This is a genomic window from Glutamicibacter mishrai, assembly GCF_012221945.1.
GTDB classification, from domain to species: Bacteria; Actinomycetota; Actinomycetes; order Actinomycetales; family Micrococcaceae; genus Glutamicibacter; species Glutamicibacter mishrai.
Window position 1 is genome coordinate 56,916 of the sequence record NZ_CP032549.1, and the last position, 115,343, is coordinate 172,258.

At 57.6% G+C, this 115,343-nt stretch carries 105 protein-coding genes and 6 tRNA genes (2 of these 111 cut by a window edge); 38 read left to right on the plus strand and 73 right to left on the minus strand.

Annotated elements, in window-relative coordinates:
* The 5 genes from nrdE to poxB all read right to left on the minus strand — a co-directional run.
* Positions 1–1,998: the 5' portion of a class 1b ribonucleoside-diphosphate reductase subunit alpha gene (gene nrdE / locus D3791_RS00275; RefSeq protein WP_022875260.1), read on the minus strand. It extends 141 nt beyond the left edge of the window; 1,998 of the gene's 2,139 nt are visible here — the first part of the coding sequence; it begins with the start codon at positions 1,996–1,998; its stop codon lies beyond the left edge, outside the window.
* Positions 1,995–2,480 carry a class Ib ribonucleoside-diphosphate reductase assembly flavoprotein NrdI gene (gene nrdI / locus D3791_RS00280; RefSeq protein ID WP_022875261.1) on the minus strand — a complete coding sequence of 162 codons (486 nt, stop codon included), beginning with the start codon at positions 2,478–2,480 and terminating at the stop codon, positions 1,995–1,997. The genes nrdE and nrdI overlap by 4 nt, the downstream gene beginning before the upstream one ends.
* A gap of 44 nt (positions 2,481–2,524) precedes the next feature.
* On the minus strand, positions 2,525–2,755 hold the full coding sequence (nrdH, locus tag D3791_RS00285) for a glutaredoxin-like protein NrdH (RefSeq protein WP_022875262.1): 231 nt from the start codon (positions 2,753–2,755) through the stop codon (positions 2,525–2,527).
* A 523-nt stretch (positions 2,756–3,278) separates the two neighbouring features.
* Positions 3,279–4,013 carry a YggS family pyridoxal phosphate-dependent enzyme gene (locus tag D3791_RS00290; RefSeq protein WP_172510984.1) on the minus strand — a complete coding sequence of 245 codons (735 nt, stop codon included), beginning with the start codon at positions 4,011–4,013 and terminating at the stop codon, positions 3,279–3,281.
* Between the two features lie 74 nt (positions 4,014–4,087).
* Entirely contained in the window at positions 4,088–5,812 is a 1,725-nt protein-coding gene (gene poxB, locus D3791_RS00295) for a ubiquinone-dependent pyruvate dehydrogenase (protein ID WP_022875265.1), read from the minus strand.
* 179 nt (positions 5,813–5,991) lie between these two features.
* Here poxB and D3791_RS00300 point away from each other — a divergent pair, with 179 nt between their 5' ends.
* On the plus strand, positions 5,992–6,354 hold the full coding sequence (locus D3791_RS00300) for a cupin domain-containing protein (RefSeq protein ID WP_246242233.1): 363 nt from the start codon (positions 5,992–5,994) through the stop codon (positions 6,352–6,354).
* 10 nt (positions 6,355–6,364) lie between these two features.
* Here the strand turns inward: D3791_RS00300 and D3791_RS00305 are convergent, their stop codons facing one another.
* Complete coding sequence (locus D3791_RS00305) at positions 6,365–7,429, minus strand: PLP-dependent cysteine synthase family protein (protein WP_172510985.1); 1,065 nt, start codon at positions 7,427–7,429, stop codon at positions 6,365–6,367.
* Between the two features lie 98 nt (positions 7,430–7,527).
* Here D3791_RS00305 and D3791_RS00310 point away from each other — a divergent pair, with 98 nt between their 5' ends.
* Together D3791_RS00310 and D3791_RS00315 are read left to right on the plus strand one after the other, a co-directional pair.
* Positions 7,528–8,268 carry a hypothetical protein gene (locus D3791_RS00310; protein ID WP_172510986.1) on the plus strand — a complete coding sequence of 247 codons (741 nt, stop codon included), beginning with the start codon at positions 7,528–7,530 and terminating at the stop codon, positions 8,266–8,268.
* A gap of 82 nt (positions 8,269–8,350) precedes the next feature.
* A complete protein-coding gene (locus D3791_RS00315) occupies positions 8,351–8,701 on the plus strand; it encodes a hypothetical protein (protein WP_022875269.1) in 351 nt (116 codons plus the stop codon).
* Between the two features lie 80 nt (positions 8,702–8,781).
* On the opposite strand, the gene D3791_RS00320 is transcribed toward D3791_RS00315, so the two are convergent.
* On the minus strand, positions 8,782–11,367 hold the full coding sequence (locus D3791_RS00320; RefSeq protein ID WP_172510987.1) for an esterase-like activity of phytase family protein: 2,586 nt from the start codon (positions 11,365–11,367) through the stop codon (positions 8,782–8,784).
* A gap of 190 nt (positions 11,368–11,557) precedes the next feature.
* On the opposite strand from D3791_RS00320, the gene D3791_RS00325 reads away from it, so the two are divergent.
* Positions 11,558–12,403, plus strand: a complete 846-nt coding sequence (locus tag D3791_RS00325; RefSeq protein ID WP_022875271.1) for a 3-hydroxyacyl-CoA dehydrogenase — start codon at positions 11,558–11,560, stop codon at positions 12,401–12,403.
* 54 nt (positions 12,404–12,457) lie between these two features.
* Positions 12,458–14,140 carry an ABC-F family ATP-binding cassette domain-containing protein gene (locus D3791_RS00330; RefSeq protein WP_022875272.1) on the plus strand — a complete coding sequence of 561 codons (1,683 nt, stop codon included), beginning with the start codon at positions 12,458–12,460 and terminating at the stop codon, positions 14,138–14,140.
* Between the two features lie 116 nt (positions 14,141–14,256).
* Here D3791_RS00330 and D3791_RS00335 read toward each other — a convergent pair whose 3' ends face one another.
* Positions 14,257–14,601 (minus strand): ArsR/SmtB family transcription factor, encoded by a 345-nt coding sequence (locus D3791_RS00335; protein WP_022875273.1) that lies wholly within the window; start codon positions 14,599–14,601, stop codon positions 14,257–14,259.
* A 393-nt stretch (positions 14,602–14,994) separates the two neighbouring features.
* On the opposite strand from D3791_RS00335, the gene D3791_RS00340 reads away from it, so the two are divergent.
* Genes D3791_RS00340 through D3791_RS00355 form a run of 4 tightly spaced genes read left to right on the plus strand, consistent with a single transcriptional unit; the run spans position 14,995 to position 19,538 of the window.
* Positions 14,995–16,326, plus strand: coding sequence for an ABC transporter substrate-binding protein (locus D3791_RS00340; RefSeq protein WP_246242619.1), 1,332 nt, complete (start codon positions 14,995–14,997; stop codon positions 16,324–16,326).
* Entirely contained in the window at positions 16,323–17,309 is a 987-nt protein-coding gene (locus D3791_RS00345; RefSeq protein ID WP_172510988.1) for an ABC transporter permease, read from the plus strand. The genes D3791_RS00340 and D3791_RS00345 overlap by 4 nt, the downstream gene beginning before the upstream one ends.
* Positions 17,302–18,861, plus strand: a complete 1,560-nt coding sequence (locus D3791_RS00350; RefSeq protein ID WP_172510989.1) for an ABC transporter permease subunit — start codon at positions 17,302–17,304, stop codon at positions 18,859–18,861. Before D3791_RS00345 ends, D3791_RS00350 begins: the two co-directional genes overlap by 8 nt.
* Entirely contained in the window at positions 18,858–19,538 is a 681-nt protein-coding gene (locus tag D3791_RS00355) for an ATP-binding cassette domain-containing protein (protein WP_172510990.1), read from the plus strand. The genes D3791_RS00350 and D3791_RS00355 overlap by 4 nt, the downstream gene beginning before the upstream one ends.
* 3 nt (positions 19,539–19,541) lie before the next feature.
* Here D3791_RS00355 and D3791_RS00360 read toward each other — a convergent pair whose 3' ends face one another.
* From D3791_RS00360 to D3791_RS00395, 8 genes are all read right to left on the minus strand, one after another.
* Complete coding sequence (locus D3791_RS00360; RefSeq protein WP_246242238.1) at positions 19,542–20,384, minus strand: urease accessory protein UreD; 843 nt, start codon at positions 20,382–20,384, stop codon at positions 19,542–19,544.
* Positions 20,384–20,998 carry an urease accessory protein UreG gene (gene ureG / locus D3791_RS00365; protein WP_172512858.1) on the minus strand — a complete coding sequence of 205 codons (615 nt, stop codon included), beginning with the start codon at positions 20,996–20,998 and terminating at the stop codon, positions 20,384–20,386. The genes D3791_RS00360 and ureG overlap by 1 nt, the downstream gene beginning before the upstream one ends.
* 46 nt (positions 20,999–21,044) lie before the next feature.
* Positions 21,045–21,740 (minus strand): urease accessory protein UreF, encoded by a 696-nt coding sequence (locus tag D3791_RS00370; RefSeq protein ID WP_172510991.1) that lies wholly within the window; start codon positions 21,738–21,740, stop codon positions 21,045–21,047.
* Positions 21,721–22,194, minus strand: coding sequence for an urease accessory protein UreE (ureE, locus tag D3791_RS00375; RefSeq protein WP_172510992.1), 474 nt, complete (start codon positions 22,192–22,194; stop codon positions 21,721–21,723). The genes D3791_RS00370 and ureE overlap by 20 nt, the downstream gene beginning before the upstream one ends.
* 32 nt (positions 22,195–22,226) lie before the next feature.
* Positions 22,227–23,939 (minus strand): urease subunit alpha, encoded by a 1,713-nt coding sequence (ureC, locus tag D3791_RS00380; protein WP_172510993.1) that lies wholly within the window; start codon positions 23,937–23,939, stop codon positions 22,227–22,229.
* On the minus strand, positions 23,936–24,277 hold the full coding sequence (locus tag D3791_RS00385; RefSeq protein ID WP_022875283.1) for an urease subunit beta: 342 nt from the start codon (positions 24,275–24,277) through the stop codon (positions 23,936–23,938). Before D3791_RS00385 ends, ureC begins: the two co-directional genes overlap by 4 nt.
* A gap of 27 nt (positions 24,278–24,304) precedes the next feature.
* Positions 24,305–24,607 (minus strand): urease subunit gamma, encoded by a 303-nt coding sequence (locus tag D3791_RS00390; protein ID WP_022875284.1) that lies wholly within the window; start codon positions 24,605–24,607, stop codon positions 24,305–24,307.
* Between the two features lie 398 nt (positions 24,608–25,005).
* Positions 25,006–26,730, minus strand: a complete 1,725-nt coding sequence (locus tag D3791_RS00395; protein ID WP_172510994.1) for an FAD-binding protein — start codon at positions 26,728–26,730, stop codon at positions 25,006–25,008.
* Between the two features lie 77 nt (positions 26,731–26,807).
* Between D3791_RS00395 and D3791_RS00400 the strand changes: the two genes are divergently transcribed.
* Complete coding sequence (locus D3791_RS00400; protein WP_172510995.1) at positions 26,808–27,734, plus strand: LysR family transcriptional regulator; 927 nt, start codon at positions 26,808–26,810, stop codon at positions 27,732–27,734.
* On the opposite strand, the gene D3791_RS00405 is transcribed toward D3791_RS00400, so the two are convergent.
* The 3 genes from D3791_RS00405 to D3791_RS00415 all read right to left on the minus strand — a co-directional run bounded on the left by D3791_RS00405 (position 27,718) and on the right by D3791_RS00415 (position 30,331).
* Entirely contained in the window at positions 27,718–28,347 is a 630-nt protein-coding gene (locus D3791_RS00405; protein ID WP_172510996.1) for a pentapeptide repeat-containing protein, read from the minus strand. The two genes, D3791_RS00400 and D3791_RS00405, sit on opposite strands and share 17 nt — an antisense overlap.
* A 175-nt stretch (positions 28,348–28,522) precedes the next feature.
* Positions 28,523–29,398, minus strand: a complete 876-nt coding sequence (locus D3791_RS00410; protein ID WP_172510997.1) for a VOC family protein — start codon at positions 29,396–29,398, stop codon at positions 28,523–28,525.
* Between the two features lie 69 nt (positions 29,399–29,467).
* A complete protein-coding gene (locus D3791_RS00415) occupies positions 29,468–30,331 on the minus strand; it encodes an SDR family NAD(P)-dependent oxidoreductase (protein ID WP_172510998.1) in 864 nt (287 codons plus the stop codon).
* 132 nt (positions 30,332–30,463) lie between these two features.
* Between D3791_RS00415 and D3791_RS00420 the strand changes: the two genes are divergently transcribed.
* From D3791_RS00420 to D3791_RS00430, 3 genes are all read left to right on the plus strand, one after another.
* Entirely contained in the window at positions 30,464–30,970 is a 507-nt protein-coding gene (locus D3791_RS00420) for an Lrp/AsnC family transcriptional regulator (RefSeq protein ID WP_172510999.1), read from the plus strand.
* A 211-nt stretch (positions 30,971–31,181) separates the two neighbouring features.
* The gene (hisC, locus tag D3791_RS00425; RefSeq protein WP_172511000.1) at positions 31,182–32,255 is read left to right on the plus strand and encodes a histidinol-phosphate transaminase; all 1,074 of its coding nucleotides are present in this window, start codon (positions 31,182–31,184) and stop codon (positions 32,253–32,255) included.
* The gene (locus D3791_RS00430; RefSeq protein ID WP_022875292.1) at positions 32,252–33,637 is read left to right on the plus strand and encodes an amino acid permease; all 1,386 of its coding nucleotides are present in this window, start codon (positions 32,252–32,254) and stop codon (positions 33,635–33,637) included. Before hisC ends, D3791_RS00430 begins: the two co-directional genes overlap by 4 nt.
* A 51-nt stretch (positions 33,638–33,688) precedes the next feature.
* Here D3791_RS00430 and D3791_RS00435 read toward each other — a convergent pair whose 3' ends face one another.
* The 14 genes from D3791_RS00435 to D3791_RS00500 all read right to left on the minus strand — a co-directional run bounded on the left by D3791_RS00435 (position 33,689) and on the right by D3791_RS00500 (position 47,585).
* Entirely contained in the window at positions 33,689–34,363 is a 675-nt protein-coding gene (locus D3791_RS00435) for a DNA alkylation repair protein (protein ID WP_216847368.1), read from the minus strand.
* Positions 34,364–34,392: 29 nt separating this feature from the next.
* Positions 34,393–35,010: a GyrI-like domain-containing protein gene (locus D3791_RS00440; RefSeq protein WP_028268554.1), complete on the minus strand. Its 618-nt coding sequence runs from the start codon at positions 35,008–35,010 to the stop codon at positions 34,393–34,395.
* A gap of 32 nt (positions 35,011–35,042) precedes the next feature.
* Positions 35,043–36,134 carry a magnesium and cobalt transport protein CorA gene (locus tag D3791_RS00445; RefSeq protein WP_061951967.1) on the minus strand — a complete coding sequence of 364 codons (1,092 nt, stop codon included), beginning with the start codon at positions 36,132–36,134 and terminating at the stop codon, positions 35,043–35,045.
* Positions 36,135–36,437: 303 nt separating this feature from the next.
* A tRNA-Ala gene (locus D3791_RS00450) sits at positions 36,438–36,513 on the minus strand.
* 72 nt (positions 36,514–36,585) lie between these two features.
* A complete protein-coding gene (gene rsfS, locus D3791_RS00455; RefSeq protein ID WP_022875296.1) occupies positions 36,586–36,966 on the minus strand; it encodes a ribosome silencing factor in 381 nt (126 codons plus the stop codon).
* A gap of 57 nt (positions 36,967–37,023) precedes the next feature.
* Positions 37,024–38,580 carry a hypothetical protein gene (locus D3791_RS00460; RefSeq protein WP_172511001.1) on the minus strand — a complete coding sequence of 519 codons (1,557 nt, stop codon included), beginning with the start codon at positions 38,578–38,580 and terminating at the stop codon, positions 37,024–37,026.
* 81 nt (positions 38,581–38,661) lie between these two features.
* Entirely contained in the window at positions 38,662–39,267 is a 606-nt protein-coding gene (gene nadD, locus D3791_RS00465; RefSeq protein WP_022875298.1) for a nicotinate-nucleotide adenylyltransferase, read from the minus strand.
* A gap of 2 nt (positions 39,268–39,269) precedes the next feature.
* Positions 39,270–39,482, minus strand: a complete 213-nt coding sequence (locus D3791_RS00470) for a hypothetical protein (protein ID WP_061951964.1) — start codon at positions 39,480–39,482, stop codon at positions 39,270–39,272.
* A gap of 118 nt (positions 39,483–39,600) precedes the next feature.
* Entirely contained in the window at positions 39,601–40,893 is a 1,293-nt protein-coding gene (locus D3791_RS00475; protein ID WP_022875300.1) for a glutamate-5-semialdehyde dehydrogenase, read from the minus strand.
* Between the two features lie 10 nt (positions 40,894–40,903).
* Entirely contained in the window at positions 40,904–42,061 is a 1,158-nt protein-coding gene (proB, locus tag D3791_RS00480) for a glutamate 5-kinase (RefSeq protein WP_172511002.1), read from the minus strand.
* 3 nt (positions 42,062–42,064) lie between these two features.
* On the minus strand, positions 42,065–43,654 hold the full coding sequence (gene obgE / locus D3791_RS00485) for a GTPase ObgE (protein ID WP_022875302.1): 1,590 nt from the start codon (positions 43,652–43,654) through the stop codon (positions 42,065–42,067).
* 126 nt (positions 43,655–43,780) lie between these two features.
* Positions 43,781–44,035 carry a 50S ribosomal protein L27 gene (rpmA, locus tag D3791_RS00490; RefSeq protein WP_022875303.1) on the minus strand — a complete coding sequence of 85 codons (255 nt, stop codon included), beginning with the start codon at positions 44,033–44,035 and terminating at the stop codon, positions 43,781–43,783.
* 49 nt (positions 44,036–44,084) lie between these two features.
* Entirely contained in the window at positions 44,085–44,393 is a 309-nt protein-coding gene (gene rplU / locus D3791_RS00495) for a 50S ribosomal protein L21 (RefSeq protein WP_022875304.1), read from the minus strand.
* A gap of 228 nt (positions 44,394–44,621) precedes the next feature.
* Complete coding sequence (locus D3791_RS00500; RefSeq protein WP_022875305.1) at positions 44,622–47,585, minus strand: Rne/Rng family ribonuclease; 2,964 nt, start codon at positions 47,583–47,585, stop codon at positions 44,622–44,624.
* Between the two features lie 487 nt (positions 47,586–48,072).
* On the opposite strand from D3791_RS00500, the gene D3791_RS00505 reads away from it, so the two are divergent.
* The 4 genes from D3791_RS00505 to D3791_RS00520 all read left to right on the plus strand — a co-directional run bounded on the left by D3791_RS00505 (position 48,073) and on the right by D3791_RS00520 (position 51,512).
* Positions 48,073–48,696 (plus strand): vitamin K epoxide reductase family protein, encoded by a 624-nt coding sequence (locus D3791_RS00505; protein WP_022875306.1) that lies wholly within the window; start codon positions 48,073–48,075, stop codon positions 48,694–48,696.
* Positions 48,697–48,862: 166 nt separating this feature from the next.
* On the plus strand, positions 48,863–49,447 hold the full coding sequence (locus D3791_RS00510) for a GNAT family N-acetyltransferase (protein WP_022875307.1): 585 nt from the start codon (positions 48,863–48,865) through the stop codon (positions 49,445–49,447).
* Between the two features lie 215 nt (positions 49,448–49,662).
* Positions 49,663–50,949: an AI-2E family transporter gene (locus D3791_RS00515; protein ID WP_172511003.1), complete on the plus strand. Its 1,287-nt coding sequence runs from the start codon at positions 49,663–49,665 to the stop codon at positions 50,947–50,949.
* A 356-nt stretch (positions 50,950–51,305) separates the two neighbouring features.
* The gene (locus tag D3791_RS00520) at positions 51,306–51,512 is read left to right on the plus strand and encodes a hypothetical protein (protein WP_172511004.1); all 207 of its coding nucleotides are present in this window, start codon (positions 51,306–51,308) and stop codon (positions 51,510–51,512) included.
* 70 nt (positions 51,513–51,582) lie between these two features.
* Here D3791_RS00520 and ndk read toward each other — a convergent pair whose 3' ends face one another.
* The 4 genes from ndk to ileS are packed head-to-tail and all read right to left on the minus strand — an operon-like array spanning position 51,583 to position 57,085.
* Positions 51,583–51,999: a nucleoside-diphosphate kinase gene (ndk, locus tag D3791_RS00525; RefSeq protein ID WP_058254469.1), complete on the minus strand. Its 417-nt coding sequence runs from the start codon at positions 51,997–51,999 to the stop codon at positions 51,583–51,585.
* A gap of 39 nt (positions 52,000–52,038) precedes the next feature.
* Entirely contained in the window at positions 52,039–52,473 is a 435-nt protein-coding gene (locus D3791_RS00530) for a DUF4233 domain-containing protein (protein WP_022875311.1), read from the minus strand.
* On the minus strand, positions 52,473–53,768 hold the full coding sequence (locus D3791_RS00535; protein WP_172512860.1) for a bifunctional folylpolyglutamate synthase/dihydrofolate synthase: 1,296 nt from the start codon (positions 53,766–53,768) through the stop codon (positions 52,473–52,475). The genes D3791_RS00530 and D3791_RS00535 overlap by 1 nt, the downstream gene beginning before the upstream one ends.
* Before the next feature lie 56 nt (positions 53,769–53,824).
* On the minus strand, positions 53,825–57,085 hold the full coding sequence (gene ileS / locus D3791_RS00540) for an isoleucine--tRNA ligase (protein ID WP_172511005.1): 3,261 nt from the start codon (positions 57,083–57,085) through the stop codon (positions 53,825–53,827).
* Between the two features lie 426 nt (positions 57,086–57,511).
* Here ileS and helR point away from each other — a divergent pair, with 426 nt between their 5' ends.
* The 5 genes from helR (at position 57,512) to D3791_RS00565 (ending at position 64,213) form a co-directional block, all read left to right on the plus strand.
* Positions 57,512–59,671 (plus strand): RNA polymerase recycling motor ATPase HelR, encoded by a 2,160-nt coding sequence (helR, locus tag D3791_RS00545; protein WP_172511006.1) that lies wholly within the window; start codon positions 57,512–57,514, stop codon positions 59,669–59,671.
* Positions 59,672–59,701: 30 nt separating this feature from the next.
* A complete protein-coding gene (locus D3791_RS00550) occupies positions 59,702–60,949 on the plus strand; it encodes a sensor histidine kinase (protein ID WP_172511007.1) in 1,248 nt (415 codons plus the stop codon).
* The gene (locus D3791_RS00555) at positions 60,946–61,563 is read left to right on the plus strand and encodes a response regulator (RefSeq protein ID WP_172511008.1); all 618 of its coding nucleotides are present in this window, start codon (positions 60,946–60,948) and stop codon (positions 61,561–61,563) included. Before D3791_RS00550 ends, D3791_RS00555 begins: the two co-directional genes overlap by 4 nt.
* A 111-nt stretch (positions 61,564–61,674) precedes the next feature.
* A complete protein-coding gene (locus D3791_RS00560; RefSeq protein WP_172511009.1) occupies positions 61,675–63,771 on the plus strand; it encodes an MMPL family transporter in 2,097 nt (698 codons plus the stop codon).
* Positions 63,764–64,213: a DUF2871 domain-containing protein gene (locus D3791_RS00565; protein WP_172511010.1), complete on the plus strand. Its 450-nt coding sequence runs from the start codon at positions 63,764–63,766 to the stop codon at positions 64,211–64,213. Before D3791_RS00560 ends, D3791_RS00565 begins: the two co-directional genes overlap by 8 nt.
* Before the next feature lie 165 nt (positions 64,214–64,378).
* Here the strand turns inward: D3791_RS00565 and D3791_RS00570 are convergent, their stop codons facing one another.
* The 11 genes from D3791_RS00570 to D3791_RS00620 form a co-directional block, all read right to left on the minus strand.
* On the minus strand, positions 64,379–65,833 hold the full coding sequence (locus D3791_RS00570; RefSeq protein WP_022875319.1) for an FAD-dependent oxidoreductase: 1,455 nt from the start codon (positions 65,831–65,833) through the stop codon (positions 64,379–64,381).
* A gap of 17 nt (positions 65,834–65,850) precedes the next feature.
* Positions 65,851–66,630 (minus strand): uroporphyrinogen-III C-methyltransferase, encoded by a 780-nt coding sequence (gene cobA, locus D3791_RS00575; RefSeq protein WP_022875320.1) that lies wholly within the window; start codon positions 66,628–66,630, stop codon positions 65,851–65,853.
* Positions 66,623–67,480 carry an ABC transporter permease gene (locus D3791_RS00580; RefSeq protein ID WP_061951949.1) on the minus strand — a complete coding sequence of 286 codons (858 nt, stop codon included), beginning with the start codon at positions 67,478–67,480 and terminating at the stop codon, positions 66,623–66,625. The genes cobA and D3791_RS00580 overlap by 8 nt, the downstream gene beginning before the upstream one ends.
* Positions 67,452–68,195, minus strand: coding sequence for an ABC transporter ATP-binding protein (locus D3791_RS00585; protein WP_172511011.1), 744 nt, complete (start codon positions 68,193–68,195; stop codon positions 67,452–67,454). The genes D3791_RS00580 and D3791_RS00585 overlap by 29 nt, the downstream gene beginning before the upstream one ends.
* Positions 68,195–69,292, minus strand: a complete 1,098-nt coding sequence (locus D3791_RS00590; RefSeq protein WP_172511012.1) for an ABC transporter substrate-binding protein — start codon at positions 69,290–69,292, stop codon at positions 68,195–68,197. The genes D3791_RS00585 and D3791_RS00590 overlap by 1 nt, the downstream gene beginning before the upstream one ends.
* Complete coding sequence (locus D3791_RS00595; protein ID WP_172511013.1) at positions 69,279–70,574, minus strand: sulfate adenylyltransferase subunit 1; 1,296 nt, start codon at positions 70,572–70,574, stop codon at positions 69,279–69,281. The genes D3791_RS00590 and D3791_RS00595 overlap by 14 nt, the downstream gene beginning before the upstream one ends.
* A gap of 1 nt (position 70,575) precedes the next feature.
* Entirely contained in the window at positions 70,576–71,499 is a 924-nt protein-coding gene (cysD, locus tag D3791_RS00600) for a sulfate adenylyltransferase subunit CysD (RefSeq protein ID WP_172511014.1), read from the minus strand.
* A gap of 10 nt (positions 71,500–71,509) precedes the next feature.
* The gene (locus D3791_RS00605; protein ID WP_172511015.1) at positions 71,510–72,232 is read right to left on the minus strand and encodes a phosphoadenylyl-sulfate reductase; all 723 of its coding nucleotides are present in this window, start codon (positions 72,230–72,232) and stop codon (positions 71,510–71,512) included.
* Positions 72,229–73,929, minus strand: a complete 1,701-nt coding sequence (locus D3791_RS00610; RefSeq protein ID WP_172511016.1) for a nitrite/sulfite reductase — start codon at positions 73,927–73,929, stop codon at positions 72,229–72,231. The genes D3791_RS00605 and D3791_RS00610 overlap by 4 nt, the downstream gene beginning before the upstream one ends.
* Before the next feature lie 67 nt (positions 73,930–73,996).
* Positions 73,997–74,737 carry a sirohydrochlorin chelatase gene (locus D3791_RS00615; RefSeq protein WP_172511017.1) on the minus strand — a complete coding sequence of 247 codons (741 nt, stop codon included), beginning with the start codon at positions 74,735–74,737 and terminating at the stop codon, positions 73,997–73,999.
* A gap of 35 nt (positions 74,738–74,772) precedes the next feature.
* Positions 74,773–75,534: an SDR family oxidoreductase gene (locus tag D3791_RS00620; protein WP_172511018.1), complete on the minus strand. Its 762-nt coding sequence runs from the start codon at positions 75,532–75,534 to the stop codon at positions 74,773–74,775.
* Between the two features lie 221 nt (positions 75,535–75,755).
* On the opposite strand from D3791_RS00620, the gene valS reads away from it, so the two are divergent.
* Positions 75,756–78,374, plus strand: a complete 2,619-nt coding sequence (valS, locus tag D3791_RS00625) for a valine--tRNA ligase (RefSeq protein ID WP_172511019.1) — start codon at positions 75,756–75,758, stop codon at positions 78,372–78,374.
* A 303-nt stretch (positions 78,375–78,677) separates the two neighbouring features.
* On the opposite strand, the gene D3791_RS00630 is transcribed toward valS, so the two are convergent.
* The 13 genes from D3791_RS00630 to D3791_RS00690 all read right to left on the minus strand — a co-directional run bounded on the left by D3791_RS00630 (position 78,678) and on the right by D3791_RS00690 (position 89,089).
* Entirely contained in the window at positions 78,678–79,682 is a 1,005-nt protein-coding gene (locus D3791_RS00630) for a trypsin-like serine peptidase (protein WP_172511020.1), read from the minus strand.
* Between the two features lie 516 nt (positions 79,683–80,198).
* Entirely contained in the window at positions 80,199–81,155 is a 957-nt protein-coding gene (locus tag D3791_RS00635) for a hypothetical protein (protein WP_172511021.1), read from the minus strand.
* Positions 81,156–81,316: 161 nt separating this feature from the next.
* On the minus strand, positions 81,317–81,925 hold the full coding sequence (locus tag D3791_RS00640; RefSeq protein ID WP_022875334.1) for a mycothiol-dependent nitroreductase Rv2466c family protein: 609 nt from the start codon (positions 81,923–81,925) through the stop codon (positions 81,317–81,319).
* A 48-nt stretch (positions 81,926–81,973) separates the two neighbouring features.
* On the minus strand, positions 81,974–83,266 hold the full coding sequence (gene clpX, locus D3791_RS00645; protein WP_022875335.1) for an ATP-dependent Clp protease ATP-binding subunit ClpX: 1,293 nt from the start codon (positions 83,264–83,266) through the stop codon (positions 81,974–81,976).
* Between the two features lie 168 nt (positions 83,267–83,434).
* A complete protein-coding gene (locus tag D3791_RS00650; protein ID WP_172511022.1) occupies positions 83,435–84,094 on the minus strand; it encodes an ATP-dependent Clp protease proteolytic subunit in 660 nt (219 codons plus the stop codon).
* Between the two features lie 46 nt (positions 84,095–84,140).
* A complete protein-coding gene (locus D3791_RS00655; RefSeq protein WP_028268560.1) occupies positions 84,141–84,737 on the minus strand; it encodes an ATP-dependent Clp protease proteolytic subunit in 597 nt (198 codons plus the stop codon).
* Between the two features lie 247 nt (positions 84,738–84,984).
* Positions 84,985–86,316: a trigger factor gene (gene tig, locus D3791_RS00660; protein WP_172511023.1), complete on the minus strand. Its 1,332-nt coding sequence runs from the start codon at positions 86,314–86,316 to the stop codon at positions 84,985–84,987.
* Between the two features lie 87 nt (positions 86,317–86,403).
* Positions 86,404–86,478: transfer RNA gene (locus D3791_RS00665), tRNA-Pro, on the minus strand.
* A 157-nt stretch (positions 86,479–86,635) separates the two neighbouring features.
* Positions 86,636–86,710 (minus strand) — tRNA-Pro (locus tag D3791_RS00670).
* Between the two features lie 139 nt (positions 86,711–86,849).
* Positions 86,850–86,924: transfer RNA gene (locus tag D3791_RS00675), tRNA-Pro, on the minus strand.
* 460 nt (positions 86,925–87,384) lie between these two features.
* A tRNA-Gly gene (locus D3791_RS00680) sits at positions 87,385–87,458 on the minus strand.
* Positions 87,459–87,653: 195 nt separating this feature from the next.
* Entirely contained in the window at positions 87,654–88,613 is a 960-nt protein-coding gene (locus tag D3791_RS00685) for an Fpg/Nei family DNA glycosylase (RefSeq protein WP_081638170.1), read from the minus strand.
* Between the two features lie 2 nt (positions 88,614–88,615).
* Positions 88,616–89,089, minus strand: coding sequence for a ribose-5-phosphate isomerase (locus tag D3791_RS00690; RefSeq protein WP_022876363.1), 474 nt, complete (start codon positions 89,087–89,089; stop codon positions 88,616–88,618).
* A gap of 287 nt (positions 89,090–89,376) precedes the next feature.
* Between D3791_RS00690 and pepN the strand changes: the two genes are divergently transcribed.
* The 3 genes from pepN (at position 89,377) to D3791_RS00705 (ending at position 93,004) form a co-directional block, all read left to right on the plus strand.
* Positions 89,377–91,917, plus strand: a complete 2,541-nt coding sequence (gene pepN, locus D3791_RS00695; protein WP_172511024.1) for an aminopeptidase N — start codon at positions 89,377–89,379, stop codon at positions 91,915–91,917.
* A gap of 99 nt (positions 91,918–92,016) precedes the next feature.
* A complete protein-coding gene (locus tag D3791_RS00700) occupies positions 92,017–92,511 on the plus strand; it encodes an OsmC family protein (protein WP_022876365.1) in 495 nt (164 codons plus the stop codon).
* The gene (locus D3791_RS00705; protein ID WP_022876366.1) at positions 92,504–93,004 is read left to right on the plus strand and encodes a globin; all 501 of its coding nucleotides are present in this window, start codon (positions 92,504–92,506) and stop codon (positions 93,002–93,004) included. Before D3791_RS00700 ends, D3791_RS00705 begins: the two co-directional genes overlap by 8 nt.
* A gap of 63 nt (positions 93,005–93,067) precedes the next feature.
* On the opposite strand, the gene D3791_RS00710 is transcribed toward D3791_RS00705, so the two are convergent.
* Complete coding sequence (locus D3791_RS00710; RefSeq protein ID WP_172511025.1) at positions 93,068–93,727, minus strand: DUF8185 domain-containing protein; 660 nt, start codon at positions 93,725–93,727, stop codon at positions 93,068–93,070.
* Between the two features lie 172 nt (positions 93,728–93,899).
* On the opposite strand from D3791_RS00710, the gene D3791_RS00715 reads away from it, so the two are divergent.
* The gene (locus tag D3791_RS00715) at positions 93,900–94,790 is read left to right on the plus strand and encodes an acyl-CoA thioesterase (protein WP_061951931.1); all 891 of its coding nucleotides are present in this window, start codon (positions 93,900–93,902) and stop codon (positions 94,788–94,790) included.
* 31 nt (positions 94,791–94,821) lie between these two features.
* On the opposite strand, the gene D3791_RS00720 is transcribed toward D3791_RS00715, so the two are convergent.
* On the minus strand, positions 94,822–96,558 hold the full coding sequence (locus tag D3791_RS00720; RefSeq protein ID WP_172511026.1) for a 2Fe-2S iron-sulfur cluster-binding protein: 1,737 nt from the start codon (positions 96,556–96,558) through the stop codon (positions 94,822–94,824).
* Between the two features lie 83 nt (positions 96,559–96,641).
* Positions 96,642–97,136: a redox-sensitive transcriptional activator SoxR gene (gene soxR / locus D3791_RS00725; protein ID WP_172512861.1), complete on the minus strand. Its 495-nt coding sequence runs from the start codon at positions 97,134–97,136 to the stop codon at positions 96,642–96,644.
* 136 nt (positions 97,137–97,272) lie between these two features.
* On the opposite strand from soxR, the gene D3791_RS00730 reads away from it, so the two are divergent.
* The gene (locus D3791_RS00730; protein WP_081638171.1) at positions 97,273–97,776 is read left to right on the plus strand and encodes a flavin reductase family protein; all 504 of its coding nucleotides are present in this window, start codon (positions 97,273–97,275) and stop codon (positions 97,774–97,776) included.
* A gap of 70 nt (positions 97,777–97,846) precedes the next feature.
* On the opposite strand, the gene ettA is transcribed toward D3791_RS00730, so the two are convergent.
* The 3 genes from ettA to D3791_RS00745 all read right to left on the minus strand — a co-directional run bounded on the left by ettA (position 97,847) and on the right by D3791_RS00745 (position 101,080).
* On the minus strand, positions 97,847–99,529 hold the full coding sequence (gene ettA / locus D3791_RS00735; protein ID WP_172511027.1) for an energy-dependent translational throttle protein EttA: 1,683 nt from the start codon (positions 99,527–99,529) through the stop codon (positions 97,847–97,849).
* 113 nt (positions 99,530–99,642) lie between these two features.
* Positions 99,643–100,092 carry a single-stranded DNA-binding protein gene (locus tag D3791_RS00740; RefSeq protein WP_172511028.1) on the minus strand — a complete coding sequence of 150 codons (450 nt, stop codon included), beginning with the start codon at positions 100,090–100,092 and terminating at the stop codon, positions 99,643–99,645.
* Between the two features lie 115 nt (positions 100,093–100,207).
* On the minus strand, positions 100,208–101,080 hold the full coding sequence (locus D3791_RS00745) for a CPBP family intramembrane glutamic endopeptidase (protein WP_152485562.1): 873 nt from the start codon (positions 101,078–101,080) through the stop codon (positions 100,208–100,210).
* Between the two features lie 102 nt (positions 101,081–101,182).
* Here D3791_RS00745 and D3791_RS00750 point away from each other — a divergent pair.
* Together D3791_RS00750 and D3791_RS00755 are read left to right on the plus strand one after the other, a co-directional pair.
* A tRNA-Arg gene (locus D3791_RS00750) sits at positions 101,183–101,256 on the plus strand.
* A gap of 269 nt (positions 101,257–101,525) precedes the next feature.
* On the plus strand, positions 101,526–102,743 hold the full coding sequence (locus tag D3791_RS00755; protein ID WP_061951926.1) for an MFS transporter: 1,218 nt from the start codon (positions 101,526–101,528) through the stop codon (positions 102,741–102,743).
* Here D3791_RS00755 and D3791_RS00760 read toward each other — a convergent pair.
* Positions 102,740–103,186 (minus strand): Lrp/AsnC family transcriptional regulator, encoded by a 447-nt coding sequence (locus D3791_RS00760; RefSeq protein WP_022876376.1) that lies wholly within the window; start codon positions 103,184–103,186, stop codon positions 102,740–102,742. The two genes, D3791_RS00755 and D3791_RS00760, sit on opposite strands and share 4 nt — an antisense overlap.
* A gap of 153 nt (positions 103,187–103,339) precedes the next feature.
* Here D3791_RS00760 and D3791_RS00765 point away from each other — a divergent pair, with 153 nt between their 5' ends.
* The 6 genes from D3791_RS00765 (at position 103,340) to D3791_RS00790 (ending at position 108,734) form a co-directional block, all read left to right on the plus strand.
* Positions 103,340–104,074 (plus strand): LysE family translocator, encoded by a 735-nt coding sequence (locus tag D3791_RS00765; protein ID WP_172511029.1) that lies wholly within the window; start codon positions 103,340–103,342, stop codon positions 104,072–104,074.
* Between the two features lie 193 nt (positions 104,075–104,267).
* Positions 104,268–104,900 (plus strand): energy-coupling factor ABC transporter ATP-binding protein, encoded by a 633-nt coding sequence (locus D3791_RS00770; RefSeq protein WP_246242242.1) that lies wholly within the window; start codon positions 104,268–104,270, stop codon positions 104,898–104,900.
* Positions 104,897–105,508: an energy-coupling factor transporter transmembrane component T family protein gene (locus D3791_RS00775; protein ID WP_172511031.1), complete on the plus strand. Its 612-nt coding sequence runs from the start codon at positions 104,897–104,899 to the stop codon at positions 105,506–105,508. Before D3791_RS00770 ends, D3791_RS00775 begins: the two co-directional genes overlap by 4 nt.
* A 40-nt stretch (positions 105,509–105,548) precedes the next feature.
* A complete protein-coding gene (locus D3791_RS00780) occupies positions 105,549–106,127 on the plus strand; it encodes a biotin transporter BioY (RefSeq protein ID WP_022876380.1) in 579 nt (192 codons plus the stop codon).
* Between the two features lie 4 nt (positions 106,128–106,131).
* Positions 106,132–107,568, plus strand: a complete 1,437-nt coding sequence (locus D3791_RS00785) for a class I adenylate-forming enzyme family protein (RefSeq protein WP_172511032.1) — start codon at positions 106,132–106,134, stop codon at positions 107,566–107,568.
* Positions 107,565–108,734, plus strand: coding sequence for a thiolase family protein (locus tag D3791_RS00790; protein ID WP_172511033.1), 1,170 nt, complete (start codon positions 107,565–107,567; stop codon positions 108,732–108,734). The genes D3791_RS00785 and D3791_RS00790 overlap by 4 nt, the downstream gene beginning before the upstream one ends.
* 155 nt (positions 108,735–108,889) lie before the next feature.
* Here D3791_RS00790 and D3791_RS00795 read toward each other — a convergent pair whose 3' ends face one another.
* From D3791_RS00795 to D3791_RS00815, 5 genes are all read right to left on the minus strand, one after another.
* Positions 108,890–109,234: a metal-sulfur cluster assembly factor gene (locus D3791_RS00795; protein ID WP_022876384.1), complete on the minus strand. Its 345-nt coding sequence runs from the start codon at positions 109,232–109,234 to the stop codon at positions 108,890–108,892.
* A gap of 10 nt (positions 109,235–109,244) precedes the next feature.
* Positions 109,245–110,003 carry a Fe-S cluster assembly ATPase SufC gene (sufC, locus tag D3791_RS00800; protein ID WP_172511034.1) on the minus strand — a complete coding sequence of 253 codons (759 nt, stop codon included), beginning with the start codon at positions 110,001–110,003 and terminating at the stop codon, positions 109,245–109,247.
* A 61-nt stretch (positions 110,004–110,064) separates the two neighbouring features.
* Entirely contained in the window at positions 110,065–111,345 is a 1,281-nt protein-coding gene (gene sufD / locus D3791_RS00805; protein WP_172511035.1) for a Fe-S cluster assembly protein SufD, read from the minus strand.
* 2 nt (positions 111,346–111,347) lie between these two features.
* Positions 111,348–112,808: a Fe-S cluster assembly protein SufB gene (gene sufB, locus D3791_RS00810; RefSeq protein WP_022876387.1), complete on the minus strand. Its 1,461-nt coding sequence runs from the start codon at positions 112,806–112,808 to the stop codon at positions 111,348–111,350.
* Entirely contained in the window at positions 112,805–113,590 is a 786-nt protein-coding gene (locus tag D3791_RS00815; RefSeq protein WP_022876388.1) for a helix-turn-helix transcriptional regulator, read from the minus strand. The genes sufB and D3791_RS00815 overlap by 4 nt, the downstream gene beginning before the upstream one ends.
* Positions 113,591–113,781: 191 nt before the next feature.
* On the opposite strand from D3791_RS00815, the gene D3791_RS00820 reads away from it, so the two are divergent.
* Positions 113,782–114,735, plus strand: a complete 954-nt coding sequence (locus D3791_RS00820; RefSeq protein ID WP_425483128.1) for an ABC transporter ATP-binding protein — start codon at positions 113,782–113,784, stop codon at positions 114,733–114,735.
* On the plus strand, positions 114,732–115,343 hold the 5' portion of the coding sequence (locus D3791_RS00825) for an ABC transporter permease (RefSeq protein ID WP_246242243.1). 150 nt of this gene lie beyond the right edge of the window; the window shows 612 of its 762 coding nt (coding positions 1–612); the start codon lies at positions 114,732–114,734; the stop codon falls past the right edge of the window. The genes D3791_RS00820 and D3791_RS00825 overlap by 4 nt, the downstream gene beginning before the upstream one ends.

A 115,343-nucleotide genomic window follows, 5' to 3' on the forward strand; every position in this document is an offset into this window, starting at 1 on the left:
CTTGAAGAACAGAGTCAACGACAGGCCCTGGTCCACGTGCTGGGTAGCAGCGGCGTAGGTGTCGATGATCTTCTCGTAGCCGATCTCGTAGGCATCTTCGTAGAAATCGATGTTCTCGTTGTTCATGTAAGGAGCCGGGTAGTAAACGCGGCCGATCTTACCTTCCTTGCGGATCTCGATCTTCGCTGCGACCGGGTGGATCGAGGAAGTCGAGTTGTTGATGTACGAGATCGAACCGGTTGGCGGAACAGCCTGGAGGTTCTGGTTGTAGATACCGTGCTCCATGACCGAAGCCTTCAGCGCATTCCAATCTTCCTGGGTAGGAATGTGGATGTCAGCGAAGAGCTCGCGTACGCGCTCGGTCGCTGGTACCCACTGCTGATCGGTGTACTTGTCGAAGAATTCACCCGACGCGTACTTCGAGTTCTCGAAGTTATCGAAGGTCTCACGGCGTTCGATGGCGATCTTGTTCGACGCAGTCAGAGCGTGGAACAGAATCGTGTAGAAGTAGATGTTGGTGAAGTCGATGCCTTCTTCGGAACCATAGTAGATGTGCTCGCGAGCGAGGAATCCGTGCAGGTTCATCTGGCCCAGGCCGATAGCGTGCGACTTCTTGTTGCCGTCCGCGATCGAAGGAACCGAACCGATGTAAGACATATCGGACACTGCGCTCAGGGCGCGGATCGCGATTTCAACCGAACCTGCGAGGTTCTTGCCGTCCATGGCCTTGGCAATGTTCATCGAGCCCAGGTTGCAGGAAATGTCCTTGCCGACCTTGGAGTAGCTCAAATCGTCACCGAATTCGGACGCCGAGGAAACCTGCAGGATCTCCGAGCAGAGGTTCGACATCGTGATGCGGCCGGCAATTGGGTTGGCCTTGTTCACGGTGTCTTCGAACATGATGTACGGGTAACCGGACTCGAACTGGATCTCAGCTACGGTCTGGAAGAACTCACGGGCGTTGATCTTGGACTTCTTGATTCGCGAGTCGTCGACCATCTCGTAGTACTTTTCAGTAACCGAGATTTCGCTGAACGGCACACCGTAAACGCGTTCCACGTCGTAAGGGCTGAACAGGTACATGTCTTCGTTCTTGCGAGCCAGCTCGAAAGTAACGTCTGGGATGACAACACCCAGCGACAGGGTCTTGATACGGATCTTCTCGTCGGCGTTTTCACGCTTGGTGTCCAAGAAGCGGTAGATATCCGGGTGGTGCGCGTTCAGGTACACCGCGCCGGCACCCTGGCGTGCGCCCAGCTGGTTTGCGTAGGAGAAGGAGTCTTCCAGAAGCTTCATCACAGGGATGACGCCGGAGGACTGGTTCTCGATCTGCTTGATCGGGGCACCGTGTTCGCGCAGGTTGGTCAGCGACAGGGCAACGCCGCCGCCCCGCTTGGACAGCTGCAGCGAGGAGTTGACCGCACGGGCGATCGATTCCATGTTGTCTTCAATGCGCAACAGGAAGCAGGAGACGAGCTCGCCGCGCTGTGCCTTGCCGGCATTGAGGAAAGTCGGGGTTGCAGGCTGGAAGCGGCCGTCGATGATTTCGTCGACCAGCTGGGTAGCAAGCTTTTCATCGCCGCGTGCAAGGTGCAGGGCGACCATGCACACGCGATCTTCGTAACGCTCCAGGTAACGCTTGCCGTCGAAGGTCTTCAGCGTGTACGAGGTGTAGAACTTGAATGCACCCAAGAAGGTTTCAAAACGGAACTTCTTGTCGAATGCGTGCTTGAAGAGCTCGCGAATGAAGTTCATCGAGTACTGGTCAAGCGTCTCGCGCTCGTAGTACTCGTGCTTCACGAGGTATTCGAGCTTCTCGTCAAGATCGTGGAAGAACACGGTGTTGTTGTTCACATGATCCAGGAAGTACTGGCGGGCTGCATAGCGGTCCACCTCGAACTGGATCTTTCCATCTGGACCATAAAGGTTCAGCATGGCGTTCAGGTCGTTGTAGCTCAAGCCCTGGAACTGGGCTGGGAGCTCCTTTGAGCTCGTCATCGTTCCTGCCAATTCTGCGACGCTGGTGTCCAAAAGGTTTCAAGCCCTTCTTTGACGTTGAGAACGTCTTCTGAGGTTCCCATGAGTTCGAATGTATAAAGTACGGGTACGTTGCATTTCTGGGCAATACGCTTAGCCGCAATGCAGTAGTACTCGCCGAAGTTTGTGTTCCCCGCGCCGATTACACCGCGAAGATTTGCCCGATTTTCGTCATGCCGCAGGAATTTCATGATTTGCGGAACAATCGAATGCTTGCCTCGTTCACCACCGTAGGTGGGGATGAGCAATACATACGGAGCGGTAGAGATGAGCTGCGGCTCGGTCGCAAAAACCGGAATCCGAGCCGCGTCCATCTCGAGTTTATCCACGAATCTTTTGGTGTTCTCGGAAACCGATGAGAAGTAAATCAGATTCGATTTCGTGAACTCGACTGGTTCGTGGGCCTCAGCGTTTTGCTTGTCAGCAAGAGCTGTAGGTGACATCCTCTTTCGCCTCCACTGCAAAGTGAGCGGAATGGGCTCGTGCTCTAGTTAGCTGGAGCCAGCAATTCGATCTTGTCTGGGCGGAAGCCCGACCAGTGATCATCGTCGGTGACGACAACAGGTGCCTGCATGTAGCCCAAGCCACGTACGTGCTCCAAGGCGGCGGCATCCTGTGAGATGTCGACCTTGTTGTACTCGACACCCTTCTTATCCAACGCGCGGTAAGTAGCGTTGCACTGAACGCAGGAAGGCTTCGTGTAAACCGTGATGGCCATGTCCCTGATCCCCTTTAGAAATTCTTGATGTTGGCCGGTTTCCCTCTTGTTGAGAGAAAGTCCCAGCTGCCCTTTCGGATGCCTCAAAAAACAGTTTTCGAGGTGCTACTGGTGCGAGCCGCACCAACGGGTTCAATACTACATGTTGTGTTTGGCCGGTCAAGCAGCCACAACATGATGTATTACAAGTATGTCATTCTTCCCCGCCAACGTCCACAGGAACTGTGGATATTCGATCCCGTTTAAACCGCGATTTTTCGGGGTCTGCCCAACGTTGTCCACAGCCTTGCCAGCGGTGCATGTGGGTTAAAAATTCTTCCTGTGAGATGTTCCTCGGCGTGTTTCGCCTCCCATATCTAGTTACGCCCTGCCAGGGAGCACCACTACATCTAGTGTGGCCCCGGCGAGGGACACTATGAGTCGCCGAGACTCACGCTGTGCACAACACAGCAGAGAGGACGGCCGCTGTTTCCAACTGGCCGCCCTCTCTGCTTCATCTCAAAACCCTGCCACAGCTAAAAGCTCAGGCATAGTTGCGGGCGCCGAAGATCCCTTGACCCACACGCACCACAGTCGCCCCCTCGGCGATGGCGAGCTCGTAGTCGCCGCTCATGCCCATCGACAGGTGTTCGAAGCCCTGCGGAGCGTTCTGCTGCAGCTGCTCCAGCGTCTGGCGCAAAGAGGCGAAATTGCCGCGAACCTGTTGCTCGTCATTCGTGTTGGCCGCCATGGTCATCAGGCCCACCGGGGTGAGTCGATCCAGCGGAGCCAAGGAGGCCAGCAAGCCGGCGGCCTCGGATGCCAGGATCCCGGACTTGCTTTCCTCCCCCGAAGTATTGACCTGGATGAAGACTTCCAGCGTCCGATCCTCCAGCTCGAGCCGGCGCTGCAACGTCTCTGCCAGCTTCAATGAGTCCAAGGCGTGGAACTCATCGGCGAATTGAGCGACGAACTTCGCCTTGTTGGTTTGCAGCGGACCGATGATGGCGTAGCGCAGGTGGGGGAAGTCCTCGCGGAAGTGCTCATACTTGCCATGGGCCTCTTGCACCTTGTTCTCCCCCAAGGTGTCCACCCCGGCGGCAATGGCCAGTGCCAGCCGCTCGGTGCCGATGGTCTTGGTCACCGGCAGCAAGCGCACCGAGCCGGCCTCACGGCCCGCTGCAGCGCACGCGGCGGCGATGCGCTGATTGACCGCTGCCAGATTGCGAATGAAATCCTCGGTAGTGGCCGCATGGGCGGCAGCAGGTTGCGAAGTCAAAACGCCAACTTTCTCGATCTCCCAAAGTGTTGCTGGCGCCAAAAGGCGCCAGCAACAAGCATAGGCATAAACGCCTAGAACATTTGCCTCCAGTTGGTCTTGGCCAGATCCAGCAGCTCGTCCCCACGTCCCGAGAGCACGGTGCGAATGGCGTAGAGCGCAAAGCCCTTGGCCTGTTCCAGCTTGATGTTCGGCGGCATCGACATCTCTTGGCGGTCGGTCACCACATCCAACACCGCGGGCCCGTCGTGGGCCAGGAACTGAGCGATCGTGGATTCGAGCTGCGCGGAGTCATCCACGCGGTAGCCCTTCAGCCCGGCAGCCGTGGCCACCGCACCGAAATCCGGGTTCTGTAGATCCGTGGCATAGGTGACAAAGCCGGCGGCCTTCATCTCCAGCTCGACGAAGTTCAGCGAGGAGTTGTTGAAGACCACGATCTTCACCGGCAGCTTGTTCTGCGTCGCGGTCAGCAGTTCGCCGAGCATCATGGACAGGCCGCCATCCCCGGCAAAGGCGATCACCTGCCGGTTGCGGTCGATGGCCTGCGCGCCCAAGGCATGGCACAGTGCGTTGGCCATGGATCCGTGGTTGAAGGAACCGAGCACCCGCCGCTTACCGGTCATGGTCAGATAGCGGGCGGCCCAGATGACCGGAGAGCCGACGTCGGCAGTGAAGATCGTGTCATCGTTGGCGGCCTGGTCGATCAGCCGCGCCAGGTACTGCGGATGGATCGCGGCTCCCGGCTTGGATCCGGTGGCCAGTTCATCGAGCTTGGTCCTGGTCTTGCGGTAATGCTCCAGCGCATTCTCCAGGTGCTTGCGATGGGTTTGCACCGGCAGCAGAGCATTCAGCGCGGCCGCGGTATCCTTCACGGTGCCCACCAGCGGGACATCCACCCGGGTGCGGCGTCCGATCTGCTCGCCGCGGATATCCACCTGGATGATGGTGGCATGCTGCGGATAGAACTGCTGGTACGGGAAGTCGGTGCCCAGCATGAGCAGCACGTCGCATTCGTCAATCGCCTTGGCACCCGAGGCAAAGCCCAGCAGCCCGGTCATGCCCACATCGAAGGGGTTGTCGTACTCGATATGCTCCTTGCCGCGCATGGCATGGACGATCGGGGCGGCCAGCTTGTCGGCCAACGCGACCACTTCATCATGGGCGCCGGCCACACCGGCACCGGCAAGGATGGTGACCTTGCGCGAGCCTTCGAGGATCTCGGCGGCCTGCTCCAATTCCGCTTCATTGGGCAGAACCCGGGGACTGGTCTTGACGATCTGCTGGGTCGCGGTTCGCTCCATCTCCGAAAGCGCCACATCCCCGGAGATCACCAACACGGCCACGCCGCGCTTCTCGATGGCCTCGCGCATCGCGATCCGCAGCATCCGGGGCATCTGCTTGGGGTCGGAGACCTGTTCGGCATACACCGAGCAGCCTCGGAAGACCTCAACCGGATTGGTCTCCTGGAAATAGTTGGACCCAATTTCCTCGGTGGGGATCTGGGCGGCGATGGCCAGCACCGGCACCCGGGAACGATTCGCGTCATACAAGCCGTTGATCAGGTGCAAGTTGCCCGGGCCGCAAGAGCCCACGCACACGGCGATCTCGCCGGTGATTTCCGCCTCTGCCGCGGCGGCGAAGGCGGCGGCTTCCTCGTGGCGGTGATGCACCCATTGCATGCGGCCGTTCTCCCGCAGGGCATCGGTCAATCCATTCAGGGAATCTCCCGGGATGCCATAGATTCGGCGCACGCCCTGGGTGTCAAGCTGTTCAATCAGGTGGTCGGCTACGGTAGGCAAAACATTCCTCCTGCACACAATGTTCCAATGGGTCTACTGCTCACCCTACTGCGCCGTTCTCCCTTGTGCCATGGATTTTGCCTCCCGGACCAGGTTCCTCCCAACACACCATGAAGTGCCACAGACCACAAGAGACAGGAACCCTCCGGGACCGGGCACGGATTAGCTAGGCTGGAGAGATGATGAACGAACCGCAGCGCATGGCCAATACCTCCAAGCTTCCGGCAGGAGCAAGCAATGGAGCGCTGTGGAAGCTGGAACCGGCAGATCGGGACCTCGACGCCAACGTCATCTCCCTGGCACCCGGAGAGCAGATCGGCGAACATCTGGGACCTGCCTTGGATGTGCTGCTGCATGTCTTCGCCGGCTCGGGCATGTTGCACACCGCCAGCGGGCAGATCGAGCTGGAAGTCGGAGACATCATCTATCTGCCCGCGCACAGCCAGCGCCGTTTCACCGCCGGGGAGCATGGCCTGGCATATTTCTCGGTGCACCAGCGCAAGAACACCACGGGCCTGATGCCGGTGCCCCGACGCAGCTAGCGCGCCAGTTCTAGCTGCTCCACACGCCCTCATCGAGGAAGTGCTGCATCTGCGCTGCATAGGGCGCCAGATCAAGGCCCTGCTCGTCAAGCCACTGCTGGTTGTAATAGGTATTGGCGTAGCGTTCGCCGGAGTCGCAGATCAGCGTCACCACGCTGCCCTGCTGGCCGCGCTCGAGCATATCGGCGATGATCCCGAAGGCGGCATAGAGATTGGTCCCGGTCGAGCCGCCGGCGAAGTAGCGCGTCCTGGAGCGCAGGAAGTGCATGGCCGCCAAGGAAGCCGCATCCGGCACCTGCACCATGTGATCGATGACCCCGGGCATGAACGAGGCCTCCACCTTGGGCCTGCCGATGCCTTCGATCCGCGACCCGGTGCCGGTGGCGTAGGCCAGGTTGCCGCTGCGCCAGCCCTCGTAGAAGGATGAGCCTTCCGGGTCGGCGACGCAGACGCGGGTCTCGTGCTGCTTGTAGCGTGCGTAGCGCCCAAAGGTGGCGCTGGTTCCGCCGGTGCCGGCCCCCACCACGATCCAGCTGGGGATCGGGTGCGGTTCGGCAGACATCTGCGCGTACACCGACTCGGCGATATTGTTGTTGCCGCGCCAGTCGGTGGCCCGCTCGGCGTAGGTGAACTGGTCAAGATAGTAGCCGGTGGATTCTGCCGCCAGCTCGCGGGCGGCGGCATCAACCTGGCCTGCGCCGTCGACCAAGTGGCATCGGCCGCCATAGAACTCGATGAGCTTGATCTTCTCGGAGCTCGTCGAGGCGGGCACGACCGCGATGAATTGCAGGCCGAGCATCCGGGCGAAGTAGGCTTCGGAGACAGCGGTGGAACCGCTGGAGGCTTCCACCAGGGTGGTCCCCTCGGTGATGCGCCCGTTGACCAGACCATAAAGGATCAGTGAACGGGCAAGACGGTGCTTGAGCGAACCGGTGGGGTGCACCGATTCATCTTTCAGGTACAGCTCGATCCCCCATTGCGCGGGAAGTTCAAAACGCAGCAGGTGAGTATCCGCGCTGCGGTTCGCATCTGCATTGAGCTGAGAAATTGCATGTCGCACCCAAAGATCAGTCATTCTTCTACTCTAGCGGTGGCGTCATGCCCAAACACGCCCATCATGATAAATTCAAAATTGTGGAATTAAAGCTGGTTTCTGGTGGCTATGCAGTCCTGATGCTTCTGGGTTTGAGCTGGGCTGTCTGGGCGGTTTTCGCTGCGCCCGATCTGGAGGACATTGCCGGTGGCTGGCTTGGACAAGACGCCACGGTCTCCTCTGTTCCGCTCATCGGCCTGCTCCCCTGGTTCGCCCTCATCCTCTGTCTCGCTGCCTACGCCATCTGGCAAGGAGTCTCTCGGTGGCAGGTGCGGGTTCACCGGGAAATACGGCCTTGGGTCTTGGCCATGGTGCTGTTCAATGCGGCATGGGTCTTGTGCCTGCAGCGCGGACTGATCGGCTTGAGCCTGTTCGCTGGCGCGGCGCTGTTGGCTGTGCTCATTCGAATTGTCGTGGCCCTTGACCGAAGCACCCTGGAACACCAAATCGATCGCTGGATTACCAGGGCTTGTTTCGGGCTGTTTGCCGGTTGGCTATCAGTGATCATCGTTGCCGAGTCTTTGGCCTTTGCTGCGATGCATCATGGAAACCCGCACTCCTTGATGTTCAAAGGATCCAGCGCTCTGGCGATTATCTTGCTCGCGTTGTTCCTCTGTGCTGTCAGTTTCAAGAATCCGATGGGCATCTATTTGAACGCTGGAGCGTTGTGGGTCCTGGTCTGGATCATTCTCGACCGGTATTCAGGGCACGCCACGTCGCCGATCTTTGCCACGGTTTGCCTTGTTGCCGCGGTGATGATGCTGATCTGCCTGATCAGCGCCTTGCGTACCCGGATCCGGCGAATTCTGAGTTCGCACTGAGCGCAACGCCCTGCGCTTGAGAGCCAACCGCTAGCTGGCTAGGGTGGAGGATGAGGCCTAAAGGTCCATCAGAGAGGAAAACATGTCGAAGACTGCTAAGAGCTTTAAAGAAGTTGAAAAGTCGTTGGCGAAACTCGCCAAGGCTGCCAAGGAAGAGCTGCCCAAGGAAATCCGTGGCGGCTGGACCGAGGCTGTTTCCAGTGTCAACGCTGATGCCATCAGCAAGGCTGGTTCCAACCTGATTGAAAATGTCACTGGCAATTCCAAGGCCGCACAGCGTGCCCGTGCCTCGGTGCAGAATGCAGTCCAGAACGCGCAGAAGAATCTGGTTCCGAAGGAAAAGTCCCACAAGGGCGGCAAGTTCCTGATTGTTTCGCTTATTGTTGCTGCCGTAGCCGCAGTGGTTCTCTCCCAGGTGCAGAAGAAGAACTAATTTTCCCAAAGCGTAGTTAAAGCGTCAGGGCGTGGCATCCGATGGATGCCACGCCCTGAGGCTTTTCTGCGACTAGTTCCTTACTGCTTGGCCCGAGATCCGCGCGCGGACTTATAGGCCGCGGCGGCACCGAGCAGGGCCACCATCAACCCAACGGGAATCAGCCACAGGCTGTTGGCGCCGGTATCCGCCAAATCCCCCTCTCGTTCAGTCTGCACGACCTGCTCCGCATCAATTTCCTCGGATTCCTCGGATATCGAATCCTGCTCCTCTGCCTGCGGTTCACGTTCAGGCTGGGACTGTTCAGGCTTCCCTGATTCCTCAGGATCCGCGGACTCTGGCGATTGCTCCGGGTCCTGTTCGTTCTCCTGCGGGGCCGGCGAGGACGGCGATTCGCTTGGCTCGGTGGTCGGGCTTGGCGAGCTGGAGTCCAGATCGAAGATATCGGCGGCCTGGCCCAGCGAGGCAAAAACTGTCTCACCGGTGGCCTCGTCTACGGCGTCGTTATCCGTGACTACATATACTTCCCCGCCAGCCACGGCCAGTCCTTCAAGTTTTTCTTGCGTCCACCCGTGCGTAGCTTCCAGCGTCGGCAAGACATCCGCGGCCAGCTTCTTGTTCAGCATGCTGACACCTGCATCTTCAGGCCGTTCGCCGTCTTCCGGCAATTCAACTTGGTAAACAGCTTTGTGCTTGGCTGCTGGACCAACCTGATTGTCACGTTCAATGACCGCGTACGAGCCATCGGGCAGAGCCGTGATTTCCGACAGCCCGTTCCAGGCTCCGTCCGCTGCTTGCTCCAAGTGGTATCCGTACCAGCTGAACTCGCCGGTTGCAGGCAGATATTTGCCAAGACGAACAAAATCTTCGCCCGGAACCTCGCGTTGCAGGGTGAAGATCACTTGCTCGTCCTCCCCGCTTCCGCGCACAGTGACGCCTTCCAGCCCCTGCTTCTGCAGTGAACCAACAGCTTCCTCCGGCAGCGGGACTTCTTCGATGACCGCGCCTGAATCATCGATTTCCACCAACATGTTCTCGGTTCCTTCGGCACCTTCGTGAGCGGCCCAGAAGCCTCCGTCTTCTCGTGCTGCCAGCCCTTCGAGATCAAGCTCGGTGCTTGCTCCGGTAACAGGGATCGAGCTGTCTACGGAGGCAGGGGCCCCAAGGGTGATGTCGTAGATTCGCGGCGCGTAAGCATTATCGCTGACTGCGTAGAGCTTCGTCGGGTCAGCTGGATCAGGGCTCAGCCCGCTGAGCGCGCCAAACGGAACCAGCGATTCCTGTTGTGATGCAAGTTGCGGGAATTGCGGGCTGTCGGCACCAATGGAATAGAGGGAGAGAGCTGAGCGCACATCGTCCTCATCGGTTTCGGAGGCGACCGCCAGGAGCCCGCGCTCTGGAATCGGCAAGATTCCTTCTGGCCCGTTGGTGCTCGGCAAGGTTTGCAGGTAACGCGGCTTCTTCGGATCCGAGAGGTCGTATACGGCTACGAAATTGGCCCGCTCGGACGCAACAAAACCATAATCGACGCCGTTGAATCGTGAGATTGCCAGGCCCTCTGGTTCCGTGCCTTTCTTGTCTGTCCTCTTTTCCGGGAAGAGCCCTTGTCCCATTGCGAGGTGTTCAAAGCTGTTGCCTGAATCCCATACAACTTTTCCGGTGCGGGAATCAAAGATGGAGAATCCGCGGCTTCCACCTTTCCAGTCCCCTTCGTTGGCCGTGGCCAGGTACCGATCTTGGAGCCACGCCACAGCGTCTGGTTCTCGGGGGACGTCGTTTAGTGAACCTTCCGTATCGAGCTGCCCGTCATCGCTCGTGTCGATTCCTTGCAGGTCGACATGTCCGGTGCTGAATGCCCGCTTGAGCTTTCCGCTTGGCAGGTCAATGATGACCATGCCGTTATTTTCTTGGAGGGTAACGGCCAGCTGGTTTTTGGAGTTGATGCTCACGTACTCTGGCTCCGGGTCCTGTGGGGTGTCCAGGCCGGCTTTCGACAACAATGGCAACGCCTGCGGGTCGTTGGGAGTCCCTGACGTCAGCGGGACTTCGCGCAAGCTCCATTTGTCCGGGCTTTGCCCGTCCAGATCGAGGATCGCCACTGCGCCCGCAGGCGCTTGCGGGAGCCCTCCGTCGCCGGCATCCTCATCACGTTCATTTTCGATGGCAATACCTGCGTAGGCGCCGTCTTTGGAGATCGCGATGGAATCGGGTTGCCCGGGCAGTTCGAAGCTGTGCACCAGCGAGCGGTCGGCGATGCGCACGACGTCCAGCCGGCCGGAGGGCTCGCTGTAGCTGGCGGACGTATTGACCACAACAAACACGTACGGCCCGTAGGCTGCGACGCTTGTAGGTTCGTCCTCGGCACTGCCAAGTTGATGCAGCCCCAGCAAACCGAGGCCCTTCGGGTTCGATGGATCTGAGATATCGACAAATCCGACGCTTCGGGACAAGGCATCCGAGTAGATGAGCGTCTTGCCGTCTTCTGAAACCGTGGAAATCTCTGCTGCCGTGGTTCCTTCGGCGCCATCCGGATGATTTTGGTACACCGGATACGTGGCGACCCGCTCAAAATAGTCACTATTGTCAGCAGCGGCGGGACTGGCGATACTCGCGGACAACACTGCTGCCGCGACTAATCCGATACTTTTACCTGCAGCGCGATGCACTCGCTTCTCCCTTGTTAGGTGCTAGCCGTTTCCTCCCAAGATTCTCAGTGGAGAACAAATTGCCGGTGAACGAATGGCGACAAGCAGCGGGGCGAAACATGTCGAATGGTTCCGCTCATCACATTTAGTTGCATCACTTCAACTACAAGCGGAGACTAGCAGTAATACTTCAATTTTCAAGGAGATCAACATGAAGCTGACGAATACCACCGTATTAGGCACCGGCGTGCTCGGTTCGCAGATCCTCTTTCAGACTGCCTACCATGGCCTGCCGGTCATCGGTTACGACATCAGCGATGCTGCGTTGCAGCTTGCTGCAGCTCGGCTCGACAGCCTGGTGGATGAGTACGCATCGTTCTTTGGCGACCCGGCCAAGGCGCAAGCGGCCCGGGCATCCATCCAGCTAACCTCGGATATGGCCTACGCGGTCGGGGATGCGGATTTGGTCATCGAAGCAGTGCCGGAGGATCTGAAGATCAAGGAAGAGACCTATCAGAAGCTTTCTTCCTTCGCCCCGCAGCGCACCATCTTCGCAACGAATTCTTCGACCTTGCTCCCGTCGGATATTTCCCCATTCACCGGACGGCCTGCACAGTTCCTGGCCTTGCACTACGCGAATAACATCTGGAAAAACAACACGGGCGAAGTCATGGGCACCGCCGATACAAGCTCGGAAGCCTACGAAGCCGTAGTCGAATTCGCAGAAAGCACCGGGCTGGTCCCAATTCGCGTGCTCAAGGAGCAACCCGGCTACGTGCTGAACTCGCTGCTGGTCCCATTTCTCGAATCTGCCAGCCACCTGTTAGTCAACGAGGTCGCCGACGCTTCCACCATTGACACCACGTGGAAACTGGGCACTGGCGCGCCCTACGGCCCATTCGAAATCTACGACATCGTCGGATTGAATACTGCCTATCACATCTCCAGCCACGGCGATGAAACCAGCAAGAAGTTTGCTGAACTGCTTAAGACGCAGTACATCGATCAAGGCAAACTAGGTGTCGCCACCGGCGAAGGATTCTACAAGTACAACTAAACGCCTCGCACCGCCCGGCATTCTGCTTAGTTGCCGCTCGGATAGGATGGTTCGGTGGCCCATATTGACGTGACTGACATCCAGTATTTCCTTTCCGACGGCACCCAACTGCTGGGCGGTGTGGCCTTTAAGGTCTCCGCAGGAACCAAAACAGCTTTGATCGGCCCGAACGGCACGGGCAAAACGACGTTATTCAAGATCATCGCAGGAGATCTCAAGGCTGACGAAGGTTCAATTAACCGCACCGGTTCATTAGGGATCATGCGCCAGTTCGTTGGCCAGGTGCGCGATGAAACCACGGTCAAGGAATTGCTCCTGTCCACAGCGGCCCCAGCCTTGGCGCAAGCCGCCGAAAAAGTCGCCAAATACGAAGAGCTCATGCTGACCAGCGAGGACGAAAAGGTCCACATGCGCTACGCCGAAGCCATTATCGAATGGGGCGACGCAGGCGGATACGAACTCGAGACCACCTGGGACAAGGTCTGCATGGCGGCCCTGGGCATCGAGTTCGATCAAGCGGCAACCCGCTTGGCCCGCACCTTATCTGGTGGCGAACAGAAACGCCTGGTCCTCGAAGCGCTGTTCGAGGGCAATGATGACTTGCTGCTGCTCGACGAGCCAGATAACTACCTCGATGTTCCCGGCAAGCGCTGGCTCGAAGAGAAGATGCGCAACTCCCCCAAAACAGTGCTCTTCATCAGCCACGACCGCGAGCTTCTAAATAACGCGGCAACCCGCATCGTCACCCTGGAACCAGGGCATGGCGGAGCAACCGCTTGGATTCACGGCGGTTCCTTCGGCAGCTACGTGGAAGCACGCCAAGAACGCAACGAACGTTTCGAGGAGTTGCGCAAGCGGTGGGACGAGGAGCACGCCAAGCTCAAGGAACTGGTTAATATGTATAAGACCAAGGCCGCATTCCGCTCCGACATGGCCAACCGCTACCATGCGGCCACCACGCGCTTGGAGAAGTTCCTGGAAGCCGGACCTCCCCAAGCCATCCCACTGGAACAAAATGTGCAAATGCGGCTCAAGGGCGGCCGTACCGCAAAACGCGCAGTCGTCGCTGAAAAGCTTGAACTCAGTGGCCTCATGAAGCCCTTCTCGACCGAAATCTGGTTTGGCGATCGCGTTGGCGTCCTCGGCTCTAATGGTTCGGGAAAGTCCCATTTCCTGCGCCTGCTGGCTAGCGGCGGGAGCGAGCCGGAACGCGAGCATTTGCCCGTTTCCGATGTGGTGATCGACAAGGTTGAGCATGAGGGGACGGTCAAGCTTGGCGCCCGAATTCGCCCAGGCTATTTCGCCCAAACCCACACACGGCCCGACCTCTTCGGACGGACTTTGCTCGAGATCCTGCACCGCGGCGACGAGCACCGTTCCGGATTGCCCCGCGAGGCCGCGGCAGGTGCCTTGGATGGCTATGGCTTGGCTGGACAGTCCGAGCAGAAGTTCGAGTCGCTTTCGGGCGGACAGCAAGCACGTTTCCAGATCTTGCTGCTGCAGCTTTCAGGGGCAACACTGCTGTTGCTCGATGAACCGACTGACAACTTGGATCTGCACTCAGGCGAAGCCTTGGAGCGAGCCATCAACGCTTTTGAAGGAACCGTTCTCGCAGTGACCCACGACCGCTGGTTCGCCAAGAGCTTTGATCGTTTCCTGGTCTTCGGCTCCGACGGAACCGTGTATGAATCCGCGGAACCCGTTTGGGATGAGACGCGCGTGGTTCGTAAGCGCTAGGCATCCCGCTTGGCTTCTTGCGCAGCCCTGGCATCCATCGGAGTTTGCATTAGCAACAACCATGAATGCCAGGGCTTTGCGCTGCCCGATTTCCGGTGGCTGACCCGAATCCGAGGCTAGTGTTCGGGGTGAAGTACCGAATGTGGGGCTTGCAACTGATGCAGCAACTGGTGGATGCCAGGATGCACTAATTGCCAGCGACGATACTTGCCATCCCGTTCCACCTGAACCACCTGGGCACGATGAAGCGTCGCCAAAGCCTGGGTAACCGTGTTAGGCGAAAGACCAGTTGCTTCGGCCAATTGCGAGACCGAAGAACCCGGTGCTGCATGCATGGCGATGAGCAGCTTGATGCGCGTTTCATCAGCGCATAAGGAGAACACTTCGATCCATTCAGGGATGGTGGCCTGAACTTTCGAGAGTGCGTCGGAACCTATTTTTTCAAGCTCAATCTCAGTCACGATTCTCCGCTACGACGTTGTGGTAAAAACAGTGAGTAATACTGACATCTGTCTGGGTGAACACATGTATTCTGAGAGCAACAAAACCCCCACCTTTCTTGGAAGGACCCGTGCCGTGCGCAAACCGATATCCCGCGCAGCAGCAATTCTTCTACCCATCGTAATTGTCTGCAGCGGGTGTCAGGTAGCTAGCTCTGACGCAATGGAGCAATCCGCGGTAAATTTACTCACCCCATCCCTGCCTGCCACGCTCAATCCCTAGCAGGGTTTGATAACAACGGCATTGGAAAAATAAACGAATCGCTCTTCACGCTTCAAGGCGATGCGAAATCCCTACCGGAAATCGTTCCTCTCCTTGCGCAGGATGAGCCTTCGATTTCCGCCGACGGGCTCATTTGGGATATCACCGTGCGACAGGGAATAAAATTCAGCGATGGGACGTCACTGGATCCTGCCGACGTAGTTGCAAGCTACCGTGCGATCAAGGATCCTCGCACCGCCTCGCCGCTGGCAGGCACGATAGAGAACCTCGCTGCTGTGGATGAGCACGGCCCCCATGGCGTCCGTTTCACTCTGCATGAACCGCAAGTCTCCTTTAAGACCTCCTTGCTTGTCGGCATCGCGCCATCCGAGAAGATCCAGGCCGCTACCCCGGTCAGCGATTCAGAACTCAATCGTCACCCGATCGGCACCGGTCCATACGTCCTTGATAGCTTCGACAGTTCTAGTTTGGTTCTGAGCGCAAACGAGGATTACCGAGACGGCGCGCCTGCAGTGAAGAAGGTTTCCTACACCGAGTCCAACGACGACAACGCTCGGACCCAGGCCATGGCCGGCTCCGATTACACCGGTACCATCTTGCCGACGAGGCTGGCATCCAGCTTTGCGCAGCGCGAAGGATTTGAAGTAGTCACTGCCACCAGCGCGGATTGGCGTGGCATTTCCTTGCCGTCGAACCACCCTTTCACCAAAGACCCCGGGGTTCGCTTGGCATTGAACGTTGCTGTAGATCGCGAACAGATCATCTCTGGCGTACTCGCCGGAGCCGGGCGGCCTGCATACACGTTCATCCCGCCGGAATACGGCAAGTACTACAATTCCAAGGCAGCCTTCAAACACGACCCGACCCGTGCTCGACAGATCCTCGATGCTGCTGGCTGGAAAGCCTGCGCCGACGGAATACGCGCCAAGAACGGGACCCGCGCGGAATTTTCGCTGCTTTACAACCCCGGCGATACGCTCCGAAGGGATCTGTCCTTGGCCCTCGCATCACAGCTTGAACCCTACGGAATCAAGATCACGGTCCAGCCAGCCACCTTTGATCAGGCCGAGCCACGCGTAGGCCAGGATGCCATCATGCTCGGCGGTGGCGATACACCCTACGACGTCGACACCCAGCTATATAAGATGCTGCACTCAAGCTATCCAAAAGCCGGCGCGTACTATGACAACCCCAGCCATTACGCCGACAAGGACATGGACCGGGAATTGCACACAGGCCGTAGCAGCACGGACGAGAAATCCAGAATCCGGGCTTATCAGAAAGTGCAGTCGCTCTACGTCGAGGATCCCTCGATGCTGCTTCTCGCCTTTATCGACCACAGCTATGTTCAACAGAGCTCGGTGCATGAGCGATGGGCCACAACCAGCACATTGCTTGAGCCCCACGAACACGGAACTGCGTGGGGGCCCTGGGCAAAAATCGGGCAATGGGCCAACAAGTGAGTACTGCATTTGAAGCGCATCGTTGGCGCCTGGCAGGCTCGCTCCTGATGCGACGAGCACTCGTGGCGCTACCGGCGACAATTGGGCTGACCGCATTGGTTTTTGCCCTTGCCAGCATTGCTCCGTTTAACCCCCTGGCCAGCTATCTCGGCTCAAGCTATGCGCACACCAGCATCGAGCTGCGCGAAAAGTTCCGGACGGAGCTCGGGCTAGACCAGTCCTGGCTTCAGGTATGGACACACTGGATCTCCCGCGCAATGCACGGGGATTTAGGTTCCTCCCTGATCGCGGCCCGCCCGGTGACACAGGTATTGTCCGAGCGCATTCCACTGACTTTTTTGCTGACCGCCAGCGGTTTGATCTTAGCGATCGGTACTTCTTTGTTCTTGTCCCTTGCCGCGGTCAAATACCGGCATGGCTTGGTCGATCGCATCGTCCTTGCCATCGCCCAACTGGCTCAATCGATTCCGCTTTTTGTCGTTGCCTTGCTAGCCATTGCCGTCATCGCGCTCCCTTTGGGATGGCCGACGGGCGGTATCGCGGCGGCAGGTGAAGCCCCGAGTTTCGGCTCGCTGTTCACCCATTTGCTATTGCCCGCAGCAGTACTGGCGTTCAGCTTATTGCCCTGGTTGCTGCTCAATCTCCGAACGTCGCTTATTGAAGCCATGGACTCCGATTCGATACTGGCCGCCCAGGGCCGCGGAGCCAAGAACATCCTCCTGCACGAGGCCCTGCCTCAAGCCTTGCTGCCCTTCATAACAGTGATCGGATCCCGTCTAGGCGAGTTGATCACGGGCGCATTGATCATAGAGACCATTTTCGCTTGGCCCGGGATCGCCTCGGCTGTCATCGAGTCAGCCGTAGCCGGCGACTTCGCCCTGCTCGCTGCGGTCACCACCTGCTCAGCCCTCGCTGTCTTCGCCGGCAATGCGCTGGCCGATGCCGCGTACTTGATGGCCGATGCAAGGGTGAGCCATGCGTAGACTACGGCCGTCGATCCTGCCCGCAGCCATCTGCGCAGTACTGATGCTTTATGCGCTGCTGGTTCCAATGCTGAACTCCCACGCCATTTACGCCGTTGATTTGACCGCGGTGTACAAGCATCCCGGGACTGGGCACCTCTTCGGAACGGACCAATTGGGCCGCGATGTGTGGACCCGAACCGCTGCCGCCCTGCGTGTTTCATTGCTGATGGCTCTGGGATCAGCAACCTTGGCCACGATTCTGGGCATCATCGCAGCCACTGTCGCCGTCACCGGCGGGAAACTCATTGACGGCATCATCAGCCGGTCAATCGACGGCCTCAACGCAATACCGCACCTGCTCCTGTCCGTAGTCATTTTGGCCCTATGGCCAGGGCAAATCTGGGCCATCGTCCTTTCCATAGCACTGACCCATTGGACGCAGGTCGCCCGTGTGCTGCGCTCAAAGTTGCTCGCCGAACGCGAAAGCGGCTACGTCCAGCTCACCGCCGCTTCTGGTGCCAGCACGATTGCTATCTGGCGAACGCATCTCATTCCTGCAGTACTGCCCCAAATAGCAATTGCCTTTGCCTTGCAAGTTCCGCATGCCATGTGGCACGAATCCGCCCTCTCCTTCCTGGGCGTGGGACTACCGCCGCAGGCCGCATCCCTCGGATTGCTTCTGGAAGACGCGCGCAGCGGAATCCTTGCCGGCTCGTGGTGGCTGTTGCTCTTCCCCTCAGTAGTGTTGATCCTTGCCTGCTGGGCTGTGGCAGGGCTTGCCCAGCATGAGGAGAAAGCGAGAACTACTCGACGTTCAGCCAGGAGACACCGGAAAAATGCTCGCACCCAGGCATCTCAAACTGCCCGTGAATCCCACACGGGATTCACCGCACGCGTGGCAGTCTCCGCCGGCGCCGAGGTACTCATTGATCGCGTGGAGATCAACGCAGCAGGTGGGTCGATCACCGCTCTCATGGGTCCATCAGGGGCAGGGAAAACGCTGTTCCTCAGAGCCATCGCTGGACTGCTGCCCGCTACTTTGGATACATCTACCGCGTTGACCATCAACGGCCAGACCTGCGTCAACGCGCGAAGCGGTCAGATGCTGGGTAAAGAGCTCGTATTCATCCCCGGTTCAGCGGCAACTGCACTCAATCCGGTACGCACGCTTCGCAAGGCACTGGCCAGAGCATTCCGGGAGCACGCTCGTGATGCAAGCGCTCAGAATCTAGAAGACTACTGGCAAATATTCGGTTTGGATTCCCACCTGTTGGACCACTACCCGCACCAGTTATCAGGCGGGCAAGCGCAACGCGCGCTCCTGGCCCTGGGTCTGGTCAGCAGCCCAGCGTGCATAGTGCTTGACGAACCCACCAGCGCATTGGATCAAGATACCCGCAAGGTTATCGCTAATATCTTGCGACGCGCAGCAAATGACGGTGCAGCCATCTTGATGGTGACCCACGATACCGAGTTAGCCGAACACCTCGCCACAGTCATCTACACCATGGACAACGGGCAACTGGTTTCGTCCCGGCCATCGGTTCAAGAACAAGGAAGCATCGCATGACGCTGACGATGAATGCTGTGACGCTCAATGCCGTGGGGCGCCAGATCCTCCCACCGACCACCCTCCATGTTCCTGACCAGCATATGGTGGGGCTGACTGCCCCATCTGGCGCGGGCAAGACCAGCCTGCTCGCATTGGCAGCGCTAATAAAACGTCCAGATACGGGCGAGATCAGTATTGATCAGATCCCGATCCCTTGGGGCAAGGGTGCGCCAAAAATCCCGGTGAGCGCGCGTCAACGCATTGGTGTACTCCCCCAGGATCCCAGGAGGTTTGCCGATCCGCGGCTGACTTTAGCCCAGACGGTCACTGCCCCCTTGGCATTTCGCGACCGGCGTTCGCGTCCGGCGCCCAAGCAATATCAGGACCAGCTATTGGCCCTGGCTGATCAGTTGCGACTGCCCGAAAAAGTACTTGATAGGCATCCTTCCCAAGTCTCTGACGGGCAGCTGCAACGAGCCTTGCTGGCGCGGGCGCTCAGCCTGAATCCTACGTTGGTATTGTGCGACGAGCCGACCTCGGCCCTCGACCCCGCAACGACCACAGTGATTTTCGAAGTGCTTCGAAACAAGGCAGATCAAGGCGCTTGCGTAGTGGTCGCGTCGCATGATCGAGCTTCGCTGGCAGAGCATTGCGACGAGATTGTCCCCCTGGCTGATCTGCAAAAGGGTCAATAACCCTTAGTACTTGCGTAGTTCCACGGGGTTCTGGCCTCGAAGCCGGCGTCGAAGTTCATTGACAATGCTTATCAGCACAGCGGCCGCCGATTCAGTCGAAGTACCCAAGGTCCGTATAGACAGCCCTGATGCGGCGGTCATGGAAATTCCAACGTGGACGTGTTCCTTCTGCTGTTGCGCCGCCTCATAGGCAAGGTCTCGAAGCTGCTCAACCATGGCGCTGTCGATACGCGAATCAATCGCCAGCAGCATGCCCACATGGGTAAAACCCTGCAGATACAGCAGTGACTCGACTTCTTGGGCGCCAGGCTCCACCAGAAGATTGTCCAGGACCGATAGCTTGCCGTCGATATGGACTTCGGTGCGAAGACGAATCCGCTGGTATTTGAAGAGCCCGCTATCGGGGCTCCAACCCGGTGTGATGATTTCGAGCAGAACCAGGGAACTGGACTCTTGCATGTGAACGATCGTCTCTTGGCGATAACTTGCGTCGCGGTAGGCGATCAGCTGATCCGGCAGGTATTCCAGCACGGCATTCTCGCCCAGCTCAAGATTCAGCTGCGCATGTGCTTCGCCTTGGGGCGTTCGGTAGATCTTTGTCGCTGATTGAGTGGTGAGCAGCAAGCTGGAATCCGGGCCGACATCAATGCCAATACGATATTGGTCTGCACCGAGGTACCCTCCGCCGGGGTTGACTACCGTGTAGCAGACTTGTGGTGTGCTATCGAGGTAGTGCGGGCGAAGCACGCGCAAGGCACCTTGGTGGAACTGTCTTGTGGCTATGTCCTTGTCTGCCCTGCGCTCGATACGCAGATCAAGCTCACCGGTGAGTCGTCGTTCAGCCACTAAGCAAGATCCGTCATCAACACGTCGTGCTTGAGCCAAGCAATCACCTGTTCCAGTCCATCATCGGTCTTCAGATTAGTGAAGCAGAACGGCTTGTCACCGCGGAACTGCTTGGAGTCAGACTCCATGACCGACAGATCAGCCCCGACGTAAGGCGCGAGGTCAGTCTTATTAATGATGAACAAGTCGGACTTGATCATGCCTTGGCCTGCCTTGCGCGGGATCTTCTCCCCCTGGGCAACGTCAATAATGTAGATGGAAAAGTCCACGAGTTCCGGCGAGAAAGTCGCCGAAAGATTATCGCCACCGGATTCGACAAAAATAACCTGGAGGTCGTCGTGCTTGGCCTTCAGATCCTCGATGGCCGCTTCGTTCATTGACGTATCTTCACGGATGGCGGTGTGCGGGCAGCCGCCCGTCTCGATGCCGACAATCCGATCCAAGGGCAGTACGCCGTTGGCGGCGAGGATCTTGGCATCTTCAATGGTGTAGATGTCGTTGGTGATCGCGGCCATGGAAATTTCCGTCTCCAAAGCACGGGTGATTCGTTCGATGAGCTGTGTCTTGCCGGCGCCAACGGGGCCGCCAATGCCGATACGAATTGGTTCCATAATCTTTTCCTCAAATCTATTTGGACCGTTGCGACGGTCGGTTGAATCTTCAGGACATGAACATGCGCGCACGCTGGTGCTCATGGCGCATCTGGGCTATTTCCAACCCGGGGGTGGCGACACCCAAATCCCGGTCATCCAGGGTGTAAATCCTTGCGACCGCCGCGTTGACCGTCTCATGCATTTGGCGAATCACGCGCTGTCCAGCGTCTTGTCCCAAGGGGATGGCACGAATCGCGTTCTGTGTCAGGCTGGTAGCCGTTGAGAACAGGTAGCTGCCAAGCGCATCCGCCAGCGGGGCACCTGCACCGCGTGCAGCCAATGCATAGGCGATGGCTGGATGCCCTGTGCAGATCCCTGAGCGGATTGCTTCCTGATAGCTCTGCAATGCTGGGACCGGGAAGCCGGCCAGCGCGACTGCGAGCATTCGCGCTCCCATTTTCTGTGCCGCGATGCGCAACTGGCGGGGCAATGCCGAGGCATGAATGAGCTGGTCTAATTCGACGATGCGTGAATCGTCCTCTGCTTCGAAGGCAAGACGCAGCAGCAATCCGTCGGTATAGGACAGTGATTGCTGCAAAAACAGCCGCAGCCACTGGGCGAAACTCGCTTCGTCATGCACATGCCCGGTGTCCAGATACGATTCCATCCCGAAGGAGTGGCTGAAAGCTCCGGTGGGCAACGCCGAGTCGGATAGCTGCATCAGCGTCAGCAGATAACCGGAATTAGTGGGTGTGGTCTGCATGCCGGAAGGGAACGGGCATGACGCGTTCCTGTCGCTCGTACGGTGCCTGATGGTGCTTCAGGAAATCCTCGACGGTGTGATCGTATTGAACCACCATCACTTCGGCCCCATATTCTGATTCCGCGTCAAAGAATTGCGCTTGCAGGTGACGGTTCCCCAGCGAATGGGCGATGAACCCCATTTCAAAGATGGTCCGCGGCGCGATCACCAGCACATCTGTTGGCAAGACGGAAATGGTGATGAGGTCCTTTTCCGAGACCAGCAGGACGTCGCCATCGCGCAGGTCAGGTCCAGGTGCGAGGCGCAGGCCCAGTTCCCGACCGTGGTCAGTCGTCACTCGCTGGATTCGCTTCACCAAATCGGCGCTGGGCAGAACCACTTTTTCGTGATGCCGCCCTTCGAGCAGCTCACGGCTTTCCTCGTGGATATTTCCCACGAGTTTTTCAATAATCATCGTTCTCCTAGAAAGAATTCCTTGTTCTGCGGTTAGAACAGGAAGTATCGCTGTGTCATCGGCAGTTCGCTAGCGGGCTCGCAGGTAGCCAATTCACCGTCGACAAACACTTGGTAGGTTTCGGCGTCGACCTTGATCTCCGGCGTATTGCCGTTGTGCTTGAGATCTGCTTTGGCCAGCCCGCGAATGCCCTTGCATGGGCGGATGACTTTGCGAAGGCCAAGTTGCGCTGGGACTCCCTCCTCGATAGCAGCCTGGGACATGAAAGTAATTGAGCTTTCAAAAACGGCACTACCCATTGATCCGAAGCTCGGGCGCATGGTTCGTGGCTGAGGAGTCGGAATCGAAGCGTTCGAGTCACCCATGATTGACTGGACGATCATGCCGCCCTTGATAATCAGCTCTGGCTTGACTCCGAAGAAGGCAGGATCCCACAAGACGAGGTCGGCAAATTTGCCTTCTTCTACGCTGCCGATGGATTCCGCGATGCCGTGGGCGATGGCCGGGTTGATCGTGTATTTGGCAACGTAGCGTTTCAGGCGTTCGTTGTCGCCGATTTCAGGATCACCAGCCAACTTCCCGCGTTGGCGCTTCATGGAATCGGCGACCTGCCAGGTACGCAGCACCACTTCGCCGACTCGGCCCATGGCCTGGGAATCAGACGAGGTAATCGAAAAGACTCCAATATCGTGCAAGACATCTTCGGCGGCAATGGTCTCCGGACGAATTCGTGAATCAGCGAATGCCACGTCTTCCGGGATGTCGGGGTTCAAGTGATGGCAGACCATCAGCATGTCGAGGTGTTCGTCAACCGTATTGCCGGTATAAGGCAACGTCGGGTTTGTGGAGGCAGGGATGACATTGGGCAACCCGGCCATGCGGATGATGTCTGGCGCATGGCCGCCACCGGCACCTTCAGTGTGGAAGGTGTGGATGACTCGTCCGGCAATGGCCTCGATGGTGTCTTCTACGAATCCGCATTCGTTCAAGGTATCCGTATGGATGGCTACCTGGACGTCGAACTTGTCGGCGACTTTCAAGGAGGTATCGATTGAAGAGGTGGTAGCTCCCCAGTCTTCGTGGATTTTCAGGCCGATTGCACCGGCCTTGATCTGTTCAACCAGGGGTGCCTCGTCGCTTGCGTGTCCCTTGCCAAGGAAGCCGATGTTCATCGGTAGATTTTCTACCGATTGAAGCATGCGTGCAATATGCCAGGCGCCTGGAGTCAGACTCGTCGCCTTGGTTCCCTCGGCTGGGCCTGTTCCGCCGCCAATCATGGTAGTCGTGCCGTTTGCCAGGGCAGCTTCGACTTGGCCTGGCGAGACGAAGTGAATGTGTGTATCGATGGCACCTGCGGTGAGAATCTTATGTTCGCCAGCGATGACTTCAGTGGCTGCGCCAATAGTTATGTCAACGCCATCGGAAATGTCCGGATTGCCGGCCTTGCCGATTTTGAAAATATGCCCATCGCGCAGGGCGACGTCGGCTTTGTAAATCCCGGAATAGTCCAAGACCACCACGTTGGTGATGACGGTATCGGGGATGTCCTGGTCTCTGGTCAATCGGCCATTTTGCCCCATGCCGTCTCGGATGACTTTTCCTCCGCCGAAGACGACTTCTTCGCCATACGTGGTGTAGTCGTGTTCGATTTCCAAAAACAGGTCAGTATCAGCCAACCGAATAGCATCGCCAGTGGTAGGGCCATACATTTCTGAATACTGCTTGCGGGTCATGTCGAAGCTCATGACTGTTGCTCCTGGTCATTGGTGGCAGCGCTGTCCAACGGGCCTGCAACGTGGTTGCGGAAGCCATGGACCTGGCGGGCACCGGAAAATTCAACTAGGTTCACGGTTCGGGCGTCGCCCGGTTCAAAGCGGACCGCGGTCCCCGCCGGGATATCGAGGCGGAATCCTCGTGCGGCATCGCGATCGAATTCAAGTTTTGGGTTGACCTCGGCGAAGTGAAAGTGGGAACCGACCTGTACCGGACGGTCACCACGATTAACGAGTTTCAGCTCAAGTGTCTTCTGCGTCTGGTTGCAGGCGATGGGGTCGCTGCGAAGAACGTACTCTCCCGGAATCATAGAAACTGCCTTTCGTTTCCGCGCGAACTAGCGAATTGGGTTGTGGACCGTGACGAGCTTGGTTCCGTCAGGGAAGGTTGCTTCAACCTGGACGTCGTGGATCATTTCTGCGATCCCTTCCATCACGTCTTCGCGGCTCAGGATCGTGGTCCCGTAGCTCATCAGGTCGGCCACAGAGCGACCGTCACGCGCGCCTTCAATCAACTCATAGGTAATGATGGCGATGGATTCCGGATAGTTGAGTTTCAGCCCCCGCTCCTGGCGGCGCCGCGCCAGATCCGCGGCTACGACGATCATGAGCTTTTCTTGCTCCCTCGGCGTTAAATGCATTAACTGATTCCCCATTCAAGAGTTATTTTGACGCTCCACATTTGTACTCGGAATCGGCCAAAACTCGCCGGGAGGGCTGTGGATATGGCAAGAATAGCAGACCGCGGCATGAGCATTGACCGGGCCTCATTCACGCTTTGAATCGCTCGTCGACATAGTTTGTTTTCCCAAGACAGATATGAGTTTACTAAACCGAGATCACGAGCCCGGGCCTGTCCGTTTCGTCAAGATTAAGAGCTCATTACATCTATTGCCGCCACCTGCAGATTTTGCGAAGAAAAACGGTCGCGGCACGTTTGCTTCAACAGAAACTGCTCCTCGAATACCGCTGGTGCCAACAGGCTGTAGCGGATTCGAGGAGCAGCAGTATTGAGGTGAATTGCAGGATCGTTTTGGCCTTACTCGACGAGTTTGCCAATCTGGGATACTTCGGTAATCAGCGAGGCGATCTCTTCCGGCGCCTGAGGGAGTGGCTCACGGACGATTCCCTGTGGAGACCACACCAGGTTCACCTGGAGCTCGGGATCAGTCAGCGGATAATCGCTACGGTTATGGCAGCCACGCGTTTCTTTTCGTTCCAAGGCGGATTCCAAAGTCGCTCGGGCTGCGAGAACCGATGATTTCAGATCAAACGCATGGCATAGATCCTGGTAGCCGGCGATATCCGGGTGAATGCCTATATTCTTCATTCTCTGTTCTATCTCGGACAATTTCTCCAAGCCGCGCTTGAGCCCATCCTCGTTGCGGACTACGCCAGCATGAGCAGTCATCAGGTCACGTACTGCTCGTTGCAAGCTGCGCACGTTCTCCTGCCCGTCCGAGGAAACCAGGGATTGCACTGCGTTGCGTGCGTGATCAATGGCAGCTTGCGAGCGTCGATGGGAAGTGAGCGATCGTGAATAGTTTGCGGTTTCCTGCCCTACGATACGGCCGAATACCAAGAGCTCAATCAGTGAGTTTCCGCCAAGCCGGTTGGCTCCGTGCAATCCCGATGAAGCCTCGCCAATCGCATACAAGCCCGGCACTTCGGTTGCGTGCGTGAGCGGATCCACCCAAACACCGCCCATGGAGTAATGCGCGGTTGGAGCAATCTCGATTTTATTGTGGGTGATGTCGAGCATCTGTTCTTCCAGCATGGTCTGATAGACCCGCGGTAGCCGAGACATGATGGTTTCGCGAGGCAGGTGGGATACATCCAGCCATACACCGCCTTTGTCAGTACCCCGGCCTTCGCTGATTTCGGTGTAGGCCGCCAGAGCCACACGATCCCTGGTTGACAGTTCCATGCGCTCCGGATCGTAGCGTTGCATGAAGCGCTCGCCCAATGCGTTGGTCAGGAACCCGCCTTCGCCGCGGGCCGCCTCAGAAATCAAGGTGCCTGCAACGGACTCTGGCTCGATGATGCCGGAGGGGTGGAACTGGACAAGCTCCGCGTCACGCAGCCTTGCACCTGCTTCCACTGCCAGGCGGAAGGAATCGCCGGTATTTTCATCGCGCCGGGAGCTGCTGCGCCGCCAGATGCGGTTATGTCCTCCAGCAGCCAGGATGACTGCATCGGCGTGGATGAGGTATCCGGTGCCAGCATTGATGTCAAAACCGTAGGCGCCAAAGATCTGTCCTTCGGCAACGAGCAATTCGGTGATGTAGACAGTGTCGAGGACCGGAATTTTGAGCTGTTCTGCACGACGGATCAAGGTCCTTTGAATTTCAAGTCCCGTGTAGTCTCCGGCGAAAGCTGTTCGACGGAACTTGTGCGCTCCAAAGAATCGTTGTGAAATGCGTCCGTCTTCTTCACGGGCAAAGTTCATGCCGTAGCGTTCCAGGTCCTCGATGCCTCGCTGCGCTCCCTGGGCGACAACTTGCACGGTTCGCGGGTCCGCCAGGTAGTAGCTTTCTTTGATGGTGTCGGCAGCATGCTGCTGCCAGCTGTCCTCTTCGTCCATCGTTGCCAATGCGGCGTTGATACCTCCTGCGGCGAGCGAGGTGTGAGCATCATGTTTTGGACGCTTGCCCACGGCCAGGACATCGGTTCCCAATTCGGCCAGTTCGATGGCTGCTCGCAGCCCCGAACCGCCGGTTCCGATGACGAGTACTGATGTGGTTATCTGCTGTTCTGTTCTCATGTTTTCCAGCATCCGCTGAGCCCGATAATACGTCCAATGAATTATCTTCATGCTTACGATAGCGATAGGCTATTAGCATGAATCTAGAGCAGTTGAGGGGCTTTATCACGATTGCCGAAGTGGGCCACTTCACTCGCGCGGCAGAGCTTTTGCACCTTGCGCAGCCTTCGCTGAGCCGTCAGATTTCCACCCTGGAACAAGAACTGGGTTCCGAGCTCTTCCACCGTGCTCGAGGAAATATCTCACTCACTGCGGCGGGCCAAACACTGCTTCCGCGTGCCAGGCGCATGCTTGCCGATGAAGAGACCATCAGAAGCGAAATGGCGGATTTGGCAGGACTGCGGCGTGGCCGGGTTCGCCTCGGAGCACCGCCCACCCTTTGCGTTTCACTGGTTGCCGAAGTGCTGGAGGCCTTCCACAACCACTACCCCGGCGTTCAGCTGCAGATCTTCGAAGCCGGGTCGCATCGACTGCTGGAGCAATTGAGCGGCGGCGAACTGGACCTTGCACTGATCGTCACGTCGGAACACGCAGTGAACGACCAGCACTTGCAAAATCGCCCACTGTTGGAAGAGCAACTCGTGGTAATCGACTCGCTAGACCGTCCGCGCTTGCCAAATACCACTGAACTGGATCTCCGCACACTGGCTCCTGTGCCGCAATTGGCTTTCTCCCACAGCTACGACCTCAGAGCCAGCACCATGCAGGCTTACAAGAACGCAGGCATTGCGCCGAATATCGTTGTTGAGGGCGGCGAAATGGACGCCGTATTGCGCTTTGTCGAGCGCGGTTTAGGGGTCGCTGTGGTACCGGCTACCGTGGCATTGGAGACCCCGGGAGTTCGCGCGATGCCCTTACGCGACCCGCAGCTTTCCCGCACAGTCGGATTGGCTCACCGGCGCGATGTGTCGTTGACTCGTGCATCCACGGCCATGCATGAGTTGATCGAAAAGACAGCGATCACTCTTGCTGCTCGGCATGAGCAAATTACTGCGCTACTTTAATCCCCAGATGTTTCGCCATGTCCTCTGCCAACAGGCTCAACTGCAGGGTGTTGATGCGAGCGCCGCGCATATTTTCCAGCCCGTCCGCCTGGGTGAAGTCCAGCCCTTGCAAGTCGACATCTCGAAGTTGCGCCCCTGCGCAGTTGATGACGGTAGACCTTGAGTCAATGAATTCCACGCGTTGAATTTGACCGCCAAAGTCGATCTCCTCGAATTGGCAATGGCGGAAGACCACGTCCCGGACTTTGGCCTGGCGCAGGTTCAGCCACCCGAATTTGCAGTTCTCGAAAACGACGCCGTCCAACTCGGCTTCTGCAAAGTCGGCTGAACCGAATCTGCTGTGTTCCACGCGCACGTCATTGAAGAATGCGCCAGCCGCGTTCAGCGAAGGGGCATTGATTTGCTCCAATTCGCATTGCAGGAGCCGGGCGTTTCGCAGATTTTCGAGCGCCACCGAAGTAAACAGGCACTCTTCCGCACGGGCATCATCCGCCTGGACAGGATCATCGATATTCGCAAAGCGCAACAGCTCGACGTATTCTCCACCGCTGAGATCCCCCGCATATCCGGCTGCCAATTCAGGCAAAGTGAAGGTGCGGATTTTGGGGGCCATCGGGGCAGTCCTTAGAAAGAAACGGAATCCATGTCAAGGATTCGACAATATCAGTTAACCCCCGCCAATCCGCGAACGGCTGGTTGCCTTGCCTATTTGAGCAGCATCCCGGATGCAACGCGTTGCAGGACTACCGCCGGTTTCACGAACCGGCGTCCTGCAGTGCCTGCCCGGCTTAGAACTCGTCAATCACCAGTTTCTTCATGCCCAGCATGTGCTCGAAAGCTCCAGGACGCTCCATGAGCTCACCCATATTCGATGGCACGATTTGCCAGCTGACACCGAACTTATCCGTAAGCCACCCGCAGGCTTCGGCTTCCGGGACGGCCGAGAGCGCATCCCAAACCCGATCAATCTCTTCTTGGCCTTCACAAGGCCATTCCAAGGAAACCCCTGGAGTGAAAGAGAAGTCTTGTGCAACGCCGGAATCCATGGCTGCCACGAGATCGTCACCCAAGGAGAATTGGGCAAACATCAACGATTCTGCTGTAGCAACTTCGATTGCCTGCCCATAAGGGAACGCACTGTCAAGCTTGGCCCCGAGCACTACTGAGTAGTACGCAATAGCTTCAGCGGCGCGGTTCTGGGCGGCGCCGCCAAACATCAACGACGGCATGACCCGGGCCGCGTCTTGCACCGGCTCGGTGGACTCCATCAGCTGCCAGGAAACTCCGTACTTGTCGCTGACCCAGCCATAACGTGTGCTGAACGGATACGCATCCAAAGGCATCAGCACGTTTCCGCCTTCCGACAATGCCGCCCAGGTAGCATCAAGGGCGTCACGTTCGTCGCTGTTGAAGCTGAGGATCATGGAAATCGAGGCGTTCGGAGAAAACTCGCCACCGGCGTTGATCAGCGTGATCTTCGTTCCGCGAACCCAGACCGAAACAGTCAGTGCCTTGCCAGCAAACGGCTGTTGAAAATCGAGCAGTCCTTCGGTGGGATAGCGTGATTCAATTTCTGATTTGGCCTCCGGCAGCGCTGAGGCATAGAACTCTCCAGCTTCCTCAGCTGTTCCCTGCATCCAAAGATTGACGGTGAGCTTTTGCATGACGAAACCTCTCGGGTAACTGAATGACGTTTTCAAGGTACCGCGAAGTCTGCGGGAAGAACAGGAAGATCAGTGAACTTTTAGTCCGACTTCACCGCTAGGTTCTTCGCCGTTTTCCCGGCCGATAAAGTCATCCATCGAATGGTAAACGCCGATAACCTTGTCCGCCACGAAATCCCAAGCAGGACGAGGCAGAACACCGCGCAGAAACTGTCCCAGTTTGCTGGTCCATGGCATGAGCACCAAAGGCTGAGCGGCGAGCATGGCTCGCCATGCCCGATCGACAACCCTTTGAGGTTCCATGATCGGTGTGAACAGCATGGACCGGGCGCCGGCGAACATGCCGGTTGAAATGTATGTGGGGCAAATAGTGCTGACCGCAATCGAGTCATCAGCTTCCAGTTCCAGGCGCAGGGAATCGCTCCATGAAAGCGCGGCGGCTTTGGATGCCGCGTATACGCTCATGTTCGGATTCGACACCAGGGCCGCAGCAGAGGCCATGGTGAGCACGCGCCCATGGCCGCTTCGCCGCAGCTGAGGCAGCAAGGCATGGGTCAGATACATTGGAGCTAGCGCATTGATGTGCATCGTGGCGGTAATCTGCGAGGCCTGGTGCCGGTCAAATGACGTTCCAGTGATGACTCCCGCATTATTGACAAGGACATCCACGCCACCGCTGTCCACGGCGCTCTGCGCGTACCGCTGGATTTGTGCTGGGTCCGCGAGGTCCACTACCTGCGCCTCTACATTGGCTTCCAGCAAGCGCAATTCCGCTAGCGCTTTTTCCAGCTTGGGCTTATCTATATCCCAGAGGATTACTCGGGCTGCGCCTTCCAGACAGGCTTGTTTTGCGAAAAGAAATCCCATTCCCTGCGCTGCGCCGGTGACCAAGACATGCAAACCAGCTACCGAATCTAGTGGAACTTTTGCCATCTCTGACTCCTTGAGCTCAAATTTAGTCCAGAGTACCGCGTGATGCAGGTTACTGCTCGCAGCTAAACCTCATCACTTCCAGATTGGCGGGTTAACCTTGGATGACTAACTTCAATCTTTGAAAGGACTACTGTGCGCATTGACCGCCTTGACGCGGACCTCATCGAACTGCTCACCGACTCCCCCATGCTGCCGGTGATGGAATGCGCGCGACGCCTTGGTGTAGCCCGTGGCACTGTGAGCAGCCGCCTGGCTCGCCTACACGAGGCTGGGGTCATTCGCGGGATCATTCCACGGGTTGAGCCTTCCGGCTTCGGTTACTCACTCGTCGCGTTTTGCCAGGTTGAAATCATCCAACGCTATGGCCATGCCCCGGTTGCGTCCGCGCTAGAGGAATCTATTCCTGAAATCGTTGACATGTATACCGTGACGGGTAGTTCTGATTTGCAGCTGCGGGTTGTCGCGCGAACCGCGGAGGATCTCCAAGACATTTTTGACCGGATCAATCGCGTCGACGGCGTCGCCAGGACATCCTCCTCTTTTGCCTTGCACGAGCATTTTCAAGGAAGAACGCTGCCGCTTGTTGCAGCATGCGCTAATGAAGAGTCAGAACGGGTCAAGGCTATACAGAATGACTAGTAAAATGGAGGGATAGGTAATTACTGCTATGCAACTTGCATAGGCCCCCGGAGGTCGATTGCACTGCAGATTCGATCAACCTACAGTCATTGCTTGTGAATCGCGACACGCGAGAATATGAGCGAAGCCACTCCTGAAGACATCAGCTGGTGGCTTTGCTGTTTGAACGATTGCCAACCTCAAGCAGTTGTGGCAGTCAGAGAGGAAACTCATGACCCTACACCAGCGCCCTTCCTTGCAGGACGTTCCCGCTTACAAGCAGGGCAAGCCCGCACCCGCTGGAGCTTCAAAACTCTCATCTAATGAATCGCCACATGCACCTTTGCCTTCGGTGATCTCCAGCATTCAGGAGGGTCTGGGAAGCATCCATCGTTATCCAAGCATTGCCGCTCCTCAACTTACCGGCGCACTGGCCGAGCAGTTCGGCATTGCCCCGGAACATATCACTTTGGGTGCTGGTTCGGTTGAAGTCGCTGCGCAGATCATTCACGCAGTGGCGGCCGAGGGCGATGAAGTGATGTATGCGTGGCGTTCCTTCGAGGCGTACCCATCTCTCGTACGCATCGCCGGCGCTACTCCGGTCGAGGTCCCCCTGGATGCCGAGTCCCGCCACGATCTGCCGGCCATGCTGGAGGCCATTACCGAGAAAACCCGGCTCATCTTCATCTGCAACCCGAACAATCCAACGGGAACCGTTGTCGAAGCAGAAGCGCTTGACCAGTTCATCAATGCCGTACCGCATGACGTCCTGGTTGTCGTTGATGAGGCCTACGTGCACTTCGACCGTTCGGCCGTGCGTGCCGATGGCATCGAGCTGTTTCGCAAGTACCCGCACGTTGCCGTCCTGCACACTTTTTCCAAGGCTTATGGTCTTGCTGGGCTGAGAGTCGGCTACGCCATCAGCCCATTGGAAGTGGCAGCGAATCTGCGCAAGGTCGCAGTGCCCTTTGGAGTTTCCGATCTTGCCCAGCGCGCTGCCGTGGCATCGCTTGCGGCCATCGACGAGTTGGCTGTGCGCATCGAAGAGGTCGTGGCCCAGCGCGAGCGCATGTACGAATCCTTGGCTCAGGCGGGCTACCCAGTGGTGAAGTCGCAGGCTAATTTCGTCTGGGTCGATGCGGGAGAAGACACCATGAAGCTCGAGGAACAACTGGCAGCCGGCGGCGTTGTGGTCCGCGCCTTCCCGGGTGACGGCTTGCGCATCTCCTCCGGTACCGAAGAAGACGTTGATCGCGTGCTCGCAGCCTTGCCGGCGTTGGCATCAGCAGAGGCGGCCACCGCATGACCGCCGTGAAGAACACCGAAGCTCAGCTTCATACGGGACTGACCCAGCGCCAGATTTCCATGATGGGTCTTGGCGGCGCCATCGGCGCTGGCCTCTTTGTCGGCTCGGGACAAGCGATTTCGATTGCCGGTCCTGCGGTTCTTGTTTCCTACCTGCTCGCTGGCACGGTCATCATCGTGATCATGGCGATGCTGGCCGAGATGGTGGCAGCGCATCCATCCTCCGGCGCTTTCAGCACCTTTGCCCACAAAGCGATGGGCCGCAGCGCAGGCAGCACCTTGGGATGGCTCTACTGGGTGCAGCTGGTGGTCGTGATCGCGGCTGAAGCTACCGGTGCGGCTGCCATCACCGCAGGATGGTTCCCGGCCATCCCGCAATGGGCCTGGGTTCTCGCTTTCGTCGTAGTGCTCACTGGCGCCAATCTCCTGGGCGTACGGAATTATGGCCGGTTCGAATACTGGTTTGCAGTCATCAAGGTCGCGGCGATCATCGCCTTCCTGGTCTTTGGCGTATTGGTTCTTGCCCACGTCTTCCCCACCGAGGAGCCTGTGGGCTTCGCCAACCTGGCGGCGCACGGGGGCTTTGCGCCTGGCGGCATGGCCGGCATCGCCGCCGCAGTGCTGATCGTGATTTTCTCATTTGGCGGCACCGAAGTAGTTTCAATTGCCGCGGCAGAATCCAAAGACCCTGCTGGGAACATCAAGCGAGTAGTGAAGTCCGTGATGCTGCGCATCCTCTTCTTCTACCTCGGCTCAATCCTGATCATCATTGCGCTGGTGCCGTGGAACGATCCATCGGTGGTCGAAGGGCCATTTGCGGCCGCCTTGGCCGTGATGCACATACCTGGCGTGAGCCTCCTGATGAATGCCGTGGTTGTCGTGGCCTTGCTGTCGGCCATGAACGCGAACATCTACGGCTCTTCCCGCATGCTCTACTCGCTCGGACAGCGAAAGCTCGCCCCGAGAAGCGCCACCCACGTGACCGGCAATGGTGTCCCTGCCAAGGCCGTCATCAGCTCGGTTGCCTTCTCGTTCCTGGCCGTTGGCCTGAACTGGATTTGGCCTGACACGGTTATGCCGATCTTGCTCAACGTCGTGGGTTCAACCATCATCTTCATCTGGGCGTTCATCGCTGTGACCCAGCTGATCCTGCGCCGCCGTGCCGACCGCGAGGGCGAGCATCTGCCATTGCGCCTTTGGGGTTTCCCTGGCTTGTCCATCGCAACCATCGTGGTCCTAGCGGCCATCGTTGTCCTTGCAATGACTGATGCCGCGGCACGCACTCAATTGCTGCTCACCGGCGCCCTGACGGCGGTCATCTGGATTATCTCCAAGCTGGTCCTGCGTGATGGGACCGGTGTCGAAGAGGCCAGCGACGGCTGATCCGTTCGACGATTCCCCAGCCTAGGCTCGATTCACTGTCGTGGATCGGGCCTAGGCTTTTCTCTTGACCATTTCGTTGATCCAGATGGGTGCGAAAGGAGAAGTGCAGCCGGGAGAGGTCGGGTAGTCGGCGAGCACTTGCAGGTTCTCCCCGATGGCCAGTGCGCGCTCACGCAACGCAGGATGCTCAATACCGATCTGCGCAAGCGTGGTATTCATGGCCCACTGCAAACGTTCGGGCGCAGCCAGCATCTGTTCTTCGATGATGTCGAGAAGCCCAGCAAGATCAACCTGATCAGGGTCCTTGAGCACTTGATGTGCAGTCAATTCCCACCCAGCGGCCAGCTGCACGCTGTCGCTTTCAGCCATCAATACTTGGCGCAGCTCTTCGAGCAGTTTCGTTTTCTTGACAATGTAGTTCAAAAACCAGGCTTGCACCTTGGGCGTGCTGGCTGCCTTGCTCCAGTCATGCAGCTGTTCCAGCGAGAAGCTGCGAGGCTTCGCAATCAGAAGGGCCACGAGACGACTTGGGGTTTCCCCTGTCGCCCATAGCTGCTCGGCGAGATCCTGATTTGTCTTCAGGGACTTGGCGAGGCCGCGGAGTTTTCCGAGATTGACCCCAAAGTCATCACCATGGCGTTCATTGACCGCCCGAGCTTTGGGGTCTTCCAGAGCCAACAATGCCTGCTGGATTTCTGGCACTGTACTTTCAGGACCGATCTCGATGCTCAACGTATACTCCGTCTATTTGTTCGCTATAGGGATGCAACGGGCTGTCGCAGGATGGTTCGCAATCGTTCCGGCGCGACTTTCCTGGGATCTCCCAGATAGATCTCGTGGTGCTTGCCTGATAATCGCAGACCCTGCCCCAGAATAAAGTCCTTGTGCATCTGTTCTAGGACAGGCCCTTCATCATCATAAGCACCAAGATGCAGCGTCTGGACGCATTCTCCTTCGTCCAGTTCTTCCAAGCGCATCTTATCGATGCTTGGCAGCCGGCGCTTGGAAACTGCTGCTAAGACGGCGGCTTGGACTTCTTCGGCGGTGATCCAGTCAGGGACCATCAGCATGAGGGTCCAATACCACTGGGACTTATCTCGCTGCGTCGTAAAGGACTCCATGTTATCCGCCCACCAAAGACCCTCCAGGGGCGGAACCACATAGTCCCTGCCATTCTGCTTGCTGGAGAATTTTAGTTTGTACGCCACCGGATAAATCGTTTCCAGTGCTTGAGTGTAGCTAGGCGCCAGGTTGGGATCTCCGTGGCCATCAATCATGAGATATCGCGTGGCAGGCATTCGCAAGAGCCGAAATTCTGATGGCCTAGCACGGTAGCCATCGAGTACTTTCTTGAAATCGATCTTCTCAGCCATCTGTTGCGCTCCCCCACTGTCCCTGTCTAGTGCTAGAACCATTTACGCCATTTGAAGACGCCATACAGCGCCGCGGCGAAACCAACCATCACCAATACAGCCCCCGGATATCCGAACGCCCAGTGCAGCTCAGGCATGTGGTCAAAATTCATGCCATAGATCGCTGCGATCAGAGTGGGAGCAAATAAGATTGCAGCCCAACCTGAAATCTTTTTCATGTCTTCGTTCTGGCGTTGGGCTACCAAGGTGGCATTGACATTCAAAATCTGTGACAGGGCGTCACGGTATTCAAGCGCTTGGGTATTAGCTCGCGTCAGATGGTCTGTGACATCCTGCAAATAGGTTTCCAGCTCGTCAGGAACTGGGTACTTCTTGAATCCGTTATCGAGGGACCGTACGACTTCCAATAAGGATGCGGTGGAATGCTGCACGTCAATCACTTCTTGGCTCAAGCGATAAATGCGTTCTGTCACCGCAGCATCACCGCTGAAAACTTGACGCTCGATCTGCTCCTTATCGATCCCTAGGCCATGAAGAACTGGCGCATAGCCATCGACAATTTCATCGAGAATCCGATACAGCACTGCTTCAGAACCCAGCCGAAGCAGTTTTGGATCCTTGAGCAACATCTGATGCTGTTGGAGGTTTCCGCTGCTGATTGACTCGGCAAACTCGTGACCGTCGGTCCCGTCAATCCATCGATGGTCCTGGCACAGTACCGCGATGGAACCTTGCCGAAGGAGAATGTGGAATTCGGATAGCTCGACTTCTTCGGTGGCGTCGAGGTACAAGGCTGAACGTACAACCAGCAGGAGGACGTCACCATAGCGCTCTAGCTTCGGACGCTGTCTTGCGTGCAGAAGATCTTCAACCAAGACCGGGTGCAAATTCCACGCGTCGGCCAGCTCTTGGATATCAGCATCATCTGGCGTGGGATAAAGCGACAAAGCGATGCGATTCTCCCCGGTGCGGCAGAATTCCATCGCTTCCGCTGCCGTAACGCTCAACGGGGCAAGTTCGACCGTGCCATCATCGATGTAGCGAACGCGCTTTGAACTGTGAGCCGGTCCGCGACCGTTACCGACGTGCTTTGCTCGAATTGATCGTCGCTGAATTCGTGCCATGGTGCTCCTGATTGAACGATTTGATTCAAGTATCGCAAGTGAATTGCTGTTTAAGGTGCACATACAGCGCCTCAACATCTATAGACTCCGCCAAATTGGAAATTCTTTCCTGCACAGTTCGTCGTCATCGTGATGCGAACCATCAATTATCGCTGCGGTTCTGCGCGCCGGCCCGAGTGTTAGGACGTCAGGGCAAACGGCCGCTCGCCCAAAAGAGGGCATTGATCAGAATTCTATTCCGCACTAAAATGGAATTGAACGAAAAAATCCTGAAATTCTTTCTCAAGAATTTCAGGATTTAATTGGTGGAGGTAAGGGGATTCGAACCCCTGACCTTCTGCATGCCATGCAGACGCGCTACCAACTGCGCCATACCCCCAAAAGGATTGCTACCCTGATCAGGCAACTCCATAATCATAGATGACTACCTGATCAGGATGCAAATTCGCTGTTACTGATTCTGCTGAGTCAGTTCCTCAGGCAGTTCGATCACAGGGCAGTCTGCCCACAGTCGTTCCAGTGCGTAGAATACGCGGTCTTCCTGATGCTGAACGTGCACGACGACGTCTCCGTAGTCCAGCAGGACCCAACGGCCCATGCCGAAGCCCTCACGGCGGACCGGACGCATGCTGTATTCCTCCAGCACCTTGGCCTGAATTTCGTCGACGATTGCGTTCACCTGCGGTTCTGATCCACCAGAGACAATCAAGAAGGCGTCGGTAACGCCCAGGCGGTCCGCTACGTCGAGCGCGACCATGTTTTCTGCCAACTTTTCAGATGCAGCGTGTGCTGCAATCTTCACGAGGGCAATTGAATCTGCGTGTGCTCCCATTGAGTGGGGTGTCTCCTTGTTAGAGGTGTAGATCGAGAACTTAATTTTGCTACGAAACTAGTTGCCTAGCAACATGATAAGCCCCGCAATGAGCGCAGCTCCACCGACGCTTAATGCGAGGATCATGGCTATAAGCATGTTGTTGGCACGACGAACGCCGTGGGTTTGAACGTCCAGCGGCTCCAGGCCGTGAGCGTTCACGGCGTCAATGCGTGGCATCTGGACATCGGAAACTGCTTCCGAAGACGCAACGGCCTTCTTGGCGTCCGCATTTGGCTTGGCCGGAGTCTTGGCTGCAGGCTTGGCATCTGCCTTCGGAGCTGATTTCGGTGCCGGCTTAGGCGCAACCTTTGCCGCTGGCTTAGGTGCCGGTGCAGCTGACTTGGCGGATGCCGGCTTTGGAGCTGGCTTAGGTGCCGGTGCAGCTGACTTGGCGGATGCCGGCTTTGGAGCTGGCTTATCTGGTTCAGCGGTTTTGACGGCAGGCTTCTTGGCTGCTGGTGCCGCTTCATCTTTCTTGGAGCTGATCTTGCCATCAGAATCAAGATTCAGGGACACGCTCTGGGTTTTTGGACCCTGCACGCCGGTCTTGGCGATGCGGTCTTCCACCTCGCGGATGTTGCCCATGGCACCGGTGAACGGATCAGATGACTTATCGTCTTTGCCCTGCTTAGCGTTTTCTACGCGCAAGCGCTCACGTTCTGCGGCACGACGAGAGATAATCGCTGCGCGGGCAGCCATTTCACGCTGGTGGGCCAGGACTTCAAGATCGATCTCGGAGTCATCTTCGCCCAGCAGGTTCGGATCAATTGGTGCTTTAGGGGCATGCGCACGACGTGCAGCCAACGCCTGCTCAACGCTCATGACTGTCGTCTCAGGCGAATCATCGTCAGCTGCGGGCTTCTTTGCCGGCTTGGCAACGGGTTTAGGTGCTGCTGCCGGGTCGGCCTTACCCTGTTCGGCGAGGGCCTGCAGGCGTAGCTGGCGCCGGGTCAAAGGCTTGGGATCATCTGCCGGTTCAACCGTTGGAATATGGCTCGTAAGTGCATCCACTTCGCCTTCAAGGCGGCGGCGTTCACGCAGAGCTTCGCGGTTGCGGGCTCGACGAAGCGAAGCGCGCTCCCCCATTGGTTCTTGAGCCGGATTCTCGTCGGCGGTGGAACCAGCGGTCGATGGAGCTTTGGCTTCAGGTGCAGCAGGAGCCTGCGCCTTAGATGCTTGCGCCTGGTTGTCCTTTGGAGGCTCCACCTTGTTAACATCAGGCTTTTCAGCAGGCTTTGGCTGGGCTTTTGGAGCCGCCGCTGCCTGCTTGGAAACAGTCTGATCAGCCGGCTTTTGGGCCGCGGATTCAGGTTTGGCTGACGGTGCAGGTTTAGGGGCTGGTTTGGCCGCTTGTGGCTTGGCCGGTTCCGGTTTCGGAGTTGGCTTTGCAGCGGGAGCCGCTTCAGCTTTCGCTGGCGTTGCCGATTGCTCGGACTCCCCCGCCTTTTTCTTGTCTGCGAGTTCTTTGGCCTCTTGTTCTGCCTTGCTGCTTGCGAGCAAAGCTTCCATTTCGGCACGTCGCTTTTCGCGCAGAGCTCGCCTGCTAGAAACCGGCTGCGAGTTATCGCTCATCCTGTACTTCTCCCGACCGCATAGACAAATACCGTCACCCTTACCTAGAGATTATGCCGTGTTACGTCACCTAATGTGAGGTTACGACTCGGTATACAGCCCATATTTTGCAATGTACTGCACCACACCATCGGGCACAAGGTACCAGACTGGCTTATCGGCAGCGACTCGTTCACGGCAATCCGTTGAAGAAATTGCCAGTGCTGGAATCTCCAACTGCGACACGTTGTCGCGGCCAAGATCGCTCATGACATATCCCGGACGGCTCACGCCAACAAAATTCGCGAGGTCCCAAACCTGATCGATATCACGCCAGCTCATGATCTGGCTCATCGCGTCTGCACCGGTGATGAAGAACAGTTCCGCATCTGGGCGTTGCGCACGCAAATCCAGCAAGGTGTCACGAGTGTACGTGGCCCCTTCTCGATCAATATCCACTCGGCTGACGGTAAATCGCGGGTTTGATGCCGTGGCAATGACGGTCATCAAGTAACGATGTTCCGCGCTCGTGACCTGCTTGTCAGCTTTCTGCCAAGGCTGGCCGGTGGGTACGAAAACTACCTCATCCAGGTCGTACTCGGCAGCCACCTCGCTGGCGGCGACCAAGTGGCCGTTGTGAATGGGGTCAAAAGTACCGCCCATCACGCCGAGGCGCAATGGGCGGTCACTATGCTGCCGCTCGCTCAAGACTAGTGGCTATGTGGTTCGTGAGTCTTGAACTGGCGGTGAATGTCCTGTTCTTCATCCTTCACCGAGTGGCGGTTGCCGACATTGGTGTAGGAAACAGTGATCAATAGCAAGATCATCAGTGCAACAAAGATGCCGCCACCAATAAGCAGGGACCAGGTGTGTCCACCCAAGCCAGTCTCAGCGGCTTCAGAGGCCAGAATCAGCGCGTTCAAGTAATTCTCCAGTCCTATTTACGGTTGCCATTGGCACATCGGCAAAGGCCGAGGCCCCAATGGTCCGAAAAGTAACGGTACGTTTCTTCTACATCCTACCGAAAACGGCGGTCAGAAACTATTTACGAACGTGTCCGTCGCCTTGGACAATCCACTTCGTTGTCGTCAGTTCGGTCAGGCCCATCGGTCCACGTGCATGCATTTTTTGCGTTGAGATACCAACTTCAGCGCCAAGGCCGAGCTGCCCACCGTCGGTAAAGCGAGTCGAAGCGTTCACGATGACGGCAGCAGATTCGATCTCGGCGATGAATAGCTCAGCAGCAGCCAGTGACGAGGTGAGAATCGCTTCGGTGTGGCCGGTTGAGTATTCGCGAATGTGGTCCAGCGCCTCGTCGATGTCATCGACGACCTTGACCGCGAGATCCATATCCATGTATTCAACGCGCCAGTCTTCGTCCTGGGCTGGAACGGTTTCCAGATCAGGCACGAGAGCTGCAGCACGTTCATCTACGTGCAGGGTCACACCTGCTGCGGAGAGCGCCTTGAGCACCGAGGGTGCGACTTTCGAGTCCTTATGAATCAGCAAGGTCTCTACGGTATTGCATACGCTTGGGCGTTGGGTCTTAGCGTTCATCAGGATGTCGATGGCCATCTGCTCTTCAGCCGAGGAATCCAAGAAGATATGAACGTTGCCTTCGCCGGTCTCAATCACTGGCACCTTGGCGGTGGTGACAACACGTTGAATCAGATCGCGTCCGCCGCGAGGGATCAGCACGTCGATCTTGCCGCGAGCACCCATCATGGCGTCGGCGCCCTCGCGACCGAACTGATCGATGGATGTCACCAGATCGCGTGGAAGCGAAACGGATTCCAAAGCGTCGCGAATGATCGAGACGAGGGCTTGGTTCGAGTGCAGTGCAGCAGTTCCGCCGCGCAGCAACACTGCGTTGCCGCTCTTCAGCGACAAGCCGGCGATATCAACCGTGACGTTGGGACGGGCTTCGTAAATCGTGCCGATGACGCCCATGGGGACGTTGATCTGGCGCATGCGCAGACCATTTGGCAAAGTCTCGCCGCGGACCACGCGACCCACGGGATCCGGCAGGCCTGCGAGTTCATGCAGGGCGGAAATCAAACCGTCAACGCGCTTGTCATCAAGTTTCAGGCGATCCAGCATGGCCACGGACGTGCCATTGGCCTGTCCGGCTTCCAAGTCCTTCTTGTTTTCCTGGAAGATCTTGGAGCGGTTCGTGTCGATTCCTGATGCGATCGCCAGCAGTGCACGGTCTTTCCAGTCGCGGTTGGCGCGCTTGAGCACTCGCGAGGCACGGCGAGCTCGATCAGCGAGCTGATAAACCGAACCAGTGACGTCGGAGATCTGTTCTTCTGTTCGTACTGCGTCGATACTCATAGTTTCCATCCTAGAAAATAGGTTCGATCAAAGCTAGGCCATCGACATGCACGACCGATTTATCGTAACCTTCGCCGAGCTGCTCAACGAGATCGCCGGTGTTCTGACCCAGCATCTCGGGCAGCTCCTCGGAGCTGTAGTTCACCAGGCCGCGGGCAAATGGCACACGATCTGATCCGCAGATTTCTACTACGTCGCCGGGCTCGAAGGCGCCTTCTACGTCAATGATGCCGGCGGCCAGCAGAGAATTGGTGCCGCGGGAGATCGCCTGGACTGCTCCGTCGTCTAGGATCAGCCGGCCCTCGATGCTTGCAAGGTACGCAAGCCATACGTCACGGGCAGAGCGGCGCGAATTTCGTGCGGCGAACCAGGTTCCCACATCCTCGCCGCGTAACGCCTTGGCGGCGTTGTCGGTGCTGGTGACCAATGTCGGAATGCCGGCGGAGGAGCTCATGGTGGCGGCGTCGACTTTGGTGATCATGCCGCCGGTACCGACGCCTGCTGCGCCCGGGGTGCCCAGGTCGACGGCTTCCAGCTCGTCAGGATGCTCGATGGTGGTGATGCGGCTGCCGCCGTCTTCAGGATGCGCGTCGTAAACGGAATCGACATCCGAGAATAGGAGCAGTGCGTCGGCCTTGACTAGGTGCGCTACCAGGGAGGCAAGGCGGTCGTTGTCGCCGAAGCGGATTTCGCGTGTTGCCACGGCGTCATTTTCATTGACGATGGGAAGGACGCCAAGATTCAAGAGGCGCACGAGGGAGCGCAGGGCGTTGGTGTAGGACGAGCGCCGCATCAAGTCGTCGGCGGTCAGCAGGACCTGGCCGACTCGCAAGTCGTGCTCTTCAAATAGCTGCGTGTATTCGGCCAGCAGCAAGCCTTGGCCGACAGCCGCGGCGGCCTGCTGGGTTGCCAGGTCCTTAGGACGCTTTGGCAAACCCAGCGGGGCCAGGCCGGCAGCAATTGCACCGGAAGAAACGAGGATTACCTCGGTACCGTTGTTCACGGTTTCGGCGAGAGTGTCCACCAAGAACTTCAGTCTTTCATGGGATATTCCCCCGCTAACCGTGGTCAGTGAGCTGGATCCAACCTTTACTACGAGTCGCCGTGCGTCCGGCAATTCGTGAGGAGAGGTAATGGCTGAAATAGTCTTAGTGGCACTTTCACTCATACTTTATTCTTCCTCCTGTGCTGCCTTCTTTCCAGCAGCGTTTTTTGCGTTCTTGGCGTTGACCGATTCGGTCCAGATTCCGGCCTTGCGTTCGGCTTCCAGCTCCTGACGAGCGGCGGCCTTGGCGGCCTTCCGGTCCTCGTGTTCGGCGCGCTTTTCTTCGCGGGTCTTTCGATTGCCGCGGTCTTCGAGTCGCACGTCTTCGCCACGGCGGCTGCCGCCGAGCAATTCCGCGCCGGCAGCCATGGTTGGCTCCCAGTCAAAGACCACAGAATCTTCTTCGGAACCAATGACGACAGCGTCGCCCGGCTTGGCTCCGGCCTTGAATAGCTTGTTTTCTACCCCCAGTTTGGCCAGGCGGTCAGCAAGGTAGCCGACAGCCTCATCATTTCGGAAGTCGGTCTGCATGATCCAGCGTTCCGGCTTTTCGCCGATAACGCGCCACAATGGCTCAAGGTTTTGTTCCTCGCGGCGAATGTAGAACTCTTCCTTGTTGCTAAAGCGCGGACGGATCACTGGCACCTCGACTACCGGTGCCTCGACGACCTGCTCGGCTCGCGCTTGTTCTACCAATTCAGCCATAGCGAAGGACAGTTCACGCAATCCGTTACGTGACAGGGCTGAGATTTCAAACACGCGGTATCCGCGCTTTTCCAGCTCTGGGCGCACGAATTCAGCCATCTCAGCGCCATCTGGCATGTCGACCTTGTTGAGCGCAATCAGCTTAGGGCGATCAATGAGCGGAACGATTGTGCCGTCGGTTCCGGCGAAAGTGGAGTCGGCTTCGTAGTTCGCCAGCTCGGCTTCGATGATGTCCAGGTCGGTGATCGGATCACGATCGGATTCCAGTGAGGCGCAGTCCAAGACGTGCACGATGGCAGCGCAACGCTCAACGTGGCGCAGGAACTCGTGGCCCAGGCCCTTGCCCTCGGATGCGCCAGGGATCAGCCCTGGGACGTCGGCGACGGTGAAGCGGGTCTCGCCTGCCTGGACGACACCCAGGTTCGGGACCAGGGTGGTGAATGGATAATCGGCGATCTTCGGGCGCGCAGCGGAAACTGCAGCGATCAACGAGGACTTGCCAGCCGATGGGTAGCCCACCAGTGCGATGTCGGCCATGGACTTGAGCTCCAGGACGATGTCCTGGCTGGTTCCGGGAATGCCGAGCAAGGCAAAGCCTGGTGCCTTGCGCTTGTCAGAAGAGATGGCTGCGTTGCCCAGGCCGCCCATGCCGCCGATGGCAGCGATGTACTCGTCGCCGACGTTGATCAGGTCGCCGAGGATGTCGCCGTCCTTGGACTTCACCACGGTGCCGGCAGGCACGCCGAGGATCAGGTCTTCGCCGTGCTTGCCCGGGTGCAGTCCACCCTTGCCTGGCTCGCCGTTGCCGGCCTTGCGGTGTGGCAGGTGGTGGAAGTCCAGCAGCGTGGTGACCTGGGGGTCGACGCGCAAGATGATGTCGCCACCCTTGCCGCCGTTGCCGCCATCGGGTCCGCCAAGCGGTTTGAATTTCTCGCGCTTGATGGACACACAACCGTGGCCACCATTACCTGCGGTGACATGAAGGGTTACGCGATCAACGAATGCAGCCACGGGGCCATCTTCTCCTAGAACGGGGGTGCGAGTTGTTCTCGCAGAAAAAGTCTATCTACGCACACAAGGGGCGGACCGAATAACGGCCCACCCCTTCTGTACTAAAAAATTTGCCTGATGCCTGAATTAGGCAGCAGCAACAATGTTCACCACGCGGCGACCACGACGGGTGCCGAACTCGACTGCACCAGCAGCCAAGGCGAACAGGGTGTCATCCTTGCCACGACCTACGCCGGCGCCTGGGTGGAAGTGGGTGCCACGCTGACGAACGATGATTTCGCCAGCCTTGACTTCCTGACCACCAAAGCGCTTTACGCCTAGGTACTGTGCGTTGGAATCGCGACCGTTGCGAGTGGAACTCGCACCTTTCTTATGTGCCATGCCTTTTAGCCTCTTTCGCTACAAAAATGGATATTACGATCAGCCAGAATTAGGCGATCGAGGTGACCTTGACCTTGGTCAGAGCGGCACGGAAGCCCTGGCGCTTCTTGTAACCGGTCTTGTTCTTGTACTTCTGGATAACGATCTTCTCGCCACGAAGGTTTTCTACAACCTCAGCGGTGACCTTGACCTTAGCCAGATCAGCAGCGGCGGAAGTTACCTTCTCGCCATCTACCAACAGCAAAGCAGGAAGCTCGATGGAGCTACCTGGGGCAGCCTGAAGACGGTCAACGGTGATGAGGTCTCCTACGGAAACCTTCTCCTGGTGGCCGCCTGCGCGGACAATTGCGTACACCACGTGGGTACTCACTTCTACTCGACGTTTATTGTCTTACCGGCGCAGATATCGACCCGAACACCCATAAATGAGTGCGTATCCCGGGGATCTCATGCGCTTGTGCCTTGACGCCGAGCGGACGGAAAGTCCGTGATCTTGGCGTTTAGCACCGATCAACTAGATTACGCTAGTCCACACCACTGGGGCAAATACAAACTGCCCCAGCGGGTGAAGCGTGACCAAGTTCATCTATTTCAGCTCGCGCACCGGAACGCCGACACCGAACATTACCGGTTGCCCGGCAGGCTCAGCTGGCTTTTCGTTTTGCGAACTGGAGGCATCCATTTGAACTACCGAACCGGTAGCGGCGGATACCTCTGCCACGAGAACCTCTGCAGTCGCGTCGCCCTGAGCCGAGGTGGCTCGACGGCTGCGTCGCTTTGGTTTCGTGGAATTCTGTGGGGCCACCGCGCTAGCGGCAGCCGAAGCTTCGACAGGGGCCTTGGCCTCGGTCGCGACCGGAGCGCTCGACGCTGGCATAGCCAGACCGGTCAGCACCGGCTGGTCCTGCACCGACACGGCACCAGCGCCCTGCGGGCGTGAAGCCCGGCGGGAACGCTTGCGAGGCTGCTCAGCAGGCTTGGACTCATCGTCCGCAACAGGGGCAACTGGCTGCTGCTCCTGAACGGCCTGATCGGATTCTGCCGGCTGGGCTTCCTGCTGCTGCGCCTCGCCCTGTGAACGGTTGCGTCCACGGGAGCGCGAGCGGCGACGCGGCTTGCGCGACGACTCGCCATTCTCCTCATCGCTCTCGTCCTTGCCCGGCAGGGCAGCTTCAAGGGCTTCAAGGGTTACGGCGACTTCGGCGGCAACCGGAGTGCTGGTCTTGATAACAGGAATCTGCTCGCCTTCGATGCTCACAGCGTTCTCCACGTGTGGCTCCAGGTGCGATGCGGCGGCGATGCTTGCCAACGCATTGCGGGTAGCTTCATCCTTCTCGCCGTTCGGCGCAGCCTCCTGCTTGGCAGCTGGCTTGGCCTCGTCCTTCTCGCCACCGCGGCGGCGGCGTGAATTGCGGCTCGGCTTCTCGCTGAACTTCTTGGCGTGGGGTTCGCCAGCGGAGTTGAAGGTGCGGCGCGACTCAACCGGCTCTTCGTGGGTGATGACACCCGCGCCAGCGCAGTGCTCGCACTCTTCGCCGAAGACCTCAAGCAGGCCGGTGCCCATGCGCTTGCGAGTCATCTGGACCAGGCCCAGGGAGGTCACTTCGGCCACCTGGTGCTTGGTGCGGTCACGGCCCAGGCACTCCACCAGGCGGCGCAGTACCAGATCGCGGTTGGATTCAAGGACCATGTCGATGAAGTCGATGACGATAATGCCGCCGATATCACGCAGGCGCAGCTGGCGGACAACTTCCTCGGCCGCTTCCAAGTTGTTCTTGGTGACGGTTTCTTCGAGGTTGCCGCCCGAGCCGGTGAATTTGCCGGTGTTCACGTCAATGACGGTCATCGCTTCGGTGCGGTCGATGACCAGCGAACCACCCGATGGCAGGTAGACCTTGCGGTCCAGCGCCTTGGCGATCTGCTCATCAACACGGTAGTTGGCGAAGATATCCTCTTCGGACTCCCACTTCTCCAGGCGGCCCATCAGATCCGGTGCCACGTACATGACGTAGGCCTCGATGGTGTCCCATGCGTGCTCGCCGGAAACGATCAGCTTGGTGAAGTCCTCATTGAAGACATCGCGAACGACCTTGATGGTCAGATCCGGCTCGGAGTACAGCAGTTCCGGAGCCAGGGTCTTGGTGGAGTTGGCCTGCTCTTCGATACCTTCCCACTGCGCGCGCAGTCGGTTGATGTCGTTGGTCAGCTCTTCTTCCGAGGCGCCTTCAGCGGCCGTGCGGACAATGACGCCGGCGTTTTCCGGCAGGTGATCCTTCAGGATCTTCTTCAGGCGCTGGCGCTCGACATCTGGCAGCTTGCGCGAGATGCCGGTCATCGAACCACCTGGCACGTAGACCAGGTAGCGGCCCGGCAGGGAGATCTGGCTGGTCAGGCGGGCACCCTTGTGTCCCACAGGGTCCTTGGTGACCTGCACGAGCACCGAGTCGCCGGCCTTCAGCGCGTTTTCAATGCGACGCGGCTGGCCTTCAAGGGCCGCTACATCCCAGTTGACTTCGCCTGCATACAACACGGCATTGCGACCGCGTCCGATATCGACGAAGGCAGCTTCCATGGACGGAAGGACGTTCTGGACCTTGCCGACATACACATTGCCGATCAGGGAGTCCTGCTGGGTCTTGGAAACGAAGTGCTCTGCGAGTACCCCATCTTCAAGCACGCCGATCTGGATACGGTCCTCGCGCTGGCGCACGATCATCTTGCGCTCTACGGATTCACGGCGCGCCAAGAACTCGGCTTCGGTGATGACCTGGCGGCGGCGTCCGGTCTCGCGGGATTCACGGCGGCGCTGGCGCTTGGCCTCAAGGCGAGTCGATCCGCGCACGGAGGTCACCTTGTCACTGGCGGAGCTGTGGCTTTCGATGCTGCCACGTGGCGCGCGGACGCGGGTTACGGTGTTTGGCGGATCGTCTTGTGAACCACCCTCGAGCTCCAGGTCCACATCGCCGCGGCGGCGGCGGCGACGGCGACGTGAGGTCACGTCATCGCTTTCGGCCTCGGCAGTTTCCTGGCGCGCTGGCTCCTGCTTTTTGGCAACAACCTGTGCCAAGACGGCCTGGGCGGTTTCAGGCACGGCGAATGGATTCAAGATCATGGAGCTGCCGTGCTCGGCCAATAGCTGGCCGGTGTGGTCCTCTACGGACTCGGTGGCGGCTTGTGCCACCGACTGGTCGTCTGCTGCAGCTTCTGCGTTCACGGCTTCTTCGGTGCCGAGCTGTGCTGCTTCGGTCTTGGCCGCTGCTTGCTCGACCGCCTCGTCGCTGGCTGCATGGCGTGCCACCTGTGCACGACGCTCAGCCTGGCGGCTGGCACGCTGGGTGGTATCAGGCGTAGAAACCTGAGTGCGGCGAGTGGCTCGCCAGCGGTATGGGCTTTCTTCAATGCCGGCTGCGGCATTGAGCTCGGCCAGAGTCATGGCGCGACGCAATGGCCGCGCAGGGGTGGTTGAAACGCTGGTACGACGGGCTCGCGTTGAACGGTTGCCCCGCTTGTTACCTTGCGCTCCACCCTTTCGTTGATTTGCTGCGCTCATTTAAATTCGCGTACTCCTACTTTGTCCCGCTTTGGCATCCTCCACAGACGGCGCCGTAGCTGAAACTACAATCATCACGTGTCCTTGACCGGTTTCTTTAAACCAGCCAGACACAAAAGCTCGCTATTTTCCACGGGATTGCCACTGGCTTATTTGACTAAGCCGGACGCAATTTCTGCGGATCAACGTGGCCTATGAAAACCGGCTGCTTTCCTTTGCAGCCCTACGATCCGCGGTATTCCCTCGGGAGGCGCACATATTGGGCACTCAACCGAAGCGATGCATCGCCTGGCGATCTGTTGTTTCAAAAGTCTGTCGTCGGGTTGAAAGCAGACTGTGGATCCGCGAACAACCATTTCCATTCTCTCATATTTCGTTCATGCCTTGTTCATTGCTTCTCATCAGTTGCACAGAATCGCTTCCTAAGATGAAAAACGCTCGAAGCGGAATCTCCCGCTTTCCTACAAATTTATGGAATAGTCGAAACATGGTTTCATCACTAGAAAAGAGCCACAACCCGGGCGTGTTGCCATGGTGGGCCAAGGACCGCGGATTCGGACTGGTTCTCATCGCAACAGGGTTCATCTCATGGCTCGCAGCCGGAACCCTCGTTTTGGAACGCATCGAGCTGTATAAGAACCCTGATTACGTCACCAGCTGTGATATCAATCCATGGATTTCCTGCGGCACCGTGATGAGGTCGGAGCAGGCAGGGATCTTCGGATTCCCTAATCCGTTTTTCGGCATTGTCTGCTTTGCCATAGTCATCACGATTGGCATGATGCTGTTAGCTGGAGCCAACAAGCTCCAGCGATGGTTCTGGCTCTGCTTCCAGCTGGGCATCACCGCAGCAATGGGCCTGGTGATCTGGTTCTGGTCACAGGCACTGTATGAAATCAATGCCCTTTGCCCCTACTGCATGGTGGTGTGGGCCATGGTGATTCCGCTCTTCGTCTTCACCACAGCGCGCAACGTGGTCACAGGCATCATTCCTGCCGGTGCTGGGTTGAAGAAATTCTTTACCGAGTGGAGCTGGATTGTCACCGCGATCCTGTGGCTCCTGGTTGCAGCTTCAGTGGTTCTACGTTTCCCGAATGCGTTCTTCGGCTAGATTCTGCATCTCCGCCTGCCGGTTCGTTGCGCTTGCAACGGGCCGGCTTTTCATTTGCCGGGAACCACTGCATGCTTCATGGGCAAGACAGCTGCGCCTGCCGCTACTGGTTCGCGCACTGCGATCTTTGCATCCCTTCCACAGCTAGGACAGCTAGATTGGGTACATGGCAAGTGACAAATGGAACACAGAAAATGCCCAAAACTACGGGATCGATCTACTGATCTCAGACCAATTGCGACTGCGCGAACTGCAAGAAGAAGATCTTCCGTTCCTCACCCAATGGTGGAATAGCCCGGAATTCATGGCATTGCAGGGAAGCCTGGTGCTCCCCCACCCAGTCCAAGAAGCAGCCACCCTCTTCAAGTCCCGAAGCCTGAACCGAGGCACTACTGATGGTGTTGGCCTATCCATAACCCTGCCGGATGACACACTGATCGGGCACACCGCGCTCTATGACTACAACGCACCGGCTCGATCAGCTGAGCTCATGATCATGATCGGCGGATCAAATGTGGGGCAGGGCTATGGAACTCTGGCCACCAAGATGATCATCGACTATGGCTTCCGCGAGATGGGATTAAACCGGATCGGACTGACGGTCTGGGCCTACAACGAAAGGGCGTTGCGGACGTTCCTTCGTTCAGGCTTCCGCGAAGAAGGCCGTGTCAGGCAAGCTGGATTCCACGATGGATCATTCCACGACAAGATCGTCATGGGGTTGCTGGCCGAAGAATACTTCAAAAGCTGATTAGCTGTGCAGCCGCTGGGCTGGCTATGACCGCTCGCACTGTCGAGCGGTCATTTTGTTTTGATGAGCCGATCGCGTGCCGGCCCGGTGACAGCTCCGTGCATCAGAGCCGGGCTGTGAGATGGAAATAATCATCCTTTCGGTGTTGCCCCCAGTGCCGTTGATCTAGCTAGCCTATTCTTAGAACTAATTAGTACGAGCCACGAGGAGCAACCATGGCCCTTTTCCGCAAGGGTAAATCCCAAGCACCGGCAAAAAAGCCGTCGCAAAAGTCAGTAACGGCGACCGCCTCCAACCCGAACTTGGCAGATGCCGACGCAAAACCCGATTTCACGGTCTCCGGGCTGTGGACAGATCTACTTGGTCGCCTGGGAATTCGCAGTGCCCAATTGCTCGTTGTGGGAGTATTGGGAGCATTCCTGATCATTGGGATGCTTCGTTTGACGATGATCGTTATTCCAACGCTGCTTGCCGTCATCATTTCCTGCGCACTGTGGCCGCTGGTCGTCAGGCTGCGCAAAATTTTCTCACCGATGCTCTCGGCGTGGATCGTCTTCCTCGGATCCCTGTTGCTCCTTGGTGGCGTCGGCACGGGCCTGGTCTTCTCGGTCATCAATGAATGGCCAAAGCTCGTTGATAAAGCCGTCCAAGGTTTTAATCAGCTCAACGACATGGTCCAGGAACTGGTAGGTAACCTGCCGATCTCTATTGATCAGGGACAAATCGACAACGTTGTTAATACAGTCACCGGATTCCTGACCAGCGCGCAGTTCGGTACCGGCGCGCTGAACACGCTCAGCGCGGCGGGCAGCTTCCTCACCGGCCTGGTCCTGCTGTTGGTGATCCTGTTCTTCTTCCTGAAGGACGGCGACAAGATCTGGGCCTTCGCTGTTTCGTGGACCCCGGTTCACTACCGCAACAAGTGGATCCTGTCCGGTGACCGCGCCTTGCGGACCTTCGGCGGCTACATCCGCGGCACCGCGACCGTGGCCGCAGTCGACGCCATTGGCATTACCGCAACCTTGTTGATCGTTCGGGTGCCGCTGGCTATTCCCCTGGGCATCATCGTGTTCCTCGGCTCCTTCGTTCCAATGGTTGGTGCTACGGTGGCGGGCATTCTTGCGACCCTGATTGCCCTGGTAACCAACGGGCCGATTGTCGCTTTGATCGTCTTGGCTGCGGTGATCCTGGTGAACCAGCTTGAAGGCAACTTCCTGCAGCCGGTGGTCATGGCCAGTGCGTTGAATCTCCACCCGCTGGTCGTCCTGCTGGCCCTGACTGCCGGCACGGTGCTTGCGGGCATTGTTGGCGCGGTGCTTTCCGTTCCGCTGGTTGCCGCTTCCTGGTCGGTGATCAAGGTCTGGACAGGACGCGACAGAATGGATCCGGTCCCTGCCGCCAGTGCCGAAATCAAATCCGAAGTCGAGATAGACCAGGACGAGAAGGCCCTCGAAAAGCTGGAATCCGGCGAAGAGGAATCCTCGCAGGCTCCCAAGGGCTAGGCTCGGAAACTGGTACCTCGAAGTTCTTGAATTTGCCTCGCAGATCCGCTGACACGGCGCATCGATATGCGGGGCAAATTCTTTAATTTCATATGTGCGGCTGTTAGAATTATTGCAAACCTGTTCATCTGTGATTAATGCTCAGTTGACCAGATGTTTCAGTAGGAAGATTATGAACGGACGCCGAGAACCGGCGCGGTGACGTTGTCACTGATATGGCGCATGTGTTTAATGTGAATGAAGTGAGGAAGGTTGACCGCTCGCAGGATTTCCTTGGCAGCAAGGATCCCGGCATTGCGAATCAATCGCTCTGAAGGATGGAGACCGCTACGCAAACAAGCCTGGAAGGACCGCGAATGTTGGATTTCAGCAATGAGAACACGGACGAGGATTTGGCGCATCTGGTCGACGCGACCGTCGAGCATCATCAGGTAGTCACCGTCGGCTCAGCCGAGGACTTCGGGCCCACATCGATTCAAGATCCTGCCGAACCCGGTACAGTGGCAGACTCCGTCGCCAAGGGTCCAGACGCTCCTGTAGAAACCCTGGACGATTGGTACTGAGACAGACTTCAGAGCATAAAAATATCCCAGCAGATCCGAGTGGATCTGCTGGGATATTTCTATCTATGGCTTACTTGCCGAACCAGATAGCAATCTCGCGCTCTGCGGACTCAACCGAATCGGAACCGTGCACGAGGTTCTGCTGGACCTTCAGTCCCCAGTCGCGGCCGAAGTCGCCGCGGATGGTGCCTGGAGCAGCGGTGGTTGGATCGGTCGTGCCAGCCAGCGAGCGGAAGCCCGGGATGACGCCCTGGCCCTCTGCGACGATGGCAACAACCGGGCCCGAAAGCATGAACTCCACGAGCGGCTCGTAGAATGGCTTGCCCTCGTGCTCTGCGTAGTGCTCGGCCAGCAGTTCGCGGGTGGCTTCCAGCTGCTGCAGCTTGGCAATGGTGTAGCCCTTGGCTTCAATGCGGGCGAGGATCTGGCCGGTGAGTGCGCGTTTGACGCCATCTGGCTTGACCAGGATCAGGGTACGTTCAGTCATTTGACTACCTCTTCGTATCGTTGATGTATTGCTAAAAATCTAGGCTTGTTCGGGATGCGCCTGTTCCCAGGCTTCCTGTGCTGCGGCGCGACGCCTGTTCTCCACGTCGATCTCTTCACCCTTGCTCAGCGCATACCACCAGCACAGGGCAAAAGCGGCGGCCAAGTAGAACATGTCCACCAGGATGAATCCTGTCAGGAAGAAGACCACCTGCAGCGCCCAACCGATGATGTAGCCGATCTTCTTGCCCAGCAACGCGCAATTCAGGATGCACAGCAGCGCTACCACCGCGCCCAGGGTCAGCACGACTACCGGCTCTCCCCCACGCTTGAGGCCGAATGCGGCCAGCGTGACGAAAACTGCCAGGAGCGCTTCGCACACCAAGACGGTTGATGCGAACATCATCTTGGTCGAGCGCGGCTTCTTCTTCATGCCAGGACGCCACTCGCGCTGCGCACGGGTGAGTTTGGCCATTAGGAGTCACCTCTCTTGAGCAACAGTGAAATCTCGCCCACCAGTGTAATCGAACCGGTGACCAAGACACCTCCACCGAGATCTTCGCCGGCTTCTGCGCGTCCTACCGACCATTCCACTGCGTCTTCAAGATCCTCGGTCACGTGGATGTCTTCCTCGGGCCACCCGGCGTTCATGGCCAAACCGGCCAATTCGCCGGCCGGGATGGCTCGTGGCGAGGAGGACTGGGTGATGCACAGGTCTTCAACCATGTCGCCATACTCTTCACGCATGGTGTAGAGCATTGCTTCCGCATCCTTCTCGCGAAGGATGCCCACCATCAGCACGAGGCGGGTAAAGCCGAAGGATTCCTTGATCGCCTCGGCCGATACACGAATGCCCTCCGGGTTGTGCCCTGCGTCGACCAGGATGCTCGGTGCACTGCGCACCAGCTCCAGACGCCCCGGGCTGGAGGTCGCGGCGAATCCCTGGCGCACCAGATCGGCGTTCAGTTCACGCTGTCCGCCTCCGAGGAACGCCTCGACCGCTGCGAGCGCCACGGTGGCGTTCTGCGCCTGGTGTGCGCCGAAGAGCGGCAAGAAAATCTCTTCATAGCGGCCTGCCTGTCCCTGGATGGACAGCAGCTGTCCGCCCACACCGGACTTGCGCTCCAGGAGCTTGAAGTCCAAGGTGTCGAAGGCCGCCGGCACTTCAAGCTCGCGGGCACGAGCCAGCAGCACGTCTGCGGCGTCCGTTGGCTGGGTCGAGGAAACCAGGTAGCCGCCGGGCTTGAGGATGCCGACCTTTTCCTGGGCAATCAGCTCGGTGGTATCCCCCAGCAGATCGGTGTGATCCAGGGAGATCGGCGTGAAGACCGAAACGTCGGCATCCGCGACGTTCGTGGCATCGGTGATGCCGCCCAGGCCGACTTCGAGCACCACAACATCAACTGGGACCTCTGCGAAAATCGCAAAGGCCAGGATGGTGACGGCCTCGAAGTAGGTGAGCCTGTTTTCGCCTCGCTCGGACAGCTCGGCATCGACGATCTCCAGGAACGGGCTGATCTCATCCCACACCCGCACGAAGGTCTCGTCGTCCACTGGCTCGCCGTCAATGGCGATGCGCTCGGTCACCGAGACCAGGTGCGGCGAGGAATAGCGGCCGGCGCGCAGGTCATGGGCAATCAGCAGCTGCTCGATCATGCGGGCGGACGAGGTCTTGCCGTTGGTGCCGGTGATATGGATGACCGGGCAGGCTTTATTCGGCTCGCCCAGGATCTCCATCGCACGGAACATCGGATCCATCCGGGGTTCCATCTTGTTTTCCGGCGCACGGGACAATAACTGCCCGTAAACGCGGTCCAGTTCGCTCACTAGTTGGCCTCAACTTTGTCGGAGTCTAGCTTGGATACGGTGATCTGCTCATCGGCGGCCGAGTCATCAGCCACCAGTTCCAGGTGCGCGGTCAGGGTTTCACCGGCTACCAGCTCGCGGTTGGCTTCCAGCGCTGCGATGGTCGCGGCGTTGGCGGCGATCACGGTGCGGATGCGATCCGAGACCTGCAGGTCGGCATCCTTGCGGGCCGACTGGATGGCGCGGATCATGTCGCGTGCGGTGCCCTCGGCAGCCAATGCTTCGGTTACCTCGGTGTCGAGCACCAGGAAGCCACCGTCGATCACGGCTGCGGCGATCTCACCCTCTGCATCCACCACGGTGTCCAGGGTGTACTCGCCCTCGACCAATTCCAGGCCGCCTGCGGTCACGACACCGTCGGTCACCGACCAGTCGCCGGACTTGGCGCCCTTGATGGCCTGCTGGACGTTCTTGCCAAGGCGCGGACCGGCCGCGCGGGCGTTGACTACCAGCTGCTGGCTGATGCCGTAGCTGGCCGCGTCGACGCCTTCGGCATCGATCAGGGTGACTGCCTTGAGGTTCAGCTCATCCTTGATGATCGAAGCGTAGGTGCCGTCCAGGCGCACAGCACCGGTGAGGACAACCTTCAGCTCTGCCAGCGGCAAACGCACGCGCAGGTTCTTGGCCTTACGCAGCGAGGAACCTACGGAGCAGATCTTACGGGTGGTTTCCATGGTTTCGAGCAAGGACGCGTCGGTCGGGAACTCGTTGGCATCTGGCCAGTCGGTCAGGTGCACCGAGCGCTGACCGGTCAGCCCGCGGAAGATCTCTTCGCTGGCCAGCGGCAGCAGCGAAGCGGTGACCTTCACCAGGGTTTCCAGAGCGGTGTACAGGGTGTCGAAGGCCTGGGTGTCTTCATCGAAGAAGCGCTGGCGGGAGCGGCGCACGTACCAGTTGGTCAGGGTGTCCATGTACTGGCGCACGGCCTCGGTGGCGTCGGAAACCTCGTAGGTGTCCAGTGCTTCGGTGACTTCGCGCACCAGCTGGCCGGTGGCGGCCAGCATGTACTGGTCCAGCGGGTCGGTGGAGGTGGTTGAGCGCTTGGCCTCGTAGCCGGCCCCGTTGTTGGCGGAGTTGGTGTAGAGGTTGAAGAAGTGCCAGACGTTCCACAACGGCAGCAGCACCTGGCGCACGCCATCGCGGATGCCCTGTTCGGTGACAACCAGGTTGCCGCCGCGCAGGATCGGGCTGGCCATCAGGAACCAGCGCATGGCGTCGGAGCCGTCGCGGTCCAGGACCTCGGTGACATCCGGGTAGTTGCGCAGGGACTTGGACATCTTCTGGCCATCGGAGCCCAGCACGATGCCGTGGGAGATCACGTTGGTGTAGGCCGGGCGGTCGAAGAGCGCGGTGGAGAGCACGTGCATGGTGTAGAACCAGCCACGGGTCTGGCCGATGTACTCCACGATGAAGTCAGCCGGGTGGTGTCCCCCATCGAACCAGTCTTGGTTGTTGAATGGGTAGTGCACCTGGGCGTACGGCATCGAACCGGAGTCGAACCAGACATCCAGCACGTCTTCCACGCGCACCAGGGTTCCGCCTTCGGCGCAGCCGTCGTGAGCCTTGGTCAGCTCGTCGATGAATGGGCGGTGCAGATCCGGCTGGCCTTCGTGGTTCAGTGGCAGGCGGCCGAAGAAGTTCTTCAGTTCATCCAGCGAGCCGAAGACTTCGCGGTGGGTGCATTCTGCTCCCGTGCATTCCCACACTGGGATAGGTGAACCCCAGTAACGGTTGCGCGAGATGGACCAGTCGCGGGCGTTTTCCAGCCACTTGCCGAACTGGCCGTGCTTCACGTTGCCCGGGATCCAGTTGATCTGCTCGTTCAGCTCGACCATGCGGTCCTTGAACTTGGAGACCTCCACGTACCACGAGGAGATCGCGCGGTAGATCAGTGGGGTGCGGCAGCGCCAGCAGTACGGGTAGGAGTGCTCGTAGGAAGCCTGCTTGATCAGCTTGGCTTCGTCCTTGAGCACGTTGGTGATGGTCTTGTTGGCATCGAAGACCTGGACGCCGACAATGTCAGCGAGCGGACCACCTGCGAAGGTCGGGAGGAACTTGGCGCCTTCGTCTACCGAGAGGATGACCGGGATGCCGTTTTCTTCACAGACCTTCTGGTCATCTTCACCGTAGGCAGGAGCCTGGTGAACAATGCCGGTGCCGTCAGCCACGGTGACGTAGTCAGCGGTGACGATCTGCCAGGCGTTCTCGGTGCCGTACTTCTCGGTGTCGGTGTAGGTATCCCACAACGGCTGGTAGCGCACGCCAGCCAGGTCCGCGCCAACGTAGGTGGCGGTGATCCCTGCGGCGGCTTCCTTGGCATCCTTGTAGCCCAGGTCCTTGGCGTAGGAGCCCAGCAGGTCCTTGGCCAGCAGGAATGGACCGGCGGCGGCTGAAGCCTTCACGCCAGCCTCGCCGGCAGGGACGACGACGTATTCGATCGACGGGTGTACTGCCAACGCGGCGTTGGTTGGCAAGGTCCATGGGGTGGTCGTCCAGGCCAGTGCCTGCACGCCGGCCAGAGCCTTCGAAGCTTCGGTCTCGCCGGCAAGGATGGTGAAGCCGACGGTGACTGTCTGGTCCTGGCGGTTCTTGTAGACGTCGTCGTCCATGCGCAGCTCATGGTTGGACAGCGGGGTCTCGTCCTTCCAGCAGTACGGAAGCACGCGGAAGCCCTGGTAGGTCAGGCCCTTGTCCGAGAGCTGCTTGAAGGCCCAGATGACTGATTCCATGAACTCGACGTTCAGGGTCTTGTAGTCGTTTTCGAAGTCCACCCAGCGAGCCTGGCGGTTCACGTACTGCTTCCACTCGTCGGCGTACTTCATCACCGAGGTGCGGCAGGCGTCGTTGAATTTGTCGATGCCCATGGCTTCGATCTGCTTCTTGTCGGTCATGCCCAGCTGCTTCATTGCTTCCAGCTCGGCAGGCAGTCCGTGGGTGTCCCAGCCGAAGCGGCGCTCAACGCGCTTTCCGCGCTGGGTCTGGTAGCGGGCTACCAGGTCCTTGACGTAGCCGGTGAGCAAGTGGCCGTAGTGCGGCAGGCCGTTGGCGAAGGGAGGGCCATCGTAGAAGACGAATTCTTCGCCCTCGCGCTGGTCAATGGAGGCCTGGAAAGTGTTGTCGTTCTTCCAGTATTCGAGGACGCGCTTCTCAAGTTCCGGGAAGCGCGGTGAAGCCGGGGTCGAACCGGTTGGGTCTGTAGTGACCTTCGGGTAGAAGCTCATCGAATGGGCCGTCCTTCAAGCGTAGGGTCGATAAATCCTTGCCTACGAGGACGGCGATTAAGCCGCGGTACCACCCCGCTTATCCCCCGCCAGATGGCGAAGGACCACTTATCTTCAGCTGTGACGGGCTGGTCCCGTTCGGTTCTACTGGGCAGAGTCGAGATCCGCTGTTCTTCCGAAGGCTCCCCGGTGATGGCCGGATCAATGCCTGATTACTTCTATCGTACCGCGTGATGCTCGTGCTGAAAATTCACCAGAACCCCAGGGGCAGCAAGTGAGTGCAGGCTCACAACACGGTGCAGAAACACGAGAATATCTTTTCCTGCATTTTCAGAATAGCGCGTAGAGGGGGCCTTGCCGCAAGGCCCCGCCTATGGTCCATAATCAATACCTTCCCTACGAAACCCGCCAGATCAGGGAGCGCATGTGCCTGCAACCATGTCGAATGCCAATTACTTCGCAACCGAACAGGAAAATCCACCTCCAGAGACCACCGCTGACATCGCGCAGGACCAGCAAAGGCTGCGTGAAATCGCCGCACGCGTAGAGCAATTGCGCTCGGAAACCCTTGAGCGCATCGCATCACGCGGGCGGGATCACGCCGGCATCCTCCAGCAATCACTGGAGCGCGACGTTGAACTCAATGAAATGGCCGCGCGTTTACGCCAGCTAGACCGGATGGGACCGAGTGCCTGCCTGGGATTCATGGAGAATGCCTCAACCGGCGAGCGCCACTACATCGGCCGCATTGGGTTGAGCGATGATCAGGGCAAGCAGCTCATGCTCGACTGGCGCGCCCCGGCAGCAGAACCATTCTTCGCCGCAACCCACGAAAACAGCTACGGACTGGTTCTGCGCCGACGCTACCGTTGGCGCCGACAGCTCATCACCGACTACTGGGACGAGGTCTTTGATTCATCACTGCTGGCCTCGCACGCCCGCTTGGATGACCATTCCTCATTTCTCGCATCCCTTGGCAGCAAGCGCTCGCCCAAAATGCAGGATGTGCTCTCAACGATTCAGACGGATCAGGATGCGATTATCCGCAGCAGCTCACAGGGCGCCCTTGTGGTTGACGGCGGCCCCGGTACCGGCAAGACAGTGGTCGCGCTGCACCGTGCCGCTTATTTGCTCTATGCAGACCCGAGGCTGCGCAGCCAGGGCGGTCGCGTGCTGGTAGTTAGCCCGCACGAGGCCTACTCCGCGTACGTCTCGGACGTTCTTCCCAACCTGGGTGAGGACGAAGTGCTCATTTCAACGCTTTCGAACATAGTTTCGATAGGTGATGATTTGCCGGCTGAAGCAGATCCTGAAGTACAACGGATCAAAGCCAGTACAGCGATGCTCAAGACGATCGAACGGGCTGTCACCGTATTCCAAGAGCCCCCTGCAACGGACCAAACTGTTGACCTAGCCGAGGGGCGAGTAACCATTTCGGCGCAATTGTGGCGCAATGCCTTGGACATGATTGAACGGAAGATTCCGCACAACGAAGCACGCATGGCGTTGCGCGAGGCCCTCATTGATATATTGCTCCCCGCGGAAGACAGCACTGCAGACACCCATGCGTTGTTCCGTGCCGAACTGGAACGCAGCACCTCGCTGGAGGGCATCCTGAATGAATATTGGCCTGTCTTGGATCCCATCAATCTGTTGCGGGCGGTGCTGGGCAACGATGCGCTGCTGCGCTACAGCGCCCAAGAACTCACCGATGAAGAAATCAACCATCTCTTGGCGAACCCTGCCAGCGATAGCTGGACCGCAGCTGATTACCCATTGATTGACCTCGCCCGCTTCCTCATCGGCGACCCCGACAGCGAAGCCAAGCAACGCGAGGAACGATCGCGCAGGCATGCCGAGCGCAGCCAATGGAAGAACGTCATTGACGACTTGATTGCTTCGGCTGACGACAAGGAGGATCTTTCCTCCCAGCTCATGCACCAGGACCTGCAAGAACAACTCCTGAGCCAGGGCATGGAAAGCCCGGAGAGATCAATCAGCTTCGACGGTCCGTTCTCGCATGTCATTATCGATGAGGCCCAGGACCTGACCGATGCCCAATGGGCCATGATCCAACGACGCTGCCCATCCGGAAGCCTGACGATTGTCGGCGATAGGGCCCAGGCGGCGGAAGGATTCACCAGGAGCTGGGAACAGCGCCTGGACGATATCGGGATCCGGAACATCACCATCGCTCCCCTGCAAGTCAACTACCGCAGCACCGCGCAAATCATGGAAGCGGCCGCCCAGCAGATCCTGCCATACATGCCCGAGGCCAATGTTCCGCGTTCGCTGCGTTCGGACGGCGTTCCTGTGCGGTACGCACGACCGGCTGACCTCAGCTCGATCTTGGATCAGTGGCTGGACGAAAACAGCGAAGGCACCGCAGTGGTGATCGGCGCTCCGGGATTCGCTGCACCTGACCGGGCCAGCTCGCTGTCACCAGAGCATGCCAAGGGCTTGGAATTCGATTTGGTACTCGTCAACTTGCCGGAGAACTTTGGCACCGGATTGAGTGGAGCCGTCCGCAGGTACGTGGCCATGACGCGAGCAACAGCCCAATTGGTAGTGCTCACCGAACAGTAGCCCGCCGGTCCTTTCGGTAGGCTGGCATCCATGAGCACTACGCAGCCGCACTCAGCGCAATCCCAGAACCAGCAGCACGCCTTGGCCTCGCCAAGGGTGCTGCGCTGGGGACAACACCTGGTGACAGCGATCCTGCTGGTCATTGCGCTGCTGCGACAAGTATCAGCGCAAGACAATGTCCTTGCGGCGATACTCATTTCAACGCTCTTCGCTGCCTGGTACATAGCAGGCTTCATCACCCACCCGGCCAACAAGATCCATGCCAAGCCCACCTGGTGGCTAGCGGTCCTTCTCCTCATCTGGATAGCCAGCCTCTTTGTTTCAGCCGAGTTCATGTGGCTGGCTTTCAGCCTCTGGCTGCTCTTGGGACACCAGCTGACTTTCCTGCCCTCCATCTTGTGGTCTGTCGTCGTGTATGCCTTCACCCTATTAGCTCCCTACTTGCACCATGGGCAGCTCAGCATTGCAGCTGTCGCGGGCCCGCTGGTTGGCGGCCTCTTTGCCTGGGGCATTTCACGTGGCTACCTGCAGATGGAACAAGACGCCCAGGAACGCACTTCCCTGGTCGATTCATTGATGCGCGCGCAGGAGGAAACAACAGCCCTCCAAGAAGAACTCGCTCGCTCCCAGCATGAAGCAGGCATCGCGGCCGAACGCACGAGGTTGGCCAGGGAAATCCACGACACCATCGCCCAACAGTTATCGTCAATCGGCCTGCTCGCCAAAGCCGCCAGCGCAGCCAACGATCCGAAAGCGACATTCGATGTCCTCGAACGCATCGACCAGCTATCCGGACAGTCTTTGAACGATCTGCGAAGAATCATCGCCGCCTTGGCGCCAGCAGAACTTGATTCCCAGGCGCTCGCCGGTGCCCTTTCACGTATCCTTGATGACTTTTCGATTGATTCAGACGTGGGAACACGTATCGATATAGAGCCCGGCCTACCCCTTCTGGATCCAAGTTTGCAGATAGCCTTGCTTCGCACTGCGCAGTCTGCGCTGTCCAATGTCCGGCGCCACGCCCAGGCAACCACGGTTGTGCTGAGCTTGAGCTACAGTGACGATGAGGTGCGCCTGGACATCGTGGATGATGGGCGCGGTTTCACTCCGCCAACAGGCCGGCTGCAACACAATACTCCGGTAGGCGGTTTTGGGCTGACAGCGATGAACCGACGTCTAAATGAACTTGGCGGCGGACTGGATGTAGAAAGCGCACCTGGAGAAGGAACCGCACTGTGCGCCCACCTTCCACTGCGCATCGCAAAGGACAATTTATGATCAAAATCCTGCTGGTTGATGACCACCCGATTGTCCGCACCGGCCTGCGGGCGCTATTCGACAATTATGAAAATATCCATGTGGCCGGTGAAGTATCTACCGGCGAAGAAGCAGTGGATTTTGTCATGGAGAACGACGTGGATGTGGTGCTCTGCGACTTGCGTTTGGGCGCGGGCATGAACGGCGCGCAGACAACAGCGGTCATCCGCAAACTGCCCAAGGCACCACAGGTGCTGATCCTGACAACTTTTGACAAGGATGCGGAGATCTTGGCGTGCATCGAAGCTGGCGCTTGCGGGTATCTGCTCAAAGACGTCAGTGCGCAGACCATCGTCGAGTCCCTTCGACAAGCCGCAGCCGGGCACATGGTGCTGGCTCCGGAAATGACCTTACGCGTTGTTGAAGGGATGCGCCGGCCCAAAGTCGAACTGACCGCGCGGGAAAGGGATGTACTGGCGCAGCTTGCCACCGGCGCAGCAAACAAGCAGATCGCCAAGACTCTGTTTGTTTCTGAAGCTACGGTGAAAACGCATCTGGTTCACATTTTCGACAAGCTACAGGCAACCACTCGAACGGATGCGCTCAACAAGGCCAAGGACCACGGACTGCTCTGATCTGGCGCCGGAAGGACTCGACACTCCCGGGGACTTCTCAACCTTTCGGTTGATCTTTTATTCAGCTCTTTCCACGATGGCTGAAGCTGCAAATTTCCGTTGACTGGAACTATGAAAGTTTCAGTTATTTCCCGGGTTGCTCGGTCGCTAACAAGCCGACGTGGCGCCCGAATCTGGGTCGCAGCGGTCATCGCTGTCATCGCTATCGTTTTTGGATCGCTTAGCAGTCTCGAAGCTCCAGCCCGGTCCGACAGTTCCATCGTCAATGGCTCGGATTCCGCGCAAGTCCAACAGATCTTGGATGAAAATAGCCATGATTCCACGACCTCCGCCCTGCTGGTTGCATCCAAGCCCGATCATTCCGCACTCAGCAATCAGGATAAGACCGCGTTAGAAGGGCTGAGCACAGAACTCAGCGCAGGCGCCCACGTCACGGGTGGCCGTCTGATGATCAGCGAAGACCAGCAAGCAGCGATGCTCCCGGTCTCGTGGAGCACTGTCTCCAAGGAGGCCGACCGGCAAACGCTTGAAGATCTCCGCAACTGGATCACCCAGCATCCGGCCCAGCGACTCGACTTGCAGGTCACCGGTTCCACCGCCTTCGCGGTGGACATCACCAATGCATTCGCCGGCGCTGACTTCACATTGCTGGCCGTCACCGTAGGCATCGTCGCTCTCCTGCTCATCCTGACCTACCGCTCGCCAGTACTTTGGCTACTGCCTCTATCCGTAGTCGGAATAGCCGACCGCAGCGCTTCGCTGATCGCCAATCTTCTAGGCAATCTCTGGGGCTTGAGCTTTGACTCAGGCGTGCTCAGTGTCCTGGTTTTCGGTGCAGGAACCAACTACGCATTGCTGCTGATTTCGCGCTACCGCGACGAGCTGCGCACACAAGAAGATCACCGCCAAGCGCTGGCCAAAGCCTGGACGTCAAGCTTTGAAGCAATCTTGACGTCCAATCTGACCGTCGTCCTGGCGCTGTTGACCCTGGGCCTGGCAGTTATGGAAGACACACGGGGTCTGGGGATCGTCTGCGCGGCCGGCCTGCTGATTGCTGCGTTCTTCGTGCTGTTCCTCTTGCCGCCGGTGCTGGCTATGAGCGGCCGCAAGGCTTTCTGGCCGCTGGTGCCTCGGCCAGGTTCAGTGATCAAGAAGGAGAACTTCTTCGGGCGCGCGGCACGACTGGTCATGCTTCGACCAGGGTTGAATCTAGCGGCTTTGATAGCCCTCTTGCTGGTCCTCGCAAGTGCGCTGGCTGGCACTCGAATCGGATTGCCACAGGTCCAGCAATTCCGAACCGCGACAGAATCCTCCAGCGCGATGGAACAGCTGTCGGCTCACTTCCCAGCGGGTGAAGCACAACCAATCACCGTCTTGGCTCACCCTGATCAAATCGATGCACTAGGCAGCCAGCTGGCTGACGTTCACGATGTGAAGCGTGTCGGGCCGGTGCGCGATGTGGGCGACTCGGACTGGCGGCAGTTCTCAGTAGTTCCTGCCATTGACCCAAACTCGTCGCAGGCCCAGGATCTGGTGGCCAAGCTTCGAACTGTCGCTGGAAATAATGGGCAAGTGCTCATCGGCGGGCCCACGGCACAGCAGTTGGATTCGCATCAAATGCACCTACGCGATTTGTATGTCATTGCCCCATTGATCATGTTCATCTGTTTCGCCATGCTCGGATGGCTCACTCGATCTTGGCGGACAGCCCTGGCGCTTGGCCTGGTGAATCTGCTCAGTGCTGCCGCGGCTGTTGGGCTCGGTTCCCTTGTGTCCTCGCTCGTCTTCGATGCCACGGCCCTCGACGTCCAAGTGCCATTGCTTGCCTTCGTCTTCTTGGTGGCCTTGGGCGTGGACTACACGATTTTCTTCACCCACAGAGTCCGACAAGACGTTCAAAATCACGAGCTGGAGCCAGCAATCGAGCAGGCTGCTAGCCGTACCGGCTCGGTGATCACCAGTGCAGGTCTCGTACTGGCCGGAGTATTCGCCGCGCTGGCCACGCTGCCACTGACCGTGTTGGGCCAGCTGGGCTTGATTGTCGGGCTGGGGGTTGTGCTGGACACCTTCGTTGTTCGGACGTTACTGCTCCCCGCACTTCTTCACACATTAGGGGCATCAGGGCGACCGCTTTTCGGCGGGACGTCTCGCGACGCCAAACATGCCACAGAACCAATCACCCCGAAAGAATGCGAATTCCATGCGTAAGCTCGTCAACTTCTCCTTCCTCTATATGATCCTGGGCGTCGCTTCAGGACTGTTCTACCGGGAGTTCACCAAAATCAACGGTTTCCCTGAAGGTCAGTGGACCCAGCTTTCGGTGGTGCACACGCATCTGTTGATCCTCGGATTCATCATGTTTCTCGTAGTGTTGCTACTGGAAAAGGCGTTTGAACTGAGCAAGTATCGCAAGCTCTTTGCATGGTTCATGGGGACATACAATGCCGGAGTCGTTTTGACCGCAGGAATGCAACTCACCCATGGCATCATGACGGTGCTTGGCGTTGAGTCTTCAGCGATGATTTCCGGGATCGCTGGACTTGGCCACATGTCGATTACTGCAGGAATGGTCCTGCTCTTCGTCATGCTTCGCCGAGCCGTAGGCACTCGAACTGGCAGTGTACAGACGGCGGGAACTACCGAGAAATAGTCCGAATTCATCAGAGTGCGAAGGCGTCCCGGCCCTATGGCCGGGATGCCGTCGCGTCTAAAGGAAATAGGCAATTTTCTGAGCGGATACGTCAATGGCGGTGGCCACTAGCAAGATATTGCTAGTGGCCACCGCCATTGGCGTATCTAGAGCCTGGGGTAAGACTTACAGGCTCTCAGCCAATTTTTTTGCGCGAGAGAATTCCATCATCGCATCGCGTTCTACGACCTTGACTCGGTCACGGGTGATGTCACCGAAACGAGTGGAGACGGTGCCTGCGGCCGCGCCGAGTTCCTTCTCGTGCTCGTCCAGGTTCTTCCAGCCATCCCAGTCCGAGAAAGCAACCCCACGGCTTTCCAGCAGTTCTGCGATCTGCTGCGAGGATTCTGGCTCGGCGAGCTGGGTGAGGTCTTCCAGCAGGTGGGTGATGGTCTCCAGAGCGTCGCCCTTGGTATGGCCGATCAGGCCAATTGGACCACGCTTGATCCAGCCGGTTGCGTAGAGGCCTGGAACGTGGGTTCCAGCAGCATCGAGAACGCGTCCTTCTTCGTTTGGCAGAACGCCCTTGGCACCGTCGTATTCGATGTCATCGACTGCGGAACCGAAGTAGCCGACAGCACGGTAGATGGCCTGCAGCGGGTATTCGACGAATTCGCCGGTACCGCGGGCACCGCCGTTGCCGTCCAACTCGTTGCGTTCAACCTTCAGGCCAGTGACCTTGCCGTCTTCGCCCAGTACTTCAACTGGCGACTGCAGGAAGTGCAAGTGCAGGCGGCGCGAGGCGCTTGGTGCCTCTTCGCGTTCTTCCTGCTCGATGAGCCAGTTGGTCAGGGTGGAAACCATGGTCTTGGTCTGGTTGTTCGTCTTCATGGCTTCATCGGAAGCCTTGTCGAATTCGAAGTCCTCCGGGTACAGCACGATGTCAACGTCCTTGGAGTGCGACAGCTCGCGCAGTTCCAGTGGAGTGAACTTCACCTGTGCTGGTCCGCGGCGGCCGAAGACGTGGACGTCGGTGACTGCCGAGTCGTTCAGCTGCTCGTAGATGTGCTCTGGGATTTCGGTTTCCAGCAGCTGATCGGCGTGCTTGGAAAGGATGCGGGCGACGTCCAGTGCGACGTTGCCGTTGCCGATGACTGCAACTTCCTTGGCCGACAGGTCCCAGTTCTTGTCTGCGTCTGGGTGTGCGTCGTACCAGGAAACGAAGTCTGCGCCACCGAAGGAGCCCTCGAAGTCGATGCCCGGGATGTTCAGGTCGGCATCCTTCTGGGCGCCGGTGGAGATGATTACGGCGTCGTAGCGTGCGCGCAGGTCATCAAGGCTGATGTCGCGGCCCAAGCCGACGTTGCCGTAGAAATCGATCCAGTCATTGTTCAGCACCTTGTGCAGTGCGTTGATAATGCCCTTGATGCGCGGGTGGTCAGGCGAAACGCCATAGCGGATCAGCCCGAATGGAGTAGGCAGCTCATCGAAGAGGTCGACGTGCAGTTTCAATTCGCCCGATGCAACTGGCTGGCTCTTGTTCAGCAGGTCGGCGGCGTAGATACCGGCTGGACCGGCTCCAACGATGGCTACACGCAGTGCCCGGGAGGCCAGGTGCTCAGGGATGATAATTTCACTCATCAAACAACTTCTCTTTCTTAGTCAACGAATGAGGCCGGCTCGGTGGCATCGGCGTTCTCTAGCGGCAGGAGGTCTACCAGTTGGTCGGAGGCTTCCGGGGCTAGCCGAACGACATCACCGATGACGATGACGGCCGGATTCGCCACTGCGGCCTTGCGGGCGCGCACTACAATCTCTTCTAGCGTACCGATAGTTGTGCGCTGCGTCTGTGAGTAACCTCGCTCAACTATCGCAATTGGCGTACTTGACGGTAAACCTCGGGTAAGCAATGTCTCAACAATTTGTGCCAAATTTGATACTCCCATCAGCACCGCGAGGGTGTGATCGGAGCGAACCGGCACGTCGGCCAGTTCAGCGTGTCCACTCACTACGGTGAAACCGGTAGCGATTCCACGGTGGGTCACCGGGATTCCGGCGGCTCCAGGAACCGAAATCGCGCTGGTGATTCCCGGGATCACGCGAGTGGAAATTCCGTATTCTGCGGCGTAGAGCATTTCCTCTCCGCCACGGCCCAAGACGAAGGGATCTCCGCCCTTGAGCCGGACAACGTGTTTTCCTTCAAGCGCGTACTTGACCAGAAGTTCATTGGTCTCGTCTTGGGTCTTCACGTGGCAGCCAGGAGACTTGCCCACGTTGATCACCAGCACGTCATCCGATAGGTCTGCCAGCAGCGCGGTGGGGCCGAGCCGGTCAGCCAAAACCACATCGGCGGACAGAAGGGCTTTGTAGCCTGCAACGGTAATCAGTTCAGGATCACCGGGGCCACCACCAATAAGGGTGATGTGTCCTTTAGCCATTGTTTTCTCCAGTTCGGCTCATTCCACGATCACGCAACAGCTTGCGTTCAATCGGAGCAAAAAATACTAATTCGATCAACACGCCAACGAGCAAGATGGTCAGGATCACCAGCATGACCAGCGGCAGATCCGCGAGGTCGCGGCCGCGCTGCAACAGCGATCCAACACCCAAGGCGAGGGAGCCGCCTACAGCGATCAATTCGGCAGCCATCAGCGAACGCCATGCAAACGCCCAGCCTTGGCGCAATCCGGCGACATACCCGGGCATGGCCGCTGGCAGTTCGATGTGCAGCACGTGTTCCCATTTGGAGGCACCAAGCACCTTGGACAGCGACTTGTACTGCGCCGGGATCATGTCGATGCCGGACAGCAGGCCGTTGATGATGGATGGGATGGCTCCGAGCAGCAGGACCGTGTAGATGGTTGCATCGCTCAGTCCGAACAGGATGATGGCTGCTGGAACCCAGGCGATCGACGGCAAGACCTGCATTGCCGAGACCAGGGGTCCCACGCCTTTGCGCAGTAGTGGCTGATGTGCCAGCAGCAATGCCAACGGGGTGGAAATGACCACGGCAATCGCGAAACCGCTCACTGCACGGAACAGGGAATTTCCCACAGCCGATACCAAAGAGCCGTCCGCCAGCAATTGCGGAAGCTTTGCCGCGACAGCTAGTGGGCCGGGGAAAAGGTCTTCCCGCAGCGGGCTGGCCCAGGAAATGATCTGCCACAGGCTCAGGAGCACCACGACAGTCAGCAAGGGGGCAACCCATGAGTCGAGCCGGTTGTTCGGGCGCAGCTTGATTGCGCGCACGGGATTCACCCTAGTTCGGGATTCGGTCAGTGAGCTCATGTTTCCGTTGCTCCTTCCTGAGAATCGTGGTCAGTTCATCGGCCAATGCGGCGGCCTGGGCCGGGTTATTGCGAAGATCGTCGGTGATCCGTCGGGTCTCCAGAATGCGTCCTGGGTGCGAAGAGAGCACCAGGATGCGGCCGGAGAGGCGGATCGCCTCGCGCACATTGTGGGTGACAAAGATGATGGTCTTGCCCGTTTGTCCCCACAAGGCCCGCAACTGCTCGTGGAGCATATCTCGGGTGATCGCGTCCAAGGCTGCAAATGGTTCGTCCATCAGCAACACCTGCCGGTCCTGGGCCAAGGCCCGCGCCAGAGCAACTCGCTGGCGCATGCCTCCGGAAAGCTCGTGGGGCTTCTTGCCGGTGGCATGCCCGAGCTGTACGAGGTTGAGCAATTCTTGCACGCGCTGCTGGCGTTCCGCAGCTGGCTTGCCCGCGAGCTTGAGCGCCAAATCGACATTCTCGCTAGCAGTGAGCCACGGCAGGAGGTTGGCATCCTGGAACATGAATGCGGCGCCATCCTTGGGTACCTCGAGCCAGCCGGAGCTCGGTGCCAAGAGGCCGGCAATCATGTTGAGCAAGGACGACTTGCCGCAACCGGAGGCGCCCAAGACGGCAATGAACTCTCCGTCTTCAATTTCTGCACTGATGCGGTCGATGACCAAGCCGGTGCCTGGATAGCTCAGGGACACTTCATTCAGCAGTACTCCCATTACTTCTCCTGTTGTTCAAGAAAGCGCGTGTCCACGAGTCCGTCTGCGTTGCCGCCGGTTCCGACCCCGACAGCCAGTGCATGGTCCACCAGCGACTGGTAGGTCTCGGGTAGCGGGTCCTGGCTGAAGTGCACTTGCTCCAGGGCTTCAGCGATCACGCTTTCATCAAAAGAGCTTCCGTTGGCTTCAACCAGTGCTTTCTGCACTGCCGCCAGCTTTTGCTTCTCGTTCGCTTGATTGAGCCAATCAATGGCTTCGGTATTCGCATCGACCAGCTTCTGCACGGTTTGCGGGTGGCTAGCCATGAACTCCTTGGAGACCACCAGAACCGTTGTCGGGAACTTGCCTTCAGGCCACAGCTCGGCTTCGTTCACCAAGCGGTGTCCGCCGTTCTTCTCCACCAGCAAGGATGCGTAGGGCTCAGGGAGCCACGCGCCATCGATTTCACCGCGGCCGAAAAGCTGCGCCACGGTGCCGTTGGAACTCGGGGTGACCGTCGCGTCCTGCTTCAAATCCAGGTCCTTGAGGTAGTTGCGCAAGGCGACATCCTGGGTTCCGCCGAACTGCGGGCTGGCCAGATTACTGCCGGCCAGTTCCTCGGGCTGAGTGATCTTCTTGCTCACGACCAGGCTGGCACCGCCGTAGGCAACGCCTGACACCACGTTCAAGGAATCGCCATGGCTGGACAGGTAGCTGTTCAGCGCAGGGTTTGGCCCCAGGTACGCGGCGTCGATGGCCCCTGAATTCAGGGCTTCCACGGCGGCCGGTCCGGCATTGAAAATCTGGCTTTCAACTTTGGTGCCGTCTTCTCCAAGGTGATCTTGGAGAATGCCTTGGGACTGGGCGATCAAGGCCGGAGCATGGGTGAGATTGGCAAAGTAGCCGATGTTCAGCTCATCCGCCGGTCCATGATCTGCCGCCTGCGCCTGGACTTCATTGGGCCCTGGCAGGAAGGTCGTGGCCACGGCTACTGCGGTCAGCGCTGCGACTGCCGCGAGCCCGAGGAAACGGCCTCGGAAGCCGCCCGTTTGCCCATGAGGCGAGAGCCGGACACGATCGCCGTTTCCCGTCGATTCGCCTACATCAGGCCGCTTCATGTTTTTCCTCGATGATCCCCGCGGCTAGGGTGCGCCCCGTGGTTGGATCGATGAGCAGGAAGCTGCCGCCGGTACGCGAAGTTGCGTACTGTTCGATGGCCAGAGCCGCTTGGCTGCGAAGCGTGATCCGCCCCAGATCGTTCAGTTCCAGGGAGTCTGCAGGCTGCTGGGCGTAGTCGGCGACATTGATGACGTAGTCAATGCTGGAGAGCTTGGCCGCGGATACCTTGGTGCCGTGCTTGATCAGCAGTCGCTGGCCGTTGGTGAGCTTCACCGGATCCAGTACGCAGATGTCCGCCTGGAATTCGCGCTGTGCTGCCGGCAATTCGCCGGCCACGATGGTGTCGCCTCGGGCGATGTCCAGGTCGGTTTCCAGTTCAACAACGATCGCGTCGCCGGCCTGTGCGCTCTGCGCTGGACCAGCAGGAGTGCTGATGGCCTTGATCCGGCTGCCCACTGGGTGGCCGTTGGAAAGCACCTGCACGGTATCCCCCACATTCAAGATGCCATCAACCAGGGTTCCGGCGTAGCCGCGGTAGTCGCGGTAGGCTTCCGGATCCAGGCCCGGAGCCAGTGCGCCCTGCGGGCGGATGACGTATTGGACGTCCAAACGCGCGGTGCCGCCACCGAGTTTGGGCTCCAGGTCTTCGAGCAATCCCAGCAGGGTCGGGCCTGCGTACCAGGTTGCCGATTGGGATGGTTCGACCACGTTATCGCCCTGCAGGGCGGATACCGGGATCACCGTGGTGGACGCGATGCCCAGTTCGCTGGCCAGGGAGAGGACCTCGGACTCGATGGTCTTGAAGCCTTGTTCGTCCCAGCCGATCAGGTCCATCTTGTTCACTGCCACGACCAGCCGCGGCACGCGCAGCAGCGCGAGGACGCCGAGGTGGCGACGGGTCTGCTCCAGCACGCCGTTGCGGGCGTCGACCAAGACGATGGCGGCATCCGCGGTGGAGGCTCCGGTGACGGTGTTGCGGGTGTACTGCACGTGGCCCGGGCAGTCCGCCAGGATGAAGGAACGCTTGTCGGTGGAGAAGTAGCGGTAGGCCACGTCGATGGTGATGCCCTGTTCGCGTTCGGCGCGCAGGCCATCGGTCACCAGGGCAAGGTCGAGGGTGCCGTCGGCTCCGCCGAAGCCGCGCTCGGCGCTGGTGCGTGCGATGTCATCCAGAGAGTCAGCGAGGATCGCCTTGGCATCGTGCAGGAGTCGGCCAACCAGGGTGGACTTGCCGTCGTCTACCGAACCTGCGGTAGCGATGCGCAATAATGTGGTGGTCATTTTAGAAGTACCCTTCGGTCTTGCGGTCTTCCATTCCCGCGGCGGAGATTCGGTCATCGGCGCGGGTTGCTCCGCGTTCGGTGAGGGTGGCGATAGCCAATTCGTCGAGCACCTTCTCTACGGTGTCTGCTGCAGAGAGCACGGCACCAGTGCAGCTGGCATCGCCCACGGTGCGGTAGCGCACCTGCTTGATGATCACCTGTTCATCCTCGTTGGGCTGGCTGACCGGGGTCAGCGCCCGCCACATGCCATCTCGTTCGAAGACCTGGCGGCGGTGGGCAAAGTAGATCGGGGGCAGCTCGATGTTTTCGCGCTGGATGTAGGCCCAGATGTCGCGTTCGGTCCAGTTGGAAATCGGGAAGGCGCGCACATGCCAGTCCGGCTCATGCCGGCCGTTGTACAAGCTCCAGATTTCCGGGCGCTGGTTGCGTGGATCCCAGACGCCGAACTCATCGCGCAGGGACAGGATGCGCTCCTTGGCGCGGGCCTTGTCCTCGTCGCGGCGGGCGCCGCCGAAGACCACGTCGAATTCGTTGTTTTCGATGGTGTCCAGCAGCACTCGGGTCTGCAAGCGGTTACGGGTGCCATCTGGCAGCTCGGTCAGTTCGCCGCGGTCGATGTACTCCTGGACGGAGCCGACAACAAGGTTCAGCCCGTACTTTTCCACTACCGAATCGCGGAAGTTCAGCACCTCGGCAAAGTTGTGGCCGGTATCGATATGGACCACCGGGATGGGCACGCGCAGGGGTGCGACGGCCTTGGCCAGCAGGTGCAGGACGACTACGGAGTCCTTGCCGCCGGAGAAGAGCAGTCCCGGCTTCTCGAATTCGGCGAGGACTTCGCGGATGATGTGGATGGATTCGGCTTCCAGGGCGTCCAAAACGCTGCGCTGGGTGCCGGCTGGGGCGTTAGCGGTAATGGTCATGGCTTGCTCCTTAGATGTGGATGCCGCATTCGGTCTTGTTCAGTCCGGCCCAGCGGCCGGCGCGAGGATCTTCGCCCTCGGCCACTGGCCGAGTGCATGGTTCGCAACCGATGGATGGGTAGCCGTTGGAGAGCAGGAGGTTCACGGGGACCTGCTTCTCGGTGGCGTAGTCGATCAGTTCGTCAAAGCTCCACGGTGCCAACGGGTTGAACTTGATCAGCCCGTTCTTCTCGTCGAACGTCACCAGCGGGGTGTTGGTTCGGGTTGGCGCTTCATCCCGGCGGACCCCGGTGAACCATGCGCTGTAGCCCTTGAGGGACTTCGCCAGCGGGTCCACCTTGCGCATCTGGCAGCACTGCGCTGGATTGCTGGCGAAAAGGTCCTTGCCGTACTTTGCGTCCTGTTCGGCCACGGTCAGCTCAGGTAGGACGTCGACGACGTTGACGTCCAGGACGCGAGCTACCTCGTCGCGGGTGCTGCGGGTTTCAACAAAGTGGTACCCGGTGTCCAGGAAGAGGACATCTACCTTGGGCAGCTGCAAGGAGACCACATGTGGAAGCACCGCGTCGGCCATGGAGCAGGCGACGGCGACTTCGCTGGCATCAAGGTGCTTGGCGGCGAAGGCGACTACCTCTGCCGCGCTGGCATCCCAGGCCAGTTCTTCGGCACCGAGCCGCGCGATTTCGCGCAGTTCTTCTTCGCTACGGGTTCGGGTAGGGATCTGCTGGCTCATTTCAGTTCATCCTCTTCTGCTCGGTGGGCCCAGGCGGCGAAGGATTCGCCTTCCGTGGCCGAGGCCGAGTAGTTCTTGACAACGCGTTCTACATATTCGGGGAGTTCATCTGCCGCGACCTTCAGGCCACGGACGGTGCGGCCCAAGGCGGCCTCGCCATTTTCGAATCCGGCGAGGGTTCCGCCCAGGTGCACCTGGAAACCGGACACCTGTTCACCTTGCTCATTGGTGATCAGCTGACCCTTGAAGCCAAGGTCCGCGGTCTGGATACGGGCGCACGAGTTCGGGCAGCCGTTCACGTGCAGAGACAGCTGGCGAGGCAGCTTTCCTTCGTGGTCGGCCAGGCGTTCCTCGATCTTCGCTACTGCATCGATCATGGTGTCTTTGGTGTCCACGATGGCCAGCTTGCAGAATTCGATGCCGGTGCAGGCGATGGCTGAACGCTTGAACAGGCTCGGGTAAGCCTCCAGGCCGAGCGCACGGGCCGAGCCGACGAAGTCCTTGACCTGGTCTTCGGCAATGTCCAGGGCGATGATCTTCTGGTGCGGGGTGGTGCGCAGCCGGGTGGAGCCGTGGGCTTCCACAAGATCGGCAAGACCGGTCAGGGCCGTTCCGGAGACGCGGCCGGCAGGAGCGGTCAGTCCGATGTAGAACTTGCCGTCCTTCTGTTCGTTGACGCCGCTGTGGTCCCCCGCTTCGGTAGGCTGTTCCGGCACCGGGCCATCAGGCAGTTCGTAGCCGAGGTACTCGTCCTGCAGCACCTGGCGCATCTTCTCAGTGCCCCATTCGGCCAGCAGGAACTTCAGGCGAGCGCGGTTGCGCAGGCGGCGGAAGCCGTAATCGCGGAAGATCGAAACGACGCCTTCCCAGACATCTGGTGCTTGTTCTTCGGTGACGAAGGCACCGAGTCGTTCGCCCAAGCGCGGGTTGGCGGACAGGCCACCGCCCACCCAGAGGTCGTAGCCTGGGCCGAGTTCCGGGTGCACCGTGCCGATCAGGGCAATGTCATTGATTTCGTGCACGACATCCTGGCTCGGGTGGCCGGTGATGGCGGTCTTGAACTTGCGTGGAAGGTTCGCGAATTCCGGCTTGCCGATGTAGCGGCGGGAAATCTCGGCGATCACCGGGCTCGGATCGATGATCTCGTCCTTGCTGATGCCGGCTACCGGGGAACCGAGGATCACGCGGGGAACGTCGCCGCAGGCTTCGGTGGTGTGCAGGCCGACAGCTTCTAGGCGCTGCCAGATTTCGGGGACGTCAACCACGTCGATCCAGTGCAGCTGGATGTTCTGGCGGTCGGTCAGATCCGCAGTGTCGCGGGCGAAGTCGGTGGAGATCTGGCCGACGACGCGCAGCTGCTCGGTAGTCAGCGCGCCGCCGTCGATGCGCACACGCAACATGAAGTAGCGGTCTTCGAGTTCTTCGGGGGTCAGCGTCGCAGTCTTGCCGCCGGGGATTCCCTGGGCGCGCTGGGTGTAGAGGCCCCACCAGCGGAAACGTCCATGCAGGTCCTCAGGGTCAATGGAATCGAAACCCTGCTTCGAGTAGATTTCCTCGATGCGCTGACGCACGTTCAGGCCGTTATCGGCGGCCTTCATTTCTTCGTTGGCGTTCAGCGGCGTAGGGCCGTCGATTTTCCATTGGCCGTTGGGCTTTGCCGCCCTTTTAGGACGAGCGGGTGTGGTTGTCTGCGTCATGTAATCCAGCGTAGAAACCCACCCCAGGGGGTCGGCAAACGCGAGTAGTCACATGACTACCGGTTGCCTACAGAGAGCGAACTTCGTCATCTAAGGACACATAACCGGACTCTTTTAACGTCTCTTGAAGACGCACGAGGAAACATTGCGCAATCGTTACGTCAGGTAAAAGTGGTCTTGTCACGACATCAGCACCCGTGCTAACGAGCTTGTGTTGGAAGTATCCGTCGGCCAACAAGGAGCTAAGCACGATCACCGGACGCTTTAACGCGTCCTGCACGACTTCAGCGATCTGGGGTTCTGCCCCGGCGCAATAGCCAACGACCACCTCGCGGTCTAGGATGCGCGAAATCTGGCCGGCAAGATCCTGGACCTGGTTCTGCCCCACTTCGAGTCGGGTGCCAGCGGCAGCGAGGACCACCATGGGATCACCGTCCAGGTGCCCAGCGGCTCGATCAGCCAGTACCTGCGCCAGCTCTGGCAATGGCCCCAGAGGACCAGCCGCGACCGTATTCTCACGCGATTCCACGGCCTTGGCGATGTCAGAAGTCGTATGCACCCCATCGGAGACCAGCAGCGGAAGAACAACTGCTGGTTCCGACTGCGGCAAGGAGGCCACCACGTCATCCAACGACGGTCGCTGCACGTCCACGTAGGCTTCATGCCACACCAAGGTCGCTGCAATTTGATCCTCGGCGAGCTCCTCTAGTTCGGCTCGCAGGTCGTGGATCAGCTGTTGGCCGTTGGCGTTGTCGGTGCCATGGGATGTGGCAACTACGTGAATCGTGCGCTGGGTTGATTGGCTCATTGGTAGGTCCTCACCGGTGGGTTGCGCGAAGGCTATTATGCGTTGCGGATTAGCTTGTGATTGGCTGCCTGCGCCTGGGGCCGGATCACGATTTCGTCGAGATTGACGTGGGCAGGCGCGCTTACGGCGTAGCGGATGACTTCAGCGACATCCTCCGCAGTCAACGGATTCTCCACTCCTGCATAAACGTTATCCGCCGCGCTTTGGCTGCCTAGGCGGCGCAGCGAGAATTCTTCGGTGTGGACCAGGCCGGGAAGGATCTCGATCACCCGCAATCCATTTTCCACTTCTTCCAAACGCAAAGCCTGGGTCATGGCCCGCTCGGCAGCCTTCGCCGCGTTGTATCCGCTGCCGCCTTCGTAGCTCGCCAGTGCAGCGGTGGAGGTGACGTTCAGGACGGTGCCATGTGCCTGGCGCAACTGCGGCAGCAACGCGCGAGTCAGCCGCATCGTTCCCATGACATTGGCTTGCCACATGAACTCCCAGTTCTCGTCCACAGCATCAGCCCAGTACTCGGTTCCGCGGGCTCCGCCGGCGCAGTTAATCAGTGTGTCGACGCCGCCAGCGGTTTCAACGGCTTTGGCCAGGACATCGACATCTGTCTGGATGCTGACATCAGCGGGAACGGAGATCGCACCGGTTTCCTTGGCAAGGCTTTCCAGCCGGTCTGCACGTCGGGCTACAGCAAAAACAGCCCATCCCTGATCGCGGAGGGCTCGAACGGTTGCTTGGCCAATGCCGCTAGAGGCGCCGGTGACTACTGCGGAGCGGGAAACTAATGGTTCTGTGTTCTTCATACCGTCAACTCTATGGCGAGTTCATTGCCAGTTGGTAAGGCATGAATTTCTCTTACGTTTCAAGGCATCTCATAACGAGGCATCGGCAATGGGTCGCGTCGGGTCCAATATTGACCTGAATAAGCACGAAAATTCGCGATTTCACCGGGGTTGCATGCATCGTGGCGCAAGCCATGGGAAACAATGCCTAGGTGCCCGGTAAAACATGAAAGAATAAAGTTATGGCAGAAGAAAACTTGGGCACAGACACGCCCGCAACGGTTTCCGTTCCTGACAAGCCAGCTTTGGAAGGTTTGGAAGAACGTCTTTCGTCCCGGTGGCGCACCGAGGGCACTTATCACTTCAACGAGGACACGACCCGCGAGGCCGTCTACTCCATCGACACTCCCCCGCCAACGGCGTCCGGATCCTTGCACGTAGGACATATGTTCTCGTACACGCAGACCGACGTTTTGGCCCGCTACCAGCGCATGAACGGCAAGAACGTTTTCTACCCACTGGGTTGGGATGACAACGGCCTGCCAACCGAGCGCCGAGTGCAGAACTACTTCGGTGTCCGCTGCGACCCGTCCAAGCCTTATATCGAGGGCTACCGTCCGCCAGAGAAGCCGGCGAAGAACCAGCGCGACTGGGACGTCATCAGCCGCAAGAACTTCATCGAGGTTTGCGAAGAGCTGGCAGTAGAAGACGAGAAGGTCTTCGAACAGCTCTTCACCACCCTTGGCCTCTCCGTTGACTGGCGCATGACTTACCGCACCATCGACGACAACTCCCGTGCAGCTTCGCAGCGTGCCTTCCTGGACAACCTGGCCAAGGGCGATGCCTACATGGCCGAAGCTCCGACGCTGTGGGACGTTACCTTCCGCACCGCAGTTGCTCAGGCTGAGCTGGAAGACCGCGAGATGCCGGGTGCTTTCTACCGCTACGGTTTCGACACCGAAAATGGTGAGAAGGTCTTCATCGAAACCACTCGTCCGGAGCTGCTGGCTGCTTGCGCCGCCTTGGTAGCCCACCCGGATGACGAGCGTTACCAGCACTTGTTCGGCAAGACAGTGACCTCGCCGATCTTCGGCGTTCCAGTCACCGTGCACCCGCACCCATTGGCGCAGGCCGATAAGGGTTCCGGCATCGCCATGGTTTGCACCTTCGGCGATCTGACCGACGTCACCTGGTGGCGCGAACTGCAGTTGCCTACCCGTGCGATCATCGGTCGCGACGGCCGAATCCTTGCTGAGATTCCAGAATGGATCACCACCGAGGCAGGCCAGGAAGCGTACGCCCAGATTTCAGGCAAGACCGTGTTCTCTGCCAAGGAAACCATGGTTGAGCTGCTCTCGGAAGCTGGCCTGCTTGATGGCGAGCCGAAGAAGATCTCCCGTCCGGTGAACTTCTTCGAAAAGGGCGACAAGCCGCTGGAAATCGTCACTTCCCGCCAGTGGTACATCCGCAATGGCGGCCGCGATGAAGAGCGACGCGACCAGATGATTGCCCGCGGCAAGGAAATCGACTTCCACCCATCGTTCATGCGTTCACGCTACGAAAACTGGGTTTCCGGATTGAACGGCGACTGGCTGGTTTCCCGCCAGCGCTTCTTCGGCGTGCCCGTACCGGTCTGGTACCAGGTTGATGAACATGGCGAGCCAAACTACGACGCGCCAATCCTGCCAACGATCGAGCAGCTTCCGGTCGACCCGGCCGCCGACGCTCCATCCGGCTACACCGAGGCCCAGCGCGGCGCTGCCAATGGCTTCATTGGCGATGCCGACGTTTTGGACACCTGGGCCACCAGCTCACTGACCCCGCAGATCGTTGGCCGTTGGGGCCGGGATGACGAGTTCTTCTCGAAGGTCTACCCATTCGACCTTCGCCCGCAGGGCCACGACATCATCCGCACCTGGCTCTTCTCAACCGCGGTCCGCGCAGATTCATTGCACGATAACGCACCATGGAAGCATGCTGCGATTTCGGGTTGGATCCTGGATCCGGATCGCAAGAAGATGTCCAAGTCCAAGGGCAACGTCGTCGTGCCAAACGAGGTTCTGGACAAGTTCGGTGCAGACGCAGTGCGCTACTGGGCAGCCAGCGCCAAGCTTGGCGCTGACACGGCGTATGAAGTGAACCAAATGAAGATCGGCCGTCGCTTGGCCATCAAGATCTTGAACGCCTCGAAGTTCGTGCTGAATCTGGGCGCCACCGATGCCAACGTCCTCACCGACGATGCAGCGGTTGTCACCAACGGTTTGGACCGTTCGCTATTGGCACGCCTGTCGACCGTGATCGAAGACGCCAAGCGTGCCTTCGACAACTACGACTACGCACGCGCTCTGGACATCACCGAGTCCTTCTTCTGGTCGTTTACCGACGACTACGTGGAGCTGGTCAAGGACCGTGCCTACGGCGGTCACGGTGAAGCCGAGCAGGCCAGCGTTCTGGCCACCTTGGCAACCACGCTGGATTCGGTGCTGCGTTTGTTCGCACCGTTCCTGCCTTTTGCTACCGAAGAAGTATGGGGCTGGTGGCGCACCGGTTCGGTCCACCTGACCGCGTGGCCGAGCACCGATCATCTTGCTGCCGCCGTTGAAGGTGCCGACCCAGAAGTCCTGCCGCTGGTCGGCGTGGCTCTGTCAGGTATCCGCAAGGCGAAGTCCGACGCCAAGGTAAAGCAGCGCACCGAGGTGCTGTCGGGTGAGATCCATGCATCTGCTGCGCAGGTTGCCCAGTTGCGTGCCGGCTTCGAGGATTTGAAGTCTGCAGCCAATGCGCGTGAACTGACCCTGGTAGAAGCCGAAGGCGAGCTGGCGGTGACCAACGTTGAGTTGGCGCCAACCGAAGAAGCCTAGTTTCTATTAGATGAGTTGGGCGGCCATTCCTTACGGAATGGCCGCCCAACTTTCTTTAATTCTGGTCCTCCCCCGCCTTTGATTCAGGCGGTGAAGTGCGAACCAGGTTTTTTGGTTTCGCCTTGCGCCGACGTTCTTCAGTGAAGTACTCACGTTGTTCATCGGCTGGTTGCTCAATGCGATGCCGTTCGGGTGGGCGGTTAGACCCATCCTTTGACGAGTGTTCTTGTGGCATCATCATTCCCTTCGCCCCGATTGCAGTGAAGAGCCCCATCGATTTCTCTCCACTGGCTATCAGGAATTCTAGCTCTGGGCGTTCTGGTAAGCCTGCTGGATTACCGAGCCCCAGTATGGGCCGAACATGGTGTTGCGTACGGTGTTGTAACCGAAGCTGTTCACCGAGTTCTGGTAGGTGGAAGATCCGGTACCCAGGAACCATGGGCCACCTGAGGAACCGCCAGTCATGTCGCACGAAATACCCTGCGACTGGGTCTGGCCAAACGGATCGTCAGATGCAGATCCTGCGCAAGACTGCAGGGTCTCGCCGTTGAATGGCGAAGCAGCTGGGTAGCCGTAAGCGGTGTAGTACTCTCCACGTGGCTGGTTGAAGGCCACACCTGATGCTCCGACGGTGTCGGTCAGGGTCGATCCGTTGCTGTTCGAGACTACTGCGAAGCCTGTGTCATAAGTAATGTCGCCGTCATTTGACCACTGCGAAGTCGTGACCAGTTCGGTAGCAGCGAAGGAGCCGTATGGTGCACTGCCATTTTCGTATGCGGGAACGAAGACCCAGCGAGTTGCAAACGCGCCAGGGCCTTCGTTCAAGCAGTGGCCTGCGGTGGAAACGGTGGATTCGTTGGCAGAAACGACTGCGTTACCGGAGCAAACGTAATCCTGGCCGCCGAGGGTGAAGAACACCTTGCCGATATGCGAGACAGGGGCTTCCTGGCCGCGAGTTTTTCCGCCGGCTTTGGTGCTGATCTTTCCTGCGTTGGAGTTCGCAGCATGGCCTGGAACCTTGGCAGCCTTGCTGGTATCAACCTTGGCCGCAGATCCTGATTTGCCAGCGACGAGCGTATCAGCGTTCTTGGCTGCCTTCATGCGGTCGGCAGTCCAGTAGTCAACAGCCGAATCAGCCTTTTGCGCCGATATCTTAATCGATTGGATGTCATCACTTGTTGACGACGGCGCTGCGACTGCCATCGGTGCTGCACTGAGCATCAATGCTCCGGCCAGAAGTGCGGCGCCAGCCAGCTTGCGGCGGCCCTTGAGCTTCGACGAATCCGTCTTTACTGTACGAACTTGCACGATATAACTCCTTGTCCAGTGGCACATGACCACTATCGATGGGGGTGCTGTAGCACTCGTGCAAATTAGTCAAACACACACTTCACACAATTTCTATAGGAATTTTTCCCTCCGCTAACCGCCAACATGACTGCGGATTAGCCTTTGGATGTGAAGTAACTCAGCTTGTTCACAGGTAATCGTGTCTCGCCCAGCAACGGCCATGTGATCTAAGACTGAACTAACCCGATTGCACGTCCGACATAAGCGTCCGCGAAATCTCGGCAGAGGATGCCAACTAGCAATACTCCTGGGCCAATTCAGGAACGCCCTGGTTCAGTGCCAAAAAATATGAAAGAAAAACTTCGGTATCAGGTACTTGGCCACCGCGACGGATAGTGCGGGCCGTCCAAAAATTCATTGCGATTAGCCTTAAAAGACCGACTTATTAACCTCGGAGGACTGCAGAAAGTGAGAATCCTTGTTCATTCCCGCTGCAGTTCATGAACCTGTTCAGCCTCTATGCAGGGACAACCTTCACAACAACGACGCCCTCGCCGTCGACCGCCGTTGATGCAGCGCCCATTTCCGGCTCAGAGGGATGGACGCAGCTCCAAGAAGACCTGCTGCGACAGCTGTCACGGTCAATGATGTTGCCAGCCCGCTGCTCATTTGGTCGAAAATTGCTCTGGCCACTTCACTGTCAATGTTGGAAAGCATCCGTTCTTGAATATAGTCAGGAATAAGAGTTTTCGAGGCAATGAAGCTAAGGCCACTCACGAGAGCTACCCATAGCAGTGCCTTCGAAAGATGCCTCGGACCGAGCAGAACGCCAGCGATCAGCACAGCGGCATTAAGGTAGAGCGCCCACGGCCCTACTCTGTCCACGAGCAGATACGCCTTTTGGACAGTCGGCAGCGCATCACTTTGGATCAATTTCATGTTCCACTCGAAATTGCCTGTTGCCGGCAAATCTGGAATTCCCAAACCGGTCAAGGACTTCGAGATCTCGGCTACTACATCGTCCAACTTGAAAGTTAGATTTCCAGCCTGGTCCAGGGAAGCAGAACTTTGGCCGGTGAAGATACGATCAGTGCTTTGATGACTCGTGCGCAATGCCGTTTGCCAGAGGGAAGCAAAGTTCTCGGATTGAACGACGCGCAACGCCGAGTTCTCAATAGCCTGGTTTGCTTTAGTTGCAATCTCTTCTGTGGGGATGAGACTCGACAGCCAACCGGTACCCGTCACCTCGTCAAGGCGTTCTTCGATGCGAAGGTGGTCGGAAACTGACTGCGCTACTTGCTCAGACACCAATTCCTGGAGTTCTTGGTCCTGAGCGAGCGGACTCATAGTCTTCACAAAGCCATCAGTGTCCGTCAGATGCCCTGCAGCCCATGCTGCTGAGATGGAGATCGGTGCTGCTATCACCGACGCCACCAGGCAAATGGTCGATAGCACGCTTCGCCAGAGAGATGGACGCAAGCTATTTTCCACACTGTACTCCCTACAAATGATGGCCTACCTATCCCCCGCCCATTAATCGTTGCACAGGGTGTTGTGAATTAAGCTGGATTCCGGCATGCGTTGGCGGATCAAAGCGACAACGGACGCCCGCTGTATTCAGGGGCGTCCGTTGTACCGAGTTCTCGGAATGTTTAGTCGAAGGTCGGGCTCTCAGTGCGAGTACGCTTCATTTCAAAGAAGTATGGGAATGATGCTAACTGCGCTGCCGCGTCAAACATCTTTCCTGCATCTTCGCCGGTCGGAACACGGGTAATCACAGGTCCGAAGAAGGCAACGCCGTCAACAGCAACAATCGGGGTGCCAACGTCTTGGCCGACTTTGCTGATGCCGGTCTCGTGGCTGGCACGCAATGCCTCGTCGTTGGCATCGGTGTGTGCTGCTTCGGCAAGTTCCGCGGGCAGCCCGGTCTTCTCAAGGGCCTTCTTGATAACTTCGTCGCGGTCTGTGACTTTCTCGTAATGGAACAATTCGCCCATTGCGGTGTACAGCTTATCTTTTGCTTCTTCGCCGTGCAGCTCGGCAGCCTTCAAGACTACGCGAACCGGTCCCCAGGATGAATCCATCATTGCGCGGTAATCTTCAGGCAAATCCCGGCCTTCGTTAAGGACAGAGAGGCTCATGACGTTCCAAGAAACGTCGATGTCGCGCACCTTCTCAACTTCCTTGATCCATCGGCTCGTGGCCCAGGCGAATGGGCAAATAGGATCAAACCAGAAATCAACGTGCTGACGCTCGGCCATGATTTACCAACTTCCTTACCGAATTAAAACTATTGAATCTTTTACTGTCTAAGCAGACTTCTTATCGCGCTTGGCGACCATGGCGTGTGAGAGCATCGCTGGCTCTTCACCGTCGATGACCGTGGCACGCGTAACCACCACTTCAGCTACATCTTCGCGGCTCGGCAGATCGAACATGACGCCGCCGAGTGTCTCCTCGAGAATCGAACGGAGGCCACGAGCACCGGTCTCGCGCTCGATGGCCAATTCCGCGACTGCGTCGAGCGCCGACTGATCGAAGCTCAGAGCAACCCCATCCATCTGGAACATCTTCTGATATTGCTTGAGCAAAGCATTCTTTGGTTCGGTCAAAACACGAACCAGTGCGTCCTTGTCCAGATGTTCAACGGTGGTTATAACAGGAAGACGACCAATGAATTCTGGAATCAAACCGAACTTCAACAAGTCTTCGGGACGTACGTCCGAGTACGATGCCGTCTCGCTCTTCAGCGCTGTCAACGGAGCTCCGAAGCCAATTCCCTTTTGTCCAGCGCGGGAGGAAATGATTTCTTCCAAGCCAGCGAAAGCGCCAGCGACGATGAACAGGATGTTGGTGGTATCCAGCTGGATAAAGTCCTGATGCGGATGCTTGCGACCGCCCTGCGGCGGTACAGCAGCTACTGTTCCTTCAAGGATTTTCAGCAATGCTTGCTGTACGCCTTCACCGGACACGTCACGAGTAATCGATGGGTTTTCGCTCTTACGTGAAATCTTGTCGATTTCATCGATATAGATGATGCCAGTTTCGGCCTTTTTAACGTCGTAGTCTGCTGCCTGCAACAGCTTAAGCAGGATGTTCTCGACGTCTTCACCCACATAGCCGGCCTCGGTCAGGCTTGTTGCGTCAGCTACGGCGAACGGCACATTGAGCTTTTTGGCCAATGACTGCGCCAGATAAGTCTTACCGCAGCCGGTCGGGCCAATGAGCATGATGTTCGACTTTGAGACTTCCACTTCACCCAGGGGGTCATCATTAGTCAAAGCGGCCACCGGCCCGTGATCCTGGTTTCCGTGGATGCGCTTGTAGTGGTTGTAGACCGCTACTGACAGGGCGCGCTTGGCGTTCTCCTGGCCAATGACATATTCCTGCAGGGAGTCAAAGATCTCTCGTGGCTTGGCCAGCGAGAACTCTTCGTGCACTTGCTCTTCAGCGAACTCCTCGGCAATGATCTCATTGCAAAGCTCAATGCACTCGGTACAAATGTAGACACCATGGCCTGCAATTAGCTTCTTAACCTGCTTTTGACTCTTCCCGCAGAAAGAGCATTTCAGTAGATCCGAGCCTTCACCCATGCGTCCCATCGCACCATTCTCCTGTTTACTTGAGTAGCTGTGGACTTACTCAATTCTAGGCTAGTTGTCCCCCAAATTAGATGAATATGGCGGTTTACCTGTGTTGCGCCACTTCACTTTTGTGAAGTGCGATCACTTGGTAAACCGCCATTCATCGGGGATTATTCCGAAAAAGAGCTAGTTGCCCAGCTGTGCGCGGTTAAGCTTGCGTGGCGTCAATACCTCGTCGACGATTCCGTAGGCCTTGGCTTCAGCTGCAGTCATGAACAAGTCGCGCTCTACGTCGTCACGAACCTTTTCCACTGGCTGGCCCGAGTGGGAAGCCAAAGTCTCTTCCAGCCAGCCGCGCATGCGCATGACTTCTTCAGCCTGGATCTGCAGATCGGTTGCGGTACCGCGTTCGCCGCCACCCATTGCAGGCTGGTGGATCAGCACACGTGCGTTAGGCAGAGCCAGACGCTTGCCCGGCGTACCGGCAGCCAACAGGACTGCAGCAGCCGATGCTGCCTGGCCCAAGCACACGGTCTGGACTTCCGGACGAATGAACTGGATCGTGTCATAGATGGCAGTCATCGCGGTGAACGAACCACCTGGCGAGTTGATGTACAGGGTGACATCGCGTTCCGGGTCCATGGATTCCAGGACCAGCAACTGGGCCATAACGTCGTCAGCTGATGCGTCGTCTACCTGGGCACCAAGGAAAATGATGCGGTCTTCGAACAGCTTTGCGTATGGATCCTGGCGCTTGAACCCGTAGGGGGTACGCTCTTCGAACTGCGGGAGGATGTATCGAGCCGAAGGCATCTGGCCAGCGACAGCTTCAGGATTGAAGTTCATGGTTTTCTCCTAGGACAAATCTTTGGGAATCAAGTGGTGAGTTCGACTACTGACGCTCTACGCCGCCGCCACCGGTAACGGAGCCGGCGTGCTTGGCGATCTGGTCGAAGAAGCCATAGGCAAGGCCCTCTTCTGCGGTGAACCACTTGTCACGCTGGTTATCGATCAGGATCTGCTCAACAGTCTGTCCGGTCTGCTCGGCGGTCAGATCACTCATGACCTTCTTCATGTGCATGATCAGCTCAGCCTGAATCTTGATGTCCGACGCGGTACCGCCGATGCCGCCCGAAGGCTGGTGCATCAGGATGCGTGCATTCGGAGTCGCGAAGCGCTTGCCCGGGGTGCCCGAGGAAAGCAGGAACTGTCCCATCGATGCAGCAAGACCGGTGGCGACGGTGACAACATCATTCGGGATGAAGTTCATCGTGTCGTAGATTGCCATGCCTGCGGTGATCGAACCGCCCGGCGAGTTGATGTACAGGTAGATGTCCTTCTCAGGGTCTTCTGCCGAAAGCAGGAGCAACTGCGAGCAAATTGCGTTCGCATTGTCGTCGCGGACTTCGGAGCCCAGCCAGATGATGCGCTCCTTGAGCAAGCGGTTGTAGATGTAGTCATCACGGCTGGCCGGATCGACGGCTGCCATAGTAGGAGTGCGCGAATCATTTGACATGTTCTCTACCTCTTCCAAACGTGTAGATCAGATTCTGGAATTTCTATTTCTAATCCCAAAGCTGCAACTGGTTACTTTGAGATTACTTACTTCAAGGCTTTCATGGGGCGTTTCATGCCCTTGTTTCGCTCACGGCGCATGAGGCACGCCTGCAGCGAACAAAAATGGCCATTGGCCGCCTTTTTCAAGGCGGCCAATGGCCATTCGAGTCTAGAAAAGACTACTTAGCTTCTTCAGCTTCAACTTCAGCAGCTTCTTCTTCGCCTGCTGGCTTCACGAAGGAAGTCAGGTCAACAGCGGCACCGTTGGAATCGGTGACGGTTGCGAATTCAAGAACCTTTGCCAGTGCCTTGCGACGGCGAACCTCGCCCATGAGCATTGGAACCTGGCCTGCGCCGTCCAGCATCTGTGCGAACTGGTTTGGCTCCATGCCGTACTGGCCTGCAGTCTGAACGATGTAGTCGATCAGCTCGGACTGCTCAACGCCAACTTCCTCAGCGTCTGCAACGGCGTCCAGGATGATTTCGTTCTTGAAGGCACGCTCAGTGTTCTCGCGAACCTCTGCACGGTGCTCTTCGGTATCGTGGCCATCTTCAGCGTCTGGAGCGTTGAAGTGCTGCTCGATCTGCTCGTCGATGACCGAAGCAGGAACTGGTACCTCGACCAGTTCAACCAGCTTGTCCAGAACCAATTCGCGGGCTTCTACGCCCTGCTCGACGATCTTGCCCTCTGCAGCGTCCTTGGCCAGGTTTTCGCGCAGTTCAGCAATGGTGTCGAATTCCGAAGCAAGCTGAGCGAAGTCATCATTTGCTTCTGGCAGTTCACGCTGCTTGACAGCGTTGATGACAACCTTGACGGTTGCTGCCTTGCCGGCGTGCTCGCCGCCAGCCAGGGTGGTTTCGAAGGTTGCGTCTTCGCCAGCAGACAGGCCGGTAACAGCCTCGTCCATGCCCTCAAGCATGTTGCCGGAACCGATCTGGTAGGACAGGCCCTGAGCCGAGTCAACCTCTTCGCCCTCGACCGAAGCGGTCAAGTCAATGGTAACGAAGGAATCTGCAGCTGCTGGAGCTTCAACTTCCTTCAGTGTGCCGAAGCGGCCACGCAGGTCGTCGAGAGCCTTCTCGATGTCCTCGTCAGCAACTTCCTTGGCTTCAACAGAAACCTCGAGGCCCTTGTAGTCCGGCAGTTCAACCTTCGGACGGATGTCAACTTCGAGGGTGAAGACCAGCTGGCCTTCGCCTTCCTTCTCGATCGAAGGCAGCTCGGTGATGTCGACCTCTGGGCGGGACAGTGGGGTGAGTTCGTTCTCGACCATTGCCTGCTGGTAGTACTCGTTCAGACCTTCGTTTACTGCGGTCTCGATGACGTAGCCACGGCCAACGCGCTGATCGATCAGGCGGGAAGGAACTTTGCCCTTGCGGAAGCCTGGGATCTGAATCTGCTGAGCGATGGTCTTGTACGCCTCATCGACGCGGGGCTTCAGTTCCTCGTAAGGAACTTCAACGGTCAGCTTAACCCGGGTCGGGTTGACGTTTTCGACGGCGCTCTTCACAGCGTTGTACTCCTGAGTTGTTTAATATTAGGTCTAATCTGCAAAAAACCCCGCAACATGGTGGCGTTGCGGGGTTGTTCGACAGAGTCGGGGTGACAGGATTCGAACCTGCGACCTCACGCTCCCAAAGCGCGCGCTCTAGCCAAGCTGAGCTACACCCCGATTAGCAGTGAACAGTCTAACCCGAGTCATCCTGTATCCACTAATCGTTTGTGATGCTTACTAGTTACCTTTGACAGTTTTTAGTGATCACAAGATCTAAATAATATTTAGCTCTCAATTTTCATGCCCGAGAATCCAAGGATTCCCTTGCATAAAGTCGGGGTGACAGGATTCGAACCTGCGACCTCACGCTCCCAAAGCGCGCGCTCTAGCCAAGCTGAGCTACACCCCGATTAGTCAGCCGCACTGAGCTTGCGCATCAGAGGATGTCTAACCGTTAGTTGATGAATCAGAAAATTTCTAAATCCCTGATTCAGCGAACCCAATTTCTCGGATTCAAAATATGGCTGAATTTCACTTCTTCCATAAAGTCGGGGTGACAGGATTCGAACCTGCGACCTCACGCTCCCAAAGCGCGCGCTCTAGCCAAGCTGAGCTACACCCCGATAAAGTTCGGAAAACCGTACTTCATCTGGACATTCCGTCCCGCGTTCAACCCGGGAATCATTTGTTTCCCGTGCTGATCACAAGAAACTAAGTTACACGGGTTCGAACCAAAAGCAAAATCGAACCTCCACCATGTCGCGGCCCACAGAGGGCCAAATCCCTTGAATTTCCGGTAATCACAAGGTTGATTTGGGACGGCTTGCTGAGATAAGTGAGTTGAATAACAGGAACATTCCAGCCGCGGCCTCGAAATTGAACGCAGATTCCAAAAAGGTTTGAGTGCAACGAAGCGCACTGCCAGGCCCAAAGAACCTGCTACCACGGCGAGATTCCTTGGACGCGAATACCCGAAGCCCGCAAGTGATGTGCCGGCGCATTCGGCACTGCAGGTCGGCCCGTCACCAGATCCGATACTCCCACAAACAGCAAAAGACCCCGTATCTCTACGGGGTCTTTCTTTGGAGGGGATGACGGGAATCGAACCCGCGTAATCAGTTTGGAAGACTGAGGCTTTACCATTAAGCTACATCCCCATTTCGAAGCATCCGTGCTTCGAACAAGATCGAGTCTAGACCATAAAAGATGCGCTTTGCAAATCGGCCATTTCCAGTCTCACTTGGAGCCTCTTGAATAGCATCTAGATTGCGCAACTCAAAGCTATACACGCCGTAGATATCGGAGGAAATGTATTCCTCTGCTCTCATTTGCGGCTTGCGCCCCTAACTCGCCTATTTTGCGCGCGGCCTCTTCTGGCATCTCGGGCACCAATAAAGTTTTCTTGCCGCAACTTCGGCCAAAGATATTTTTCCTGCGCAACGACGGCACCCCATTCCTTGGCGCTGATAAACGTAATACGCGTTGTCTGGCCATAGCGGCAGCCCTGGCTCCCTGTCTTCCGGCCGAGTAGTGATGATTTTTCCGTCACGAACTCCGTCTTCCATGACAGAAACAATGTCCAACCAGAGTTGTCGAACTTTTCGTGCCGATAGTTGATTGGCAGGAAGTTCAGGCGAGATTTTATTGCGGAACAGCGCTTCGGCACGATAGATGTTGCCAACACCGCTGATCACATTTTGATTCATCAACGTAATCCCAATGGCAGCCTTGGTACGGGAAAGATTCTTATGGAACTCCTTGTACCCGGCTTCTACTGTGGCAGCACCAGAACCAGAGTCCACGTTGGACTTGATGGCTTCAAAGGCTTGCGCAGCGCTCGCCAATGGATCTGGTCCTAATTTACCGAGATGTATTTGCACCTGGCTGTAGTCCAGCACTTCGCAGGCGGTGGGGCCGCGCAAATCGGCCCAACCATGTTCTGAAACTATGCGGGCACGAACGGCACCAACTGGATCCGGCGGACCTGCGTACACCTCATGCTCTGCTTCACCAGCTACTTCTCGTTCACCGATCTTGCGCGGGGCGCCGATTGACGAGGCGCCAGAAAAATGCTGGTCTCCCCCAAAACTGAATGCGCCGTAAAGCCCAAGATGCACACGGAGGTACAAATCGTTGGAGAACCGGCAAAAAAGCTGCTTGCCCTTGGCGAAGGCCTGCTCAAGTTGCTGCCCATCAATACGAGCAGCGTCAGCATTGAACCGGCCCTGCGGCGATGTGACTTGTACCGTTTGCCCGCCAAAGACATCGTCGATTTGGCGGGCCAAACGGTGAAGGGAATGTCCTTCTGGCACGACTAGTCGATAACCTCGCCAGTGGTTTCGTAAGATGCGATCTTCCCAATGCGACGAACGTGGCGCTCCGCTTCGCTGAATGGTTCAGCCAGGAAGGCTTCGATGAGCTCCGCGGCTTCCTCAACCGAGTGCTGGCGACCGCCCACGGCGATGACATTGGCATCATTGTGCTCACGAGCAAGCTTCGCAGTATCGAGGTTCCAAGCAAGTGCAGCACGAATGCCTTCGACCTTATTGGCGGCAATCTGCTCGCCGTTACCCGAACCGCCAAGAACAATACCCAGCGAGTCCAGGCCTGCGCGCTGATCTTCAACTACAGCCTTGGCTGCATTGATGCAGAATGCAGGGTAGTCATCTTCCGGATCGTAGGCCTTCGGACCATGGTTGATCATTTCGTAGCCCTTGGCGGTCAGGTGCCTCACCAAGTAGTCACTCAGTTCAAGTCCGGCATGGTCAGTGGCGATATGCACGCGCATAATCTGTAGCCTCATTTATCTGGGAGGGGTCAAATACTTCCTCATCTAGCTTAGCGATTTCGGCTGACTCAGTTGCCATAAAGCGCTCCGCTGGCCGCATTTTTACGTCTAAACCCCCGCGCGGTTGACCCAAAGCGCCTTGTTTTCGGCCGAAATCCGAAAATTGAGTAAATTGAACTCTGAGATGACTTGCTTTACACCCCGTTGCCAGTGACACAATATACAAATATTCAATATCCGTTTCATAACTGCCGCGGATGTACACCTCATGAAGAACTGGAGACCCCATGCCAGGAATGAACCTCACTCGTGCCGAGGCTTCGACTCGCGCAGAACTGCTCAATGTCGACAGCTATGAGGTGAGTCTGGACCTTACTCGGGGCGAACGTGTCTTCACGTCGAAAACCACAGTGCGGTTCACCGCTGCCGAGGGTTCTTCCACGTTCATCGATGCTGTAACTGATACGGTCCGCTCCATCAATCTCAATGGCGTGGAACTCGATCCAGCAGAGGTATCGGACGGCATTCGCATCCAGTTGCCGAATCTGGCAGCCGAGAACGTCCTGACCATCGATGCCGACGCGCTCTACATGAACACCGGCGAAGGCCTCCACCGGTTTGTAGACCCAGTCGATCAAGAGGTCTACCTCTACACCCAGTTTGAAGTCGCTGACTGCCGCCGCATGTTCGCAGTGTTCGAGCAGCCGGACCTCAAGGCGACTTTCCAGTTCACTGTTACCGCGCCAAAATACTGGAACGTCATCTCCAATGCTCCTACCCCTGAACCCGACGAACACGGCGAGGCAGCGACGTGGATCTTTGCCCCCACCCAGCGCATCTCCTGCTACATCACAGCATTGATTGCAGGACCCTACCAAGTCGCCCGTGACTCACTCGTGTCCTCCAGCGGCCGCACCGTCGAATTGGGTGTCTTTGCACGAGCTTCGATGATGGAATACCTGGACGTCGAAAACATCGTGACGATTACCCGCCAGGGATTCGAGTTCTACGAGAAGAACTTCGGCACTCCTTACCCATTCGAGAAGTACGACCAGCTCTTCGTCCCAGAATTTAACGCCGGGGCCATGGAGAACGCTGGCGCTGTGACATTCCTCGAAGAATACGTGTTCCGTTCCCGTCCAACCGGTGCCATGGTCGAACGCCGCGCCATCACCGTTCTGCACGAACTGGCACATATGTGGTTCGGCGACCTGGTCACCATGAAGTGGTGGAACGACCTGTGGCTCAACGAATCATTCGCTGAGTTCATGTCCACCCTGGCCGCAGCCCAGAACACCGAATTCACCAGCGCCTGGACAACCTTCAACACGCTTGAGAAAAACTGGGCCTACCGCCAGGACCAGCTCCCGTCGACTCACCCCATCGTTGCCCCGATCAATGATCTCGAAGACGTCGAGGTCAACTTCGATGGCATTACCTACGCCAAGGGCGCCAGCGTGCTCCGGCAGCTGGTTGCATTCGTTGGCCAGGAAGAATTCATGGCCGGCGTGCGCGAATACTTTGCCAAGCACGCCTGGTCCAACACCGAGCTTCCGGACTTGCTCAGTGAATTGGAAGCTGCCAGCGGACGTGATCTTAGCGATTGGGGCGCGCAGTGGCTTGAGACTGCCGGCGTCAATACCCTTAAGGCGGAGATCGACACGGACGCATCGGGAACCATCACCTCATTCACCATCCGCCAGACAGCGGTTGATGAATACCCGACGATTCGCCAGCATCGCCTTGCCGTAGGCTTCTACAGCCTCGATGAAGCAGGAACGCTGAAGCGCGTGCATCGCGAGGAGCTGGATATCTCGGGCGAGGCGACTGCAGTGGATTCCTTGGCAGGCCTACAGCGCCCAGACCTCGTCTTGCTCAATGACGACGATTTGACCTATGCCAAGATCCGCTTGGATGAACTCTCCCTGGCAACCGCCACCGAGCACCTCAAGGACTTCGAGGATTCCCTGCCTCGAACCTTGGTTTGGTCGGCTGCCTGGGACTCCGTGCGCGACGCCGAAGCACCAGCCAGCGTCTATGTTCAGCTGCTCTTGAACAACATCGGCCACGAGGTCGACTCGACCGTCATCATGGTCCTGCTTCGCCAGCTCAACACCTCGCTGGATAATTACGTTGCTTCCGAGCACAGCACCGATCTGTCAGTCCAGGCAGCGGACCGGCTTTGGCAATTGGCCAACGAGGCTCAGGCCGGTTCCGATGCCCAGCTGCAGCTGGCTAAGGCTTTCGCTCATCGTTCACGCACCGCAGAGCAGCTTGATCTTGTCCAGGCGCTTTTTGACGGTACGCAGTCTCTGGACGGACTGGCCATCGACACCGACCTTCGTTGGTCATTGGTAATTGCGCTCAGCGCCGGCGGTCGCCTGACGGATGAACAAATCGATGCCGTGTTGAAGAAGGACGACACCGCAAAGGGCAAGGCTTCCTGGTACACCGCTCGCGCCTCGCGGCCCACCCGTGCTGCCAAGGACGAGGCCTTTGAAGCAGCCACGGCCGCTACCCTGTCCAATGACCAGCAGAGCGCAATCATTGCCGGTTTCAACAACGTGCACGACGCATCGCTGATCGCCGATTACACCGAAAAGTACTTCGGGCTGCTCATCAAGTCGTGGGAGACCTTCTCCCACGAAATGGCTAAGCAGATTGTGCTCGGCTTCTACCCGAGTTCCCAGGTCTCCCAGCAGACCTTGGACCAGACCGAGGCATTCCTTGGATCACTCGGTGAGAAGCACCCGGCGCTTCGTCGCTTGTTGACCGAATCGGCAGCTGACGTCCGACGTGCGCTGGCGGCACGAGGTGCGGATGCCTAGTCCAAGGTCATAGCCGATACGGCGAACATTGGGGTGCACCCGGGCGCAGATCACTGTTCCGGGTGCACCCTAATGGTTTAAAGATGCAAGAATGAAGCTATGAATCTGTCGCGGCATGAGTATCACATCAGTTTGGAGTGGACAGGCAACCGGGGCACCGGGACCGACAGCTACCGTGGTTACGGCCGGGACCACGTGGTGCGTTCCGCTGGATTGCCGGACCTGCCGGGTACCGCCGATCCCACCTTCCATGGCGACAAAGATCGCTGGAACCCGGAGCAGCTATTGCTTGCGGCTCTGAGCCAATGCCACATGTTGTCTTATCTGCACCTGGCGGTGAACCATGGAGTCGCAGTAACCGGCTACCGTGATTCGGCCAATGGCCTGCTCCGGCTCAACCGCGACAACAGCGGAGAGTTCGTTCAGGCGGTACTGCATCCTTCGGTAAGCCTGGCAGACGAAATGCAACGCGAACTTGCCGATTCGCTTCATTCACAAGCGAACAAAATATGCTTCATCGCCAGATCCGTGAACTTCCCAGTCCTTCATGAACCTGTCCTTCCGAATCATTCCCGAGGAAACAATAATGAGTGAACACCCGCAGATCCCGCATAGCGTCAAGCAGGATCCGTTCAGCAAGCCTCTCGTCCTGGGCCCATCCAGCCAAGAATTCCTGGATCTTGCCAACGAGCCGGTCGATGCATCGCAGTACCCGGGGACTTTCTACCACGAGGTTGGCGGCCGTGAAGTCTTCGCCAAGCTGACCAAGAACTTTTATGATTCAGTCGCCGAAGACCAGGATTTTCGCGCCATGTACCCGGAGAAGGACCTTCATCCGGCACAAGTCCGGCTGCAGCTATTTCTCGAACAGTACTGGGGCGGGCCAACCACTTATTCAGAGCATCGCGGCCATCCCAGGCTGCGGATGCGGCACGGTAATTTCACCGTGAATTCGCACTACCGCGACGTATGGCTTGGCCACATGAACAAGGCCATCGATCAGCTTGAGCTTCCGCCGCTGCAGGCCGAAACCCTCAGGGATTATTTCGAGCGTGCGGCTCATTCCATGCTCAATACTCCCGATTAATCACGCCATAACGCGATTGGCTGGAACCTCAAGAGGTTCCAGCCAATCAGTTTTAAGTGGTCATTACCCGAGCAATGAGGATTGTCTCAGAAGCGCATGGCCCCGGCCATTACTAACCCGGTGCCACGAACCCTGCTTGAGAATCCTGCTTTCGCCGTCATGGGCCAAGAACCCGAGGGCATGCATGGCAAAAGCTGCACCCATGGGCAACGCAGGGGTCTGATTGTCCATCGTCGAGGACCAAATGCGCTGACGGATCTGCGAGATAACTGGTTTTCCAGGATTCTCCGGCAAAGCCTGGGCAACCGCATCGATGCCTGTCTGTGCTGCCGATGACAACGCCCGGTCCGAAATAATGCCCGCTTCTTCCCATCCGGACAATGGGACAGAAATGCCAGCCCAGCGTGCAGTAGCTTCTACCGGCGGCAGCGTGAATTCAACAGAGGACTCCCCCATGCGGGCCAAGCGATCCTGGATTGACGACAACGAGTAGCTCGCATTAACTTCTGCAGGCTTGGCAAGGCGATGCACCCTCATGCCCAGTATCGTGTATTGTCCTTGCCCGAGTTCGGCTGGCACTAATACCGGTACATAAACAGCTAATGCTGTCCCCCTAGCAACAAAGAGTGCAGCATCATCTTCTATAGTTTTTGCCCGGCTAATGAAGTTCGCAAGATCACTTACGGAATTAGCATCGTCAAAAATCAGTACATCGCTCGCCATGGATTAATGTTCTCACGCTCTGACAATGTGACGTTGTGGAATTAGCTGATGGCGTGATGTTTGCTCGAAAACTCGTATAGATTACCTATGAGCGGAGAAATCACTCGAAAATATTACTTTCAAGTAATATTGGTTTTGGTTCTACCCCACAGCACTTCAAGGAGTTTAAACCGTGACCGGAGACCTTGGCACCACCCAGATATTGCTTGATCTTCTCGCGCTAGACGGCGACAACGAGGCTCGTACCGACGAAGACATTTTTGTTGGACAGACGCCCACGCAGAATCGCAATCGAGTATTCGGAGGCCAGGTACTGGCTCAATCGATCATGGCAGCTACGCGCACGGTCGATGAAGCACGTGTCGTGCACTCCTTGCACGGCTATTTCTTGCGCCCCGGGGACCCTAACCAGAACATCACTTTTGGCGTACAACGCCTCCGGGACGGTCGATCCTTCTCGGCACGCCGGGTTCACGCCTACCAGAACGGCGAACCAATCCTCTCGATGATCGCTTCTTTCCAGGAACCCTCGGAAGGACTGGAGCATCATGATCCGATGCCGATCGAAGCCCCGGATCCCGAGTCGCTTCCAACTACAGCGGATCTCGTCGGGCACCTGAATCATCCAGTCGCCAAGGAGTGGGCTTTCGAACGTCCCTTCGACGTCCGCCACGTAACTGAGCCGATCTATCTTGCCGGCGACAAAAACCAGGTAGCAGATAGCGCTGTTTGGCTCCGCACAACCTCGGCAATGCCAGACGATCTAGCATTGCATCGCGCGGCGTTGGCCTACGCCAGCGACTACGTCTTATTAGAGCCCATATTGCGTGCTCATGGTTTAGCTTGGGTGCACCCAGGACTGAGCATCGCCAGCCTTGATCACGCCATGTGGTGGCACCAGGACTTCAGGGTCGACCAGTGGCTGCTCTATGTCCTCCACTCCCCTTCCGCGTCTTCAGCACGCGGCTTGGGAACAGGCCAGTTCTTTAATCGCGACGGACAGCTTGTGGCAACCGTCGCCCAAGAGGGCATGATCCGATTGCCGGAATTCGGCAAGAAATAGCGTCCCCGGAAATTTTTGCTGACCTTATCAGCTAAATTTCCAGCTCGATGGGTTCCGCTGGAACAGATACACATGTCAGTATCTGCCCAGCGGAAACCGAAGCGCTGGGTTCCATCGGGTAGCTCACGCTGCCCTTGAGTAACCTGACGGAACACTGGCCACATGTTCCGGCCCGGCAAAGGCTTGGCGCATCTACGCCTGCGGATTCGAGTGCCTCCAACAGAACTCCATCCTCTGGCTTCCAGGTAAATTCGGTTCCAGATTCTCGGCAACTGACTCCTGTGGCAGGGAATTCCTTGAAAAGCTTCGAAAGGTCAGTTTGCGGAGAGGCGAACATCTCACTATGGATATTCTCGGGCGGTATTCCTAGCGCAACGCACAAGTCATTAACTGACCGGGTGAATCCTTCAGGTCCGCAAATAACGACGCTGTCACAGGCCTCGACAACGCTGGCGATTTCCTCGCGGGTCGGACGCCTGATAGAACTGTCGAAATGATGACGCACTACCTTGGCGCTGAGCGGTTCCGAAACTTGCACCGCTCGATCGCTCAGTTCGCTCGGCAGGCCTCGTTCAACATGCAGCATGTGAAGCTCGTCAACAAGCGACGCATTTTCGGTGTCGCGAAGCAACCCGAGCACCGGGGTGATTCCAATACCCGCGGTGACGAACGCGGTTTTCCGACGCAGAACATTCGCTGCGGTAGTCGTCCCATATGGTCCGGACACCAAGAGCTCATCCCCCGCGCGTAGCTTTGCTAATCGCTGAGAGACAGCACCTTGTAGCCTCACCGCAATTTTCACTGCTCCGTTTGCCACGGAGGTGATCGTGTAGTTGCGCCACAAAGGATCAGCGAAATGAACGCGTAGGTATTTCCCAGCTTCATCGTGGTCGCTAAACCAATTGAACGGATCGCTGAGGGTGAGCTCTACGATTTCTGAACGATGATGAACAGCATCCAGTACGGTGGCAAACCGCGGAGAACGCTTGGAGGGAACGAGGTGCTTTTCGTCGGCGCTCATATTCTCAACCTCGATGCTGGACCCAACATCCAAGGTTCCAGAAGTAAGAACAGTGCCGTAGATGCCGCAGTGCAAGTGCCCAAAGTGTGTTGCCAATAATCGAGGTCCATTTGCATCAACCTCGGTGGTTTCTGGATTGACCGAGGTGGCTGAGCACCGTTCGATGGATTTCGTGATAGCGATTTTCACGTCGCCTATCCGCAAGATTTTGCCGATCAAGCCGAACTCGGCAAATGCCGGCAGACCTTCGAGAAGGATGTTGCCACGATACCGGCGTGGATCGAGGTCAATTTTCCCTGCGTTGGAAAGTTGCTTGACCGTATTTGGATTGATTAGTGAAATCCCGGACAGTTTGGAATCAAACATGCCCCGTGGTGTTGAGACCACTTGACGTGGGTGCGATCCTTGCGTTGGCAGGTGCGCGGACAGATATTCTCGCAACTCGATGCGGCCATCCGGATGCGACGAGTCGAAGGTCAGCGAATTGTTCGACGGCGTGCCAGGAGCCGATACGGTAATCATGGGTGGCTCTGACTTCACAGACCACTTTTGCAAGCTCTTGTCGTTCTTCAGGATGGTGAAGCTCAGGCAGCTGCTCCATTCACCGTCGGAGACATCAACCGTGCCATTGGAAAAAGCCACACTTCGATCACCAAGCAGTCCGCCATCTTCGTGCACCGGCACTGACTCGATTGATTCTCCAGGCAAGCCTTTGACGGGGAAACGGAACAACTGATCGATTCTCATATTCCAAGTCTAATTATCAATGCCTACCGCAAACGACAAGATGAACGACAAGGTCTGGATTCTTTTATAACTAATCAGAAGGCCTATTCACTATATTCGTCTGAGTCAAGGCGCCTCGCCCCTGCGCCCTGTTGAGAGAGCTGGTCATCAGGATTCAGAAGGTTGCACGCCTGCATCGACAGGCAGCCACAACCGATGCACCCCATGAGGCGATCTTCCAGTTCTTCAATTGCTCGTCGTCGCGCTTCAAGGACGAGCTTCCAGTGAGCGGTGGCTCGAACCCAATCTTCCTCGGACGGCAGTCGATCCATCGGAACGGGGGCAAGCGCCTCCTTGATATCGCTAAGTGCAATGCCCAATTGCCTGCCCACGGTGATCAACGAAATTCGACGTAGCAAGTGCCTAGGATAGCGACGCTGATTTCCTGAAGTTCGCAGGGAAGTTATGAGTCCAAGCTCTTCATAGTAGTGAAGCGCAGAACGTGCGACGCCTGTGCGCTCGCTGACCTGGCCAATGGATAGGAGTTCCTCAGCAGGTTGCTCCTGTGGCTCTTCGGTGCCGTTCGATATGCGAATCATCACTTGCCCTCTACTTGACCTCAAGTTCGCTTGAGGTCTTAGTGTTGAGGTTATCAGTATCGTTGGTGAGAACATAAGACACTCTCACATCACCTGCTGAACAGCGAATTTCTGTTCGGCTTGAAGGAGCTATTGGATGAGCCAGTTGTCAGATGATTTTCGCACCGCGTTTCGTCATCATCCAGCCGGAGTAGCACTCGTTACCGCGACTGTAGACGGATTGCCCTACGGATTGACGATTTCATCTTTGGCTTCCTTATCAATTGATCCCGTGGCGGTCTCGTTTTCACTCGCCAAGGAGTCAGGTGCCGCAGGAGCCGTATTAGCAGCTCCAAGTTTCATCATTCATATGCTCGCTGAAGAGCATGAAGATCTGGCCAACAATTTCGCTCGGCCAGGTGCGCCACGATTCACTTCGGACCAGAATTTTCAGTTCCTTCCCACCGGCGAGCCCTACTTCTCCGATGCCCCCATTGCTTTTAGATCCACCATTCATTCATCTATCAGTGTGGGAGGCTCTCGTCTGATCGCGGCCGAAGTCCACGAGATTCTTCGAGGTTCCCCGCAGCAGCATCTTTTACACCAGAATCGGCAATACGTCAGACTTTCGAGCTTTCTGGCACCAACGTATCAAGATTGACTCTTCAGATTCGAATAGTCCTTAAAACAGCGATGGCCGCCAAAAATGGCGGCCATCGCTGTATCATCTCCTAGTCGCGAGTCAGGCGACGGTGGGTAACACGATGCGGCTTCGCAGCATCGACGCCCAGGCGTTCGACCTTGTTCGCTTCGTAGGACTCGAAGTTACCCTCGAACCAGTACCAGCTCGATGGATTTTCCTCGGTGCCCTCATAGGCAAGGATGTGGGTAGCTACTCGGTCCAGGAACCAGCGGTCGTGAGAGACAACGACAGCGCAACCCGGGAAATCAAGCAACGCGTTTTCCAGCGAAGACAGGGTTTCAACGTCCAAGTCGTTAGTAGGCTCATCGAGAAGCAACAGGTTGCCGCCCTGCTTCAACGTCAACGCCAAGTTCAAGCGGTTACGCTCACCACCGGAGAGCACGCCGGCCTTCTTCTGCTGGTCTGGTCCCTTGAACCCGAACGCGGAGACATAAGCTCGCGAAGGCATCTCGACCTGGCCGACGTTGATGTAGTCAAGTCCGTCAGAAACAACTTCCCACAATGACTTGTTTGGGTCGATATTTTCACGGTTCTGGTCGACATAGGAAATCTTGACGGTTTCGCCGATCTTCAGCGAGCCACCGTCGAGTTCTTCCATGCCGACGATGGTCTTGAATAACGTCGACTTACCAACACCGTTAGGGCCGATGACACCGACGATGCCGTTGCGTGGCAACGAGAATGACAGTCCGTCAATCAGTACGCGATCGCCGAAGCCCTTCTTCAAGTCGTTAGCCTCGATGACGACCTGACCCAAACGTGGGCCTGGCGGAATCTGAATCTCTTCGAAGTCCAGCTTGCGAGTGCGCTCTGCTTCTGCAGCCATTTCTTCGTATCGGGCCAGACGGGCCTTGGACTTGGTCTGGCGACCCTTGGCGTTAGAACGAACCCACTCGAGTTCTTCAGCCAGTCGCTTAGCGAGCTTCTGGTCCTTCTTGCCCTGAACCTCCATACGTTCGCGCTTCTTCTCCAGGTAGGTGGAGTAGTTGCCTTCGTATGGGTGCAGACGACCACGGTCAACTTCACAGATCCATTCGGCGACATGGTCCAGGAAGTAGCGATCGTGGGTGACAGCGAGGACGGCGCCCGGGTAAGCAGCAAGGTGCTGTTCCAGCCAAAGTACCGATTCTGCGTCCAAGTGGTTAGTTGGTTCGTCCAAAAGCAGCAAATCCGGCTTCTGGAGCAACAACTTGCACAGGGCTACACGACGACGCTCACCACCGGAGAGGTGCGTGACCATCTCGTCGCCTGGTGGGCAACGAAGAGCGTCCATAGCCTGTTCGAGCTGATTGTCGATGTCCCAAGCGTCGGCCGCATCGATTGCTTCCTGAAGCTTGCCCATCTCTTCGAGCAACGCATCGAAGTCGGCGCCTTCTTGGGCCATTTCTTCTGAAATCTCGTTAAAGCGAGTGATCTTCTCGTAGATCTCGCCAACACCTTCCTGGACATTGCCCAGAACGGTCTTTTCTTCGTTAAGTGGTGGCTCCTGCATCAGGATGCCTACCGAATATCCTGGCGAGAGTCGAGCCTCACCGTTGGACGGGGTATCGAGACCCGCCATGATCTTCAAGATCGTTGACTTACCAGCACCGTTCGGACCTACAACACCAATTTTGGCGCCTGGGAAGAACGACATGCTGACGTTGTCAAGGATGACTTTGTCACCAACGGCCTTGCGAGCCTTGGTCATCGTATAAATGAATTCCGCCATGCTCTTAAGGCTAGTCGGTTAGAGGCGTCAATTCCGAATTCTCACCCAACTATTTTGGGTTGGCGGTGTCCGGTCTCACAGGAATGAACCGAACATCGCCAATCTGCCCGAAATCATGCGGCTTGATCGTCACCTTTCGGCCAACTTCCTTCTGCCTCCGTCGACGAGTCCTGATGCGAGATCCGCTCAAAGTCACCGGCCTCGGTACGAACACGGGCGAAGGAACTCGTCCCGAACCGCAAATCGTGTCCGATGCTGTATGCCTCGATATCCGCGCTGTTGCCTTTGGTTCCATCCGCCCGTTCGAATTCGCGAATTTGAAGTTTGCCAAAGACCATTACGTGGTCGCCTTGGGCCAGCGACTCCATTGTGTTTTCGGCCAGGCCTCTAAACGCTGAGATGGAATACCAGTTGGTGGGCCCATCAACCCATTGCCCTGACTCCTGATCCTTCTTGCGCTCATGAGTCGCGGCACGAAACTTCAACACCGCCACTCCTTTGGCCGTCACAGTCAATTGCGGATCCGTGCCCACAACTGCACGGATAGTCACCAGATCACTCACGCGTACCACTCCTTAGTTTCCTAACGTCAAGGATTTTTCTCGACGTTGCTGTCCATGATGAACGAATGCCACGAAGGAGGATTCGTAGTTCTAACGAGTTGTGGAAACTGAACTTTTAGGCGCGACGCCGACGAGCGGTCAGAAAATAGACGAATCCAATGACCACCGCTGGCGCGACCCAACCAGACCAGCCCATGATGGAAGCTTCAGTCGAATCAATGGAGGCACCAACAGTCATGAATAGCGAGGTTAGGCCCACGCTGGCGTTGAACACGCCATGGGCGAGCGCAGCGGGCCAGACCGAGTCACTGAAAGTTCGAATCCAACCGAGGAAAGCACCGAGAACGACGCACACACCACACATAGCGAATACTCCCCATACAGGTGCCAGTGGGTAGTTGTATCCGAGCAGGATTAGCGGTGCATGCCAAAGTCCCCAAACAACACCTGAGACAAGAATTGCCACGGACTTCCCAAAGCGCAGCAATCGGGGCCACAGCCAACCGCGCCATCCAACTTCCTCCCCGATGGCCAATAACGCGTTGGCCAATCCCGCCACAGCTATGAGCACTGCTTGATCGATGAGATACAACGCGGGCCCCTTGGTTCCCGCGACAAAATGCAAGAGTGCGAAGTTCTGAAGATCTCCAGGGAATACGCCAAGCCACGTACCTACAACGGGCGCTTGCGCCACGAGCAGGACGGGAACCGCAATTGCCAATGGGAGGCTAGCTAAAAATCTCCGGGGGCGATTGATTGGCCAGAGCCCGGTCTCCCGAAGAAATGCACGCCCTCGCCCTTCGAGTAATAAAATAACCAAGGCAGCCAAGCTGGGGGTAAACATCATCAGCGACGCGATCGTCGTGAAATTGGGTTCCTGAAGTCCCTTGCCTAACCACAATGGTGAAGCGACGCACCAACCAAACAGCAGGGTTAGCGCCACGAAAAACACAATGCTCAGTCGGCTATCAAATCTCAACTTCGGCACTTTAAGTACCCCTAATCAGCATCCCGAATCCGGCTCTACCACCACCCTACCGACCTCAAGTCGTAGTTTCAGCGAGCAATAAGCTAAACTATTTTCGGTTATGCCTCCATAGCTCAGCTGGATAGAGCAAGAGCCTTCTAATCTCTAGGTCGTGGGTTCGAATCCCGCTGGGGGCACAATTCCAAAGACTGCCAACCACCTTCATTGAATGTGGCTGGCAGTCTTTTTTGCTTCCAAACCTGACATAGATTCGGTGTCAGAAACTTACGACGAGGCCACAGCTAGGCCAGCGTCATTGATAGCCACTCCCTGAACAAAAACTGGGCATCACCGACGTATCCTCGCAAAAAACAAGGCAAATCCAACCCTGTAGTAACTTAGACGCCGAGAGTGAGATAAACTCAAGGCAATATAGAAACCGAGAGGGAACAGGGAAAACTTTCAGATGACCCAACCGGTCGCCATCAGAGCGCGGCTCTTGCCCACCGAACGCACCAGCATCAACTTAATATTCTTCCTTGCGGGATTATCCTTCGCTTCCTGGGCAGGAAGGCTATCGATCATTGATGATGTTCTGGGGTTCTCCGGGCTCGGACTTGGTTCATTCCTCCTGTGCATGACCTTGGGTACTCTGATCGGTTTGACGATCATCCCTACCATCAGCAAATATCTGCCCACAAAGCGGCTTCTTTGCATCCTTCCTCTTGGCCTAGCCCTATGCCTGCCCATCCTCGGTGTCGCCGTCTCCCTGACGCAGAGCACTTGGCTCGCCTATCTCACGCTCTTCATTAACGGCATCATTTTTGGCTGCCTCGACATCATGATGAACGTCAGCGGCGCAAGAATCGAACGCCAGCTTGGCCGAAGCATCATGCCCTCGCTACACGGCTTTTTCAGCCTTGGCTCACTGGTAGGCGCTGGGTTGGCAACGGCCACGATTGCCATGCATGTTCGCAGCATCTGGCACTTTGCCTTTATTTCTGTCTTGATCATCGCACTCGCATTCGTTGCCCACCTGGGCTTGACCGAATGGGAGAATGAAAACTTCGCCGAACGGGCAAAGGAAAAGGCGCAGGAAGGTTCCAAACCCGCAGGCAACCTCGGATTGCTCCTGCTGCTTGGGCTCATGGTCGCTGGCCTGAGTTTCACGGAGGGTGCCGCCAATGACTGGATTGCGGTCGCAACCGTAGACGGTCATGGCCTGGAGCATAAAGAAGGCGCCCTCATGTTCACGCTATTTGTGGGTGCTATGACGCTTGGTCGATTCCTTGGCGGACATTTGGTCGACCGGCTGGGACACAAATACACGTTGTTGTTCATGGGAACCATCGGCCTCTTGGGTGTCAGCTTGTTCATCGTCGGGTCAAGCCCATATTTGATTGGGCTGGGTTCAGCCATGTGGGGTTTGGGCAGCTCGCTCGGCTTCCCGGTTGGCATGAGCATCGCTGCTTCGCGCACCGAACGTCTCGGTCCGAAGGCCGTCAGCATCATCAGCGCTTTCGGCTACGGAGCGATGCTCGGTGGTCCCCCGCTTATCGGCTTCATCGTTGACGGAGTGGGGCTCCCTCAAGCGTTGTGGATCTGCGCCGCTATTCTTGTGGTCTCCCTTTTGCTCACTCCACGTGTCAGCCGCCGGCCCAGGCTCGCCGACCGCTCGCGCTAAACGGGTAGAACCGCTCGCCCTTTGATGTTGCGCATCACGATCGTGCTGGTCAGCTTCTCAACACCCGGCAAGCCAACGAGGACTTCGTCGTAAACATGCTGATAGTGGCTCAGGTCTTTGGCAAACACGCGCAATAGGAAGTCAGGCTCCCCGAATAACCGCTGGGCATCGACAATCAAGTCTTCTTGTTCGACCGCAAGTTCGAACTCCTTGAGCTGCGCTCTATCCTTTAGCGTCGCGAACACGAGTGCCTCGAATCCCAATCCAACGCGTTCAGGGGCAATTACCGCTTGATAACCCGTGATCACTCCTGAGCGCTCAAGCTCGCGTATGCGACGGTGGCAAGGAGCAACGGACAGCCCGATTTTTGAGGCCAAAGCGGTGGCGCTCATCCTTCCGTCAAGCTGCAGTTCGGCAAGTATCGCGCGGTCCAATTCATCCATGGTTTCAGAGTACCGCACAAATAACTTGCGGGGTTTTGCACTCCTTGCTAATTATTTTGCGTCAATACTCAGTTTTGCCCAAAAACAGGCAAACACATTTGGCTACGTTTTCCCTATGGTGGAGACTACATCAACTCGTCTCTAAGGATGGCCATGGATTTCGCTCAGATAACAGCTTTCCTCCTGATCTCGGTCACCTTGGCCTGCACACCTGGCGCAGACTGGGCCTACATCATTTCTTCGGCATTGCGGAAGCAAAGCTACCAGTCCGCAGTTTGGGGGCTGCTCTCCGGATACCTCGTCCACACTGCATTATTGGTCTGCGGAATCGCAGCGCTCGTCGCCAGCTCTCCCACGGTGCTTATGTGGCTGACCGCCGCAGGATCGCTTTACTTGTTATGGCTCGGAATTTCGACGCTTCGATCGAGCAAGACGGCAACTTTCTTCGAGGTTTCACCCGAAGCAGTAGCTGACGAAATCGACGTGCAGAAGCAAGATCGAGTCGACAGCTTGGGTGGCGCGGCCAGCAGGCCTGTGGCTCTGGCAGCCACGACCGAACAACGGATTTCGCCACGCGGCTCTTTCCTCAAGGGCTTGCTGACGAGTGGAACCAACCCCAAGGCGCTGCTCTTATACGTTGCCCTGATCCCCCAATATCTGGACCCCGCAATGAGCCTGCCCATGCCAGTTCAAACAGGCATGCTCGGACTAACGCACTTCGTGGTTTCCATCGCTGTCTATTTCACGGTAGCTGTCGCGGCTCGCGCCCTGCTTCGCTCCAGGCCTCTAGCCGCACGCATGGTGACGCTTCTTTCCGGAATCATCATGATCCTCTTGTCCCTTGGCCTGATTTTCGAGCAACTTTTCGTCGCCCAGAAAATTTATTGAACACTGATCAAGACAATTGAACAGTGATCAAGTATGCTCTTAATCGATGGTGAATCAACCATGGATTAAACGGCCTCGGTCAGCCAGCAAACGTTGTTGCGCGGCCAAGCGCCTTGAGTATCGCGCTGGAGCTTTTGTGGAACTACCCTCAATCCGATTAGAGAACGTCTTCGTTCGCTACGATAACCGAGACGTGCTCCAGCAGATCAGCATAGACCTCGACGAAAAACGCATCGGCATCATCGGTGCCAACGGCGCAGGAAAAAGCACCTTGTCCCGCCTGCTCAACGGACTCGTACTCCCAACCGAGGGAACCGTACACATCGGTGAGCTCAACACTCGAGAGCATGCCAAACAGATCAGGCGCCAGGTGGGATTCGTCTTCCAGAACCCGGCAAATCAGATCATCATGCCAATCGTTTCCGACGACATCGCATTCGGGCTGAAGAATTTGTCCTTGCCCAAGAACGAAAGGCAAGTGCGAGTTGCGCAGACCCTCGGCGAGTTGAACATTTCCCATCTTGCTGATCGCGAGACCCACACGCTCTCGGGCGGTGAACAGCAAATGGTTGCGCTCGCGTCGGTGCTGGCCATGCGCCCTCAAACAGTAGTGTTCGATGAACCGACAACGATGCTGGACCTGCGCAACCGACTGGCGTTCCAAAAAGAGATCGCCAAGCTCTCGCAACGGGCAATTGTCGTGACTCATGATCTGGAGATACTCGAAGATTTCGAACGTGTCCTTGTCGTCACGGATGGGACCATTGCCTTCGATGGACCTCCGGCCGATGCGATCGCGCATTATCGCCAATGGAGCCACGCATGATCGCGGCGAACAACACTTCCTATCTGGCGCGGATCAAACCCGGCTGGAAGTTCGGCGCTCTACTCGTCCTGAGTATCGCGCTCTACCTCATCACGAACTGGACAGTTCTGCTCGCGCTATTTATCTTCAGCGCTGCGATCCTGCTTTCTGCGCGCGTGGACTTCAAACAGCTGCGATTGCCGCTGATTTCGATAACCATCATCCTCGGAGTGGTTTTCATCCTTCTTGGACTGCAGACCGATTGGTTGAATGCCCTGCGTTCTGTGTTGAGGCTACTGACCATGTGCCTTTTGGCTTACGCGGTCAGCCTCACCACAAAATTCGAAGCGATGTTGGAGCTCTTCCAACAAGTAGCCTCCCCCGTTCGCTTCATTGGTGGGAACCCGGCACAAATCGCTTTGGCATTGTCGATGACCATACGCTTCATCCCTGAGCTGAAAAAGGTCTACACAGAAGTTCGTGAAGCCCAGCACGCCCGGGGCCTGGCGAACAATCCCCTGGCAGTTACAGTCCCGCTTGTCATCCGATCCTTAAAAATCGCCGACGAAACAGCTGAGGCACTGGATGCCCGCGGCTACGATTCAGAGCCAGCCAAGCGTCGATTCTGAGCAAAGCTCCCCCTCACACTCGTATTATCAAGGAACACTAATGTCTCGAAACCCGTCTTCATCACAAACCAAAAACACGGTATATATCGCTGTGTTCGCAGCGATGATCGCTGCCATGGGCCTCCTGCCGCCCATCACGCTGGGCATCATTCCAGTCCCAATCACCTTGCAAACGCTCGGGGTGATGCTCGCCGGCGCATTGCTAGGCCCATGGCGTGGAGCCATGTCATCGTTGGTTGTCGTTGTTCTCGCCATCGCGGGTCTGCCTCTGCTTTCAGGTGGCCGAGGCGGGCTAGGGGTCCTCCTTGGCCCCACCGGCGGATATCTCGTCGGCTGGGTATTCGGATCCCTGGTCATCGGCGCGTTATTCAAATATTGGGTTCTGCGCAGAACCGGTAATGCGGCGCGATTCGCCAGTGGCCTGGCAGCAGTTGTTATCGGTGGAATTGGCGTCATTTACCTTTTCGGCGTGCCGTGGACTTCCGTGGTGACGGGCCTTGACCTTCGGACTTCCCTCATTGGATCGGCAGCTTTCCTCCCCGGAGATGTGTTCAAAGCTGTCGTCACGACATTGGTTGCGTTGACCGTGCATCGTAGTTACCGCGGACTGATGAGCTGACATCATGGGGTTCTGGCAGGCCGTCGCGAGTAGGGCACAGAGCTGCCCTAACAAATCAGCAGTCATCGCTCCTTCTGGCAATTTGACCTTCTCGCAGCTTGCAGGACGAGCACATCGACTCGCTCGAACCTTGAAAAGCCACGAACAACAGCGCATCGGAATGCTAACTCGAGATCCGATCACGATGGCTGTTGGCTTTCACGCTACGTCGCTGGCCGGCAAGACCCTTGTCGTTCTGGATCCTTCCTGGCCACAAGCCTTGCTTGATTCAATGCTCGGAACCCTCGCCTGCAAACTAGTCATCACCGATTGCCCAAACCGGCTCGGCGAGACGGGCCTTGCGGATCCGCTAGTGCTCTCCCCAGAATCCGACTGCAGCCCCTGGGAACTGCACGAACACGAGAATGAACGCGAACTTCTGATCATCTGCACTTCAGGAAGCACCGCAAGGCCAAAAGCGATCAGCCGGACCGCCGACTCATGGCTGGCATCCCTGGCCGCCGGAGCCGAAATACTCATGGCAACTGAGGAAGCAGTTACCCTGTCACCTGGCCCGGTTTCACATGGACTTGGCCTGTATTCCCTGATCGAATCCATTCACACGGGTGGAACGTTCATTGGCGCCGGGCACTGGCGGCCCGAGGCCATCAACTCATTGTTGAGCCAGGTCGCCTGCAATCGCATCGTCAGCGTACCCACCATCCTTGGCCGCCTTCCGACCCACCTCGAACCGCAACATCTTTCGAATATCCGTTGGGTCATCAGCGGCGGCGAAACACTACCAGCACAACTGGTTAGCCGTCTTCATGCCCTGCCTGCACTCGAATCTTGCATTGAGTATTTTGGGAGCAGCGAGCATAGCCTCATTGCTTACGCTCATCGCGGCACTACAGCCAAAGACACCGGATGCTTCTCTGGGCGGCTCTTTCCGGGTGTCTCGGTCCATTTCCATGATGTTGATCCAAAGACCGGTTCCGGCGCCGCCTACATCGATAGCCCTTACAACGCGAACGGCTATGACCCCGCAACGGCACCGCCTATTGCGCAATGCGGCAATTCAACCGGCATTTTGGACCGAGGAATGCAATCGCATGATGGAACCATCACTTTTATGCGCCGCGATGATGGAATGCTGAACCTCAACGGCAATAATATCCATCCCTCGGAGATCATAGACGTCTTGGCAACCCTGAATATCCTGGATGCCACAGTCCAAGTCGAACAGGAAAAGGGCCATTCCCGCTTGATCGTTCATGTTCTCTCCCCCGCCGTTGATAGTGAATACCTTCAGAAGCGGCTCTTTGAACTTCTTCCGGCCTTCAAAGTTCCCCACGAAATCATCGTCCACAAAGCATGGCCACTGACATTCAGCGGAAAATCAAGCGCCATCTGGACGGCGGATGCAACGCCCGAACCCCTCACGAGAATACGTTTACGATGAACAATGCCTACGTAATTGGTGCCCTGCGCACGCCCATCGTCCGAGCTGGCAAGGAATACGCGCGCATCAGCGCAGATCAGCTAATCGCACCGGTGCTGAGCGCGCTGGTGGAACGAGCAGGAATAGCGCCCCACGATGTAGACCACGTTTTTCTCGGCAATGCGGCCGGGCCAGGCGGAAACATTGCCCGGGTCGCGACCCTTGCTTCGACCTTGCCATCCTCGGTAGGTGCAACCAGCTTGGATGCACAGTGTGCCAGCGGGTTGGAAGCCATCTCTGCCGGTGCTCGAATGATCCGCTGCGGCGAGGCGGATATTGTCATTGCCGGCGGCGTCGAATCAGTCACTACAGCTCCGTGGAGAGTAGAGAAACAGGCTTCCGCGCTAACCCCACCTCGCATGTATTCACGGGCCGGGTTCACCCCTGAGCCGGACGCGGATCCCGACATGGGCGTTGCCGCCGAGAACATTGCCACGAGATTCAAGGTCAGCCGCGAGCGCCAAGATGCTTTCGCTTTGCAAAGCCACCGACGAGCAGTCGCCGCGAAATACTCGGGGCTCTTTGACGATGAATTGCTACCCGTCAACACACCGACCGGGCCTATCTCAGAAGATACCTGCCCGCGCCTCTCGCTCGATGCGCGGAAACTCGCTGCCCTGAAACCAGCATTTATGAGCAATGGCAGTGTCACCGCGGGTAATTCCTGTCCCATCAACGATGGTGCGGCCGCGGTACTGATGGTGGGCGAAAAGGTCATGAATGCGCTCAATCCGCCATTTGCTTTGCGCTATTTGGCAACTGCGAGCGGGGCCTGTGACCCGGAGATTCTCGGCATGGCGGCTGTTCCTGCCTACCAGAAGCTCACAAGATTGCTTCAAGACACCGAGCCTGCTGACGCTCGCCTGATCGAGTTCAATGAAGCCTTCGCCGTCCAGGCTCTCGCTTGCCTCGATGCTTTGGGCATCGACCCAGCCATGGCTAATCGTGACGGCGGAGCGCTGGCCCTGGGCCACCCTTATGGGGCCAGTGGAGCCATACTGACTACACGGCTGTTTTGGCAAGCCCAAAAGCAAGGTCTCGAAGGGCAACGGGCCTATGCCCTAATGGCAGCAGCTGGAGGTACAGGCAGCGCCATCGCGTTCGAATCCGTTGTTTCCCAAGCATAGTGTCCAGGCATCTCAGATATTGAGCCGGAGGGCGTCCATCGGTTCTCTACCGTCCTCAGAGAGAGGTCCTCGCAGAAACCCCGGATACCTAAAAACAAGGAAGGCCGCATCCACCCTTTCGGATGAATGCGGCCTTCCTTTCTCATGCGTCGCTCTTAGATGTTGAACCCTAGGGCTCGCATCTGGTCACGGCCATCATCGGTAATGCGTTCCGGACCCCAAGGTGGCATCCAAACCCAATTCAGACGATGGTCATCCACGATGTTCTCCAGCGCCTTGGCAACCTGCTCCTCGATAATATCGGTGAGCGGGCAAGCCGCGGTGGTCAACGTGAGATCCAGAAGCAGCGCGCCGTCGTCAGCGTACTTCAAGCCGTAGAGCAGCCCAAGGTCAACGATGTTGACGCCGAGTTCCGGGTCAATAACGTCCTTCAGGGCTTCCTCAACGTCTTCCAGAGGAGTCGTTACAGCTCCCTGGCTCTGTTCGGTTGATTCACTCATGAAAATACCTTTAGGCCTTGACGTTCAGGTAGCGGTCGTAGCCTTCTTCTTCCAGGCGGTCGGCAAGTTCTGGGCCACCCTGTTCAGCAACGCGGCCGTCCACGAACACGTGTACGAAATCTGGCTTGATGTAGCGCAGAATGCGGGTGTAGTGGGTGATCAGCAAGGTGCCCATGTTGTTTTCTTCCTGAGCGCGGTTAACGCCTTCGGAAACAATCTTCAGCGCGTCAACGTCCAGGCCGGAGTCGGTCTCATCCAAGATCGCGAACTTAGGCTTGAACAGTTCCAGCTGCAGGATTTCCACGCGCTTCTTCTCGCCACCGGAGAAGCCTTCGTTGACATTACGGCCAGCGAAGTCGGCGTCGATCTTCAGCTTGCTCATGGCTTCCTTGACGTCCTTGGTCCAAGTGCGCAGCTTCGGAGCTTCTCCGTCGATTGCGGTCTTGGCGGTACGCAGGAAGTTGGTCATGGTGACACCTGGCACCTCAACTGGGTACTGCATAGCCAGGAACAGGCCAGCCTTGGCGCGCTCGTCGACGCTCATCTCCAGGACATTTTCGCCATCAAGGGTGATACTGCCCGAAGTGACGTTGTAGCGTGGGTGGCCGGCAATGGTCGACGCAAGGGTCGACTTGCCCGAGCCGTTAGGACCCATGATTGCGTGGGTTTCGTCGGTGTTGATGGTCAGGGTTACACCCTTGAGAATTTCCTTCTCGCCCTGCTCGGTTTCAATCGAGACGTGCAGGTCCTTGATTTCCAGAGTAGACATACGTCGTTCCGTTTCTTTCTAAAAAGCTCTGAGGCTAAAAAGCTGGTGAAGCGAGCACTACCTAGTTCTCGGTAGCAGCCAATTCTTCTTCGATGGTGTCGGTCAGTCGCTCCTGCAGAGCTTCGTCGCCGATTTGCTGAACGATTTCGTTCAGGAAGCCACGGACTACCAGGCGGCGGGCGGTCTTTTCGTCGATGCCGCGGGCCATCAGGTAGAACAGGTGCTCATCATCGAAGCGACCGGTGGTCGATGCGTGACCAGCACCATCGATCAGGCCGGTTTCGATTTCCAGGTTTGGAACCGAATCGGCACGTGCGCCGTCGGTCAGCACCAGGTTGCGGTTGGCTTCGTAGGAATCGGTGCCAACAGCTTCCTTCTGGATCAGCACGTCGCCAACCCAAACGGTATGCGCGTCCTTGCCCTGCAATGCGCCCTTGTACAGAACGTTCGACTTGCAGTTGGCCACGGCGTGGTCAACGAACAGTCGATGCTCCAGGTGCTGGCCAGCATCTGCGAAGTACAGGCCGTAGAGCTCGATTTCCGCGCGTTCGCCGGTGAAGCGAGCCGAAGGGTTCACGCGAACCAAGTCGCCGCCGAAGGAAACGGCAATGTGCTTGAAGGATGCACCCTGGGCAACCAGTGCCTGCTGCGACGATGCGTGAACCGCATCGTCTTCCCAAGCCTGCAGGGAGACGACGGTCAGTCGGGCGTTGGCTCGAACATCGAATTCAACGTTCTGGGCCAGCACTGCCGAACCGACGTGATCCAGGATCACGGTGGCTTCCGAGTTTTCCTCGGCCACGATGATCAGGTGCTGAGCGGCTGGAGCCAGCGATTCACCGGTGATGCGAACGCTAGCGTTGGCGCCTTCGGCATTCTTAGGAATGGTCAGAACCTGGGTCTCGGAAGCGAACTTCCAGGCATTGGCCGAAACGCGGTCATCCGGGGTATGGGCGACGCCATTCAGCGCGTCATCAGCGGACACGACCGAAAGCTTGGCGATGTCGTTGCCGGTCAATTCAACCTTGGGAGCAGCGCCAGTGAGTTCTTCACTGTGCAGGCCCTTGAGTCGCTTGAGCGGGGTGAAGCGCCAATCTTCTTCACGACCGGTCAGCTTCGCGAAATCTTCCACGTTGGTGCTGGTCAGTCGACCTGCGCGTGAGGAGTCCGGAACGCCGACGCCGCCGCCATGGCTATGGGCCTTGGCAGAGGCTCCGCCCAGGGGCGAGCTGTCATTGTCGTTGATCGGCGAAAGGTCTTCGCCCTCTTCGGTGAAACCAGGGATGGACGGGGCGCCGATGCGCACCTTCTCATCTGGGATATGGGTGGTGGTCTCCGACATTCTTAGCCGACCGATCCTTCCATCTGAAGTTCAATAAGGCGGTTCAGTTCCAGCGCGTATTCCATTGGAAGCTCACGTGCAATTGGCTCGACGAAGCCACGCACGATCATTGCCATCGCCTCGTCCTCGGCCATGCCGCGGGACATCAGGTAGAACAGCTGCTCTTCGGAAACGCGGGAAACGGTTGCCTCGTGGCCCATGGTTACGTCGTCCTCGCGAACGTCGATGTATGGGTAAGTGTCCGAACGCGAAATCTGGTCAACCAGCAGCGCGTCACAAACCACCGAGTTCTTGGTGCCCTTGGCGCCTTCCTGAACCTGGACCAGGCCGCGGTATGCCGAACGGCCACCGTTACGAGCCACCGACTTGGCCACAATGGCCGAGGAGGTGTTCGGAGCGATGTGAACCATCTTCGATCCGGTGTCCTGGTGCTGGCCTTCGCCGGCGAAGGCGATGGACAGGGTCTCGCCCTTGGCGCGTTCGCCAACGAGGTAGACGGCAGGGTACTTCATGGTGACCTTGGAGCCGATGTTGCCATCGACCCATTCCATGGTTGCGCCTTCTTCGCAGACGGCACGCTTGGTCACCAGGTTGTAAACGTTGTTCGACCAGTTCTGGATGGTCGTGTAGCGAACGCGGGCGTTCTTCTTCACGATGATTTCCACAACGGCGGAGTGCAGCGAGTCCGACTGGTAGATCGGTGCGGTGCAACCTTCGATGTAGTGGACGTACGAACCCTCGTCGGCGATGATCAGGGTGCGCTCGAACTGGCCCATGTTTTCCGTGTTAATGCGGAAGTACGCCTGCAACGGGATCTCTACGTGTACGCCCTTAGGAACGTAAACGAAGGAGCCACCGGACCACACAGCGGTGTTCAGGGAAGCGAACTTGTTATCGCCTGCAGGGATAACCGAGCCGAAGTACTCTTCGAAGATCTCCGGGTGTTCCTTCAAACCGGTGTCGGTGTCGAGGAAGATCACGCCCTGGGCTTCAAGGTCTTCACGCAGCTGGTGGTAAACGACCTCAGACTCGTACTGGGCAGCCACGCCGGAAACCAGGCGCTGCTTTTCAGCCTCGGGGATACCCAGCTTGTCGTAGGTATTCTTGATGTCTTCAGGAAGTTCATCCCACGTCGCTGCCTGCTTTTCAGTGGAGCGAACGAAGTACTTGATGTTATCGAAATCAATGCCCGAGAGGTCTGGACCCCAGGTTGGCATTGGCTTGCGATCGAAGTACTTCAGCGCCTTCTGACGGCGCTCCAGCATCCATTCTGGCTCGGACTTGAGGGCGGAAATATTCGCCACAACGTCCTTGTCGACGCCGCGGCGAGCGTTGGCACCCGCGTCGTTCTTATCTGACCAGCCATATTCGTAATTGCCGATTCCATGGAGTTCGGGGTTCTTCTCCAGAATTTCGGAAATTACACCTGGGTCGGCAGACTCCTGTGCAATCTGATCCGTCATCGCGGCCTCTCCTGCTTCGTGAACTGAATTCGAGTTCTCTTCTCGGCGCGCATCGGCGCCTTTTCACGTCCCACGGGGATGTGGGTCGTGCACACGTGTCCGCCACCTGCCAAGGTCGACAATCGTCGAACGTCAACACCCAGCAGACGGGCGAACATTTCAGTTTCGGTGTCGCAAAACACCGGAAACTCTCGTGCCAAGTCTTGTATCGGGCAGTGCCCCTGGCATAGCTGAACGCTATGCATCAAAGCCGTTGCCACTTTTGTATCAACTTTTCGGGTGTACCCCACGAACCCGTCGGAGCTGAGCATATTACTCAGAACCTCGGCTCGTGCTTCCAGCCCTTCAACCCCGGCCAACGCCTTGGCGTACCGGGTTTCCATTTCGGCGAAACGATTACGCGCGAACTTACGAATCGCATCGTCACCGGCAGCTTCACCAAGCATCTTCAGTGCATCGGTAGCAATTTCCAAATAGTCATTGCCCAGCTTGGTCTGGCCGCGATGCGAGAGCACGTAGCGACGAGACGGACGGCCGGCACCCGACTTCTGGTTTGCCACCAGTTTCACCTCAACGAGCCCCGATTTGGAAAGCGCATCAAGGTGACGGCGAACTGCAGCTGGCGTGAAACCTAGCTTGTTGCCAAGTTCGGCTGCACTGACCGGCCCGTCCTCAAGTACTGCATAAAGGACGCGGTCGCGCGTGCGTTCTTCGGTATCCCCAACTGCACCAACCGTTTCGGCAGTGGAGCCACTAGCTGAGTCTAAATTTGATGAATACACAACACAATCATGCGTAAATTTTCGCCCCAGGTCTAGTAAGGAAGGACTTACTAAGGGAGAGCTTGCCCACTTCTCGATCCATACCTTATTAACCAGCTACACCTTTTATTCTCTCGCTCATGCGTGACGGTGGCGAGTGTTGGTGACACAGTCCTCAAATATTGGAGTTCGACATGTCGTAGAATGTTTTGGTGTCTTCCGTAACCCCCAGTCTCATCATCAATGAACTGGCCAAAGATTTAGGGCCAGTACCCGCCTTGGACAACCGCATGCTGCGGGTCCTCGAGTCGGTGTCCCTGAAGGCTTACCCCGGCCAAGTCACCACGCTTCTCGGCGCTAATGGCGCAGGCAAGTCAACAACTTTGGCGTGCGCTCAGGGTTTGCTGCAGCCAGAGGGCGGCACGGTCGAGCTACTGGGGCAAAATCCGTTCGGCGACAACCCCGAGCTTCGATCGCGCGTAGGCGTCATGCTCCAGGATGGCGGCCTACCACCATCAATGCGCCCGGTCCCCCTTTTGCGTCACGTCGCCTCGCTTTATCAAAACCCAATCGACATTGACGCGCTGATTGCCCGCCTGGATCTTAAATCCTTTGGCACGCGCACCATTCGCCGCCTTTCCGGCGGGCAGAAACAGCGCGTGGCCCTCGCCATCGCGCTAGCCGGAGATCCAGAAGTCGTATTCCTCGATGAGCCGAGTGCAGGACTGGATCCGCAATCCCGCCAGGTAGTGTTCGACCTCATCGCCGAACTGCGCGATGCCGGCAAGGCCATCATCCTGACGACGCATTTGATGGATGACGCGCAACGCCTGAGCGATTACGTGTACATCATCGATAAGGGATGCACTGTCGCGCAGGGAACCGTTGCCGAGCTCACTGCACGCGCCGCGGAAGATCAGGATGCTCGCCCCATCTCCTTTGCCGCTCGTCCCGGCCTGAACCTGCCCGAGGCACCTGCTGGGCTGTATCTCTCGGAGACTTCGCCTGGTGAATATCGCTTGGATGGAGTCAGCTCCCCCGAACACCTGCATTGGCTTACTAGCTGGTGGATGAAGGCAGGCGTCCTGCCGACGCATCTGAACCTGCAGGCTCGAAGCCTCGAAGATGTATTCCTCGAATTCGCACACAAGGAGGAACACGCGTGAGCCAACAAGCTGCGGTCAATAACGCCGTTTCACCAATCAAACGCATCCTCATTCAAGGAAAATACGAATCCTTGCAAATGTTGAGCAATGGTGAACAGCTCATTCTCGCGGTGGTCATGCCGATGATCGCCCTATTCGTTCTCACGCTAACGGACCTCCTCGACGGCGTTTCCGAACGGAGCATCGATGCCGCAGTTCCCGGCGTTTTAGCATTGTGTGTCATCTCCACTGCCTTCACGGGCCAGGGCATCGGAACTGGGTTCGATCGGCGTTACGGTGTACTGAAGATGTTCTCCACCACGCCACTGGGTAAAACCGGACTGATTTTCGGCAAAGTCATCGCGGTGCTCACCGTACTGGTGATTCAAGTAGTCCTCATTACAGTAGTCGCCCTTTTCATGGGCTGGGAACCAAACCCCTGGGGCATTGCCCCGGCCGTCCTCTTCCTGCTGCTTGGGGCTGCCGCGTTCACTTCACTTGGGCTGCTAATCGCTGGCACGGTTCGCCCAGAGGCAACCTTGGCGATCACTAACCTCGCCTGGATTCTTCTGGCCGGAGCCGGAGGCGTGCTGTACCCGCTGAGCATGGCGCCGGCATGGATCCAGCCG

Excerpts from the sequence above, each read along its gene's own strand:
- nrdI (WP_022875261.1), bottom strand. The coding sequence starts at position 2,480 with ATGTCACCTACAGCTCTTGCTGACAAGCAAAACGCTGAGGCCCACGAA.
- nrdH (WP_022875262.1), bottom strand. The coding sequence starts at position 2,755 with ATGGCCATCACGGTTTACACGAAGCCTTCCTGCGTTCAGTGCAACGCT.
- D3791_RS00300 (WP_246242233.1), top strand. The coding sequence starts at position 5,992 with ATGATGAACGAACCGCAGCGCATGGCCAATACCTCCAAGCTTCCGGCA.
- D3791_RS00305 (WP_172510985.1), bottom strand. The coding sequence starts at position 7,429 with ATGACTGATCTTTGGGTGCGACATGCAATTTCTCAGCTCAATGCAGAT.
- D3791_RS00310 (WP_172510986.1), top strand. The coding sequence starts at position 7,528 with ATGCTTCTGGGTTTGAGCTGGGCTGTCTGGGCGGTTTTCGCTGCGCCC.
- D3791_RS00315 (WP_022875269.1), top strand. The coding sequence starts at position 8,351 with ATGTCGAAGACTGCTAAGAGCTTTAAAGAAGTTGAAAAGTCGTTGGCG.
- D3791_RS00325 (WP_022875271.1), top strand. The coding sequence starts at position 11,558 with ATGAAGCTGACGAATACCACCGTATTAGGCACCGGCGTGCTCGGTTCG.
- D3791_RS00350 (WP_172510989.1), top strand. The coding sequence starts at position 17,302 with ATGCGTAGACTACGGCCGTCGATCCTGCCCGCAGCCATCTGCGCAGTA.
- D3791_RS00355 (WP_172510990.1), top strand. The coding sequence starts at position 18,858 with ATGACGCTGACGATGAATGCTGTGACGCTCAATGCCGTGGGGCGCCAG.
- D3791_RS00370 (WP_172510991.1), bottom strand. The coding sequence starts at position 21,740 with ATGCAGACCACACCCACTAATTCCGGTTATCTGCTGACGCTGATGCAG.
- ureE (WP_172510992.1), bottom strand. The coding sequence starts at position 22,194 with ATGATTATTGAAAAACTCGTGGGAAATATCCACGAGGAAAGCCGTGAG.
- ureC (WP_172510993.1), bottom strand. The coding sequence starts at position 23,939 with ATGAGCTTCGACATGACCCGCAAGCAGTATTCAGAAATGTATGGCCCT.
- D3791_RS00385 (WP_022875283.1), bottom strand. The coding sequence starts at position 24,277 with ATGATTCCGGGAGAGTACGTTCTTCGCAGCGACCCCATCGCCTGCAAC.
- D3791_RS00390 (WP_022875284.1), bottom strand. The coding sequence starts at position 24,607 with ATGCATTTAACGCCGAGGGAGCAAGAAAAGCTCATGATCGTCGTAGCC.
- D3791_RS00395 (WP_172510994.1), bottom strand. The coding sequence starts at position 26,730 with ATGAGAACAGAACAGCAGATAACCACATCAGTACTCGTCATCGGAACC.
- D3791_RS00400 (WP_172510995.1), top strand. The coding sequence starts at position 26,808 with ATGAATCTAGAGCAGTTGAGGGGCTTTATCACGATTGCCGAAGTGGGC.
- D3791_RS00405 (WP_172510996.1), bottom strand. The coding sequence starts at position 28,347 with ATGGCCCCCAAAATCCGCACCTTCACTTTGCCTGAATTGGCAGCCGGA.
- D3791_RS00410 (WP_172510997.1), bottom strand. The coding sequence starts at position 29,398 with ATGCAAAAGCTCACCGTCAATCTTTGGATGCAGGGAACAGCTGAGGAA.
- D3791_RS00415 (WP_172510998.1), bottom strand. The coding sequence starts at position 30,331 with ATGGCAAAAGTTCCACTAGATTCGGTAGCTGGTTTGCATGTCTTGGTC.
- hisC (WP_172511000.1), top strand. The coding sequence starts at position 31,182 with ATGACCCTACACCAGCGCCCTTCCTTGCAGGACGTTCCCGCTTACAAG.
- D3791_RS00430 (WP_022875292.1), top strand. The coding sequence starts at position 32,252 with ATGACCGCCGTGAAGAACACCGAAGCTCAGCTTCATACGGGACTGACC.
- D3791_RS00440 (WP_028268554.1), bottom strand. The coding sequence starts at position 35,010 with ATGGCTGAGAAGATCGATTTCAAGAAAGTACTCGATGGCTACCGTGCT.
- D3791_RS00445 (WP_061951967.1), bottom strand. The coding sequence starts at position 36,134 with ATGGCACGAATTCAGCGACGATCAATTCGAGCAAAGCACGTCGGTAAC.
- rsfS (WP_022875296.1), bottom strand. The coding sequence starts at position 36,966 with ATGGGAGCACACGCAGATTCAATTGCCCTCGTGAAGATTGCAGCACAC.
- D3791_RS00460 (WP_172511001.1), bottom strand. The coding sequence starts at position 38,580 with ATGAGCGATAACTCGCAGCCGGTTTCTAGCAGGCGAGCTCTGCGCGAA.
- D3791_RS00475 (WP_022875300.1), bottom strand. The coding sequence starts at position 40,893 with ATGAGTATCGACGCAGTACGAACAGAAGAACAGATCTCCGACGTCACT.
- proB (WP_172511002.1), bottom strand. The coding sequence starts at position 42,061 with ATGAGTGAAAGTGCCACTAAGACTATTTCAGCCATTACCTCTCCTCAC.
- rpmA (WP_022875303.1), bottom strand. The coding sequence starts at position 44,035 with ATGGCACATAAGAAAGGTGCGAGTTCCACTCGCAACGGTCGCGATTCC.
- D3791_RS00500 (WP_022875305.1), bottom strand. The coding sequence starts at position 47,585 with ATGAGCGCAGCAAATCAACGAAAGGGTGGAGCGCAAGGTAACAAGCGG.
- D3791_RS00505 (WP_022875306.1), top strand. The coding sequence starts at position 48,073 with ATGGTTTCATCACTAGAAAAGAGCCACAACCCGGGCGTGTTGCCATGG.
- D3791_RS00510 (WP_022875307.1), top strand. The coding sequence starts at position 48,863 with ATGGCAAGTGACAAATGGAACACAGAAAATGCCCAAAACTACGGGATC.
- D3791_RS00515 (WP_172511003.1), top strand. The coding sequence starts at position 49,663 with ATGGCCCTTTTCCGCAAGGGTAAATCCCAAGCACCGGCAAAAAAGCCG.
- D3791_RS00520 (WP_172511004.1), top strand. The coding sequence starts at position 51,306 with ATGTTGGATTTCAGCAATGAGAACACGGACGAGGATTTGGCGCATCTG.
- ndk (WP_058254469.1), bottom strand. The coding sequence starts at position 51,999 with ATGACTGAACGTACCCTGATCCTGGTCAAGCCAGATGGCGTCAAACGC.
- D3791_RS00530 (WP_022875311.1), bottom strand. The coding sequence starts at position 52,473 with ATGGCCAAACTCACCCGTGCGCAGCGCGAGTGGCGTCCTGGCATGAAG.
- D3791_RS00535 (WP_172512860.1), bottom strand. The coding sequence starts at position 53,768 with ATGGAACCCCGGATGGATCCGATGTTCCGTGCGATGGAGATCCTGGGC.
- ileS (WP_172511005.1), bottom strand. The coding sequence starts at position 57,085 with ATGAGCTTCTACCCGAAGGTCACTACAGACCCAACCGGTTCGACCCCG.
- D3791_RS00550 (WP_172511007.1), top strand. The coding sequence starts at position 59,702 with ATGAGCACTACGCAGCCGCACTCAGCGCAATCCCAGAACCAGCAGCAC.
- D3791_RS00555 (WP_172511008.1), top strand. The coding sequence starts at position 60,946 with ATGATCAAAATCCTGCTGGTTGATGACCACCCGATTGTCCGCACCGGC.
- D3791_RS00560 (WP_172511009.1), top strand. The coding sequence starts at position 61,675 with ATGAAAGTTTCAGTTATTTCCCGGGTTGCTCGGTCGCTAACAAGCCGA.
- D3791_RS00565 (WP_172511010.1), top strand. The coding sequence starts at position 63,764 with ATGCGTAAGCTCGTCAACTTCTCCTTCCTCTATATGATCCTGGGCGTC.
- D3791_RS00570 (WP_022875319.1), bottom strand. The coding sequence starts at position 65,833 with ATGAGTGAAATTATCATCCCTGAGCACCTGGCCTCCCGGGCACTGCGT.
- cobA (WP_022875320.1), bottom strand. The coding sequence starts at position 66,630 with ATGGCTAAAGGACACATCACCCTTATTGGTGGTGGCCCCGGTGATCCT.
- D3791_RS00580 (WP_061951949.1), bottom strand. The coding sequence starts at position 67,480 with ATGAGCTCACTGACCGAATCCCGAACTAGGGTGAATCCCGTGCGCGCA.
- D3791_RS00585 (WP_172511011.1), bottom strand. The coding sequence starts at position 68,195 with ATGGGAGTACTGCTGAATGAAGTGTCCCTGAGCTATCCAGGCACCGGC.
- D3791_RS00590 (WP_172511012.1), bottom strand. The coding sequence starts at position 69,292 with ATGAAGCGGCCTGATGTAGGCGAATCGACGGGAAACGGCGATCGTGTC.
- D3791_RS00595 (WP_172511013.1), bottom strand. The coding sequence starts at position 70,574 with ATGACCACCACATTATTGCGCATCGCTACCGCAGGTTCGGTAGACGAC.
- cysD (WP_172511014.1), bottom strand. The coding sequence starts at position 71,499 with ATGACCATTACCGCTAACGCCCCAGCCGGCACCCAGCGCAGCGTTTTG.
- D3791_RS00605 (WP_172511015.1), bottom strand. The coding sequence starts at position 72,232 with ATGAGCCAGCAGATCCCTACCCGAACCCGTAGCGAAGAAGAACTGCGC.
- D3791_RS00610 (WP_172511016.1), bottom strand. The coding sequence starts at position 73,929 with ATGACGCAGACAACCACACCCGCTCGTCCTAAAAGGGCGGCAAAGCCC.
- D3791_RS00615 (WP_172511017.1), bottom strand. The coding sequence starts at position 74,737 with ATGAGCCAATCAACCCAGCGCACGATTCACGTAGTTGCCACATCCCAT.
- D3791_RS00620 (WP_172511018.1), bottom strand. The coding sequence starts at position 75,534 with ATGAAGAACACAGAACCATTAGTTTCCCGCTCCGCAGTAGTCACCGGC.
- valS (WP_172511019.1), top strand. The coding sequence starts at position 75,756 with ATGGCAGAAGAAAACTTGGGCACAGACACGCCCGCAACGGTTTCCGTT.
- D3791_RS00640 (WP_022875334.1), bottom strand. The coding sequence starts at position 81,925 with ATGGCCGAGCGTCAGCACGTTGATTTCTGGTTTGATCCTATTTGCCCA.
- clpX (WP_022875335.1), bottom strand. The coding sequence starts at position 83,266 with ATGGGACGCATGGGTGAAGGCTCGGATCTACTGAAATGCTCTTTCTGC.
- D3791_RS00650 (WP_172511022.1), bottom strand. The coding sequence starts at position 84,094 with ATGAACTTCAATCCTGAAGCTGTCGCTGGCCAGATGCCTTCGGCTCGA.
- D3791_RS00655 (WP_028268560.1), bottom strand. The coding sequence starts at position 84,737 with ATGGCAGCCGTCGATCCGGCCAGCCGTGATGACTACATCTACAACCGC.
- D3791_RS00690 (WP_022876363.1), bottom strand. The coding sequence starts at position 89,089 with ATGCGCGTGCATATCGCCACTGACCATGCCGGACTTGAACTGAGTGAC.
- pepN (WP_172511024.1), top strand. The coding sequence starts at position 89,377 with ATGCCAGGAATGAACCTCACTCGTGCCGAGGCTTCGACTCGCGCAGAA.
- D3791_RS00700 (WP_022876365.1), top strand. The coding sequence starts at position 92,017 with ATGAATCTGTCGCGGCATGAGTATCACATCAGTTTGGAGTGGACAGGC.
- D3791_RS00705 (WP_022876366.1), top strand. The coding sequence starts at position 92,504 with ATGAGTGAACACCCGCAGATCCCGCATAGCGTCAAGCAGGATCCGTTC.
- D3791_RS00710 (WP_172511025.1), bottom strand. The coding sequence starts at position 93,727 with ATGGCGAGCGATGTACTGATTTTTGACGATGCTAATTCCGTAAGTGAT.
- D3791_RS00720 (WP_172511026.1), bottom strand. The coding sequence starts at position 96,558 with ATGAGAATCGATCAGTTGTTCCGTTTCCCCGTCAAAGGCTTGCCTGGA.
- soxR (WP_172512861.1), bottom strand. The coding sequence starts at position 97,136 with ATGATTCGCATATCGAACGGCACCGAAGAGCCACAGGAGCAACCTGCT.
- D3791_RS00730 (WP_081638171.1), top strand. The coding sequence starts at position 97,273 with ATGAGCCAGTTGTCAGATGATTTTCGCACCGCGTTTCGTCATCATCCA.
- ettA (WP_172511027.1), bottom strand. The coding sequence starts at position 99,529 with ATGGCGGAATTCATTTATACGATGACCAAGGCTCGCAAGGCCGTTGGT.
- D3791_RS00755 (WP_061951926.1), top strand. The coding sequence starts at position 101,526 with ATGACCCAACCGGTCGCCATCAGAGCGCGGCTCTTGCCCACCGAACGC.
- D3791_RS00760 (WP_022876376.1), bottom strand. The coding sequence starts at position 103,186 with ATGGATGAATTGGACCGCGCGATACTTGCCGAACTGCAGCTTGACGGA.
- D3791_RS00765 (WP_172511029.1), top strand. The coding sequence starts at position 103,340 with ATGGATTTCGCTCAGATAACAGCTTTCCTCCTGATCTCGGTCACCTTG.
- D3791_RS00775 (WP_172511031.1), top strand. The coding sequence starts at position 104,897 with ATGATCGCGGCGAACAACACTTCCTATCTGGCGCGGATCAAACCCGGC.
- D3791_RS00780 (WP_022876380.1), top strand. The coding sequence starts at position 105,549 with ATGTCTCGAAACCCGTCTTCATCACAAACCAAAAACACGGTATATATC.
- D3791_RS00785 (WP_172511032.1), top strand. The coding sequence starts at position 106,132 with ATGGGGTTCTGGCAGGCCGTCGCGAGTAGGGCACAGAGCTGCCCTAAC.
- D3791_RS00790 (WP_172511033.1), top strand. The coding sequence starts at position 107,565 with ATGAACAATGCCTACGTAATTGGTGCCCTGCGCACGCCCATCGTCCGA.
- D3791_RS00795 (WP_022876384.1), bottom strand. The coding sequence starts at position 109,234 with ATGAGTGAATCAACCGAACAGAGCCAGGGAGCTGTAACGACTCCTCTG.
- sufC (WP_172511034.1), bottom strand. The coding sequence starts at position 110,003 with ATGTCTACTCTGGAAATCAAGGACCTGCACGTCTCGATTGAAACCGAG.
- sufD (WP_172511035.1), bottom strand. The coding sequence starts at position 111,345 with ATGTCGGAGACCACCACCCATATCCCAGATGAGAAGGTGCGCATCGGC.
- sufB (WP_022876387.1), bottom strand. The coding sequence starts at position 112,808 with ATGACGGATCAGATTGCACAGGAGTCTGCCGACCCAGGTGTAATTTCC.